Raw genomic sequence first — 115,343 nt, 5'->3', positions numbered from 1 at the left:
TAATGGTGGTGCTGACGGTGGAGCCATTGTTGTAGACGTCGTTGGCCGCAGTATCGACCACGACAGTGCCGGTCGACTCGCCAGCCTTGATGGTGATCACCGAGCCATTGCTCAAGGTGACATTCACCGGGGTCTGTGCCGGGTTGGTCAGGGTGGCGGTGTAGGTGATCTGGCCGCCTTCGGTCACGTTGCTGTTGGCTGTGAGGGTAACGGTGGTGGTGTCGACCGAATCGGTAATGGTGGTGACCGCAGGCGTAGTGCTCGGTACCAGGTTTTCGAAGTTGCCGCCGGTTGCACCGGTAATGGTGGTGCTGACGGTCGAGCCATTGTTATAGACGTCGTTAGCCGGGGTATCGACCACAACGGTACCTGTCGACTCGCCGGCCTTGATGGTGATCACCGAGCCATTGCTCAAGGTGACATTCACCGGGGTTTGCGCCGGGTTGGTCAGGGTGGCGGTGTAGGTGATCTGGCCGCCTTCCGTCACGGTATTGCCCGCCGTCAGCGTGACGGTGGTGGTGTCGATGGTGTCGGTGATCTGCGTTACGGCCGGGTTAGGGTCGATGGTCAATACCAGGTTGCCGCCGCCGGTGGTACCGGTAACGCCGACGCTGATCTGGCTCGGGTCGATGTACGGGCTGTCGTTAGGGGCCAGAGGCACATTGACGGTGCCGGTCAACTGGCCCGACGGGATGGTAATCACCGCGCCATTGGTCAAAGTGACGGTCAGGTCGCTGGTGGAGGGCCGCGTCACGGTGGCGGTGTAGGTCAGCACGCCGCCCGCTTCGGTGATGGTCGGCGTCGCGCTCAGGGTCAGGGTCGAAGGCTGCAGCACCTGGTTGCCCGAGTCCGCCGAGCCTGGCGCTCCGCTCAGGGCGTTGAGTGCCGAAGTGCCTTGGCCGATAGGCGCGGTGGGGAAGCCGATGGTCGGGTCGACACGGCCGGCGGTCGCGTCCAGCACCACAAAGCTGTGGCCACCCCCGGCGGCACCATTACCGGTAGCGTTTGCGCCTGCGGCGGTGGCTTCCAGTTCGGTGGTCGGGTCGGCGCCGGCGGCGATGGCTTGTTGCAGCTCGGCAACCGATGGCGCGGCTTGTTCGCTGGCCGCGGCCAGATCGGCAGTGGAGTCCGGCATATCGGCGCTCCACTGGGTGTCCCGGCCCAGGTCCAGGATGCGGCCGTCGGCCAGTTCCAGGCTGACTGCGCCCGACATGCCTGTGTCGATCTGGTCGCCTGCAAACAGGCGGTCACCTTCTACAAGGACGCGACGTGTTCCTTCCGGAGAAATAACGAAAACTTGACCAACAATGCTTTTGACGATGGCAACAACACTGCTCATTAAAATTTTCTCCGGCGATCCGTTTCGACAAATTCCATTTCGCAGCGCGCTATTAGCGCTGCCAATTGGGAGGGCGTAGTCTATATATGTATTGACGTCAAATATTTGGCTAGATTTTTTAGCGATCTAGTTTGTGCCAAAGTATTGACCTTATGGTCGCCATCCTAAACAATCGCCTCTGTAATGTCACATTGATATTTATGCGGCGAACCGTCCTACATGTGTGAAGCAGTTCCGCTTTTTGAACTTTCCGACGTACGGTCATTACGGTAGCCATTATCCGACGCAGCGGTACTCATCGCTGTGATTTGAGACAAGAAGTCCTGGGGAATTTTTTAATGCGTCTGCACCTGTTCAAGGCAATACCGTTCGTTCTCGCCGCCAGTTTCGTACAAGCCCAGACACTGCCCCAAGCCATGCAGCAGGCATTGGATGTACACCCGGAAATCCAGGCGGGTGTAAACAGCCGTATCGCCGCCGATTACCAATTGCGCGCCGCCCAAGGTGGTTACCTGCCGCGTGTCGACCTGAACGCCGGTTACGGTCGTCAAGGGACTGACAACGCCACCACCCGCGCCAACAACCCCAGCGGCAACCACTGGGACACGCTCAACCGCGGTGAATCCAGCCTGCGTCTGCAGCAAATGATTTTTGACGGTTTCGCTACCTCCAGCGAAGTCGGGCGTCAACAAGCCAACGTTAATTCCCGTGCCTATTCCTTGCTCGGTACGTCCGAACGCACAGCGCTGACCGTTGCCCAGGTTTACCTGGAAGTGCTGACCCGTCGTGAGTTTGTGCGCCTGGCCGAAGACAACCTGCGCAACCACGAGCGCATCTACGATCAGATCAAGTTGCGCACCCAGCGTGGCGTCGGCAACGGTGCCGACCAGGACCAGGCCGAAGCGCGTCTGGCCCAGGCCCGCAACAACTTGATCACCGAGCAAACCAACCTGGCCGACGCGCAGGTCAACTACCTCAGCGCCGTAGGCCAGATGCCAGACCAACTCGAGCGCCCGGCCCCGTTCATGGCCATGCTGCCGGCCGACCTGAATGAAGCCCGTCGCCAGATGCTCGATAACAGCCCGATCCTGCGCTCGGCCGAGTCGGATATCTCCGCCGCCGAGAAGCAGTACGAAGCCGCCAAGTCCACCTTCTACCCGCGCTTTGACGCCGAGCTTGGCACCAACGCCGACAACAACGTCTCCGGTGATCCCAACCACAGCAACGGCTGGGAAGCCATGGTGCGCATGCGCTTCAACCTGTTTGCCGGTGGCAGCAACAAGGCTGACCTGCAATCGAAGTCCTACCAGGCCAACCAGGCCTTGGATATTCGCAACAACGCCTTGCGCCAACTCAACGAAGAGCTAGGCTTGGCTTGGAACGCCTTGAGTAACGCCAACGCGCAATTGCCGGTCGCCCAGCAGTATGTGGATCACAGCACCCGCGTACGCACGTCTTACCAGCAGCAGTTCAGCCTTGGCCAACGTACCCTGTTGGATTTGCTCGACAGCGAGAATGAATTGTTCACCGCTTCCCGCCGCCTGGAAGAAATCAAGAACATTCAGTTATTTACTCAGTACCGAATCAAGGCGACCATGGGCGAATTGCTCAAGAGCCAGGGAGTGGTCGCACCGATGGCCTCCGTCGTGCAGAACGACGTGAAACCTAAAGTCCAACTGCCTGGGATGAATTGAGCCACCCCAATAGCCCCATCTGTTAGTCGAGAGTGCACCGCGTGGAATCTGAAATCGGTCGAGTTCATCTCAGTCATGATCCACGCGCTTTGCACGACGACCCTTTGCTCGACGGGTTGCTGGCACTCTGCGCACTGCACCAGAAGCCTGCCAGCGCGGCCATGCTCACCACCGGCCTGCCGCTGCCCTCGCAACGCTTGAGTGCCGAACTGCTGCCGCGTGCTGCTGCGCGGGCCGGGCTGCAAGGCCGGCTGCTGCAACGCAAGCTGGAGCAGATCCCGACGATTGCATTGCCGGCCCTGCTGTTGCTCAAGGACGGTCGCAGCACCGTGCTGGTGGGTTGGCAGGGCGATGATGAGGCGCGGGTGCTGCTCAGCGAAAGTGACGGCGGCGAAGTGCTGATCAAGCGCGAAGCATTGGCCGACGACTACATCGGCAAGGTCTTCTTCGCCCAGCCGCAACACAAATTCGACGTCAACCACGGCAGCCTGATTCCACGGGCGCGTTCGTGGTTCCGTGACACCCTCATGCGTTCGCGCTGGCTCTACACCGACGCCATCGCCGCCAGCTTCCTGATCAACATCATCGCCATGGCCGCGCCGCTGTTCGTGATGAACGTGTACGACCGCGTCGTACCGAACCAGGCCACCGCCACCCTGTGGGTGTTGGCCGTGGGCATCTGTGGTGCATACCTGTTCGACCTGATCCTCAAAAGCCTGCGCAGCCTGTGCCTGGACCTGGCCGGTAAAAAAACCGACCTGATCATCTCGGCCACGCTGTTCGAACGCATCGTCGGCATGTCCATGAAGTACCGTCCGGCGCGGGTCGGCAGCTTCGCCCAGAACATCCATGAGTTTCAAAGCCTGCGCGATTTTCTCGCGTCGCTGACCCTCACCAGCCTGATCGACCTGCCGTTCACGCTGCTGATCTTTATGGTGATCGCCATCCTCGGCGGGCACCTGGTGTGGATCCCGGTGCTGGCGTTTCCGCTTGCCCTGGGCATCGGCTATGCCCTGCAAAAGCCCTTGGTAGCCACCATGGAACGCACCATGGCCCTGGCCGCTGAACGCCAGTCGAGCCTGATCGAAACCCTCGCCGGGCTCGATGCGGTCAAGGTCAACAATGCCGAGAGCGAGCGCCAGTATGGCTGGGAGCAGACCATCGGCACCCTGAGCCGGCTTGAACTGCGGGTGAAGTTGCTGTCGGGCCTGTCGATGAACATGACCCTGCTGATCCAGCAATTGGCCGGCGTGATCATGATCGTATTCGGCGTGTACCAGATCATCGACGGCAACCTGAGTATGGGCGGCCTGATTGCCTGCTACATGCTCAGTGGCCGCGCCTTGAGCCCGCTGGCTTCGCTGTCGGGCCTGCTCACGCGCTATCAGCAGGCCAAGGTCACCATGACCTCGGTGGACCAGATGATGGAGCTGCCTCAAGAGCGCAATTTCGAAGAGCGCCCCATGAGCCGCCGCACCCTGCAAGGCGCCATCGAATGCCGGGGCCTGAACTTCACCTACCCCAACCAGCAGAACCTGGCGCTGAAGAACATCAACCTGGTGATCAAGCCAGGGGAAAAAATCGGCATCATCGGTCGTAGCGGCTCGGGCAAAAGCTCCCTGGCCAAACTGATTGTCGGCCTGTATCAGCCTGACTCCGGCGCCCTGCTGGTGGACGGCGTGGACGTGCGCCAGATCGACGTCAGCGAGTTGCGCCATAACATCGGCTACGTCGCCCAGGACATTCAGTTGCTTGCTGGCACCCTGCGCGACAACCTGGTCAGCGGTGCGCGCTACGTCGAAGACGAAATGGTGCTGCAAGCCGCCGAGCTGGCCGGTGTACACGAATTCGCCCGTCTGCACCCTCAGGGCTACGAGCTGCAAGTGGGCGAGCGTGGTCAGAACCTCTCCGGCGGCCAGCGTCAGAACGTCGCCCTGGCCCGCGCGCTGTTGCTCAACCCGCCCATCCTGCTGCTGGACGAACCCACCAGCGCCATGGACAACACCGGTGAAGAACGCTTGAAACAACGCCTGCAAGCCGTGGTGCAAAACAAGACCGTGGTGCTGGTCACGCACCGAGCCTCACTGCTCTCGCTGGTGGACCGCCTGCTGGTGGTCGACCGTGGGCAGATTCTCGCGGACGGCCCGAAAGCCGTGGTCATGGAAGCGTTGAAGAAGGGGCAGATCAGTGTTGCTTAAGTCCATCAAGAGTGCGGTCGGCCGCTATTTCAAAGGCGCCGACTCGCTGCAGGGCCAGCCCCTGCCCGAGGTCAACAAAGCGCTGATCGAAGATGCCCCGCGCGTTATTCGCCTGACCATCTGGGCGATCATCGGTTTTTTCGTGTTCCTGGTGGTTTGGGCGGGTTTCTCCCAGATCGACGAAGTGACCCGTGGCGACGGCAAGGCGATTCCGTCGTCCAAATTGCAGAAAATCCAGAACTTGGAAGGCGGTATCGTTGCCGAGCTGTACGTCAAGGAAGGCCAGATCGTAGAGGCCGGTGCCCCGTTGATTCGCCTCGACGACACCCGGTTCGTTTCCAACGCCGGAGAAACCGAAGCCTTGCGCCTGGCCATGCAACTGCGCGTCGAGCGCCTGAGTGCGCAGGTGGATGATCGCCCACTGAACATCCCCGACGACGTACTCAAGGCCGCGCCGAGCCAGGCTGCCAACGAGCGCTCCTTGTATGAGAGCCGACGCCAGCAACTGAAAGACGAAGTCGGCGGCCTGCAAGAGCAACTGGTACAGCGCCAGCAGGAACTGCGCGAGTTCACCTCCAAACAGGGCCAGTACCGCAGCCAGTTGTCCCTGCAGCGCCAGGAAATCAACATGTCCGAGCCACTGGTGGCGCAAGGCGCGGTATCGCCGGTGGAAGTGCTGCGCCTCAAGCGCGCCGAAATGGAAACCCGCGGCCAACTGGATGCCACCACCCTGGCAATCCCCCGCGCCGAATCGGCGATCAAGGAAGTGCAGCGCAAGATCGACGAAACCCGTGGCAAGTTCCGCAGTGAAGCCCTGACCCAGCTCAACGAGGCTCGCACTGAACTGAACAAGGCCGAGTCCACGGGCCGCGCGTTGGACGACCGGGTCAGCCGTACCCTGGTCACCTCGCCGGTGCGCGGGATCGTCAAGCAACTATTGGTCAACACGGTCGGCGGCGTGATCCAGCCGGGCAGCGACATGGTCGAAATCGTACCGCTGAACGACACCCTGCTGGTGGAAGCCAAGATCCGCCCGCAAGACATCGCTTTCCTGCACCCAGGGCAAGAAGCCGTGGTCAAATTCACCGCCTACGACTACACCGTCTACGGTGGGCTGAAGGCCAAGCTCGAACGCATCGGTGCCGACACCATCACCGATGAAGACAAGAAAACCACTTACTACATGATCACCCTGCGTACCGACCGCAGCCACTTGGGCACCGATGAGAAGCCGTTGCTGATCATCCCGGGCATGGTTGCCTCGGTGGACATCATCACCGGCAAGAAAAGCATCCTCAGCTACCTGCTCAAACCGATCATCAAGGCGCGGGCCGAGGCGTTGCACGAGCGTTGATCTTCAGCGCCTGTACCGACCTCATCGCAGGCAAGCCAGCTCCCACATTTGAATGTGTTCACAAATCAAAATGTGGGAGGGGGCTTGCCCCCGATGAGGCCCTCAGCATCCCCCAGCACCTCAAACCAAACGCCATATCGATATGCCCTAACAGTATTTAAACTTCCATTCTTATACCTATAAATTCACTCCCCTGTCCGCCGGGAGTGAAACCAATGTCCGCCACCGCTGCTGCCCCCACCACTGCCCAAACCTTCGATGTCCGGCCCTTCCCCGGCAGTGTAGGCGCCGAGATCATCGGCCTGGACTTATCCCGCCCGGTCAATGACCAGGACTTTGCCCGTATCCACCGCGCACATCTGGACCACCACGTCGTGGTGTTCCGCGACCAACGCATCACCCCCGAACAACAGATCGCTTTCAGCCGTCGTTTCGGTGTGCTGCAGATCCACGTGCTCAAACAATTCCTGCTGGCCAATCACCCGGAAATCCTGATCGTCTCCAACATCATCGAGAACGGCCAATCCATCGGCCTGGGGGACGCGGGCAAGTTCTGGCACTCGGACCTGTCGTACAAGGAACTGCCCAGCCTCGGCTCGATGCTGCACGCTCAGGAACTGCCTGCCGAAGGCGGTGACACCCTGTTCGCCGATATGCACAAAGCCTGGGAGCAACTGCCCGAGCACCTGCGCAAAGCCGTTGCAGGCCGCAGTGCTGCGCACTCCTACACGGCGCGCTACAGCGAAACCAAATTCGAAGGCAACTGGCGCCCGACCCTCACCCCTGAACAACTCGCCCAGGTCGCCGAAGTGGTGCACCCCGTCGTGCGCACCCACCCTGAAAACGGCCGCCAGGCGTTGTTCGTCAGCGAAGGCTTCACCACCCGTATCGTCGGCCTGCCCGATGACGAAAGCCGTGACTTGCTGGCCCAGCTCTATGCCCACAGCGTGCTGCCGGAAAACATCTACCGCCACCAGTGGCAGCCCCACGACCTGGTGTTCTGGGACAACCGCTCGCTGATCCACTTGGCCGCCGGTTGCCCAAGCCACCTGCGCCGCAAGTTGTATCGCACCACCATCCAGGGCGATGCGCCTTTCTGATTAGCCATCGGCCTCTAAAGCTTCCAATACTCTGGCCGATGGGGATAACCAGAAGACTTTCTGGTTGGAACAACGCTATGCACACTTCAAACAAGAATACATTGACGATTATCTCCGTCGTTTCGCTACTTATGCTTTTGGGTTTTTCCGGCTTGATCAAGGAAAACTACGTGTCAGCCGATACGGCGTTTTTACTATTGGCTTGTTCGGTCGCAACTGGTTTTTATGTGGTCCTGGCGTTTATTGAAAAAATCCTCGAACGGCTTTTCAAGGACTTCAAGGTCACTGTGATCTTCTGGGGCTTTTTGCTCGCGACCTTAGGTTACGTAGGACGACTGCGGGCGGTGGCCGACGTTAATGCAATTTTCCATGTCGATGCATCTGCTTTTCCTTTGACAATGATCGCTGGCACAACCCTTCACATGGCCAAGCTGATGTTTTGGCCTTGCATCGCCGTCGTGCTGATCACCGCATTTATTGTAGTGTTGATCTGTATGGGAAGTTATTTCGAAAGTGCCAGCTCTGCCGAGGAAAAATGGGGTGTGGTGGTTCCAGCAATAACGGCACTGATTACCTGCGGTATTGGTGCGCTGTTTATCAGTAGCAACTTGTCGCCGGAGCGCCGTGCCGAGATTTTGTACCGTACGGCTCACACGACAGACTTCAATGATACGTTTCGTTGTGCAGGTGTTGACGACCGGCAGTACAGCGCAATTTTCCTGGGGCCTGAACAGCGACGCGTGCTGCTGGCTCCCAAGCTTCAGGAGTTCTCCTTGGAGAAGAAAGCGTATGTGTTAAAACGCGTTGAGGTGCCGGAGCACTTTCCGATTTTAGAGTGTGTTCCCAACAACCCGAAGCCCACCACTTGGCCGTCCCCTTACTCTTTCGATTCGGGCCAGTAATCATTGGCCCAGCAGTATTGGATCTGATTGCTGCTAGAATTGCGCCCAGCTCACTCCCCACAGATCACGAGTGCTTGGCATGCAATTACCAGACATGAACCTGCTGGTCGCCCTCGACGCGTTGCTCGATGAGGGCAGTGTGGTCGGCGCCGCACGGCGGATGAACCTCAGCCCGGCGGCCATGAGCCGTACCCTCACGCGTATCCGTGAAGCTGTCGGTGACCCGATCCTGGTACGTGCCGGTCGCGGCCTGGTGCCGACGCCCAAGGCGCTTGAGCTGCAAGGCCAGGTACGCAACGTGGTGGAGCAGGCGGCGTTGCTGTTTCGCTCGGCGGATCAAGTCGATTTGAGTACCTTGCGCCGCCGTTTCAGCGTACGCGCCAATGACTTTTTTATTGGCGTATATGGCGGTCGCTTGTTCGACACCATGGAGCGTGTGGCCCCGCTGTGCGAGCTGCGCTTTGTGCCTGAAGGCGACACCGACGACGAAGCTCTGCGCGAAGGGCGCCTGGATCTGCGTGTGAGCAACACCATGCCGGTCAGCCCCGAAGTGAAGGTGCAGAACCTGTTCTCCACCACCTTCGTCGGCCTGGCGCGACAAGATCACCCACTGTTCGACGAAGAGATCACCGCCGCACGCTTTGCCAGCTATTCCCATATCAGCATCTCGCGCCGCGGCATCGCCCGCGGGCCGATCGACACCGCGCTGAACGAGCAGGGTCTGGAGCGCCGCGTGGCGATGATCGCGCCGGGCTTCCACGGTGCCATGTTCATGTTGCCGGAATCCGACCTGATCATGCCGGTGCCCAAGGAAGCGCTCCTGAGCGCCAAACGCCTGAACTTGCCATTGCGTGCATTCCCGCTGCCGATCTCCTTGCCGACCCTGGTATTGGCCCAATCCTGGCACCCGCGCTTCGACAAAGACCCCGCGCACAAATGGCTGCGTGAAACCATGCGCGAGAGTTGCCACGCCACCTGGCTGGAAGCCCAACCCAACTAAAAACCTCCAGCCATGCACAATCAAATGTGGGAGGGGGCTTGCTCCCGATAGAGGTGTATCAGCTTCACATCAGGTGGCTGTCATACCGCCATCGGGAGCAAGCCCCCTCCCACCTATGGATTGCGCCTGGCGCACTTATAAACTTCCGATAAGTAACTTTTTGTCATGCTATAGCCTGATTAAACTGCTCAGGTATTTCTCATTCCGAGTTACCTGTTCATGACATCCCTCGCTGCCCCCGCTTTTCAGGCCGCAGCCAAACCTGTTGCCCCGGCCCCGCCCGTGTTCGGCCCGCGCATCATCATCGGCCTGGTCGGCGTGTTGTTGGCGGTGCTGGTGTCCGGTCTCAACGAGATGGTCACCAAGGTGGCGCTTGCCGATATCCGCGGTGCGATGTACATCGGCTTTGATGAAGGCACCTGGCTGGTCGCCGCCTACACGGCCACTTCCGTGGCGGCCATGGCCTTTGCGCCGTGGTGTTCGGTGACGTTTTCCCTGCGCCGTTTCACGCTGTGCGCCATCGGCTTGTTCACCGTGTTGGGCATTCTCTGCCCGTTCGCACCCAACTACGAAAGCCTGCTGCTGCTGCGTACCGTGCAAGGCCTGGCCGGTGGCGCGCTGCCGCCGATGCTGATGACCGTGGCACTGCGTTTCCTGCCCGCCAACGTCAAGCTGTATGGCCTGGCCGGCTACGCCCTGACCGCCACCTTCGGCCCGAGCCTGGGTACTCCGCTGGCGGCGTTGTGGACCGAATACGTCGGCTGGCAGTGGGCGTTCTGGCAAATCGTCGCGCCGTGCCTGCTGGCGATGGTCGCCGTGGCCTATGGCATACCGCAGGACCCGCTGCGCCTGGAGCGTTTCAAACAGTTCAACTGGCGCGGCCTGCTGCTGGGCTTTCCGGCGATCTGCATGTTGGTGATCGGGCTGTTGCAGGGCAATCGCCTGGATTGGTTCGAGTCGGGCCTGATCACCTTCCTGTTGTGTGGTGGCACGCTCTTGCTGGTGTTGTTCATGCTCAACGAATGGTCGCAGCCAATACCCTTCTTCAAATTGCAGATGCTCGGCCTGCGCAACCTGGCCTTCGCCCTGATCGTGCTGGCAGGCGTGCTGATGGTGCTGACCTCGGTGATCATCATCCCCTCCAGTTTCCTTGCCCAGGTCCAGGGGTACCGGCCGTTGCAAACTGCGCCGGTGATGCTGCTGATGGCGTTGCCGCAATTGATCGCGTTGCCGTTGGTGGCGGCGCTGTGCAACCTGCGCTGGGTCGATTGCCGCTGGGTGCTGGGGATTGGCCTTGGCATGTTGGTGCTGTGCTGCATCGGCAGTTCGCACCTGACTTCGGCGTGGATCCGCGACGATTTTTATGGCTGGTACCTGTTGCAGATTTTCGGCCAGCCGATGGCCGTGTTGCCACTGCTGATGTTGTCCACCGGCAGTATTCAACCCATCGAAGGGCCGTTCGCTTCGGCCTGGTTCAATACCGTCAAGGGCCTGGCCGCTGTGATCGCCACTGCGGTGCTGGATACATTGACCACCCAGCGCGGGCATTTCCATTCAACCATGTTGGTGGACCGCCTGGGCAATTCGCCCCTGGCCGACACTGAGGCTCCGGGCCTCGCCCACCGCTTGCACGAGCAGACCGTGGTGCTGACCTCTTCGGATCTTTACGTCGTCATGGCCGGTGTCGCGGTGGCGTTGATCCTGCTGATTTTCTGGATGCCCACGCGGATCTATCCGCCTCGCGCTCCGGCCTGACCACAAGGACTTTCCATGAAACGCAAAGACAAAATTGCCGTCTCCGTTATTGCTGTATTTGCCGTTGGCGTACTGGTTTATCTGGTTGCGCCGGGCGTACTGGGCAGCAAGCACCAGACCACCAACGACGCCTTCGTCGCCGCCGACTTCACCCTGGTGGCGCCGCGGGTGGCGGGCTTCATCAAGGAAGTGCTGGTAGAAGACAACCAGCGCGTCAAGGCCGGCCAACTGTTGGCGTTGATCGACGACCGCGACTTTCGCGCCGCCGCCCAGGCCGCCGATGCCGACACCTTGGTCGCCCAGGCCCAGTTGAAAAACGCCAGCGCGACCCTGGAGCGCCAGAGCTCGGTGATCGCCCAGGCCCAGGCCACTGTCGCGGCGGATCGCGCCGAAGTCGCCTTCGCCGAACACGAACTGAACCGCTACAACCACCTCGCTGGCGTCGGCGCAGGTACCGTGCAGAACGCCCAACAAGCCAAGACCCGTATCGACCAGGCCACCGCACGCCTGGCCAAATCCACCGCAGTGCTGGCCGCCGAACGCAAGCAGGTGGAAATCCTCACCGCCCAGCGTGACGCCGCCGAAGGTGGGCTCAAGCGCGCCCAGGCGGCGTTGGAAATGGCCAGTTATCAGTTGTCCTACACGCGCATTGTCGCGCCGGTCGATGGCATGGTCGGCGAGCGAGCGGTGCGGGTCGGCGCCTATGTGACCCCGGGCAGCAAGATCCTCGCGGTCGTGCCGCTGGCCGAGGCCTATGTGGTAGCCAACTTCCAGGAGACGCAACTGTCGCATATGCACGCGGGGCAAGCGGTGCAGGTCAGCGTCGACAGCCTTGACGGCGAACTGCTCAAAGGCCATCTGGAAAGCCTGGCGCCGGCCACGGGGGTGACCTTTGCCTCGGTCAAACCGGACAACGCCACCGGCAACTTCACCAAGGTGGTGCAGCGTATTCCGGTGAAGATCGTGCTTGAGCCGAACCAGCCATTGACCGAGCGCCTGCGCGTCGGCATGTCGGTGGAAGCCAGCGTCGATACGCGGCCGGTCGCGCAACAGCGTGAGGTGGCCCAGCAATGAAACACGTCGCCTGGCTCACCTTAAGCCTGATCAGCCTGAGTGCCTGCACGGTCGGTCCCGACTTCCAGCGGCCCGAGAGCCCGCAGATCAATCAGTGGAGCGAACCCCAGGGCCGACAAGCTGCCAGCCGTGCCGTTAGCGATCCCTTGCAGGAGCGCTGGTGGGACGTGTTCCACGACGCGCAGCTTTCCGCCCTGACACGCCGGGCCCTCAGCGATAACCTCGACTTGAAACTGGCCAGCAGCCGCCTGCAACAGAGCCGCGCCGTACGCCAGGTGACCACCGCCGAGCGTTACCCCAATGTCGATGCGGGTGGCGGCTACCAGCGCAAACGTAACAGTGGCAAAGGCTTGAACGACCCTTCCGGCGAGAACGGCCGTTCGGCCTTCAACCAATGGGACATGGGCTTCTCGGCCTCTTGGGAGCTGGATTTCTGGGGCCGGGTCAAGCGTGAAACCGAAGCAGCCGACGCCACGCTGGAAGTCGCCGAAAACGACCGTCGTGCCGTGCTGTTGTCGGTGTTGGCCGAGACCGCCCAGGACTATATTCAACTGCGCGGCGTACAAAATACCCGCGCCGTCACCGAGCAAAACCTCGACGTCGCCCGCCACAGCCTCAAGCTCTCGCAACTGCGTCTGGCTGATGGCGTAGCGACCGACCTCGACGTGGCCGAAGCCGCCGCCCAGGTCGCGGCCATCGAAGCGCGTCTGCCGGATTTGCAGCAACGCCAGGACCAACTGATCAACGCCCTGAGCCTGCTGATGGGCGAACCGCCCCAGGCCTTGCACGCGCAGCTGTCCAAGGACGCCGCCGTGCCGCAAACCCAGCGTCAGGTCGCCATTGGCCTGCCCTCGGAGCTGGCCGAACGCCGTCCCGACATCCGCCAGGCAGAAGCGCGCTTGCACGCCGCCACTGCCAGCATCGGCGTGGCCAAGGGCGACTTTTACCCGCGCATCACCCTGTCCGGCAGCCTCGGCTCTCAAGCCATGCAACTGTCGGACTTCGGCTCCTGGGGCTCCCGCGCATTTGCCCTCGGCCCGCAATTAAGCCTGCCACTGTTCAACGGTGGGCGCCTGCAAGGCATGGTGGATTTGCGCGAAGCCCAGCAACAGGAAGCGGCCCTTGCCTACCAGCAAACCGTGCTGCGCGCCTGGCATGAAATCGACGACCAACTGACCCGCTACAACGCCAGCCAATTGCGTCGCGACAGCCTGGCCGAAGCGGTGCGCCAGAACCAGATCGCGCTGACCACCGCGCAACACCAGTACGTCGAAGGTGTGGCGGATTTCGTCAATGTACTCACCGTGCAAAGCGCATTGCTGGCAACTCAAGAGCAGTGGGTGGAAAGCTCCACCGGCGTGTCATTGGCCATGGTCGGGTTGTACAAGGCGCTGGGAGGAGGGTGGGAGTCGGTGTATCCGTTGCCAGTCGCTCAGTAATGAGGGTGCGCTTTGTTGCAGCCCGAGATCCTTGATCCTAAGCGAGGTCCGCTGCAAATCGTGTACACACATTGGAAAGCATGCGCACATCGGCACCGCTACAGCCTGCCGCTTCGAAAAAGCCGGAGGCTTCTCGCACGACGGCATACATATCCGTGACGATGGACCTTGCTTCATCCGCCCCCAACCCAAAGCGTTCAGGCGTACTCAGCAAATTGCTGACAGACGATACCCTGCCCTCATTCCCGATGATCAACGCCTGCAAGCCTAGTTGCGTGGGGTGGGGCAACACGTCAAATACTGGCGCAAGGGAATAGCCCGAGGCGCTGGTCAGCAGAAGCCCGGTTTGTTTCAGGTGGTCGTCGCTATTGCCGATCAGCACATTGAAGGCCATACGCTTGTAAAGCTCACGCATATCAAACGTGGCATCGTCGCTGATCTTCTTCAAAACATCTGCGATTCTGGAATAGGAAACGGCACTCTCAACCGCGTCAACTCGCATTCGCGGCTTCTCAGTGCTGACCAACGAATTGCAGCTGACATAGTGCTCGCGTCCAGCCCCCTCATGCCGGTCAAAACGTTCGACCATCAAAACCGGTTTGCCGGCGACCTCTACCAACTTGTGCCCGGCTGCGGGTAGACCTGCCGCATCCGCCATTTGAAGGCTGGCGAATTCAGCACGTGGTTGATCGAAAACATCGTCGCTACGGCCGAATTTAGCAATCCATTCCTTACCTTCGTGAGTCACGGTGACCTTCGGCCTGGCGCCGCCCATGGAACTGCCGAATTCGAATAGTCGTGCGATTTCCGCAGGCAGGTCGACATTACCTTTTTCGACCTGATCAAGGCCCACCATGATTTTCTCAAGGTCTTCAAATCGCGGAGGTTGGTGCAGAGTCGGCAGCAGATTTCTTGACGCACTGAACAGCAGGCAGCCCACTCCCGCACCCCGCGAAGCAAGGAGCCATTCAACTTCGTTTTGTGGATGCTGTTTGTGGGTCGCCAGTAGAACACGCCGACCCCAATTGTCGGGCGTTGCGTCGTCGAGCACACCAAACATGCGTGTCGAGGAATACTGGTTAGGGGTCAGTGGCAGGCTAAGCGGGTCAATCGCAAATGCGTTGGGGCGCGCAAGCCAGCTGTTGGCGTAGCGAAAAACGAATCCGCTTGCGTGCATGGCCACCTCACCAACAGGGACCGGATCACCGACTGAGTGAGCTGAAAAAACGAATGCGTTACCAATCGGCTTCCAAGACATCAGGTTCCCCTTCTGTGCGAATTCGGTCGGGCTCACGGGCGAGGCTCATGGTAATCCCAACCTGGTCAAGTTCTGGTGACGCAATGCTCGCCATACCTTCTTCCAGGTCCATCGCGCTAAGCACATTCATCAGCACGCCGAGGGATACGCCTGCTTCTCCCTGTCTCAGCCGCTGATACGTCTGTCGTGTAATGCCCGCCCGGCTGCATATGGTCGAGATTTTCAAACGGCGACGAATACGGGCTATTTCGATACCGTTCCCGATACCTCTCATCAGTTCAGCGCTTCTCTCTGAGATATACCCTTTGTGGGGGTATGGCTTGCCTGTTTCATGCATGATATATCACCCCTTAAGGCAGTAAGGGCAACTTATATCATTCAAGTTGCTAAGGCCACACGCAAAAAAACCGGTTTGATAGACGGTTTTTTTCCATGTTTGGAAGATTCAAGGGTTCTGCAAAAACACCACATACCCCCGAAACCACTCATTCCCTTGCAAATACCCTGGCGCCTCCCACTCGCCGCCTTGAATCAAACCGATCTTGAACGGAACTCCCATTCGGTTCATCCGTGGCAGGTACGCCGCGTAATCCGGGATGCTGTGCCGCCCTTGATACGTCTGCACCACCACTTCATCCACCACGCCTTTGAGCTGGGCGATGGCGGCCGGGTCGGCGTTGCTGCTCCAGTCCATCAGGCCGGTGATGCTTAACCGCAGGTCGGCAGGCAGACGCCGGCGCAGGTCGCGCAGAAAATCAGCGTATTCGTGCAGGTACTGGGTGCGGGCGTCGAAGTCGATCTGGATGCCGATCACAGGGTTACCCGCGTCGCGCCAGCGTTGCACCTGGCCGAGCAGTTGGGTGTAGACCTGTTCCGGCCAGTGCAAGGTGTGGGCGCGATAGACCACCCAGATTTCGCCTTGGCTAATGCGTGGCACGCTGATGCCTTGGGCGATCAATTGCACGCCGCGCTGGGGGGCGCGGCGGGTGGAGTTGATCTGGCCTTGTAGGATGTACAGGGTTTTTGCCTGCTTGATCACCGGCTGCGGCGTGACACCACTCCACAGCCAGAAAGCGTCATAGTCGCGGGCTTCGACGGCGCCAAAAGCCGGGCTTGCCAGCAACAACAAGCCCAGCCACAGCGACTTCACCAGTAGTACTGCAGCGACTTGCCCCACTGGGTATCGGCAAAACCGGTCTTGAGTTGGCGGAACCAGGCTTTGCGCACCGCTGGCGCAACGTCTTCACCCCCGCAGCTGTTGTAACCGGCCGGCGCGTAGCAGTTGATGGCGCGGAACAACGCGTACGCCTTGTCGGTTTTCGGTGCTTTGGCGTTGGCGATCACCTGTTTGTAGCCGTCCAGCCGCGAGAAGGTTTCACCTTTGAACTGCGAGGCGGTGCTGCCCAGGCTGCCGGCGGCGCGGGGTTGTTCCAGTGGCATGCCGTCCAGGCCGTTGCGCAGGATGAACTCACCGAAGCAGTTCAAGGCGTGGGGGTTTTTGGCCTCATCCTGCAAGGTCGCGGCGGTTTGCGCGATGCTTGGGCAAGCGTAGCCCGATTCGGCTTTGTCACCGTTCCACTGGAACAGCTTCAAGGTCTGGCCGCTGGTGTAGGTGTAGCCCAGGCTGGTGCCGAGCTTGTCATCAGAGAGCGAGGCCTGCTTGAGGTCATCGGCAAAGGTCGCGAACTGGCGGTGCAGCAGGTCTTTGTAGAGCAGCACGAATTGCGCGCTCTGGCGTTCGGTCGGGTCGCTGGCGTTGGCGATCTGCTGGCGCAGCAGGTCGGGCCCGGCGACGTTGCGCAGCAGGATGTAGCGCACTTGCTTGGCGCTGATCGGCGAATCGGTTGCGAACACCTTGGCCAGTTGGCCGCTGCGCTCATAGTTCATCGCCAAGGCTAACTCCAGTTGGTCGCGTTGCAGCGGTTGCTTGGCCAGCGGTAGCATTTGCAGCCACAGGCTCTCGGCGCCCTTCCAATCTTGCTTGGCCTCCAGTGCCAAGGCGCGCAAGGTCTGCTGGCTGAAGGCAAAGTAGTCGAGGTTCGACGGCATATCCGCAGGCAGATGCTTGAGGGCAGCATCAGGTTGATGCTCGACGTACAGGGCATACGCCGCTTGCAGGTAGTCGAACAATGCCGGTTCGTTGGCGAATGTGCTCTTTTGCTTGTCGAGGTCTTCGCGGCTCAACAGCGGCGGCGTATGGGCGCGCATCGCCATCAGGTCGCTGACCACTTGCAGCATCGGGCTGTTCGCCGAGTTGTTGCCGACCATGAGCAACTTGAGGTCGGCTTCTTCAACCAACTCGTCGACGCTCACGTTACGCTGGCCGTCAGTGGCCTCGGTGAATTGCCAGGTGAAGTCTTCGGCGAGCTTGGCGTCGTCGTTCGCCAGCCAGTGCACGCGGCGCAACAGGCCACGGGCGGATGCAACGTAATCGCCTTGTGGATAATGTTTCAGGTAACCGAGAAAGCCTTCTTCAGCGTCGCTCAAGGCAGACTTATCCACATGCTCGCGTTGCGGCATCCCGTACTCATCGAAGGCTTCGGCCTGGGCCCGGTTCAACGAGGTGCGTGCGGTCATGTACAGTGCGGTTTCTTTCAGCCAGGGCACCTCGCTGGTCGAGGCGGCGGCGAAACCGCGCTCAGCGTAAACGAAGCGACCGCCGTAGAAATCGGCGGCGGCCTGCAGGTAAGTGCGAAACAGCTGGGCATTGGCCGAGGGCGTCAACTGCGCGTCCACCACCTGGCCTGTGAAGTCACAGGTGGTCAGCAACTGCAACCGCGCTTTCACCAGCACGTCGCGCTCGGCTGGCGGCATATCGGCTTTGATCACCTGACTGATAAACGCCGTGGCGCTGTCATCGCTGTTGCTGCGGCAGCGGCTGCCTTCGCCATTCAGGAACGCTTCACCGGCAGTCTTGTATTCCTCGCGCTTGATGCCCAGCGGTTGGAGCAGGGTGTCGAGTTCGGCCGTGCGTGAATCGTCCGCTTTGTTATCGGGCTCATCATTCGCGGCCGGCACTGGCACCAGGCGATACACCGGAAACGGCACCGGTCCGAAACCCTGGGCCAAATCGTCTTCGCCCAAGGCATTGGGCGTCAGCGGCGCGGCTTTTTTGTCGGCCAGCAATAGGCGCAGGTTGACCCGGCTGTCGTTGCCCGGGCTGAGAAAGGGCTGGTTGCTGCACGGTTCGAGGCTGTCACGCGAGACACGCCAGTCGGGGTAGCATGAATCGTCGGAGCTGGCCTGAGCCTGTAGGGAAATACTGGCCAGGAGAGCCAGTGCCAGAGGTGACAAAAAACCGATGCGCATGACGTGTCCTTGATCCTGAGTCCTTGGAGGGCCCCAATAATAGCCTGTTCTGAGCTGTGCTTCGGTGAGGTCCTACGCAAAATACCGATTTGTCCGATTCCAGCGGCGAAGCCTGGGCTTTTGTCCTAGAGTGGCGGTGTTTGCGCTCAGGCAAGCGAGCTAATGCCAGGGGTATTGAAGTGCGTCGGTCTGTGGTTGAGCAAAACGAAAAAGCCGGAGCGCTGCCAGCCTTGCAGCGCCTGACCTGGCAAGGTGCTGGTCGACTCAGCCGTCTCTGGTGGGTACCGATCCTGGCGCTGGCCATGGCCCTGCGGTTTTACCACCTCACCTCGGCGGCGATCTGGGGCGATGAAGGGTCGAGCCTGTTGCTCAGTGAATACGCCGTGGCCGACCTGTGGTTTCACGCGGCCCATGATGTGCATCCGCCGCTGTATTTCTTCCTGCTGCGCGGCTGGATCGAAGTGTTCGGTGACAGCATCGGGTCCATTCGCAGCATGAGCGCGCTGCCGGGCGTAGCCGTGGTTGGCTTGGGCATCTGGCTGACGCGGCAACTGTCTACTCGGCGCGCGGCGGTGCTGGCGGGCATCCTGCTGGCGCTGTTGCCGACGGCGGTGCGCTACAGCCAGGAAGTGCGCATGTATTCGCTGCTGGGCGTGTGGCTGCTGGGCGCCACGCTGGCGCTGGTGTACTGGATGCGTCAGCCCGAACGCACGCGCTATTTGGCCGCGTATGTGCTGTTGATGAGTGCCGGTTTCTACACGCATTACTTCACCGCGCTGTGCGTGCTGGTGCATTGGGCTTATCTGGGGATGCAGGCGCCAGGCCAACGTTTGATAACGCGGCCTGCATGGTGGGCGGCCAACGTGGTGATCGTGTTGTTGTACCTGCCTTGGCTGCCGAACCTGTTGGACCTGGTGCAGCATGTCGACCAGCTCAAGGTGGGCGGCGACATCGGCTGGGAAGAGCCGGTCAACCTGCTGTCTGTGCCCTCGATGATCTGGCAGTTCGTGTTGCAGGATGCCGGCGATGATTTGTGGACGCCGCTGTTCTGGATATTTCCGCTGCTGCTGATTGCGGTGGTGTGGATGACGGCCTGGCGCCACCCGGGAGCTCGTTTGCCGGCGTTGTTTTTCTTGTTGCCGTTGCTGTTGGTGTATGGCGTGTCGTTTATCTCGCCGGTCTTTATCGAGCGCTACCTTACGGTGTATGCCCTGGGTTTGCCGATCGTCCTGGCGCTTGCCATCGACCGCTTGCCGTCACGCTTGTCATGGCTGGGCGCAGCGCTGTGGGTGCTGTTTGTGGGCATGGAACTGCTGGGCCTGAAGAACAACTTCGAGGTGGATGAGCACGACCAATTCAACGTGCCGGTGGAGTTCGTCAATCGCAATTACCAGGAAGACGACCGCATCGTCCTCAGCGACATGCTGTGGTATCTGAGCTACGGGTACTACGACGAAACTGACGCCCAGTTGCAGCTCTACACCCCGCCCAAACCCGACGGCACGTCGACCCGGCCAAATGCCTACGGCTTCGGCACCCTGGTAGATCAGGATGGCGGGCGAATCTATCTGGATTCTTTATCGGCATTACCGGCCAATACCCGGCGCGTCTGGCTGATCAGCAGCAATGAAGCACCGGACGACTTCGCCCCGCTCCCCGAAGGTTGGCGCGAGCTCAGTCGCCAGGACGGCGGTGGCGCACGGGCGCGTCTGTTCGTGCTGTGCAAGGTGCCGGCGCCGCAACCTGAGGGTTGCCGCTAGACTCGATTAACCCTTCTCTATCAGGAGCTCATCATGGAATCGCCAGTGCATAGCTTGCCGTCGTTGTTCAAACAGCTTGGGTTGGAAGATGACCCGGTCAGCATCGATCAGTTTGTGGCCGCTCATTCGCCGCTCAAGCCCGAATTGAAACTGGCGGATGCGTTTTTCTGGACGGCCAGCCAAAAAGCGTTTTTGCGTGAGGAGATTCTCGAAGATGCGGATTGGGCGGAGGTGGTGGATGAACTGAACTTGATGTTGCGCGGTGGGCGAGGGGTGTAAAAAACTTAGCCGTTACGCTAAAACTTGAAAAAATCTGGTGATGGTTGAAAAAATCTGGGCTTTAATCGCGTCAGTGAACTTTTTCTGAGGTTACGCGATGTCTTTGGTCGGTTATGCCCATCTCCATCAGACCCTCGGGCTGAAAGCCATTGCGCCTGCCCGTACCGCAATGATCAAGCCTGTCACGCGGATTTCGATGATTGGCGATTGCCTGGCCGTTCCCCATGGAGTGGCGCCTGCTGCCGATTCAGTGCTCGACCATATTCTCTTTGCCCTCAAACACGAAGGCATCAACCTCGGCATCCTTGCCCAGGCACTTGAAGCGGTCAGCGCGGACCAACTGCTGCAAGAGCTGGATAAAGCACCCAACGGCGTATTCATCCGCAAAGCCTGTTATTTATGGGAGGGCCTGACCCTCCAACGGTTGGACTACAGCAAGCCAATCAACAGCCGCGTTTCCCCTCTGTTTGATCCGCAACGCTACGTAACCGGGCCTTCTACGCGTAATTCCCGCTGGCGGATCGACTTCAACGGTTTGGGTTCTTTGGCCTACTGTGCGACTGTTGAGCGTACGCAGGAAATTGATGCCTTGATGAGCCTCGATGTCCTGGGCCGTGCCAAATCCTTCATGGCCAGCCTCCCACCCGAAATGATGGACCGCGCCATCCAGTGGGCGTACCTGCACGAAACCCGCGATTCATTTGCCATCGAAAAAGAACAACCCAGCGAAGAAAAATCCCGCCGTTTCGTCCAACTACTGCGCCAGTCCCATGAAGGCCGTTTGCTCACCGAAGACTACTTGGTCGAACTGCAAAACAGCACCGTCTCCAATCCCTTCGACAAAGCCGTTGCGTTTCGCCACGAACAAAATCATCTGCACAACGGCCTGCGCGGCGGCGCCGGTGTGAGCTACGTGCCGCCAGCACCAGAGCTTTGCCAGGAACTGATGGAAGAGCTGATGGCCTTCGCCAACCAGCCCGTGCGCGACGTCGATCCCTTGGTCGCGGCGGCCGTCACCGCCTTCGGCTTCGTGTTCCTGCACCCGTTCATGGACGGTAATGGCCGCCTGTCTCGCTTCCTGATCCACCAGACGCTTTGTCATTACGGCGCACTGGGAAATGGCTTGTTGCTACCAGTCTCCGTCGCCATGAAGCACGAGGAACAAGCCTATCTGGAGGCGCTCAAGACCTTCTCGCAGCCGACGCGGGAATTCTGGAACGTTACTTGGCTGGACGGCGACCACATGGCGTTCGACTTCATCGGCCACCCCTCGATCTACCGCTACTGGGACGCCACCTGCTGCGTCGAATTCACCCTGCAAATGGCCCGCCGCGCACTGGAAGTCGAACTGCGCGAAGAAACCGAATTCCTCGACCGCTACGACCGCGTGATCAAGGCCGTGAATCAACGCTACGACGTGCGTGGCAGTGATTTGTCGAAGCTGGTGATGATGTGCCTGGATAACGAGGGCAAGCTTTCCAAGCATCGGCGCAAACAGTTTCAGTACAGCGTGGCGGAGGAGGTGTTTGGGTTTATTGAGGAGGAGGTGGGGCGGGTGATTGAGGAATGTGGCAATCAGCCCTCGCCGATCTGAGGCATCAATGTGGGATGTAACTTTCTGGTGGCCAGTGGCGAGCTGTATGCACCAGAGCCACAATCCTCACTACTTCGGGCTCAACTTGATAAACAAGGCGGTAGCTCGGGTGCGGAATGATTTCGCGTGTTCCCGCAATCCGGCCTATTGGGCCAATTTCGGGGTTATGTGCTAATCCAAGTGCTGCCATGCTGAAGCGCCGGTCCATGTCGGCTGCGGCTTGTGGATTTTTCTCAAACAGAAAATCCCAGATATCTCTACGATCCTGCCCTGCCTCGGGCGTCCACGCGACCCTCATCCCTGACTATCTACTTGAGCGCGCCTGGCTGCGAATTCAGCTTCCAAATCTTCATTGGAAACCTCTCGGCCTGCGCGAATGGATGCACGAGAAGCATCAACTTTGCGTTGCAAAAACTCATCGTACTCTCGCGAGTGCTGCTGGGCCTGAACGAATTCACGCATCATTTCGCGTACGATTTGCGATGCAGGACGATGGGAGGCTTCGCATTCAGCCATGAACTGGTCGCGAAGCTCTGGTTCAAGCTTCATTGTAAAAACGGCTAATTTGGACATCAGCGATTCCTCCGCAATGGTATGCACAAAGTATATACATCGTCATTACCGAATGGCGTTTGGAAAAAGCTGAGACGACTGACGGTAGAGATCAATATGTTGGTTGCACAGCCTCAACCATCCCCCCTATAGTTCGCCCCGTCGCCGCACATCGGCGATCGGATTTGGCGATCCGAAATTCTGTGACGCGTTACAGCGTTCCTACCCCGTGCGTTTTTCCTTGGATGAAGGCATTGGGTTCTATGGCGGCTGTGCGCGGGAGATCTTCGGATCTGCCGGGTTTCACAGATAACCGGTTCGCCAACCTGCGTACAGCTGCCACCCTTATTCGTTTGGCGACGGGAGAAGGTGGTTCAAATCCTTATCTGTGAGGTTTATCGATGGACCAATACAAGCCGCTTCAAACCAACCCCACCGGCGTTCCCGTCCTGGCTTTCAACACCTTTGCCCCATCGCACCTGCTCCACGAAACGGCGCGAAGCCGCATACGTATCGGCACTGAGCTTTTGGAGACCCTCGTCTCAACAAGCGACAACCCAAACCTCCATCACTTGGTCACTGCCGCATTGGTTTCACTGCGCGATGGCCTGGACATGCTGGGCGAGATCCAGCGTCGCCTCGATGGTCAGGCTGAAAAATAGCCCGGGCATCCGACGCTGATCCAAATGTGGGAGGGGGCTTGCTCCCGATGAGGGCGTGTCAGTAAATGCATCAGTGGCTGACCCCTCGCCATCGGGAGCAAGCCCCCTCCCACATTCGCCCGGCGGTGTGGCCGCTGAATCGCTCCATCCATCGAGAAATTGTTTCAAAACTTGACGGCTCTTCCTCCCTCCACCATATTAATAGTTAGCAAACTAACTGTATGCGAACTATCCAGTGTCCCAATCCCTCGAACAACTTCAGATGAACCTGAGCAGCAGCATGGTGGTGGGCGCCCGTAACTGGCGCAAAATCTGCCAGACCACGCTGGTCAGCTATGGCATCTCCGAAGCCTGCGCCGTGCCGTTGTTGATGATCGGTCGCTTGGGTGACGGTGTGCACCAGGTCAAAGTAGCCCAGGCCTCCGGTATGGAAAGCCCGTCATTGGTGCGCCTGCTCGATCGGCTGTGCGGCGACGGCTACGTATGCCGCACCGAAGACATCCACGACCGCCGCGCCAAGGCCCTGAGCCTCACCGAGCGCGGCCGTGAACTGGTGCAGGCGGTAGAAGCCCAACTGGTTCGCCTGCGCAAGGAAGTCCTTGTGGATATCGCGCCCACCGACCTGGAAGCCGCACTGCGCGTGCTGCGCGCCTTCGAAGCGGCCGAGGCTGTGGCGCCTTGAACGGATTTTTTACCGGCTTCCCGCCCGCCCGCGACTGGTTCTACGGGGTCCGCACGTTCGCCGCGTCGATGATTGCGCTGTACATCGCCATGCTGATGCAAATGCCGCGTCCGTACTGGGCGATGGCTACCGTGTATATCGTCTCCAGCCCGTTTGTCGGGCCCACCAGTTCCAAGGCTTTGTACCGCGCCATTGGCACCTTTATGGGGGCAGCGGCGGCGGTGCTGTTTGTGCCGATGTTCGTGCAGTCGCCTTACCTGTTGGTGGTGGTGATCGCGTTATGGACGGGCACCTTGCTGTTCCTCTCCATGCACCTGCGCACGGCCAATAATTACGCCCTGATGCTGGCCGGCTATACCTTGCCGCTGATCGCCCTGCCAGTGGTGGATAACCCCCTGGCGGTGTGGGACGTGGCTGAAGCGCGTACCGAAGAAATCTTCCTTGGCATCGCGGTCGCAGCGGTGGTGGGCGCAATGTTCTGGCCACGGCGCCTGATGCCGGTGTTCGATGGCTCGGTGGCCAAGTGGTTCAGCGATGCTCAGGTCTATAGCCAACGCTTCCTCACCCGCCAGATTGACCCTGAAGCGGTCAGCAACCTGCGCGGCGGCATGGTTGCCACCTTCAACACCCTTGAGTTGATGATCGGCCAGTTGCCCCACGAAGGCGCGCGGCCGCAAACGGTGCGCAACACCAAAGAACTGCGCGGGCGCATGATTCATCTGCTGCCGGTAATCGACGCGCTGGATGACGCGGTGTACGCCATCGAGCATCGCGCACCGGAGTTTCTCGACCGGCTCAAACCGTTGCTGGAGGAAGCCAACGCCTGGCTGCAAAGCACCACTGAACAAGCGCCCCTGGACCGCTGGCGTGTGCTGCGTGACCAGATCGATGCCGCCCAACCCCAAGGCGAAGCGCTGGATGACCGCCACACGTTGCTGTTCTCCAACGCCCTGTACCGCCTCGGCGAATGGGTCGACCTGTGGCAAGACTGTCGCAGCCTGCAAGCCGCCATTCAGTGCGAAAGCCAGGACACCTGGCGCGCCGTCTACCGCCACTGGCGCCTGGGCCGGCTCACGCCATTTCTCGACCGTGGGCTGATGTTCTACTCGGCGTTTTCCACCGTTACCGCGATCATCGTCGCCTCGGTGCTGTGGATCCTGCTGGGCTGGACCGATGGCGGCAGCGCCGTGATCCTGGCCGCCGTCGCCTGCAGCTTCTTCGCTTCGATGGACGACCCGGCGCCGCAGATCTACCGGTTCTTTTTCTGGACCGCCATGTCGGTGCTGTTCGCCAGCCTGTATCTGTTTCTGGTGCTGCCCAATCTGCACGATTTCCCCATGCTGGTGCTGGCTTTTGCCGTGCCGTTTATCTGCATCGGCACCCTCACGGTACAGCCACGATTCTACCTGGGCATGTTGCTGACGCTGGTCAACACCTCGTCGTTCATCAGCATCCAGGGCGCCTATGACGCGGATTTTCTCAACTTCGCCAACGTCAACCTGGCTGGGCCCGTGGGCCTGCTGTTCGCATTTGTGTGGACCTTGATCGCCCGGCCCTTCGGCGCCGAACTGGCGGCCAAGCGCCTGACCCGTTTCAGCTGGCGTGACATCGTTGGCCTGACCGAGCCCGCAACCCTGAACGAACACCGGCACATGGCCGCACAAATGCTCGACCGCCTGATGCAACACCTGCCGCGCCTGGCCCTTACCGGCCAAGACACCGGCAGCGCCCTGCGCGACCTGCGCGTAGCGCTGAACCTGCTCGACCTGCTGGCCTACTCGCCGCGCATCCTCGGTGTGCCACGGGTGTTGCTCAACCAGGTGGTGGAAGGGGTGGGCGGTTACTTCAAAGCGTGCCTCAAGGCCGGTGAACGCTTGCCCGCACCCAGCGGTCTGCTGATGACCCTGGACCGTACGCGCCGCGCCCTCAACGGCCAGGGCCTGCAAGACGAAGACGACACCCGCCTGCACCTGCTGCACGCCTTGGCCGGCCTGCGCCTGGCGTTGTTGCCCGGTGTGGAATTCATTGGCGGCACGGAAATGGAAGCGCCGCTACCCGATGGAGCGCCTTTATGATCGGTGATCTGGATATCAGCGGGGTGTTCCTGCCTACGCTGCTGGTGCTGATGGGCATTACCTATGTGTTGTTTCTGGTGGTGCACGGGCTGTTGACGCGCATGCACTTCTATCGCCTGGTCTGGCACCGGGCATTGTTCAATGTGGGGCTGTACGCGCTGTTGCTGGGCGCGGTGGACTCACTCAGTCGATATTTGATGACATGAAAAAACCTTTTTTGACTATCGGCCGTGTCGTCCTGACGTTGTTGATCGTGAGTTTCGCGGTCGTCGTTGTGTGGCGCATGGTCATGTACTACATGTTTGCCCCCTGGACCCGTGACGGCCACATCCGCGCCGACATCGTGCAGATCGCCCCGGACGTCTCCGGGCTGATCCAGCGGGTGGACGTGCGTGACAACCAGTTGGTGACCAAAGGCCAGGTGCTCTTTGCCGTCGACCAGGACCGCTTCAAGCTGGCCCTGCGCCAAGCCCAGGCCGCCGTGGCCGACCGCCAGGAAACCCTGGCCCAGGCCCAGCGCGAGTACAAGCGTAACCGTGGCCTCGGCAACCTGGTGCCCAGCGAGCAGTTGGAAGAAAGCCAGTCCCGCGTGGCTCGCGCCCAGTCCGCCCTGGCCGAAGCGCAAGTGACGGTGGACTCCGCCCAACTCAACCTCGACCGCTCGGTGATCCGCAGCCCCGTGGACGGCTACGTCAACGACCGCGCACCGCGCACCCAGGAGTTCGTCACTGCCGGGCGCCCGGTGCTGTCGGTGGTGGACAGCAATTCCTTCCATATCGACGGCTACTTCGAAGAGACCAAGCTCGACGGCATCCACGTCGGTATGGGCGTGGACATCCGCGTGATCGGCGACAACGCTCGACTGCACGGGCATGTGCAGAGCATCGTCGCCGGTATCGAAGACCGCGACCGCAGCAGCGGCTCGAACCTGCTGCCCAACGTCAACCCGGCGTTCAGCTGGGTGCGCCTGGCCCAGCGGATCCCCGTGCGCATTGCCTTTGACGATGTGCCGGCGGACTTTCGCATGATCGCCGGGCGCACGGCGACGGTGTCGATCATCGACGACAAGGTTAAAGACGGGGACAAACCATGAAGCGGCTTCTGGCAACCGCTTCCCTGGGGTTGTTGCTGTCGGCCTGCCAAGTAGTGGGCCCGGATTACAAACTGCCGGAGCAGGCCGCAGTCAACCGTGGCGACCTGCAAGGACCGATCATGGGCGAGGGCAGCAACGTGGTCTCGGCGCCGGTTCCGGCCGATTGGTGGAAGCTGTATAACGACCCGCGCCTGGACCAGCTGGTGCAGCAGGCCATGGCCTCCAACACCGACCTGCGCGTGGCCGCCGCCAACTTGCAGCGTTCGCGTTACCAAGTGCAGCAGGCTGAATCCGCCGGCGGCTGGAGTGCCGGCGCCAAGGCCGAGGCCCAGCGCTTGCAGGAATCTGGCGAAGCATTTTTGCTGCCGGACAAAGTCCCGGTCGGCAATATCGGCAGCGTCGGTATCACCACGTCCTATCAGTTCGACCTGTTCGGCACCTTGCAGCGCGGCATCGAAAGCGCCAAGGCCAGCGCCGATGCAACCCAGGCGGCAGCCGATATCGCTCGCATCACCCTGGTGGCCGATGTGGTGCGTTCCTACACCCAGGTGTGCGCGGCCAACGAAGAGCTGGCGATTGCCAACGAATCCCTCGACCTGCAAGCGCAGAGCACCAAGCTGACTCAGCGCCTGCGGGATGCCGGGCGCGGCGACGAAACCCAGGTGACCCGCTCGCAAACCCAATACAAATCCCTGCGCGCCGACATTCCGCGCTATGAAGCCTCGCGCCAGGCCGCACTGTTCCGCCTGTCGATGCTGCTGGCCAAGCCCGTAGACCAACTGCCGGCCGGCACTGGCACCTGCGCCGAGCTGCCACACATCGCCCAGTTGCTGCCGGTGGGCGACGGTGCCACGCTGCTCAAACGTCGCCCTGATGTGCGCCAGGCTGAGCGCCAGTTGGCTGCCGCGACCGCACGAATCGGCGTGGCCACCGGCGCGCTGTATCCGGATATCAGCATCGGCGCCACGGTAGGCACCGTGGGCCTGCTGGAAAACCTCGGCACACCGGCCACCAATCGCTGGGGCTTTGGCCCGATGATCAGTTGGACTGTGCCGACCAACGGCGCCCGTGCGCGTATCCATGAAGCCGAAGCTGCGACCCAGGGCGCTTTGGCACACTTCGACGGCGTGGTGCTCAATGCCATCCGCGAAACCCAGACCGGCCTGGCGCAATACACTGCGGTGTTGCAGCGCCGCGACGCCCTGGCCGAAGCCGAACAGTCGGCGCGAGAAGCTGCCGGCCAGACCCATCGCTTCTTCCAGGCCGGCCGCGAATCGTTCCTGGCCGACCTGCAAGCCACGCGCACCTACACCGATATGCGCGCGCAATTGGCGACGGCCAACACCCAGGTTGCCATGAGCCAGATCGATCTGTTCCTGGCCCTGGGCGGCGGCTGGGAAAGCGGACGAACGCAAGGGGTAAAACCCGGCAAACCGTGAGGTGATTGCTATGCTTTGTCAGGTGAGGCGCCGTGACGTCTCACCCGACAAAGCTCGCGTTTGCTCATGGGGATTCCAATAATGAAAAACCCTTATGCTCCCGCTTTCTGGTGCGTGCTCTTCGCACTGGTATTGTTATCGGCCGCGTATTTCTACGGTGTCATGCTCGCCCATCAACTCGACAAGGCCATGGTGTTCCTGGACAGCGCCTGCCTGGTGATCGGCACCTTGTCCATCGGCGTGGTGGCCTGGGCGTCTTATCAAAACCAGCGAGTGAAGAAAAAGCTCCTCGAGCAAGGCAAGACCCGCGTCGCGATCTGGGACACCAAGGTTGCCCTGCGCCGCGTCGAAACCGTATTCGACCGCTATTTCTGGGGCAGCTACTGGCAGCCCGGGCGCACCTTCCAGGAGGTCATGGGCGACCTCACCGGCACGCCGCTGGAAAAAAGCCTCGAAGTCCTGAAAAAGCAGTGCGTGTTGCTGGATCGGCAGGTTGCTGACGGTAGGCACTGGCTGGATAACGCGCGGGAATTGTCCGACGTGGCCACGCAAATGGCCCGCGAGCGCTACCAGTTGGATTTTTGCGACCCCAAGGCCGACACCCCCGGCAATGCCGTGATCCACCGCGAGTTTGAGGTGTTGGTGTACACCTGGACCGCCCGCTTGAAGAGTTTTGATCACCAGTTGGACGAAATCGAGCTGGAGTACTCCTGAACTCCTACGGAACTGATCCCTCTGAAAGGCTGGGCCGTTTGCGCTCGCCAGTGCTAATCTTCCCCCGTTTTCGGCGGGCTTGAGCCAACCCCTTCGGGGTTCAAGGAAGACAGCCCACTTCTCACAGGATTTGATCAGGTCACTTCATGAATAAGCCAGCAGTTGTTTTCTTGGGTTTTGTTGTCGCCATCGGCGCCGTCAGTGCGGGCGGCGCCTGGTACACCGGTAAACAACTGGAGCCGGTCCTGCAAACCGCCATCCAGAACGCCAACAAAGAGTTGCAGACCTCCATGGCCGGCGTCGACGGCAGCGTGGCTCTGGAACTGGTGTCTCTGGACCGTGGCGTGTTCAGCAGCACGGCGCACTATCGCCTCAAGGGCCAGGGCAGCGTGTTCGGTGAAGACAACCCGAACCCTGAGTTGCTGTTCGTCGACCATATCGAGCACGGCCCGCTGCCGTTCTCGCGCCTGGTGACCCTCAAGTGGTTGCCGGTCATGGCCACCAGTCACTACGAACTGGAAAAGAACCCCACCACTGAAAAATGGTTCGCCGCCAGCAAAGACGTGTCGCCGCTCAAAGGCGTGGCGAACATCGGCTACAGCCGTTCGGTCAGCGGCAACATCGAATTGCTGCCGCTTGAGTTCAAGGACGACACCTCCTCGGTGAGCTTCTCTGGCGCCAACCTGGAATTCGACAGCAGCGCCGAAGGCCAGAAGGTCAAGGCTGATGGCTTCATGAACAGCCTCAAGGTCGCGGCGATCGATGCCAATGGCGCACCGTTCGAAGCGGAACTGGCTGGCCTGACTGTTGCCAGCAACCTGGAGAAATCCACCTTTGGCTTCTACACCGGCCAGAACACCGTGGAACTGACCGATACCAAGGTCACCTTCGGCCCGCAGAAAGCCGTGCTGACCCTCAAGGGCTTCGAGCAGAAAGACTCCACCCAAGCCAAGGACAACAACCTGGCCGGTCGCGTAGACTACAAGATCGACGAGATCGGTTATCAGGGCAAACCGGTCGGCTCGGCCGCCATGGCCGTGAGCATGAAGAATGTCGATATCCCGGCGATGCTGGTGCTGACCAAGCTCTACCAGGACAAGATGCAGCCGGTGCAAGCCGCGGCCGCCGCTGGCCAACCCGTGCCGGAACTGCAATTGACCGAAGCCGAGCAGGCCCTGGCCGAAGCCAACGTCAACCAGGTACTGGCTGCCAAGCCGCAACTGGCGGTGGAAAACCTGTCGCTTAAAACCACCCACGGCGAAAGCAAGTTCAACCTGGTTGTGGACCTGGCCAAGCCGACGTCCATGGAGCTGCCGCCGGTTGAACTGGGCAAGCAGATGATTGCGCTGCTGGATGCCAACCTGACCCTGTCCAAGCCAATGATCAGCGACGTAGCCGCCCTGCAAGCCCAGGTCGGTGGAGTGACTGACCCCAAAGCCATCGAGCAGCAATCGCAGATGGCGGCTGAGATGGTCAGCGGCATGGCAGTCGGCACGCAACTGGCAACCCTGGAGGGTACCGATGTGGTCTCCAAGCTGCACTACGCCAACAACGAAGTGACTTTCAACGGCCAGAAGATGACCGTTGAGCAGTTCATTGGCTTTGTGATGTCGAAAGTCGATGCGGTGAGCGGCGCCCAGTAAGCGCTGAAAATGCAGTAAAAAAATGTGGGGGCAGGCTTGTGTGGGAGCTGGTTTGCCTGCGATAGCATCGCCCCGGTCTGGCTGAAAGACCGCGGTGCCTGCATCGCGGGCAAGCCCGGCTCCCACACAAACCCGGCTCCCACATTCGTTTTGTGTGAGGGCAAAAAATCGCGACCGCACAATTCTGAACAATTGTTCTGAATTGTACTTCCCCCTACTTCGCTAAGAGATAGTTCTTACAGGAAAGCTAGGTCGGGTCCCGAGACGCCGACACCCTGATGCGTTTTGCTCAGGACCATCTATCGTTAGGGCTTTCCGTGTGTAAGGAAGCTCACGATATGCTGCGAAACCTCCCCTACAGTGCTTCAGGCCGGTTGCGTCTGCTTATCGGGGCCGCCCTGTGCAGCCAATTGCTGGTTCCTGGCCTTGCGTTTGCCGATCCCGCCTACGATGCCCTGATCATCCAGGCCCGCAACGGTCACTTCACGCCGGCGTTGACGCAACTGCGCCAACTGTCTGCCGAACGCCAAACCCCAGGCCAGGTCAGTGACCACCTGGTGATTGCCGGTTGGGCCGGGCAAGACGACGAAGTGCTCAAGGTGTACGAAGCACAAGGCAAGCACCGCAACCTCACCACCCAGGCACTTGCCACGGTGGCGCGCACCTATCGCAATCAAAAACAATGGGCTCAGGCCGAAGCGGTCTATCGCCAGGCTCTGCTGCGTGAACCGAATAACGTCGACTTGCAACTGGGCCAGGCCCTGACCCAGGCCGATGGCGGCAAGGCCAACGAAGCGGTGCAACGCTTGCGCACGATGGTGGCGGCGCAACCCAATGACCCGAACCGCCGCATGGCCCTGGGTTATGCGCTGACACGCGCCGGCTTGAATTACGACGCCTTGTTCGAGTTCGACCAAGCCTTTATCCGTGCCGGCGACAAACCGGAAGTGGCCCGTGAATACATCGTCGCCCTGCAAAAGGCTCGCTTGCCCGAAGCCGCCCTGCGCCTGTCGGCCAAGCGCCCGGGCCTGGTGGACGCGGTCACCCAGCGCCGCCTGGAAGGCGACCTTGCCGCCGAGCGTGTGCGCATGGCCGAGTTCGCTACGCGTACCGAAAAAGAACGCTACGTCATCGCCGATCGCGCCCTGCAGGATTACGACAAGCTGATCAGCCGCTGGGCTCCGGACGCAACTGCCCACGACGACGTCGTGCGCTGGCGTATCGACCGGCTTGGGGCACTCAAGGCCCGTGCACGCACCGCTGAGGTGATTCGCGAATACGAAGTGCTCACCGCCCAAGGCGTGCAGTTGCCGACCTACGCCGTGCGCTGGGTCGCCGCATCCTACCTCGACCAGCGCCTGCCGGAAAAAGCCGCGCCGCTGTATCGCCAGGCGCTGACTGCAGCGGATGCCGACGTCGGTGATCATGTCAAAGACAGCACCGCCCTGTTCTACGCCTTGTTGGAAAACGATCAGGTGGATGAGGCGCGTGCGGTCGCCACGCAGCTGGCCAGCACCGAGAAACCTCGGGTTGAACTCAAGGGTTTGCCTATCGGCAACCCTAACGACGAATGGATGGACGCCCAGCAATTGGCGGCCCAGGCCGGTACCTATGGCGCCGACCTGAATGCCAGCGAACAAGCGCTGGAAGACCTGGGGAGCAAAGCTCCCGGCAGCATCGGTGTACGTTTGGCACAGGCAGAAATGTACCGTGCCCGTGAATGGCCCAGACGCGCTGAAGACTCCCTCAAGGAGACCGAAAACCAGAGCCCCCGTGACATCGGGGTGGAAATGTCCCAAGGCTTCACGGCCTTGGACTTGCAGGAATGGCGGCAACTCGACCTGCTCACCGATGACGTCGTCGCCCGTAACCCGGACAACCGCCAGGTACAGCGCCTCAAACGCCTGCGCGACGTGCACGACATGGCCGAAGTGCGGGTGGAAGCCTACACCGGCAAAAGCTTCGGTGGCGGCAACAACCAAGAGGCCGGCGCGGTGTCGGGTAGCCGTGACTGGGGCATAGAAAGCGTGATCTACACCCCACCCATCGACGAGGACTGGCGCCTGTTCGCCGGTGTCGGTTATGGCACTGCCGATTTCGCCGAAGGTACCGGCCATCACCGTTGGCAGCGTGTGGGCGTGGAGCGGCGCACCCGCGATATGACCATCGAAGCCGAAGTGTCCAACCACTCCTATGGCGATGGCGCCAAACAAGGCGCGAGCGTGTCGATCGCTCGCGACATCAACGACCACTGGCAATACGGCGGCAGCCTTGGCTACCTGCTTAACACCACACCGTTGCGGGCGTTGAATGAAGGTGTCACGGCCAACGGCGGCAGCGGTTTTATCCGCTGGCGCGCCAACGAAAGCCGGGAGTGGAAACTGGCCGTCAGCCCGTCGCATTTCAGCGATGGCAACGACCGCGTCGAAGCCTTGCTCACCGGTCGCGAAGGCATCTACAACTCGCCCAAAGTGCAAGTAGAGCTGGGCCTGGAAGTCGGTGCCAGCCGCAACAGCAAGGAAGACACGATCTACTTCAACCCCAAGTCCGACTTCAGTGTGTTGCCCACCGTCAACGTCAACCATGTGCTTTATCACCGCTACGAAACCCAGTGGAGTCAGCAGTTCCAGCTCGGTGCGGGTACCTATAGCCAAAAGGATTACTCCACCGGCGGCGTCGGCTTGATCGGGTACGGCCAACGCTTTCGCTGGAATGACGTGCTGGAAGCCGGCGCCAACCTGAGCCTGGTCAGCCGACCTTACGACGGCGAGCGCGAACGCGATTTGCGCCTGCTCCTGGACCTCACTTACCGTTTCTAGAAGAGCCTGACCATGACCCTCCTCAGTCGTTTTTTTCTGGTCCTGGGTGTAATGCTGGCCGCCGCATGTGCCCAGCAACCCGCGCCATTCGTTCCACCTGCCGAGCGCCCGACACTGGCCAGCGAAGCGCCGTGGCCGAAGAACCATTTCCTGGGCATTGCCTACCACGACGTCTCGGACAACGACCCTGACCAGGCCGTGGTGGCGGTGCGTACCGAGCGCTTGATCGAGCAATTGGCCTGGCTGCGCGAGAACGGTTACCAGGCGGTCAGCGTGGATCAAGTCCTTGCTGCGCGCCGGGGCGGGCCGACACTGCCGCCCAAGGCCGTGATGCTCAGCTTCGATGACGGCTATTCCAGCTTCTACACCCGCGTGATGCCGATCTTGCGGGCCTACAATTGGCCGGCCGTGCTGGCGCCGGTGGGCAGTTGGATCGACACGCCGCTGAACCAGCCGGTGGACTTCGCCGGTACACCGCGCCCACGGGGCGACTTCCTGACCTGGCAGCAGATTCGCGAAGTGTCCCGATCGGGCCTGGTGGAAATCGCCGCCCATACCGACGCCAATCACAAAGGCATACTCGCCAATCCCCAGGGCAACCTTGAACCCGCGGCCACCACGCGCCGCTATGACCCGGCGACCGGTCGCTATGAAACCGAAGCGCAGTTCCAGGCGCGGATGCGTACTGACGTAGCAGCCATTTCCAATAAAATTCGTACCGTCACTGGCAAGGCTCCACGGGTATGGGTATGGCCGTATGGCGCGGCCGATGGCACCACCCTGGCGGTGGTCGGTGAACACGGCTATGAGATGGCGCTTACGCTGGACGACGGGTTGGATGATTCCAACAAGCTGATGAACAGCCCGCGCTTTTTGGTGGCCTCCGACCCGGATGGGGAACACTTCGCCAGCAGCATGGTTTCGGTTCAGGCCAAGGCTCCGTTGCGCGTCGTGCATGTGGACCTGGATCACGTCTATGACCCCGACCCGGTTCAACAGGCGCACAACCTCGATGTGCTGGTGCAGCGCGTGGTGGACATGGGCGCCGTCACGGTGTTTCTGCAAGCCTACGCCGACCCCAAGGGTGATGGCCTGGTGCATTCGGTGTACTTCCCCAACCGCCACCTGCCGATGCGCGCCGACCTGTTCAACCGCGTTTCCTGGCAGTTGCATACCCGTGCCCACGCCAGCGTGTTTGCGTGGATGCCGGTGCTCAGTTTTGCCCTCGACGCCAAGCTGCCACGCGTGACCCGCTGGGACCCGCAGACCGGCAAGGTTGCTACCGATCCGGATCAATACAAGCGCCTGTCGCCCTTTGATCCGAAAGTGCGGCAGCTCATCGGTGAGATCTACGAAGACCTGGCGCGTACCAGCAACAGTGCCATCGACGGCGTGCTGTATCACGACGATGCGCTGCTAAGCGACTTTGAAGACGCCAGCCCCGCCGCACTCAAGGCCTATGCTGCCCAGGGCTTGCCGGACAATATCGCTGCGTTGCGTGCCGACCCTGCGGTGATGCAGCGTTGGACTCGCTTCAAGAGCCGCTACCTGACCGATTTCACCAACGAGCTGACCGTGAAGGTGCGCGCCATTCGCGGCCCGCAGATCCTCACCGCTCGCAATATCTTCGCCGAGCCGATGCTCAACCCCGGCAGCGAAGCCTGGTTTGCGCAGAACCTCGATGACTTCCTCAAGACCTACGACTGGACGGCGCCCATGGCCATGCCGCTGATGGAAGGCCAGTCGCTGAAAGACTCCAATGCCTGGCTGGAAAAGCTGGTGGCCACGGTCAAGGCACGCCCCGGCGCACTTGAAAAGACCGTCTTCGAACTGCAAGCCAAAGACTGGCGCACCCAAGCCGCGCCGGATATCAGCGCTGAGCAATTGGCAGAGTGGATGGGTGTACTCAAACGCCAGGGCGTCACCAGTTTCGGCTACTACCCGGACAACTTCCTGGAAAACTCCCCGGACTTGAAGACGATACGTCCGGCCCTCTCCAACCAATGGAATCCTTGATCATGTTCGACAGAATCCTGGCTCTATTCGTGTTGGCGCTGGTATTGGGCTTGCCTCTGGGCCTGATCTTCCTGATCACCGGGCAGTTCCTGATGGACTTCGTGTTCTTCTACCCGCTGTTCATGTCGGCGCTGTGGATCGCCGGCGGCCTGTACTTCTGGCTGCACTGGGAGCGCCATTGGCCGTGGGAGGAAGACACCCCGGCGCCGACCCTGGCCGGTAACCCGCTGATTTCGATCATCATCCCTTGCTACAACGAAGGCGATAACGTCGCTGACACCATGGCGGCCGCGTTGGCCCAGGTGTACACAAACATCGAAGTGATCGCGGTCAACGACGGCTCCAGCGACAACACCGCAGCGGTACTCGATGCCCTGGCACTGCAACACCCACGCCTGCGCGTGCTGCACCTGGCGCAGAACCAGGGCAAGGCCGTGGCCCTGCGCATGGGGGCGGTGGCCGCCCGCAGCGAATACCTGGTGTGCATCGATGGCGATGCGTTGCTCGACAAGAACGCGGCGGCCTACATGGTCGCGCCGATGCTCGACAACCCGCGCCTGGGCGCCGTCACCGGCAACCCGCGCATCCGTACCCGTTCCACCCTGATCGGGCGGGTGCAGGTCGGTGAGTTCTCCTCGATCATCGGCTTGATCAAGCGCACCCAGCGGGTGTTCGGACGGATCTTCACGGTCTCGGGTGTGGTGGTGGCGTTTCGCAAGAAGGCGCTGGACCGCATCGACTACTGGAGCACCGACATGATCACCGAAGACATCGATGTCAGTTGGAAGCTGCAACTGGATCATTGGTCGATCTTCTACGAGCCGCGTGCCCTGTGCTGGATTCTCATGCCCGAGACCGTCGGCGGCCTGTGGAAACAGCGCCTGCGCTGGGCCCAGGGCGGCGCCGAAGTGCTGTTCAAGAATATTCGCGGCATCTGGCAATGGCGCCATCGCTACCTGTGGCCGCTGCTGTTCGAATACTGCCTGTCCACCGGTTGGGCCTTCACCTTCCTGCTGTCGGTGATCTTCTGGGCCGTGGGTAAATTCGTCACGCTGCCGGCGGCGATTACCGTGGACTCGTTGGTGCCACCCGCGTTTACCGGCCTGGTGCTGGCGATGGTGTGCCTGCTGCAGTTTGCGGTCAGCATCCTGATTGACCGGCGCTACGAAAAAGACCTGTGGAAAACCCTGTTCTGGACCGTGTGGTACCCGATGGTGTTCTGGCTGGTGAGCCTGTTCACCACCCTGGTCAGCTTTCCCAAGGTGTTGTTCAACCAGCATCAAAAACGCGCACGCTGGGTCAGCCCGGACCGTGGTATCAAACCTGCCCAAGAGGAGGCGTGAGCATGAAACTGGTCAGAACTCGCCAGAGCCCTGTGATGTGGATCATCGATGTGTTGCTGACCCTGCTGGCCTGGGGCGGGCTAGTCTGGCTGCTGGCGCGTGGCATCGGCGCCATGCTCGAAACCCATGGCGGCCCACGCATCGAGGCGCCGATCTTTGCCGCGCTCAACACCTTGCAGATCTACCTGTGGATCGCCTTGTTCAACGCGTTGATCCTGATCGGCTGGGCGCGCTATCAACAGCGCCGCGGCCGCCAGTTTGCCCAGCGCCGCGCAGAGGCCAATGCCCTGAGCGACAAGCACCTGAGTGAAAGCTTCAACCTGGGCGATGGCCACCTGGAGCAGTTTCGCAAACCCGGCGTGCTGGTGATCCACAACGACGAGGAGGGCGGAGTGGAAGACGTGAAGTCCCATGTCTCCCGCGACGTCGAGCGCCCCGGTCTGACCCTGGTGCCCGGGGCCGACAAAGACAAGGGCATTGGCTGACATCCTCAATGCTGCGAGTACACAATGTGGGAGGGGGCTTGCTCCCGATAGCAGAGTGTCAGTCACCAGATATATGACTGACACACCGCTATCGGGAGCAAGCCCCCTCCCACATTGGTTATTTCCCACCGTTTAGATTGCAGTGGTCCAACCCTCTCCTTGGAATTCCGATAAATGGGATCCAATTCACAAAACCCCCGCGAACTTTTCTCCTTTCCTCGGTACTAACCTAACTCGACGAAACTTGATGGCTAAATAATGGCAATCAAAAAACCCTTCGTCGAATTGCCATCAAAATCGCTGCCACTTGTCGGAATAATCACTTCCGGTGAAAAGGCTTGGCCCTTTTGATGAAAATTTATCTCTATTAATCAATAGCTTGAAGACTATTTCAGCGAACGGCCCAACTTCGCCCGTTTCTAGGCTAGCTGGAAGTTCGATGTTAGTTTCGCGGCCCTTGATTTTCGATGGATCGAACATGTCTTCGTTATTGCCACGGACTCGGTTTCTTCTCTGCACGTTCCTGCTCACCTGCCTGAGCCTGAACAGTGCATCCGCCGCCCCCACGCCTGGCGATCAGGACTTGATCCGCGACCGGCAGAATCGCCTGCTCGAAGAGCAGCAGCGGCGTCTGCAGGAACTCCAGGACCTGCCCGGCAAAGCGGAAAAGCCCCAAGCCCCGGCAAGCCCTGCCGACACTCGGTGCTTCGCGATCAAAACCATCGAACTCAAAGGTGCTGACAGCCTGCCGGCGCCCGAGCGCGAGCGCCTGCTCAAGCCCTACATCGGCCAATGCCTGGGCGTGTCGCAGCTTAACGATTTGCTCAAAACCATCACCGACTACTACCTCGGCAAAGGCCGCGTTACCAGCCGTGCCTACCTGCCGCAACAGGACCTTTCCACCGGCCACCTGCAAGTGCTGGTGGTGGAAGGCAAACTCGAAGCCTTGCGCAGCGCCGAAGGCAGCACAGTGACCGACCGCGAACTGGCCATGGCCTTTCCCGGCAAGGTCGGTGAAGCGCTGAACCTGCGTGAAATCGAGCAATTGGTGGACCAGCTCAACCGCCTGCCGTCCAAACAAGCACAGATGGAGCTCACCCCCGGCAAGCAGATCGGCGGTAGCGACGTGGTGGTCAAGAACACCGCGCAAAAGCCCTGGCGCGCCAGCCTGTCGCGCAACAACGACGGGCAGAAAAGCACCGGCGAACAGCAATGGGGCGTTGGCCTGGAGTGGGACAGCCCACTCGGCCTGGGCGACCAACTGATGCTGCGCGGCGGCCACGACGCCATCAGCGACCACCAGAAAACCTCGAAGAACACCATGCTCTACTACAACGTGCCCTGGGGCTGGTGGAACTTCAGCTACACCTACAGCGAGAGCGACTACCGCACCTACGGCATCGCCGACGGCTTCAAATACAAGCAGGACGGCGACAACCAGAACCACCAACTGCGCGCCGAGCGGGTGATCCATCGCGACGACGTCAGCAAGACCTCGGTCAACGTCGGCCTGGCGCACCTGCGCACCAACAACTACATCCTCGACGTGCGCACCGCACCCAGCAGCAACCGCCTCAGCGAACTGCAACTGGGCGTCAACCACGGGCGGCGCATCGGCAGTGCCTTCGTCAACCTGGACCTGGGCATGCAAAGCGGCATCGGCCTGCTCGACGCCCAGGCCCAAGACGAGCGTGACCCTGCGGGCCGTCGCCAACCGAACTCGCGCTACCGCAAATACACCGCCACCGTCAGCTACCTGCAACCGTTCAGCCTGTGGGGCGAGTCGTTCAGCTTCAGCAGCCTGGCCACCGGGCAACGCAGTGAAGACCCGCTGTTTTCGCCGCAGCGTATGAGCCTCGGCGGCTCGGCCTCGGTGCGCGGTTTCAAGGACCAATTGCTGACCGGCGACAGCGGCGGCTACTGGCGCAACGAAGTGCGCTGGGCACGCCCGGTGACCCTCGACTGGATGCGCCCGGCCTTCTTCGAATACGGCGCCAGCGTCGGTTACGACCAGGGCGTGATCCGCAACGACCGCTATAACGACAACGTTCATGGCCGGGTGTCCAGCAACTCCCTGGAGCTGTTCGCCCGTGGCAAACACGTGAGCACCAGCGTGACCTTTGCTCATTCGTTAGAAAGACCCGGTGTAGTCACCGAGCGCGAAGCGCCGATCTACTTCCGCATGGATTTTTTCCTGTAATTCAACGCCCCGCTGCATGAGAGCCTGACAATGGATGTTCGCCAATTCGCCTTCCTGGCCCGCCAACCTTCTGCCGCCCTGAAGCGCCGGGACGCGTTCTTCGGCCTGCCCAAGCGCGGGCTGGCGTTGATCCTCGCCAACGCATTGTTCTGGCAGCCGCTGCTGGCCCAGGCCGAGGGCATTGTGGTCAGTGCGCCGGGCACCACCGTAGGCGCGGCGGGCAATGGCGTGCCGGTGGTGAACATCGCCACCCCCAATGGCGCGGGCTTGTCCCATAACCAGTTCAAGGACTACAACGTCGGCCCCAACGGTGTGATCCTCAACAATGGCAACGGCGCCATGGTCAACACCCAACTGGGCGGGATCATTGTCGGCAACCCCAACCTCAAGGGCGGCGCGGCGAACGTCATCCTCAACGAAGTCAACGGCGGCAGCCCCAGCCAGTTGCGCGGCTACACCGAAGTGGCGGGGCAGTCGGCCAAGGTCATCGTGGCCAACCCGTACGGCGTGACGTGCAGCGGTTGCGGCTTTATCAACACCCCCAACGTCACCCTCACCACCGGTAAACCGGTGCTCGACGCAAGCGGTCAGTTGCAGCGTTATGAAGTGGACGGCGGTGCCGTGACCATCGACGGCCAGGGCTTGAACGCCAGCAACGTCGAACGTTTCGACATCATCACCCGCTCGGCCAAGATCAACGCACAAATCAACGCCCGCGAACTCAACGTGATCGCCGGGCGCAACGACGTCGATGCGCAAAGCCTGAAAACCACCGCCCGTGCCGATGACGGCAGCCCCAAGCCGGAGCTGGCGATCGACTCCTCGGCCCTGGGCGGCATGTATGCCGGCGCGATCAAACTGGTGGGCACTGAGGCCGGTGTGGGCGTGAAGCTCGACGGCAACCTGGCCGCCAGTGGTGGCGATATTCAGCTCGACGCCAACGGGCGCCTGAGCATGGCGCAAACGGTGGCCACCGGTAACGTCAAGGTCACCGCGCAAAACGTCGACCTCACCGATAAGGTCTACGCCAACGGCAACGTGCAGGTCACCAGCGCCCAGGCCTTGGTCAACCGCAAGAGCATCGCCGCCGGCCAGCGCATCGAGATCAACGCGGCCAGCGTGAACAACCCCGGCATCATCGAAGCCGGCGTCGCAGCCGATAACAGCCGCAACACCACCGGCGATCTGGTGGTGAACGCGCAAACCGTCACCACCAGCGGTAACCTGCTGGCCAGCCGCGCCCTGGCGATTACCGCCGCGCAAGCGCTGACCAACCAGGGCGCGATCATCCAGGCCAAGACCGTCGAGGTCAGCAGCGCCAAACTCACTAACCAGGGCGCCACTGCGCGCCTGTTCGGTGAGCAGAGCCTGGCGATCAACTCGCCGGCCATCGTCAACCTCGGCGGCTTGATCCGCTTCGGCGAAGGCCAGGCCGCCACGCTCAACAGCGCATCGCTGGACAACCGCCAGGGCCGTATCGAAATGGCTGGCGGCAGCCTGGTGCTCACCAGTGCCGAATTGAACAACAGCGGCGGGCAAGTTATCGCCAACGACCTGACCGTCAACGCCGGCAGCCTGAACAACCAGAACGGCGTACTGGTGGCCAAGACCGCGACCGTCACTGCCAGCAACCTCGACAACAGCCTCAAGGGCTTGATCCAGGCTGACGGCGGCGCGCTCAACCTCGCCGTTTCCAACACTTTCAACAACAACCAGGGTTTCGCCCAGGCCAGCACCGATCTTAACGTTACTGCCGGCACCCTCAGCAGCAACGCAGGCGGCGTACTGAGCGCCGACACCGGCAAGCTCACCCTCACCGCCGCGCAACAGCTCAACAACGCCCAGGGCCGCTTGCAGGCCGGGCAGGGCGATATCGAGTTGCACGCCGCGAACCTGGATAACCAGAGCGGCACGATCGTCGGCAAGCAACTGCTGCTCGACGTGGCTGGCGGCGATATCGACAACCGCGCCGGGCGCGTGTTGGGCGACCACCTCGACGTGCGCGCTTCCGGCCTCGACAACCGCAACGCCGGCCTGCTGGCCGGTGGCGCCCAGGGCGTAAGCCTGCTGCTCAAGGGCCCGGGTCAGTTGCTCAACGCCCAGGGCCGCATTCAGAGCGAGGGCCTGCTGCAGCTGCAAGGCGAGCGCTTCGACAACAGCGCCGGCATCCTGCTGGGGCAGACCGTCGACGTCACCGCGCAGACCTTCACCAACAGCAACAAAGGCGCGCTGGTCAGCGATGGCGGCGACGTGGTGCTCAAGGTCGGCGACCTGCTCACCAACGTCGGTGGCCAGATCGACGCGGGCGAACGCAGCGTGCTGGTCAAGCAACTCACCACTCTCAACAACGACGGCGGCACCCTGCGCGGCAAGCGCCTGGACATCGCCGCCCAGCACCTGAACAACGACAACGGCCAACTGCTGGCCGGCGCCGAAGGCCTGAGCTACAGCGGCCAGGATGTGAGCAACCGCAAGGGCCTGATCCTCAGCGGCGGCGCCCTCACCGAACTGAACACCACCCGCCTGGATAACCAGGGCGGCACCGTGCAGGGCGACAGCCTGACCGTCACCGCCAACAACGTCGACAACGGCAGCGGCGGCCTGATGGCAAGCCTGGTCGGCAACCTGCAACTCACCGTCGAAGCCCTGGCCAACCGTGGCGGCAAACTGTTCGGCAAAGAACAAGTGACCGTCAGCGGCGCCACCCTCGACAACAGCGCGGGCCAGATCAGCGGCAATCAGATCAACCTGACCTCACGCGACACCCTCACCAACCAGGGCGGTTTGGTCGAAGCCAACCAGGGCCTGGCCCTCACTGGCGGCAACCTCGATAACAGCGCCAACGGGCAACTGCGTGCCCTGGGCGGCGCCAGCAGCCGCGTCAACCTCAGCGGTGCGTTGAACAACCAGAACGGCACCCTCGAATTCGGCAGCCAGGCCTTCAGCCTTGACGCCGCCAGCGTCAACAACCAGAACGGCATGCTGCAACACGCCGGCACCGGCCTGTTCCACCTCAACACCGCCAGCCTCTCCGGCAGCCAGGGCAATATCCAGGGCATGGGCAGCGCCGACTGGGCCTTCGGCAACGTCGACGGCCTGGGCCGCGTGCAACTCAACGACGTGCTCACCTACAAGAGCGACCAGGGGCTGGCCCTCAAGGCCGGCGACCGCATGGCCAGCGCCAAGGGCTTGATCCTCAACGTGGCCAGCCTGGACAACGGCGGTGAACTGCTCAGCGACGGTGACATCAGCATCACCACCGGCGATATCACCAACAGCGGCCGCGTCTCGGCCCTGCAAACACTCACCGTCGCCGCCAACAACCTCAGCCAGAACGGCGGCCGCCTGGCCGCAACCAATGCCCGCCTGACCCTGGGCGGCACCCTGGACAACCTCGGCTTCCTCACCGCCCGCCAGCAACTGGACATCGCCGCCGCGCAAATCAACAACCGTGGCACCCTCGGTGCCCAGGGCGCAGTGAACCTCACTGCGGTCAACGGCATTACCAATGCCGCCGACACGCTGCTGTTCAGCGGCGGTGACATGACCCTGCGCAGCAATGGCTTCAGCAACAGCTATGGCGATGTCTACAGCAAAGGCAACCTGAGTTTCGCCGCCCGCGATGGCGGGCGTGCCGTGCTGTTCAGCAACCGCTCCGGCACCGTGGAAAGCGAAGGTTCGATCGGCATCAATGCGGGCATTATCGAAAACGCCAAAGACGAATTCGAACTCGGGCAGACACTGACCACCGGCAGCTTGAGTTGGATCTGTGGCCAGCACTGCGGCGAGAGCGACAACTGGGAACGTGGCGAGATCACCATCTACGAGACGTACCTTGAGGCGGCGACCAAGGACTCGGTAGCGGCGCGCCTGGTGGCGGGCAAAAACATGCTGCTGCAAGGCGATAATGTGCAGAACCGCTACAGCCTGATGGCCGCCAATGGCGACCTGAGCATCACTGCCGGTGACCTGCTCAACCAGGGCGCCGCCACGCGCACGGGCCAGCGCAAGCTTGTCATCGGCACGCCAGGTCACGTCTCCGACGATTTGTTTGAACGCATGCAATATGTCGACGTGCCCGCGTTCAATGCGGCCACGGCGGCCGGGAATTTCGATAAGGCGCGCTTCGAAGAACTCAAAAGCCGCTCACCCAATAGCCTGCCGTTCGCCTACGCAAGTGACGTCACCACCTGGACCAACAACAGCGGCCCCGGCTACGACGCCACCCTGCAAGCCGGCGGCACGGTCAACCTCAACGTCGCCCGAACCCTGCAAAACGGCACGCTGCACAACAACACCCTGGCCCAGTTGACCGGCACCCTCGGCGACGACCAGACCGGCATCCCCGTCGGCGGCATCAACATCAACCTGAGCAAACACGTCAACGACCCGAGCGCCCAGGCGCCCGGCAGCGTACTGCCCGTGGTGGGCGTGGCCCCCGGTGGCGGCTTCGTACCGGTGGACTACACCGGCACCGCCTTCGCGCCGGTCGACCCCACCAGCTCGCCGACCTTCCAACTGCCCAAGGGCGAGTACGGCCTGTTCGTCAAAAACGCCGACCCCACCAGCCACTACCTGATCGAGACCAACCCCGAATTCACCTCGACGTCGGGCTTCTTCAGCTCCGACTACATGCTCGGCAAACTCGGTTTCAATTCCGACAATGCCTGGCGCCGCCTCGGTGACGGCCAGTACGAAACCCGCCTGATCCGCGACGCCGTCCTCGCGCAAACCGGCCAACGCTTCCTCGCCGGCGGCCTGTACAGCGACGCCGACCAGTTCCGCTACCTGATGGACAACGGCCTTGCCAGCAAAGACGCCCTGCGCCTTAGCCTGGGCGTGGCCCTCACCGACCAGCAAGTCGGCGCCCTGACCCACGACATCGTGTGGATGGAAAACCGCGTCATCGACGGCCAGACCGTGCTCGTACCGGTGCTGTACCTGGCCCAGGCCGACTCGCGCAACGTGCGCGGCAACAGCCTTATCCAGGGCCGCGACCTCAACCTGGTCACCGGCGGCGACCTGATCAACGTCGGCACCCTGCGCGCCAGCAACAACCTCTCCGCCATCAGTAGCGGCAGCATTTATACCGGCGGCCTGGTCGAAGCCGGCAACAATCTCAGCCTGCTGGCCCAGGACAGCATCCGCAACGCCATGGCCGGCGAAATCCGCGGCAAACAAGTCAGCCTCACGGCGCTCAAAGGCGACATCACCAACGAGACCACCGCCATCCAGGTGCGTGACGGCGCCGGTATGCGCACCCTCACCGACACCAGCGCCGGCACCATCGTCGCCCGCGAAAACCTCGCCATCGAAGCCGGCCGCGACCTCACCAACCGCGGCGCACTCACCGCTGGCAACGACGCCAATTTAACCGCCGGCCGCGACCTCAACCTCATCGCCGCCAGCGACACCAGCGTCAAACACGAGACCCGCGACGGCGGCGAGAAATCCAGCATCACCACCGACGTCAAAAACCTCGCCGCCAGCGTCACGGCGGGCGGCAACCTCAACATGCAGGCCGGCCAAGACGTCAACATCATTGGCAGCAATGCCACCGCCGGCAAAGACCTCACCATCGCTGCCGGCCGCGACCTCAACGTCGCCTCGGTCAGCGACATGCACAACGTCGAGGGCAAGGAAAAGGACGGCAAAAAACGCATCAAGACTTCGGACGACCAGACCACCCAAGTGGCTAGCGTACTGACGGCGGGTGGGGATTTTGTCAGCCAGGCGGGGCGTGACACCACGATCGTGGCGAGCAGGATCAGCGCGGGGAATGAGGCTTATCTGTATAGCGGGGATAAGTTGAGTTTGTTGGCGGCGCAGAACAGCACCTACAGCCTTTACGACATGAAGGAGAAGGGTGGCTGGGGCGCGAAGAAGACCAAACGTGATGAGGTGACCCACGTCACGAATGTGGGGACTGAGATCAAGACTGGTGGTGATCTGTCGCTGGTCAGTGGCGGTGATCAGTTGTATCAGCGGGCCAAGCTTGAGAGTGGTAAGGACCTGGCCATCACCAGTGGCGGTGCGGTGACGTTCGAGGCAGTCAAAGACCTGCACCAGGAGAGCCACGAGAAGAGCAAGGGTGACCTGGCGTGGACCAGCGCCAAGGGTAAGGGGAATACCGACGAGACGTTGCGCCAAAGTGAGTTGAAGGCACAGGGTGAGTTGGCGATCAAGGCGGTTAACGGGCTGAAGATCGACATTAAACAGATTGATCAGAACACGGTTAGTCAAACGATTGATGTGATGGTCAAAGCAGACCCACAGTTGGCTTGGTTGAAAGAAGCCGAGAAGCGTGGGGATGTGGATTGGCGGCATGTGAAGGAGTTGCACGACTCCTTTAAATACAGCCACTCCAGCCTCGGCCAAGGCGCAATGCTGGCAATTATCATCGTTGTCACCGTGTTGACGGCGGGAGCGGCCAGTGCGCTAGCTGCTTCGGCAGGTAGCGCTGTAGGGGCCGGCTCCACTATGGCTGCCGCGACAGCCGCTACCGCTGCGACGTCGACCACCGCAGCAGTCGCAGGAACTGCAGCAGGGTTGGGCAACGTCATCGCGACTGCCTCGTTGACCTCGCTTGCCAGTACCGGCGTCGTCAGCACCATAAACAATAAAGGCAACTTGGGGGCCGCATTCAAGGAAACCTTCAGCAGCGACAGCTTGAAGCAGTCACTGATCGCGGGCGCTTCTGCGGGCTTTGTGAATTACGCCAGTGGCAATTGGTTTGGCGCGCAGAGCGACCCTGTAACTAACAAGGTAAGTGGACCAAGCGTCGTACCCCATTGGAATGACCCCGCAGCGATTGGCCGTTTTGGAACGATTCAATTGGCTGGCGGTGCCGTACGCGGAACGCTCTCTGAAGCTCTTGGACAAGGCAGCTTCAAGGATGCAATGAAGGGTAGCCTTTTCGATGTAATGCAGGCGACAGCGTTCACCGGCGTTGGTGATTTTGGTAATGCCTTCAAACTTCAAGACAGCGGCCTGAGCAAAACTGCACTGCATGCTGTTGTAGGTGGTTTGCTTTCAGAAGCAATGGGCGGCGACTTTAAAACGGGAGCGATGGCTGCGGGTGCTAACGAAGCCCTTATTGTGGCGTTGGATAAGTCGCCTTTGCTCAGTGGCAATGATCCAGCGGAACACGATCGTCTGGTCAATGCGGCTTCGAAGCTGGTGGGATTGCTCGCTGCCGCGAGTGTTGATGGCGATGTCGCCATGGGCTCGGAAATCGCCGGGAATGCACAGTCATACAACCGCAAGTTGCACGTTCAAGAAGAGAAACGACTGGCCCAAGAGGCCAAGAGTTTAGATGCCACCAAAGGTCAAAGCCGATCTGGTTTTGAGTGGGATGCGCTCCTAACGTTTGTTGCCGGAGGCGAGGTCGATCAGAAAACCAACAATGAGCTTCAAGGGATTCTGGCCGGTTACGGTCCTTCTAACCCTGAAGGGCAAGCATTAGGTGACGACCTGACTGTTGCGCGGGGAGTTATCACCAAGCTGCAAAACGAGAAAGTCCTGCTGACCTGGGGAGATGGCAGCCCCATTGTTGCCAACGGGGATCAGGTCGTTGCGTTCAAGTCCACAGAAAAGCAGTACAAGGATTCGCTGCTGTTCAATCCTTCAAGTAACACAACCTACAACAACGAACCTGGTGGCATGGGTGTTGTGCCTGATGCGTGGTCCGAGCAATACGGAGAGCGTACGGCTATCACGAAACTCCCTGAGATCGCCGCGCTCAGTTCTGACGCCGCCTCCCAAGCAGAGCAAATAGACCGGCTACGTGTTTTGGCAAGTGGTGGCATTAATTCAGATATTGATCTCAAGCTGCTTGCTGAGCTTATGCCCATAGGTGGAGTAGGCAAGGGAGCATTGTTAAGCGCAATCAAAGAGTTGGCAGCGCGCGACGCATTAGCGGTTAAAGGTACGGAGGCTATCGCTGGCAAGGCTGCAGAGACTGTTGCCGGAAAGGGTCTTGAGTCAGCAGCTGGTAAAGGCTTGGATGCGGCGGCGGGTAAGGGGACTGAACAGTTTGCCAACCAAGCACAGGCCAAATTAGCAGGCTATAGCCCATGCTGTTTTGCAGCCGGGACTATGGTCGCCACCCCTGATGGTGAACGAGCCATTGACGCGCTCAGGGTGGGCGACGTCGTCTGGACCAAACCTGAAGAAGGCGGTGAGCCGTTCGCGTCGAAGGTCTCAGCAACCCACATTCGCACGGATCAACCGATCTATCAGTTGACGCTTGTGAAGAACGGCAGTGCCGGTGAAGGTATCACTGAGACTCTGCAAGTGACGCCGGGTCATCCGTTCTACGTGCCTAAGCGCAAAGGCTTTGTGCCACTTATAGAGCTCAAGCCGGGTGATCAACTGCAGTCGTTGGGGGATGGGGCGACGCAAGAGGCTTCGATCTCCGTTGTATCAATAAAGCTGCTGCAGTCGCAGGGTAAAACGTACAACCTGACGGTGGATATTGGACATACGTTCTATGTTGGCAAGCTAAGTACCTGGGTACATAACATTGGGCCTTGTTATACCTGTAATTCGGGGAGCTGTTCGGTTCATGGGCTAGATTCCAGCGCGACAGATGGGGTACCTCAGAATTGGAATCGTCAAGACACACCAACGGCTGAAACAATCAAAGTCGACAGCAGTAAGTCAGTCAAAGGATCGCCTGAGTACGAAATGCTCAACAATCCAGAAGCACGTATGCCCAACCAGCGTTATGAGCTGGACAACGGCACTACTTTTGTAACCGACAGTAGAGGTCTAGTCGAAGAGCTCACGTTCACCCCGGTTGATATCAAGGTTCCACGGGACGCGAGGCAAACTGCTGCTGGGAAGACCGGTAGAGAAACTGATGTAGGCGGACACGCACAAGCGTGTAGTCAGGGTGGGACATGCGATGGTTACAACTTGTTCGCCCAAGATCAGAATTTCAATAGCTCAGCGTATAAGGTATTTTACGAACACAAAATCAAGAGCGCTTTGAACGATCCAAATAAAGTAGTAGGACCGACAACTATAAAATTTAATCGCGAAGATCCTCGATCGTTGCGCCCAGATACGTTGGATGTTACTTATATAATCGATGGAAAGCGTCAAACTGTTCGATTTGAAAATGAAGCTCGCAGAATACCGGAGCATAAAGAATGATTACCAAAGATATAGAACTTGTTAAAAGTATATTTGAATTGCTTCAGTCAGGAATTGTTGAAGATTATGATGCCTTCAGGTATGAGACTGAGGTGTGCGATGGATACATGGTTGAAGAAATCTCCATTGAGAAAAATGGCGTGGTAAATGAGCAGCCGCAAACTGATTTCAATGGTGCTGTTTTGTATCGATTAATTAAGGAGTTGAAGGCTAGCGCAGCATCGCGGGGTGAGAACTGGAGTTCTTTTGTGATGAGTTACGATGTTGGTGGGCAAGTAAAGACGAATTTCGTTTATCCGTGAGTAAAAGTGTGAAATTAATTTTTGAGTGTGAAAAGAATTTTTCAGGTTATGTTGTTGTTCCAAAGGATGCTCTGAAATGAAATTAAGCATTAAGTTTCCCGAGAATTTGTTAACCCACAGCCTGCTCGAGCAAAGGCTGATTCCTTGCATTTGCAAAATTGCAACGGAGTTTGAAATTGAATTTTTGGACCCTTTGCCAGAAGCTGCAGGAACCGTTCTGGAGTGGGATCGTGCAGAACTTGAAAAAAGAGCGATAGGTGGGGTAGGTGGGCAATACTCTCACTATGCACACGGTCGGGTGTCGTTAAAAAAAGTTGATATTGATATCTACCAAATATTGGATCTTGAAATGTTTTATAGGCTTTTTGGATGGTGCAGCATCTTGGAAGATGGCAACTATGCGCCGCCGGGGCAGTTTTGGGATGATGAATAAGTTTAAGAAAAGGGGACTGAAGAAAAGGGACAAGAAAAGAGGGCAGATTTATCTAGACTAGAGTTTAAAGGCTGTTTAGTCCTGAAGCAGGTGTAAACCTATTTCAGGACTAGACAGTCCCCTTTTTTCGTTGATTCGTGACAAAAATATTGGAAGGGATTAAGTCAGAAGCAGTAATCGTGGGTAGTGAAGTTGATAAATGGCTTACGAGGGACTGAAATGTGATATTACTTAGTGCGACAAGATGTAACTGTCTGCGATAGGTGGGTGCTCGGAGATGTACATCATGTAGATAACTGGCATTTCAGTGATCCTGCAGTTAATTTTACGGAGCCAGGCACATATACCCTCGATGTAAGGTTCGACGGTAAAGAAGTTGATTATTCCCTCGCTGGATACGCCAGTGTTCCTGTTTTAAGCGAGAGGGCAAAAAATTCGCTCGCCGGTTTGCCAGAGATAGACGAACTTTATCAGCATGTCGTTTTTGAGCCGGTTAAGATAAACAATAAAGTGGTTTGCCAGAGCTATTTTTTGATGATTATAGAAACGCAAATCGATTGCGTGGATGAAAAGCGCTCTCGCTATAAAAAGTTTGAGGTAGATGATCCTGTTAGGCCAGATATGGCCGGCAACTATCGTGCTTTCTACAATTTGGTGGTTGACCCGGGTAGGGTCGGATCAAGTCATATATTTAGACTTAAAAAATATTTGGGTGCGATCATAGTAAGTGAAGAAGTGAAACGGCGACTTGTGGCAGCTGGTGTTGTCGGCGTACTGTTTGAATCTGTTAATGGTGATCAAGAAACCGTTACCTAGTTAGTCAGGTAGTTGGGGGAAGGCGGCGAATTTGCTTAATTCGTGGTGGTAGTGCAAAGGCCATTGATTAAATCTGCCCCCCTTTTGCAGAGTTATCTGACATCAATAGGAAGGAATTTAACAAGGTAAAAAATGATCTGATAAATCAATGGGAGGTAAATACTGGGCAAGTGTGGCCGCGCTACACGGAGGATGTTGTCGCAAAAAACGGGGTGACAATTTCGCGAAAAGCCGGACAGCCGTTTGACGCACATCATATTATTGAAAATAGCTTTGGCGGACCTAACGAATGGCGGAATATGCATCCTGCCAGATTTCCGGATCAGCATCAGGGTGGAATACACCGTGCCGGAGGTGTGGCCAGAGAGATTTTTTCCGACAAAAAGTAGGGGGTGAAGATGGATATTAAAGCTTTTTTAAAGAGTAAGAAAGAAGAGCATTTGCTCGATGGCTTGGCTGCTGTAGATGATGCGAGTCTTAATGCAATAAGGGCAGGGCAGAAAAATGCTCCTGATGATTACTTAGAGTTTTTGCAGGAGTTCGGAAGTGGGGAAATTGAAACAGTCGGATTCATGCTCTACAACGGCCTTATAGAGGCAAGTGATATTTTTGATGAGGAGACTGCGGCGCAATTTGAAGGTGTCATGATTTGTGGCGATGATATGCAGGGACGATGTGTCGGTTTTGATAAAAATGATAAATGGGCTGTAGTGGAAATAGACTCTGCAGATATGAGTGTTAAAAAGTTATGTGATACATTTTATTTGTTTGTTTATAATTTGTTGGAATGAATTTGGAACAGAAAAGGGGACTGAAAATGGTACAAATTTATTTTAGTTAGCAGTAAAAAACCTATTAAATAAATCTGTCCCCTTTTGTTTTGTGAAGTTTGATAGTGTAGAGGACATTAACGGTATAACTTTGATTGATCGAAAACGGCGCTAACTACATTTGATAAACAGATACAGAGCGTTCAGCGAGTATCGGCAGCGCTAAAGCAGAATCCGGGAGTTAAGGCTGTTTTTGAATTTCCTAATCAAAAAGCAGCCGATAGGGCAACAGATATCCTTATTGAGCAAAATATCAGAAATATTTCTGTAAGGGTGGCACGGTAATGACTAAATATAAGCTTGAGTTTCGGCATAGACCTAGTGTTTCAGAGTCTATCGAAGAGAGGCATAAAGATTTTTTGAGGGCTATAGGCGATTTGGGCGTTCCGTGGAGTTTGAACGATGCCTTTGAAGTTCCCCCTATTGGAAGCGAGTTGGTGACCTCGGTGTCATTGGATAAGCTACTTCCAGTCGGCGTTAAAGGTCGAATTTCATATGCTCTGCGAGATCAGAAGTATCTCCAAGATGATGCGCAGTTTGATGATACGCTATTTATTGAATTTACAGACTCCAAAGTCGACTATTCGTATTTGTTGAAGGTTGTTTTTCCTGTTTATATAAAGGCGTTTGGCTCCTATCGCTCAGCTTTACATGATTGGAATGTTACGAGGAACGATTGGCCTTTAGTGTTGGAAGCTTGTGACGCTACAAAAAAAGACGTTAATGGTAGGGATGGCGTTTTTCGTATAAATGCAGCGAATTATTTCGATAAGGAATTGTGTTTTCGCGCCTTTGGAAAGGGGCCTCGTGAACTTTTTGATTTGTTGAATGGTTACGTAGAAGAAGTGTATGAATTTGAAGAAGGGGTTTTGATTGTAATTAGTTATACTCCGCTTTCTGCCGACGAACTACTCAATGCGGGTGACCGACTAAAAAGTCTAGTGGTTTGATTTTTTTTGTTTGTTAAATTGGTTGGTGTGTTGCAGTTTTGATTGGGCTTGGTTGAGTTGGTGTAAAGGTTCTGTTTTGGTGATTCTTTAACAAAATGGTTTATTATAAGTCGGGCGTAGAAAAGGGGACTAGAAAAGGGGATAGATTTGAATGGCACTTACTTAACCTTCTTCGGGTGTCCATTTCTCCTGATCTCGGCCCTTGCCGCGAGAAAAGGTGACTGCTCGTCCCGTGGCGAAATCATATCAAAGGAAAAAGTTGAGCTGGTGCAAAGAGAAGAAAAGGGCATAGATTTATTTTGATTCGAGGTCGCATAAAAACCAATCAATGCTTGAAGGGAGCTATACATAATGACTGATGAAACAAAAAAAGGATTTTGGCGCTGGGGTTTTGTGCTGTTGCTTGTTGGTATAGCAGCGGTCTTGATAAAACAAGCAACAGAAGAAACGCCTGAGCCTAGCAAACCAACCTTCCTTAGTGACTTGATAATCGTCACCGCGCGAACGCACGCGCGTAATCGGAAGGTTGACGAAAATACAGAGCTTGTTCGTATGGATGCGACTAATAGTCATACTATAACGGTTTATTATTCTTTATTGAATTATGATTCTGATGTTTCTAGTTTTAACTTGGAAGCTACCAAGTCAGCAGTTGTAAATATTTTTTGTGATCCCCAAAATTTTGAAAAACAATCCATTTTTTCGCTGGGCGGGACTTACGTTTATGTTTTTGGTAGCAAAAATGTAAAAGAAATTGGCCGATTTGAATTTAACAAAAAGAATTGTGAAGGTTCTTTGTAAACGCTTGGTCATCGAGGCGGAGCAGTGCGAAAGGGCGGGTTTATTTAGCCTTTACCCTCCCCGCACGAGGCCAAAGCGGGCGACACGAAGGCCGCCCGATTTTCACTCAAGACGGATCGGCATTAAGCCTGCGACTGATGACATCCAGCAAATCACACCCATCGCGCAGCGGAATGGCCAGCAAATGGGCGAAGTCTGAAAGTACTACGGCATCGCTGCTGAGTTGTTCGCGAAAGGCCAGGTTTTCCAGCAGTTGGGTGACGGCCCGAATGCGGTGCACGGCGGCGTCGTGAAGGACGTCGAGAGGTGCCTGGGTGTCGATGATCAGGGCTGGGACGGTGCAGTCGTGGCCGGTTAGGGGAATGTATCGATTCATCATTAAGCTCTCTGGATTATTGAGGGCTCGTTCTTCGGGTCGCCAAACCCGGTCACCTTTTGAGTGACGGCCGGACTATAAGCCGCATCACCAAGCCCGCGCAAGACATCAAAATGCCGCCGCTTCGGAGCGTGTACGCAGCTACTAACGTCTTGCCACCCATTGCCGACATACTGCTCACGAACAAACGCACTACGACTATGCAAATCTGAAAGCTTCACCCCAAACATTAAAGGACCAATGTGAAAAACCTCCTCCTCATTCTCTTCGCCACCCTCATCCTCGGCGGTTGCGTCAGCCACCCCCTCACCCCCGAAAACCGCGCTCAGATCAAGACCGTCAAAGTCCTGCCCGTGAAGTGGGAAAAAAACATGGTGTACTTCGGCCGCGAACAGGCCTGGGGCGCGGCCCTGGGTGCCGGGGTTGGCGCCGGTGTTGGCATGGCCAGCGGGGCGTCCAAGCTGGGTACGGCGGCGTTGAGTGGCGCCGGGTTTGCCGCGGGCATGAAGCTTGGGCAGTTGGCCGAGATGCCGACGCCGGTGGCCATCCTGACGGTGATGGAGGCGGAAAAACTCGATGTAGGCGTGTTGCTCAAGCAGGGCTTTGTCGATGAGTTGGGTAAGACTTCGACGCTCAAGGTGGTCGGCGACGATGAGCCCGCCGATGCGCAGATTCAGCTGACCGTGTCCGAGTGGGGCTTTCGCCTGACCCAGGGTTTCAGCAGTGTGATTTATCCGACCCTTAACGTGATGGCGCAGATGGATCGCGGCGATGAGATGATCTGGCGCACCTTTGAGGCGGTCACGCCGTTTAATGGCCAGAACGTCTATGGCTACACGCCGCTCACTTACCGCACTGACCCTGAAGCCTTGCGCCGGGCGTTGACCGGGATTACGCAGATTTCTGCGCAGTATCTGGTGAAGGAGCTCAAGTAGGTCTGTGCGAAGGCTGGCGGCTGTTGGTGGGCGGGCTTGGACTAATGCCAGTCAGGGTTAAGCGCAGTTCCCCTGTGGGAGCGGGCTTGCCCGCGAAGGCGGTGTGTCAGTCGCTGCATCTGTTGCTGCACTACCGCTTTCGCAGGCAAGCCAGCTCCCACATTGGATCTTCGTTGCTTTGAGTATTGCGGTCGGCAGTCATACGGCCGAAACAACTTGAGAACCGCTCTCAACCCCGTAAAATGCCGCAGCCGTTGCATCACAGTCTTTCAGGGAAGAATCCAGGCCAGTGCGTTTTCAGGCTGCCTATCTCCTTGGAAAACCCGGCAACGCTGTTTTCCTCACCCAAGGAGCACCCTGTGAAGACACTGTCCAAAATCCTGCTGTCGGGCCTCACCGCCGCGGCGTTGTTGACCGTGGCCGGTTGCGCCACCGAGAGCAACCGTGCGATGCCGGTGGAGCAAGTCGCCAGCGCCCACGTGGCCTATTCCGGCGTGCGTGTGCCGATTGCCGTGGGCAAGTTCGACAACCGCTCCAGCTACATGCGCGGCATCTTCTCCGATGGCGTCGACCGTCTCGGCGGCCAGGCCAAGACCATCCTCATCACCCATTTGCAGCAGACCAACCGCTTCAGCGTGCTGGACCGCGACAACATGGGCGAGATCTCCCAGGAAGCCAAAATCAAAGGCACCGTGCAGAAGCTCAAGGGCGCTGACTATGTGGTGACTGGCGATGTGACCGAATTCGGCCGCAAGGAAACCGGCGACCGCCAGCTGTTCGGCATCCTCGGCCGTGGCAAGACCCAAGTGGCCTACGCCAAAGTCGCGTTGAATATCGTCAACATCAACACCTCCGAAGTGGTGTATTCCACCCAGGGCGCCGGTGAGTACGCGCTGTCCAACCGTGAAGTGATCGGCTTCGGCGGCACCGCCAGCTATGACTCCACCCTCAATGGCAAGGTGCTGGACCTGGCCATGCGCGAAGCGATCAACCGCCTGGTCGACGGCATCAACGCCGGCGCCTGGAACCCGCGTAACTGATCAGCCACACCACAAGGAGCAGTACACGGATGAGCAAGGCAGTGAGGTTAGCGCTGACGCTGGCAGCAATCGCAACGGTAGCCGGGTGCCAGACGGCGCCCCAGCCCCTGTATCAATGGGAGAGCTACCAGCCGCAGGTTTACGAGTACTTCAAGGGCGAGCCCAAGGAAGCGCAGGTGGAAGCACTGGAGCGCGATCTGCAGAAGATCAACGCCAGTGGCCGCAAGGCACCGCCGGGTTACCACGCGCACCTGGGCATGCTGTACATGAACATGGGCAAGGATGACCAGATGGTGCAGGAGTTTCGCACCGAGAAGGCGCTGTTCCCTGAGTCTGCTGCGTACATGGACTTTCTGTTGAAAAACGCCAAAGCCGGAGTCGCCACCAAATGAGCCTGTTAAAACTCACCGGCGCCTTGCTGGCCCTGGCGTTGCTCGGCGGTTGCGCCGCGCCCAAGACGGTTGATTATTCGGCGTACAAACAGGCGCGGCCCAAGTCGATCCTGGTACTGCCGCCAATCAATGAATCGCCGGAAGTGCAGGCGTCTTACAGCCTGGTGTCGCAAGTCACCTACCCACTGGCCGAAGCCGGCTACTACGTGTTGCCGATTGCCCTGGTGGACGAGACCTTCCGCCAGAACGGCCTGACCACCGCCAACGATATCCAGGCCGTACAACCGGCCAAGCTGCATGACATCTTTGGTGCGGACGCGGCGCTGTACATCACCATCAGCGAGTACGGCACCCAGTACATGCTGATCTCCAGCGACACCTCGGTGACGGCCTCGGCCAAACTGGTGGACCTGCGCACCGGCACCACCTTGTGGACCGGTTCGGCGCGGGCGTCGAGCGAGGAGGGCAATAACAACGGTGGCGGCCTGGTGGGCATGTTGATCACGGCGGCGGTCAAGCAGGTGATCAACAGCTCTACCGATGCGGCGCACCCGATTGCCGGTATCACCAGTGCGCGCCTGCTGTCGGCGGGGCAACGCACCGGGCTTCTGTATGGGCCGCGTAACCCGAAGTACGGCACGGACTGAACCGCGTCACCTCTGACGACGGTGCTGTTGGATCAAGTCGATGGGGGTGGCCGTGCCCATGGAGTCGCGCTGCCTGTTTACGCTGGCGCCGATGGAACCGTTGTGCAAAGCAACGATCTCGCCGGTGTCGACGCTGATCAGCGGTGAGCCGGAGGTGCCGGGCTTCTTGAAGGCATCATGGTAGACCGTGCCCTGATTACGGCTGTGCTGGTCGTATCCCTTGAGTGTGGTGGGTTGGCCCTTGGTATTTAGAAATGAAATGCCGAGGGCCTCTTGCCCATGGTTGGGCATAAAGACTTTCTGCCCAGGCGATGCTTGGGGGCCGGAGGCCAACTTGAGCGGCCGGAACTGATCGGCCAAGGCTTTTTTCTCGCCGGCGGGCAAGTCGACACGCAGCTCGGCGTAGTCCAGCCGTGCATCGCCACTGAGCGGGTTGGGGTCCAGCGGCACTTTGCGCTCTACCTTCATTCGGCCGGTGCTGTCTTGTTCATACCCCAGCCACAGTTCGAGCTTGCTGCCTTTGGCCAGCGCGTCGCGCACATGTTGGTTGGTCAGCACGCCGTTGCCATCGTTGATCAGCGAGCCGGTACCCAACGAACGGGTATGCACGCGTTCGTAGCCCCATGAGTCCCGCGTGACGCTCACTTCGCGAATCGTGCCCACGGCCCTGGCCGCGGTATGCATCGGCGTGCCCTTAAGGGATGCGTTGGCGTAGTTCTGCAAGGAGAACGGCGCTTGTTGTGGGGCGAGCATTGGCTCGGGGCGGAGCTTGTACGGTGCTGTCTGCGCTGGCGTCGGCGGTTGTGGCGTAAACCGGGCGGGTGGGGTTGGCACACGGTTCCGCTGGGAAGCTCGGCTGATCACGTCGTCTGGCTTGATTGGCCCTTGGCTCTTGATATACAGGTCGGCTTGGCCCGAGCCGTCCAGGTCAATCGCCAGGCTGTGCTGGCGCGTGTTCGGGTCATAACCAAGCAACGCCTCGCCCGGCCGGCCGCTGAAGCGGCGCACAAACTGCAGGTCCTTGATACCCGCGGCCTGCATTGCGGCAGACACATCGATCTTGTCCTGCCCGCTGGTGAAATCGGTGATCAGGTCGGGGCGTTGCGCGGTCGACTCGCTGGCGTTGTTATACACAAAGGTATCGCTGCCCTGTCCACCGGTAAGGGTGTCTTGGCCCAGGCCACCGGTCAGGCGGTTATCGGCGTGGTTGCCGATGAGTCGATCAGTACCCGTGCCGCCGATGGCATTTTCCAGCGTCACGCCTTTGGCAATGGAGACGTTGCCTTTCATGCCGCCGACATCGGAGAAGTGTTCAGCCTTCAGGTTGATGGTCTGGTCCTGATGAAACCGCGAGAAATCCAGCGTGTCGTTGCCGCCCCCATCCCACACGCTGAACACGGGCGCGTCGTCCGCGGAGTTGAGGCTGAGGAAGTCACGCCCGGTATTGGAGTTGAAGCCGTACACCGTGTCGGTGTCGCGGGTTTTGTAATTGGCACCGTAGAGCTTTTGGATGGCCGTGATGTCGTCCATCAGCGGCGCGCCGGCATAGTGGGTTTGGCCGTTCTTGTTGTGGTCATGGCCCAGGTGACCAGCCCACCAGTAACTCATCAGGCTGTAGGCGCGATTGTCCTCGGCGTAGCGGGCGTTTTCAGCGTAGCTGCCGCCATTGTTGTATTTGCCGGGATGCATGAGGCCCAGGGTGTGGCCGATCTCATGGGCCAGCAGGTACCGGCTGAAACTACCGTGAGTGAAGGGTCGATTCATGCCGTCTGACGCGAACCAGGCCTGGGTGCCATCGCTGTAGATGCCTGGATAAGACGCATGGCCCGACTGGCCGGTCTGGTTCGGGTCATTGCCCAGTAACAGTTGCCCTTTGGCCTCGGGTGCATTCTCAGTGAAGGAGATATTGGCGACATCCGCCCAAGACTGCATGGCGCGCCTGGCCTGCTCTTTTTGCGACGGTGAGAACTCGTTAGCGCCGGTGGGTGTGCTGTAGGTGGCTTGTGAAGGTGTGAAAAAACGATAGCCGATAGGTGTGGTGCCGTCTGGGTTCTGCACTTTCCAACGATAGCCCGTTCGAGTGATTTGCTCTGCCGCTTGCTCGGTGGCGTAGGACAGCTTGTCTGAAGCGGCCCCGGCATAGCTCGGGCGTTCGGCGAATGAGGGCGGCTCATAGCGGTGTGTTAGGTTATTTTTTACGGAGTTCATCGCGATTTCTCTGATGTAAAAAGGCTCCAAAGACGTCAAGAAACAGGCTGTTCTGACAGGGAGGCGAACTCTCGATATGTGGCTGGTGGTAATGGCAGGTTCACCCGGTTGTGTCTCGAAGTGTGACGCAGCAATTGGGCGAAGAAATATCCGTGGTTAACCCGTACCGGTGCAGCCTCACGTCTGATCTGTTGAACGGCTCATTCACTCACGAGGTTCAGCCCATGTCCCGCTCTGTGCTCTTGCTGCGTCCTGCTGCCCAAGGCTTTGCCGTCACCCTGCTGGTGGCGCTGGCTGGGTGTGGGCTGTCATCGTCCCCCGACGTCGCCAAGCCGATTGAACCCGCGCCTCTCGCCGAACTTCACAGCGCGCCGATCCAGAATGCAGTGATCAAGCGTATGGCGATGCCGGCACCTATGGCGGTGCGAGAAATGGCGACGATGGATTACCGCAGCGAACCCCGCGAGCAATACGCCAACCTGCCGGATAACCCGGTGCATCGCGTCGCCGAAACCCCGGTCTCCACCTTCAGCATCGACGTCGATACCGGCAGCTACGCCAACGTAAGACGCTTCCTCAACCAAGGTCGCCTGCCACCCGAAGGTGCGGTACGACTGGAGGAAATGGTCAACTACTTCCCGTACAACTATGCATTGCCCACTGATGGCTCCCCATTTGGCGTGACTACCGAGCTGGCCGCCACGCCCTGGAACCCGCGTACAAAACTGCTGCGCATCGGTATCAAGGCCTCCGATAAAGCCGTGGCAGAATTGGCGCCCGCCAACCTGGTCTTCCTGGTGGACGTGTCCGGCTCCATGGACCGCCGCGAAGGCTTACCGTTGGTCAAAAGCACGCTGAAATTACTGGTGGACCAACTGCGCGATCAGGACCGCGTGTCACTGGTGGTGTACGCCGGTGAATCCCGCGTGGTGCTCAAGCCCACCTCGGGCGCTGAAAAAGCCAAGATCCGCAACGCCATCGACCAACTCACTGCCGGTGGCTCCACCGCAGGCGCGTCCGGCATCGAACTGGCCTACCAGATGGCTCGCGAAGGCTTTATCGACAAGGGCATCAACCGCATCCTGCTGGCCACCGACGGTGACTTCAACGTGGGCATCAGCGACTTCGACAGCCTCAAGCAAATGGCGGTGACCCAGCGCAAAAGCGGCGTATCCCTGACCACCCTTGGCTTCGGTGTGGATAACTACAACGAACACCTGATGGAACAACTGGCCGATGCGGGCGACGGTAACTACGCCTACATCGACAACCTGCGTGAAGCGCGCAAGGTGCTGGTGGAGCAACTCAGCTCGACCCTGGCCGTGGTCGCACGGGATGTGAAATTGCAGGTGGAATTCAACCCCGCCCAGGTCAGCGAATACCGCCTGCTGGGCTATGAAAACCGCGCCTTGAAGCGTGAGGATTTCAATAACGACAAAGTCGATGCCGGCGAAATCGGCGCAGGCCATACAGTGACCGCGCTGTACGAAATCGTGCCCAAGGGCGAGAAGGGTTGGCTGGAGCCGTTGCGATATGCCAATGCACCGACGGCCGAAGGCAAATCCGCCGAGCTGGCGATGCTACGGGTGCGCTACAAGCCCGCTGCGGGCGGCAAGAGCCAATTGATCGAGCGCTCTATCGCCAGCCAGGCCACCCCGGCCAGCGACGACCTGCGCTTCTCCTCAGCCGTTGCCGCGTTCGCCCAACAGCTCAAGGGTGATGGCCGCTACACTGGCAACATGAGTTTGCAAGACACCGCCACACTGGCACGCTCGGCCCGCGGCGATGACCCGTTCGGGCTGCGCAACGAATTCGTGCAACTGGTCGAATTGGCCCAAAGCCTCAAACCCTGATCTCGCTCACAACCGAGATCAAATGTGGGAGGGGGGCTTGCTCCCGATGGCGGTGTGTCAGTATCCGATGTGCTGTATGACCCACTGCTATCGGGAGCAAGCCCCCTCCCACAGTAATCCTGCTTCGGCTGACAAAAAGGAGTTCGCCCATTACATGGCCGTCCCAGACGATCCACCCAGCGACGAATCGCTGCTGGCCCGCTACCGAACCGGCGACGCTGGCGCATTTGAAGCCCTCTACACGCGCCACCGTCAGGGCCTGTACCGCTTCCTCGTGTCCCTGTGCAACAAAGCCGAACTGGCCGAAGAAATCTACCAGGACACCTGGCTCAGCCTGATCCGCAGCACCACCCAGCCCCAGGGCCGGGCGAGTTTTCGCACCTGGCTGTTCCAGATCGCCCGCAACCGCCTGATCGACCACTGGCGCAAGCACGGCATCCACAACCCCTTGCACGACAGCTACGATGAACAGCTGCACGCCCAACCCGACGACAGCGCCGGCCCCGAGCAACAACTGAGCCTGAGCCGCGACCAGGCGCGCCTCGACGCCGCCCTGCAAGAACTGCCCGAAGACCAGCGCGAGGTGTTTTTGTTACGCCTGCATGGCGACCTCGAAGTGCCGCAAATCGCCACCCTCACCGGCGCCCCGCTGGAAACCGTAAAAAGCCGCTTGCGCTACGCCCTACAAAAATTGCGGCGCCTGCTGGCCGAGGAGGTACCTGTATGACTGACCCCCGACACACCCCGGACGACGCGCTGCTCCAGCACTACCGTCAACACAGCACGGGCGAACCGCCCGCGTCCCTCGACGCCTTCATCCTCAACGCCGCCCGCCGCGAAGCGCCGCAGCCGCAACCCAGCCTGTGGCAACGCTGGCTGCAAGCCTGCCAACGCCCGCGCTGGCAAATGGCATTCGCCACCGTCGCCGGGTTGGCGCTGATGATCGGCGTGGTCATGCGCTCCCCCGTGCCGCAGCCCGAAATCTCTACGGCGACATTCTCCGCGCTGCGCCACGAAGAAGCCGCTCAGCCAGCGCCGCAAGCGTTTTCCGCCCCCGCGCCAATGGCCCGCATGGCGATGGCGCCACGGGTTGAAAGTGCGCCGGTTCAAGCCGAAAGCGCAGTGGCGGATCAGCCAGCGGCGAAACTCAGCAAGCGGGCGCTGCCTACGTTGGAAGAAGGTCTGCAGGAAATTGTGAACCTGCGTCGAGCGGGTGAAACCAGGGCAGCGGATGAAAAACTGCTGGCGCTGTATCAACGCTTTCCTGAGCAGGACTTGCCGGCACGGCTAGAGGCGTTGCAAAAGCATTGAACCTGACGCCACGAACCCGCCCCAGGCCTGTCGACCTGGGGCTTTTTATTACAACCCGCCGTAGGCTCGGGACCAGGCCACCGTGTCAGTGAGGGTCTGCTCCAGCACGCGAAAGCTCAGCCCCAGTTCCTCTTCACTTTTGCGGTGGTCAAAGCGGGTACGGTGCTCCTCACGTATCAACAGCCGCAACGTCGCCATGCTCAGCAAAATGGGTTTGCCGGTCAGGTAGGCGTAGGCCTCTTGCACCGCGGCTAACAGGTAGAGCACAGGCAGCGGCAGTTGGCGCGAGGGCACCTTGACCCCGGCAATACTCCCCAGCGCCGGAATCAGCTGGCGCATGGTCAAGTTGCGACCGGCCGCGAGATAACGCTCGCCCCGTCGCCCGTTTTGGGCGGCGGCAATGTGCGCCCAGGCCACATCGCGGGCATCGACCAGAGAAAAGGTGCCAGGAATCAGCCCCGGCAACTTGCCGTTGATAACGTCCCTGACCAACTGCCCCGAAGACGTCGGCCCACGGTCACCCGGCCCCCACATCCAACCGGGCAAGACCATGCAGGCGTGCATCTGCGGATGGCTTTCAAGAAACCTCAACACCTCCCGCTCAGCGAGGATCTTGCTGCGGTAGTAGTCATCCGCATCGGCTTCGGCCCGCAGGCACGTCTCGTCGATCGGCGTACCGGGGGCACCGTCGAGCACGGCAATCGACGAGGTATGCACAAACCGTCGCACACCGGCGTCATACGCCTGTTGCAGCAGGGCTCGCGTACCGACGACATTGATCTTTTCCAGCTCCTCCCAATGGCTGCCGCCCTTATAGTTATCCCGAAAAAACGCCGCGCAGTGAAACACCGTATCGCAGCCTTGCAACGCCGCCGCGAAGGCATCCACATCAGCCATATCCCCCACCACCTGCTCCACGCCCGGCACATCGCCGAACTGCTGCGCACCCTTGGCCGCCGAGCGCACCAGCGCCTTCACCGCATAACCCCGTGCGACCAGCTCCCGTACCAGGTTGTTGCCCAGCAAGCCGGTGGCACCGGTCACAAAGGTGCTGCGCAAGCGATTGGGGTTCTTGTTCATACAGGCCATTCCATTTGTTGAGAAGGCCAGTAGATATACCGGTCAGCCTGCGCCGTAAAAACAGCGCCTGCGGCATAATGGCTTTGCACATCTGCACACCAGGGAAGCGCGGAGATATGGCATTGCAGGCAAATTGGGATGATCTTCGACTGCTGTTGGCAGTCTCACGGCGCGGCAGCTTTTTACAGGCGGGCCAGTTGCTCGGTATCGCGGCGTCTACCGTCTCCCGCCGCCTCACCCAACTGGAAACCGCCCTGGGCGAGCCACTGGTGGAACGCGGCGTGGAAGGCTGCCGGCTCACCTCCCGAGGCCAAGCCCTGGTAGACGTCGCCCTGGCAGCCGAATCCGGCCTGCGACGCCAGGCCCCCGTCGACGGCACGCCCGCAACCCTCAGCGGCACCGTGCTGGTGAGCGCCGGCGAAGGGTTTTCTGCCTGTGTGCTTGAGGCCGCCAGCCGCTTCACCTCCCAGCACCCAGGCTGCTCCGTAGAACTCCAGGTCACCACCGACTTCCACAAAATCGTGCGAGGCGTGGCCGACATCGCCATACGCACTGCACACCTGGGCGAACCCTCCCTGATCTACCGAGGGCTCGGTAAACTCGCTTACGGCGTGTTCGCCACCGCCGAATACCTGCAACGGTTTCCTGCGCTAACTCCCTCCACTGCCGCCAGTATTGCCTTGCTGCCGCCGCTGGACCTGTTACCGCAAATGCGCGCCGCTAAAGCCGCGGGGCTGGACCATGCGCCGATCAGGGTGAGCTCGTTTGGCGTGCAGCTTGAGTCGGTGAAGCGCGGTATGGGCGTGGCGGTGCTGCCGCGTATTTTGGCGACGGGGTTGAGTGAGGTTTTTCAGGAGATAGAACTGCCGGCGATGGAGGTTTATTTGGTTACGCGGCCGCAGGCGTTGAAGCAGGGGCATATTCAGGGGTTTTTTGAGGTGTTGGAGGGGGTGTTGCGCGATGAAATCTCTAGCCTGGATAAGTAGTATTTCAGGAATTCATCGAGTCCTGCGTAAGGCCCAACCCACCGGGATGTAGAGGCTCCGCCGCTTTTAGCAATATCGAGTCGCGCGTGTAACTCGCCTACAAAAAAGCCCCAGATCTCCCGACCTGAGGCTTTTTCGTTTCATATCTGGTGCCCCGGCGCCGTTTGAACCTGGAGACAATGCTCCCGTTTTCAAAGGGCTTGGTCTTATTCGGTTTTCCAAGGGATACACCAGGGGATACACGGTGCTGCCTGCTGGGGTGTTTTCGGCCGGTTTCACGCTGGCTGAAAAAGCTATCGAGGTTCGTTGCTCCATCCCCGACGAACGGTAACGCCATCTTGATAAGCCCGCCGCCGGTGCAAAGGAATGGTCATCACCACCATTCCTTTGAGGGATCAGTCCATAAGTGGCCCGATTATCTCGCTCCTCACTTTTGATGAGCCATCGTCACACTTTTGCGGCGATTGCGCTGGCGCCGCGTGACGTTTCTCCCACTCTGAGGCGGTCTTGCCATTCCCCCGCGGCAGCACCACCCCGGATCAGGGTAGTGGTCGTTCACGGGGTGATTCTCGAAAGGGTGTTGTCAGGCGTTCTCCGTAACTAGCCTGGGCTCCCACTCCGGTATGGCAGGTACTGGAAACCGGCAGTTCACTTTCCCGCCTACAAGCGCATTTCCCTGATTACGCGCCTTGGATCAGTTCCCTGCGAAAGTGCGCGTCTGGCGTCCTTGGTGAGCTGATCGAGGGCTTGCTCCTCGAATGCTGCCGCCATTGCTCTGGCCCTTCTAACAATCAGCAGCGCCAGCTCCGGCGGAAACACCACCTTGTCGGCGGGTAGATAATCACAGTCAATAACGGACACGGCTCTATCCTCGGTGCGCGGTTGATGCTGGCGCCGGAATGAAGCGGGGCCAGCAGATGACCTGCGGATGTTACCAGCGGAACGTGAGCAACTACCTGGAAACCGGGGCTGGCCAAGCTGACAAGTCGACCAGCTTCCGCTCCAGGGTGAACAACTCGTTCACCACCTGCTCCGACCTGCTGTCAGGTCGCTGGAAGCCCCGGAAAATACTTGACGAGCATCAAGCACCAGCACACCACCTATCAGGCTGTCAGCGTCGTATTGCTTGGGCTGCGGGCAACTTGGTCGTGGTCTGTCGGCAAAAATCCGTCTAGGGCCTGTCTAGTATTGCCTGGCGCGCTAAGCATTTGTGTGGCCCGGTATTTCACCACACCATCCCGCCAGCAGAGCCTTGATATTGATCGAGCAATTACCTTGACGGGTACCTCTAGAATTCTTGACGAGGCTAGCATTGGCCAATCTGCGCGAATGCCCGCAAAGCTTTGTCCTGCGTGGCTTTCAGCGATCCAACTGCTGGTGGCACCAGATAAATCCGTCAAGACCTGTCAAGAATTTCGTCAAGTTTGCGTCAAGGCTGGTCAAGGATTCTAGAGGTGTTTACCTGTTGCGATTCTGGGCCACTGGTCACGCAAATTACCGTCGCGGCTCTCCCCGATTCTGGACGAGGTAGCCATCCGGTCGCCTACCGGATCTGCCGCCAGCCGGCGCAGGCAATGGTTGCTGGGCGGACTTGGATGATCCGCGGCCTCCACATCTGTCCAGAGCCTGTCCAGAATCAGTCAGGGGTCTGAGACGGAAAAGCCCTTAACTTTGACGGCCTCCGCACGGGATAAGCCTCAGACGGCCACCCAGCGCCGGTTTCGTCTCATGCCTGTCTCAAATTCCGTCAAAGTGTGGTCAAAGTGCCGCAGGTCTCCAGGGTACAAACCACATGATCATGCTGTGGCTCCAATGGTCACCCAGAGTTATTTGGAAGATCCTATTACTCTGCTGTTGATTCTCGATTTTGCGGCGGAAGGAGCGTTTCAGGATGGGCGCTCAGATACTGTTCAAAACGTTTTGCATTCTTGTATTCGTTGTATCCGGTAGCGAATAAAGCGCTACCGCAGGTAAACGTAAAGACGAGACAAAGCCCAATGAAAAATCCATAAGGCGGCCCCGCTTTCAACATGACTGCGATGCCCAGGATAGCTCCAACAGCCATGAAGATCATAGCTACGAGCATTCCGACCCAAGCGCCAATTACGTCTGAGCGCCGGATTCTGATAAAAGGTGTGGGGTTCTCTGGAGTAATGACCAAGTATTTGGCGACTTGGCGGATCTGCTTCCTATCCCACAGCCCCAACTGGGCGAGCTTCAGCAACGCAGCTGCCTTCACGGAGCTGGCACGAATACCCGAAGCGATGTGAAACCCTTCAAGCTGGATTGCATCATCGAGATACATAGTAAATGGGCTCTCCACCACCCGATCACTGCGTAGTTCTTTCAAACGCTTGTATCGCTTGTGTACGAAGTGGCTATCGTAAAATTCCAGCGCCTTGACCAAGGCAGTCATGAGAATTACGACGACTCCTGCAAGTGCTGTAACGATTGCAGAACTGCTATTGGAAAAGCTTTGAATTTGCTCAAGCATAGTTGCCACTTTTCAGATAACGGAAACGGTAATATTGCCTTTATCCCCGCTACCATTCTACTTCGATCAGGAATCTATCTGTATTGGCTATAGAGCAGTGGCGTTCTATGAAGAAAAAGGCATTTGGCGACCAAGATTTTTGAAGGCAGGGGGGGGCTGCCTAGGTCCGCCCTTTGGAGAGGCGAGCCTCAGTGCGAACTCCCTGCTGTTTTCGAAAAAGCGTAGCGCCGGCGCCGTGAATTCCCGGAATTACTTTTACGTGGTATGTGTATGCCGGCGGCAAAGTGGTCTGGCGATGTAATACGGGATTTCCTCGCAACTAACGCATGAGCCCCGCCCACCGGGGTCGCAGCCTGCTTTCAGACAGTCACGCTCAGCTAATCCGTCTCATGCCTGTCTCACATGCACTGGCGATAAGGTAGAGGCCCGGTAAAAGTAGGCTGTCCGAAAGGGCGGTATCCGTCTGGGGTCTGTCAGGGGTATCAGGGGCCACAGTGCGCTTGTTTGACAGGCAGGTCCGGCGATAAGCCTCAGACGCCCACCGGACGTGGGTTTTGTCTCGTGCATGTCTCGCGTTCTGTCAAAGTATGGTTAAAGTGGAGGTTTTTTGTTCCGCAGCAGATAGAGATAAAAGTGATTTCTATAGAGCTGCCCAAGACATTTCAGCTTCTATTAAGAAACGAAATCCTCGGTAGGGGGTAGGCGAGATCTGTGTGTGACATTTGCTGTGGGTAGTGCATGGGGTGTGTGTTTTGTAGTCGTAACCATCAATGACGAGACGAAAAAGGCCCTATTTGATAGGGCCTTTTTGTGTTCAGAGGAAAGCTAGATTCTTGACAAGTTGAGGCATGAAGCTCACACGTGCTGGCTGACCTTTTAACCCTAGCAGTTCGTAGATCTGCCCGCCGATGCCAGGTCTCACTTCGCCATCGTCCCCCTTATCTTTGTCTATAGCAAAGTATAGAAACTCAAACATGTCTGCGATTTCATCAGGGAACTCATTGCGTAGAGCAGCTTCCGATTTTTCATGCATAACAGGCGAAACGATGTGTATTTTTCGGACATTCAAGCTTTGAATAAGCTCAAGAATGTTTGTTCTGACAACACAGCTCCCCGAAATTACAGACTTCACAATCACTAGAACATCAGACTTTTCATAGCCAGGCTCGATGAACTTGTGAACAATCGGTGCGATACTTCCGCCGGGAATAGCGTAGTGGTTATTCCAAAATACGGCTGCTTTTGTATCATGTTTCTCTCGCAGACTGTCGTAGACGCCTTTTGACAAAAAGTCAGCGTCTTCTGCCGTCGATGCAAGCAAGCACGATTCGTGTTCCGAAATTTTGTCGCTCAGCAGCTTGCCCAAGATCAATCCGATCTCGTTCATCGTCTCTGAGTAGGCCTTTGGGTTTTCGGTCGATAACAGAAGGTTATCCAGCGCTTTTCTGGCAACACCGCTGGCAAAGGCACTGTATTCCCTGTTCACAATGCTCATTGTTGGTCATCCCCTATGGGCGATTGGTCGTCTAAACCGTCTTCTGCTAGTGACATCAAAAATAGGATGATGTCACCTGGCGTTTTGAGATTCTCAAGAATCTCGGGCGCTGGGGTCGGCGTGTCGGAAGCAACTCGCGCCTGCATCCCATTGTAGTCGACTATAAAAGCGCCAGATTCTACAGTTATCGTTGCCCTTTGAAAAGCTGCTAGCTTTTCGACCAGCCAAGCCGGAACCTCTATCTCTTTAGCTACGGGACTGGCGATTGAAAAGTCCTCCAGCTCGACCGTCATCATAAGGCGACCGTTGAGAAGACCTGCGAATAGATCAGGCCTTGAATTCGCTTTGGCTCGGGCCATTACGTTCCCTACCGTCCTACCTTCATCGTTTTCCCCACACCACTCACCTAACACTAATCTGAATGCTGCGTCAATATTGGACCAGCTTTTTGTTCTGCATAGGGTCTCCATCACTTCTCTGAGTGGAGCATGCCCATCCATAAGCTTGGGCACGGAGGGGAAATAGGGGAAGTACTCAGAAATGCAATACGTCTTCATTTCGCGGGGGATTTTCGCCTCATTCGCGGCAGCTTTGTCGGGGCAGCTCACCAGCAAGATTTGGGTTGAACCCTTGCTTTGATGGAACTCGACATCAATCTGCCTCTGAAGGTCAAACCTATCCTGCATTTCGTCATCCCAATTGGCTGCCGCTCCGCTGGAGTTTTTCGCTTGGTAATTCGTCTTTTCCGCGGTCGATAATCTACGGACACAAATGTCATCGACATAGGCAACTTCTTGAGAGGAAATTTGATAATCATCTAGATCTGAAAGCGCGACCTGGGATGCTATGGTGCAAATTTTGGCGGTAGCGTAGTAGTTTTCAAAGTCACCACCTTTTTTATTATTATTGCCTCCCACACCAATATTGCGGAGTTTTTTCGCATGCGGAGCTCCGAACTTCGCTTCGACAAAATCCATCACATCCATATTTTTGTCCTTCCATATTGTAATGAGCTCGTGGTGAGCGACGCATTATGCGATTGGGGCTTTGTTCCGTCGAGAGACACGATCGGCGCCGCTGGTGGTGTCCTGTCCATGGCGATTCATTTGCCGATAACCATGCATCCGGTCGAAACACCTGATTCTGGTGGAAACCACAGCGGAAACCAGCGCCTGGCAACCGCTCGCATTGGTAACTTCGGGTGGTAACCAGCGTGGTAACCACTGGCCGAGTTCGCACCAGGTTCGCGTAAGAGGGTGCGAACCAGAAGTGCGAACCTCAGTGCGAACCTGCTGCGCGGAACGCGCCCGAATGCGTACCAACAGTGCGTACTGAGCTGCGTACTTCCTGTGCGCAATTTGCGCAGTTACTGCGCAGTGCTGAGGCTTAAACATCTGCGGGCCGCCAGGGCTTCACGCGGCCCAGTGCGTGAACATGCTGCGTGAAGGGTGCGTGAAGCCTTGACGGGGGAGGTCTTCGCGCAAAGGCCAAGTGCGCGACGGGCGTGCGCGAAGCACTGCGCAAGTTGCCCTCTCCGGACTAGACGCAGACCTAAGGGCATGCGACGTATCTGCGCTACTTGGTCAGCATCTCTCTGACCTCTTTACCGTTTTCAATCACTACAACTTTAGCGATCACGCCTCCCTGCAGAGAAAGCCCGTACTGGGTAGGCGCCTGCCAGGTGACTTTCGAGCTGAGATAATATTTCCCCGGTGGAACGTCGGTGAACTTGAAGTAGCCCGTTCCATCAGCTTGCGTCAATTTCATTCCCTTCTCGGCGCGGGGATCTGGCGCGCCCAAGACTTGCCCGCCTAAATAGCTTTCCGTGTACCACTGAGTGGAGTAACTCGTGACTGGAAGGATGTATACGTCGCTGCCTGCTCCGTACTTCACATCGCCGCCCACTGTTCGCATAAACACCTGTCCAGTGAGAATTCCGCTGCCACTGGTAGGGAGAGACTCGTATTCTGCGATTGGAAATGGAACTCGTGGAACAATTTGCTGCTGAGGTAATGCGCAGCCTCCGAGTGCAGAAGCAGCAAGTAGAACCAGTCCAATTTGCTTGAGTTTCATGGTACCCCTCCCGAATGTATCGCGACTTTATCATCAGCGAGAAAAGCCCACCATCTAGCCCAGTCCGGCTCTTTTAACCATGAACGCAATGACCCGCGCGTGTGAAGGCCCAGGTGACACGTTGGCAGGTAGCGCCTCGCGCAGACAAGGTGCGCGATGGACGTGCATTAAACACTGATGCCCGCAGCTATTGGATACCGCATTGGCTCAATGCGACCTCCAGCGATTGGTCCAGTACGTATTCTCCGGTCGTAGACGCTGCCTGATTCAGTCCAACAGTGCGATAGATAAGCGTCTTGCCGGATCGCATCTCTTTGAGAATGGACTGAGCCTTCTCGCCTGTTGACGCGGTAAACGGCGACATGGATCGTGCTGTAGCCTCCATCGCAGTCTTGTAGGCATTTTCCACTATTTGTTGCTGCTGGGGATCTTTCGGTGCGTAGGCTTGCATAGCTTTGAGCTGGCCCTCGGGCACATAGTCCAGCGGGGTTTCGCTGGTGCTGATCGTCCATGCCTTGTTTTGATCGACTCTGAGCTGGACGTCGCCAACCGGGATCAGGAAGCGGCCGCCGCTTTTCACGCCCACTCGTAGGTCGCCGTTTACCACCTCAATGTATGGGTAGTATTGATTGCTGACGGTGTATATCCCGCCCCTTGTGTAATAGGTGCCCACCGTGACTGCGCAGCTGGATTTATCAGTGAATTTGTCAGTGTTGCGGACAGTCACCCATTCGACCGCGGGGCCGGTAGCACAACCAGACGTCAGTAGGGCGAGCAATAAGACAGGGGCGAGCTTCACATTCACATTCCTTGTACTGGATTAGCCTATTCAGGTGGCCGGCAATATAGCAGGCGGGAATGCTATACCGCGTGGCTCGGCCAGCATTTGGCTGGCCTCCATGGTGTGTTTCTTCGAGAGGAACTGGACGAGCAGTTGACCAGCCAAGTAGTGGTCACTGATGGTGGTCACTGCGCTTAGTCACCACTCAGGTGCGGATTCAACGCCAACCCGTGGATACCTGGGTGGATACTGGCAGCTTTTGACCCATGACGGTTACCCCCTGCAGCCATAAAATAGCGTTGAATCCTACCAACCAACCACATGGATATTCATAGAGAACCGCGACCTCCTAGGTTGTAAAGAGCGTAGGCAGAGCGCTACGCTGGCGCGCCCCCCGTCCCCGACACGCCCAAAATCAGGATCACAATGGACCGAACTAAGCTGCTAGCTTGCGCTGAAATGAACTGCTTGAGCTTCGTGAATAATTTGGCACTGTCTGGCGCTACGCGGGAGCAGCTCGGCCGAGGGAGGGTTCTTAGTAATTTTTGGAGCCAAATCTCCCGTAATGCGCTGGACTTAGCAGTTTTGGACTGGTGCCACGCCTTCGGCCAGCAAAATGATGCGTTGCATTGGAAGAAGGTGTTTACAGATGACGAAGACACATTTCGAGAAAGCATGCTCACCTCAATGGAAGTTTCCTTCGATGAGTTCAAGCAATTCCGCGAGCAGATGAAGGTTTACCGCGACAAGGATCTCGCGCACTTGGAGCTTCGCAACATTTCTATGATTCCCGCCATGAACAAAGCTATCCAGTCCATGGCGTTTTACTACCATCAGATCCAGTGTGCGAAACGGGAATTAGGCATGCACTGTCGCGACCATACTCTGTATGAATGGTTCGACAGCGCCTGCGCTGGGTTTGATCGTGATGCTGAGCTGGCCTTCGGTGCTACGGGAACACCGCGTGGTCCGGACATTCCGAAGCGTCGCCAGCGTTGCGCGAACTCACGTACTGGTCCCAGCGACCTAGCAAAACCTGTTATCGAGCGCGCACCAGAACCTGACAAAACCTAACATCGGATCGAGTGCTCGGCCTGGCGCGATGTTGAGAAATGTTGAGATCAGATCGACTTGGAGCCGGTGGCCACGTTCGCCGCTTGTTAGTAAAAGTTAGCCCTTTGGGGAGGTTGGCCAACCCGCCGCCCTGTTAACAATTGTCAAGGTTGGCCGGAGCCGGGCGACTCTGTGACGGAGATCCCTATGACGGATGGTAACCAGGCGAGGTGGTTACTTTTGGCGGTTGCCGGCGTGGTTACTAAGTTTGAAAAAACTATACTTATGAACCGACAACGTATGTGTAAGCAATGAAATTTGGTAGCTCGAACATATCCCCACCTACCTTGAGATCTCGTCTGTTTATCTGGCTGGGATTGGCCTCGACGTACTCCTGTAGGGAGGTTAAAAATGAAGGATCGTCCGCGTCTCGCATATCGATATAAAATGATACCAACTGATGCTCACCCTCCGCGCTGACAAGAGCTGTTATATGACCCAGATCAGAGCCCAAGCCAGCCGCTATTCTTGATATCTCTAAGAGGCTGGCCGACAGCGGCGTCCGACGTGTAATCAGTTGGTACGCTCGGTTTCTAAGCTCGGTCCCCCAAATTGTAACCGCACCATCAACCAGAACCTCCCAGATAGGGGCATCATAATGAGGACATGGAGTGCCGGACCAATAAGGGTGAACACCAGTTAGCCATAGATTATCGTCGCTTTCTTTAAGCCTTAGCATCCAGCTTATCCAATTCGCATCTAGGCGGGTGCGGTTTGACTCAGCAGATACCCCAACATCAGTAAGATTTTCATCTCTAATGTGCCCGTCCTTTCCTCCCCACGCCTCGTTGTTTGCAACGGCGAGCGCACTCTCTGGTGTATCAAATATGAAAAGGCCTGTTAGTCGAGATGCGTGGCTTGGAAAGTCACTCTGGCGGTGCTCTTCAAGAATTTGCTCAAATCTAAGTCTTTGCCAATCTTTATCGATCAGAACCCTTGCAAGGGTCATGGAAAGAAACGATCCCGAGGGATTGCATTTCGCTATCAAGCTTTGGCTCAAAAGCACTCCACGATATGCATTCCACGCTACTACAGGGTGCTCAATGTCGAGATACATAAAGCCTTCGAAATCCATTGGTGTTGACTCAATTTCGTTAATTTAGGGGGACAAAAGTATCTGGTGAGTGATTGAGGTTATCGTTCGATGCTAACCGCTGAGACAGACGATTTGGTCTGAGTGAGACCATATCGTCTGTCTCAAAGCGTGCCAAAGCCGCCCGGAGGCGGCCCTATCTTTCCGTTACAGCGTGGTGGGGAGAATATCTAAAACACCGTCACCGCTCGTTGATATGCGGTAGTTTTTTACCTTTCCGTCCGTGACGATTGCCTCTCGCTCTTGCCTGTCAGCACCCATCCCGCAGATGCCGCTTCCTTGGTATGCCGCGCCGACAACAACCGAGCCAGCAGGGACGTGGAGGGCAACCCTTTCTCCAGGCTTGAGTAATGCGGCCACTTTTCCATCTACGAAAAGGCCCACCGAGCAAAGACTTCCCGTATGGCCAGAGTCTCGGGTTACCGACAGTGTGCCGGTACCTGGGGAGCTCGTCTGATATGCGAGAACCCTTTCATGAGGTACCGCAACAGCGGTTTTCGTGGGTACCGGAGAAGTAGCACAGCCGGCCATCAGGGCAACCAGGGCGGCAACAGCGGTAATTTTCAGCATGAGAGCTCCTTTCCATGAGGCGGCCACTTTAGCACCGCCCCGTGGCTCCTACATCTGGTCTTCGGCGTAGATGGCAGCACTGATGATTGCCCCGCCCACCCGGCGCTTTCCGTAGCAGAGCGGTACCGGGTTTCCGGATGCTGTGGTGTTCTTTGCGCTGCCGAAGGCGTAGCCAGGGATATTCTCGGGCGCGGCGCTGGTCTTGAGGCCGCCGGCCTGAGGGCTGAGCATCTGAATTATCCCGCCGATGGACATTGCAGCGCCTGCCGAATACAGAAAAGGTGACGCGGCAGCGAATGGGGTGAAAGACAGCACGTATGCTGCTGCAATCAATATCCCGCCAACAATGGTTTGAAGAGAGCCTGCGCGCTTACTGCCGGTGATCACGGGCGCAATGATGATGTCGCCTGCGCCCTGGAAACCCAGCTCCGTCTCTCCGACATTCTTCTTGCCCACGAACACTGCAAACTCCAGACCTCTCGACTTGGCGTTTGAGATAAATCTCTCGAGCCCGGGGATCTGCACGCATAAGGCTTTTATGGCTTCCGCCGGCGTGCGGACGGCGAGCGGGTAAGACTTTCCGAATTGTCGCAACTGCGCGCAGAGCCTGATGTTTCTCATCGGGGTGTATTCAATCGAAAGTGCGGCCATGATTTGTTTCTCCTACTTGTCGCTGGTGGTGTGGGTTGGTACCTCGGCGCCGATCTGCATGGCGAGCATCATTCGGGATGCCATGGCGTCGTCACGGATAGCCTTTTCGCGGCGCGGGTCTGGATTCCACGCCCAGCAATGGGTTGACACAGACGCTCGAGCGAACGGCTCTATTGGCTTCATCAGATCTGCTGCTATACAAGCCTCGTCCTCGGTGTAATACGGGCCATCGATCTCCTTACGGCCACCCTTGACGATGTGGTCAACGCCCCAGACGTAATACCCCGCCACCGCTTTCGGATTGATCACGAAGTCAGTCACCTTGCACGCTTCGGCGAAACGCTCCCGGTGCGTGGGCGCCTGGCCCGTTGTGTTGTTGTCTTGGTCTGTCATGGTTTCCTCTGTGCGCCGCTGGCGCTGGTCATGGGCGGGTGCCCGGTGGTGTTACTCGGTGTCGCGCCACGTTTTCGTGATTCGCAAAACGTGGCGCGGAAAATGGTCATTTGCCGACGATGCTCAGGGCGGGCGGCAGCTTTGGGCCGAACGGCGCACCAGGGGCGAATGGGTCGGGCAACTGGTCTTCTGGGCATTCCCTGATGAACCGGATCATGGCCGCGTGGCAGGCTTGATACAGCGGGCCACCGGCGCCCCATTCGTCGCTCTTGCGGTCGGCGCTGTCCTCTAGCTGGGATAGGTACGCCACTCCGCGAAGGCTGGTATCACCGTCTGCGCTGGCCTGCTGGCGATGTACTGGGTTGACGCCCAGTAGGTCGCACATTTGGTCGAAGCCCAGCGCCTGCGCCAGCCCCTCGCGGTCGAACATCAGTGATTGGCCAAACCCTGCGAGTGCGCTCCACGCTCCGCTGCGGGTAGCCTCCTGGTGTTCGCTGGCCTGCTCCTCCAGTTCCGCAATGGTCTGCCGGGTGAATGGGAGGAATGCATTCAACTTGCCCGCTTGCCGGCGTAGGGCTCGTCGTTCACTGCGGATAACGTCGAGCTGTTCAGCAATGGCGCGACAGATTCGCCGGGTGGTTATGAGCTGCGTGGCGGCGCTAATGCCTGGCTTCAAAGCGATGTTGCACAAGCTGGTGATAAGGCTGGGCGTCATGGGTGCGCCTCCATAGGTGTGTTGTCGTAGCTGGCGCGCAGGTGGGCGCCAGCCGTGCAATGGCGGCCGTTGGGCGCATGGCAGCTCCGACAAGCCATGATGTGGTTGAGGTACTCGTCACGGGCGTGTCGCCATTCGGGCGTTGCAGTGGCGGCGCTTACGTGTGGACTTATGATGAGCCGGGGAGTGCGCTCGACAGGGTTGGCCAACACCAGGCGCGGGCGGGGTTCAGGTCGACGCCGCAAATTTGTGGAGTCGGCATCGGCAATGGCTGGCGGCATGTGATCGAGCAAGCCGGAAAGGAGACTCATGGCGTCACCTCGGCCTGATTGCTCCATTGCCCATATGTGTCTCTAGAAAAAAATCGGGGGAACGGGGGAACAGTGGGAACAGCCAATGTTTCCGGGGCTTTCAGAGGGGGTTTCTGTTCCCCACGTTTTTTTGTGGGGAACAGTGATAACCATATGCTCGGAAACGCGGACACGCTTATATTCAAAAACATGTTTGTGTTCCCCCTGTTCCCCATACCTTCAATAAGGGGGAACGGCCACAGCCCACGGTTTTACTGGCTGTTCCCCCGTTCCCCCTGTTCCCCACGTTTATAGGTTCCTGTGAACTCGGGCATTCATACTTGGTGGATATGGTGGTCATGCGCCGCCCCCTTCGCTGTCCATGGCTTCTGGGTCGATCACGTACAGGCGCGCCGATCCGCCGGCGGGGATGCGGTACTTTTTGGTTTTGCGGCTATCGCGGTCGGTGTCGCGTTTGGCCAGGGCCCCGCCAACCTCAAGTGCCTTGACCACGCGGGTGAGACCGAATCCATGGGCGGCCTCGATCAGCGCTGACTTGTTGAACAGATACAGCCGCTTGCCGGCCACCAGCTCCCAGTACCCGGCGCGGTTGAATACCTTGGCGTCCACCTCTGCTGCGTCGACATCGGAGAATCGGCTGCTGCCGTGCTTGTCGATAAAGTCGATGATGCCGGCGAGGATCTGGCGGTCTTCTGCGTTGCCCCCGCCGACACGGGAGAGCCATTCCCCGTAGAGCAAACGGCAGTCGGAGAGGGCGGTGCCCGGCTCCCATGGCAACAGGCCGTAGGCGATGGCCATCTCGCCCGCCAGCGCGATCACGGCGAACCGGTCAGCCACGCGGCCGGCCTGGGCGTTGTCCTCGACGAACTGGGCGCGGATGCTGTCAAAGTCACTGAGCAGCCCGGGCTTATCGTCGGCGGCGACCAGGCGCTCCACAAACGCTGGGCCAAGATGGCCGTGGTGGGCGCCTACCGCTACGGTGAGCTGGCGGTGAAAGTCTGCCCCCTCAAGCCCGTGCAATTCGTCGAAGGCCCGGTGTGTGCGGGTACCGGCGTTCACGTCGACCATGCGTAACTCAGCGCCAGCGTGGGCGGCATTGCCGGATATGGCCGCGTGCTCAGAGAGGGAGCGCTCGCCGCTGGAGAGTGTCAGCAGGCGCCAGCTCAATTTGGCGCGGCCTTCGCGCTCTCGGGTCATGGTGCCTTTGCCCTGGCCGTTGGCGAGGGAGTACGCCATTTCCTGTACGCGCTTGGGGTCGGCGCGCTTGATCTCATCCAAGGGCAGAATGGTGTCATTGCGGCTCGACGCCTCGATCTCCAGGCCGCCCTTGGTCATGTCCCAACTGGCGGCGAACACGCCCGGGTCGCCCCATACCGACGATCCGATCAGTTGCGCCAGCGACTTACCGCTCGAGCTATCGCCCACCAGGTGAACACCGCCACCTAGCACGCCGACCAAACTCAGCAGTGGGCCGGCCAGCGAGCAGCCGATCGCGAGTGTCAGCACCGGGTTGCCTGCGCACTTGGCGGCTACCTCCGATTGCCACAGCGCCAGCTCGCCGCGCCGGCTGAAAAGTACCTGAGCCTTGTTGCTGGCCTGGTACCGCACATTGGCGCTACCGATGGTTCGCCCAGGCAGCACGAACGCTCCCGATTCATGCCAGCCCGGCCGGCTGGTGGTGGCAAACACTTCTGCAGGATGCTGGTCGAGCAGGTACTCCATGAACGTGCCGCGTTTCTTGAGGGCGATAATGACGCCCATCCCGAACAAAGCGCGCCGGGCGTCCTCGCCGCTGCCGCCGAACACTTCCATGGCGATGATCCATTCCTTGATACCGCCCTCTGTGACCAGGCGCAGCAAACGGCCTTCGCTGCCATCGTCGCTGTTGGTGGTGCGGGCGACGACGGTGACGGGGCTGGAGATCCACTCATCAGTGATAGGCCGGTCGCCGGTGTCGCCCTCGGCGTCGTCCTGGTCAGCGGCGGCGCGCTTGAAGCTATGCCAGTAAACGCCCGGGCGCAGCTTGCGGCCCTTCTCATTGATCACCCAATGCTCATACACCGCCCAACAGGGGCGATCTGGCGCAATGGTCGCGGCGTCCGGCCGAAGGTTGATCACGTTGGTGTCAGGCTTGGACATGGGCGAGTTTCCAGTTGGCGAGGTCGTTGAAGTCGGTGAGGTCATCGGGGGCGCCTTCCGGCCACTCGGGGAAAGCCACTTGGCCACCCACGGCCGCGGCCGCTGCGTTTGCCGCTGCGCGCCCCGGGTTGCCATCGGTGAGCCGGTCGTCGTCGCCGGCGATGACGATTGGCTGGCCCGGGTAGCGAGCGCGAAGTGCCATCGCCGCCGGGATCAAGTTGCCCGCGTTCATGGCCGCGGCAACGACATAGCCGCCGTGCTGGTGGAGGCTGGCGGCCGTTGCCCACCCTTCGCAGATGCAAAGAACAGAACCTGGCTCGATGATGCCCAGCGGTGAATAGGTGCCCTTGATTCGGCCGCCGAAGAGGAAGCGCTTGTCGCCGTCCGGGGCAATTCGTTGCAGATTGACCAAGCCCCCATCCAGGTACAGCGGGATCAGCAGGTCAGTGCCACGCTGGCGCAGGCCGCAGGAGCGAACTGCCTTGGCTACCAGATACGGGTGGTCGGGTGAGGCGCGGCGCGCATTGCGCCACCAGTGATTAGCCTTCTCGGCGGCCTGCTGCTGGCGCCGGTGTTGCTCGGCTTCGCGCTGACGCCGGGCTTGGTCGACCCGCTCGCGGATTTGGGCCGCTTCGCGGGCGTCCACCGGTTCGCGACTACACCAGGTGCTGGCGCCACCGGCTTTCCAACTGCCGAACGCGCCGGATGCAATGCCGTCCAGGTACAGCACATACCAGCCGTTGAGCGAGCCGGGCTTATCCTCCGGCACACGGAACCGGTGGATTGCACCGTCGGGCTCTGGTTGCCAGTCGAGAGGGCCATAGACGGCCTGGAGCGCATCACGGAATAGGATCGTTGCGTCAGTCATGCGGCCCCCTTCGGCGGGGTAAACCGCTTGGCCAAGCTCTCCAGTTTCTGAGTCAGGCGCTCCAACTCATCGCATTGGCGGCCTTGGTCGCCTTCCGAAATGCGCAGTTCCAAGAAGCCAACCAGTGTTTCCACCAGCAGCACATAGCTGGCGCTGTCGATATAAGCGCCAGCAGCGGGTGGGCCGCCACTGCCCTTGCGCTTGATTGGGGTCACGTCACCCATGGCTGACCTCCCTGCGATCAGCGCCAGCAAAGGCCCGGCAAACTTGACCGTTGTTCACACCGTGCCAGCGGGTAATGTCGTCGATTGAATCAACCAGGCAGGCCGTCACTTGGGCGCCAGCACTACGCATAACTACGCGCCCGCACTCGGCGTCGGCCTCGGTCAAGAACGGTCCCAGCAATGCCTTGGGCGCCTTCGGGTGAGTGACGTAAAACCGTTCGGTGGCTTTTTTCAGGCAAGCCGATCCCGTCGACGCAGATGCGCCGTTTTGAATTTTCATGCTTAACCTCTTAGGTCAGGGCGTCGGCGCTTCACGTGAGTGCGCGGTGGCTTTGTACAAAATGTGGGGCTGATAAAAAGGATCGAATGTGAACGCGTATGCTGGCTCATAGGGCGACCTCGCGGTATTGCTGAGCGCCGCCCAGGTCGTCCGATCCGAATAGGGCTTGATTGACGGCCTTCCGGCTTTCCAGCATCAGATCGTGTTCATCGTGCGTGCCGACGCCCGCCGCCACCCAGTCAGGCAGTTCCTTGCGGCGCCGCATCTCGTTCAAGTGCGTCCACCACCGGGTAGCGTGTGTACGCTCGGCAGAAATCGCCTCGGCCACCTCGTTACTGCGCTGGTCCTGCAGGTAGTGCGGCAATGGCGCTGCCTTCTGCACTTCGCCGTTCGCATCATCCAGCTCGTTTTCCATGCACTCACACCACTGGTAAACCTTGGTGTTCCAGTCGGTTATTTCGATGGTGCCCAACTGCGCGAAGGCGTGAGGCGTGCTGTCTTCGGGGAAGGTCTCAAGCATCAGCGTGAAGATTGCGCGCACGCTCTCGAGCGCACTGGTCACTTCGTACAGATCCTGGACGCCGGTCTCGGCTATTTCCTTGTAGGAACGGCTCATAGGTCCCCCCCTGCGCCCAGGCCAGCGAACCCGGACAGAGCGGCGGAAATTGCCTCGCGGTTGCAGTCGGCGGTGTTGGCGCCGTCAGCGGCTAGGTTCCACGCGACATCTACCAGATTGCGGACGTGCTGACTCGTGCCCTTGTCTGCCAATGCGGCATAGAGAACGGCCTCAACCTTGCGCAGGGCGATTTGGGCGCTTTCGAGATCCTCAAGCGTGTCGTGGGCGATTTCTTGGATGGTGCGGGCGGGAGTATTCATTGCGCACCGCCGGCAGACTCCAGGGTACGAGCGATGGCCATGTGGGAGTTGTAACGGGCGAGGCGAACGGAGAGTGATGAGTTTGCGCGGAGGGCGCTCAGGGCCATGCGGCGGTGAGCAAAGGCGCGGATTGCGGACGGAATAAGGGCGTGATTCATCGGTACGGCTCCTAACGTTGAGGAACCGCCACTACCTGCTGCAAAACAGAATTGGGTGGCGGCTGTACGCAGGTTTGCAGACCGGGACGTTAGGAACCCGGCGCGCTCGAGAGCGCCCCACGCACAGCCACCATAAAGCGAAATAGCGGCCATGAAAAAAGCGCCAGCTTTCGAGACGGTGGCGCTTATGCGCCTAACGATAGTCGGGCTGCAAAACCCGGTCGCTGAATTTGCAGCGACGGGCAAACCATACCGACGAGCACGATTGCTTGCAACAAAAGTTATCGACCGTTTATCGCTGATCATGAGCATAGCTGACATGGGCGGAAGTCCTCCGAATCGAGTGGCAGCCTCAGTTGCTCCCTCAAATGAGCGACGTGCGCGTATACGCCTGGATTGTCGTAGCGCCAGTGGGCGAGGCGCCGCCCACTGGTGCTGGCGTCCTTCTTGCGGGCCTCCAACGTCTGGCAGGCGTGCCCATACCGTACCTCGCGGAACGCCATGATCAGGCTCGCTTTCAGCTCTACAACGCGGTTGGTATTGCGGGACAGCGACAGCAGGAAGAACGCTTGATCTTCGTTCAGCAGGGCGAAGCGCTCCGGCCTACCACCGGCAGTTCCGGCCAAGGGTTTCTCCGTTTGAAACGGAACAACCCCGAACTCTTCAAACTTCGCCAGGTAGCGCTCGATCAGCGCCATTGGGTTCGTGTGCTTGGTTCCCAGTTGCTTCGCGAGCTGGCGGCTATCCACGCGAGGCTCGCCCCCGATTTGAGTCACCATGATTGTGTTCATGCTGTTACCCCCACCGGCGGGTTGGTGCTGAGGTAGTAGAGCGCCATGCCTTGGTGAGTGCGCCCTTGATCGTCGGTCAGGGTAAGGCGGTGAGTCAGGATCTTGTGGCCCAGGCCGCGCAGTTCATTGATACGGGCACCAGGGCGAACGATGTTCAGCTCGCGGATGGCGGTGAAGGTATCAATCGGACCAGATTGCAGGCGCTCCAAAAGCCGAGCGCGCTGTGCCGTTCCGCTGGTATTCTCTACATGAGTTTTTTCTGGGCTGGCCTTATTGGGTTGGCCTTTTTTTTGGTCGGTCATTTATGCCGCCTCCCCTCGCAAGGCGATGCGCTGGCGCACCCAGGCTTGCGCCTCAGCCAGAATCCAACCGACAGGTGCCCCACGCGATTTGCTATCGCTCAGCGGGACGGGGCGGGGGAATGTCGGATCGTCTTTGAGGCGTTTGTAGATTGTTGGGCGGGCGTAGCCGGTGATCGCCGACAGTTCGCTAATGCGGATGATTACTGTGGCCGGATCGAACTGGTGAGCGGTCGTAGCAGTAGGCTGCGAGTTGAATGTGGTGCTCATATTCTGTTTCCCGTTTGCTGTAGATGGCGGGAGACAGGATGAGCACTCTACTACGTCGAAAAAATTCATCCGCTGTAACGGTTATTCAGTTAACCGTAATGGAAAGGGTAATATCCGCTACGGTTGAACAGTTTTTCGACTACGTCCACCTTTTCTGGCGTAATCAGGCGCGACGGGCTTAATCCAAGCCTTTAGCCTTTCGCTCGTATCTGGCAGCGCTACGTTCAAGCCCTGCTCAGCGAGAGCGCGATACACAATATCGGCCATCTCTCCAATTCTTATGGACTGAGTCGAGTCTTCTTTCCATTTTGAAGCCGCCAAGTTGAGCGCTTTCTCTACAGCCTGATCCTTCAACCTGTTTATCTCATTGAGGCCCTTCATGCGACTGTCTTTAATCGCTAGGTGCTCGGCTCTTTCTTGCTGAATTCGATTCGAGTGGGTTAGCACCAGCGCGTACTGTATGTGCTTCGTTGCGAATATTAACTTCAAGCCTGCGTCCATCATTGTCGAGCGTTGACGACGCACGGCCCTTCTTGCACGTTCAAGAGGGCTTTGTTTCCTAGCAAGGCCTGGCAGTTCAAGCTCTAACATATCCTCGATGTATTGACTTTTTGCCATCGACTTCTTGTCGTCTGAAAACGGAGGGATTTCAGCGAGATTTACTGCTGCCTGGAACTCCTCCAGCGCATAGACCGCCCAGAGCTGTGCCTCCGAAAATTGCGTGCCTGTGGACAGAGAAAGATCTTCTGGAGGGAACATCTTCAGAAGCTCGTACCTACGCATTTCGTGCATGTACTTCGCTGCGTCGTCGTATTCGTCAGCAGCTCGGTTGGGGAGGGCGTCTGCGATGTAAGCTCGATAGTGTGTTTTGGCGTCATCGGTGCAGCTGATAATCCTTTTGCGAAGCTCAGCAACCTCAGACGTAGTGAGGTTTTTAAGAAGCTCTACGATGTCCTGATAGACCATATTGAAACCCAGTCCGTCAGGGCAATAATAATACGGGGCGAAGGGGTCATAATCGTTATAGGGCGTCCCCTCCGGTCTTGGGCCGAACAACATCATGTAATGAAGGCGGTCTTCAAAAATTACCGGCTCAGGATCTTTCAGGAATCTCACGCAAATCTCCTATCAGTTCTGGTCCGGCTGTGGGCAGAGCATCCGGCTCAAATTTCGGGGTTAGCTGTATATCCGAACAGTTATGCTTTCAGTCTATAGCTGTCTACACAAACGAGGAAAGCCCGGAGTCACGCCCGCTTGCTAAAGTCGCCTTGGACAACGACGCCGGCGGCGAGGCCGTCGAGGTAGTTCGCATACCATTGCATCATTGTTTTTCGCTGCGGCAGGTACTGGGCTTTGTTGTAAACACCCGCTATGCCTTGCTTGATATGGGATAGCTGCGCCTCGATGTGGTTTTCGTCAAACCCGTGCTCGTTCAGAATCGTCGAGGCGATATGACGGAAACCGTGCCCGGTCTGGCGGCCTTCATAGCCGAGACGACGTAGAGCCATCAGAAAGACCGTGTTGCTACGTGGCTTGGTGGTGTCGCTCCGGCCAGGGAACAACATCGGGTAGGCACCAGTGAGCACCTGCAGACTTCGCAGTAGCTCGACTGCCTGGGTTGGCAGCGGCACTAGATGTTCGCGTCGACGTTTCATGCGCTCGGCCGGAATCGACCACAGAGCTTTATTTAGATCGAACTCCGACCATCGCGCTTCGCGCAGTTCAGACGGTCGACAGGCGAGTATGGAAAGCAGGTGCAGGCCGATCCGCACATCAGCGGTGCCGTATGTCCTGATTGCGCGCAAGAGAGCCGGAAGCTCATCAAGGGATACGTGGGCATAGTTCTCGGCAGGCTTGGTCAGCAGGAATTTATGCAGCCCCTCCAGCGGGTTGTGAGTGGCTCGCCCTGTTACTCGGGCCAGGTCGTAAATCTCCCGGCACATGCCGCGTACGCGACTGGTCTGTTCAATGATGCCCTTCTGTTCCATGGAGCGCAGGAACTCCATCCACTCCATAGGCAGGATCTCACGATAGATACGCTTACCGAATACCGGGAAGACGTGGAGTTCGAGCGCGCCAATCATTCGTACGGCGGTACCGGCTGTCCAGCTCAAGCGCTTGGACGCGTACCATTCCCGCGCTAGCGCTTCGAAGGTCTGGCTAGAGGCTTCAGCCTCTGCGGTCTTTCTGGCTCGCTTGGTGGCGAGGGGGTCTCCTCCCTTGACGGCGTCCTCTCTCAGCACAGCCGCTTTCTGTCGGGCCTGTGAGCCGGATAGCTGGTGGGCGCCCGTGCCATAGCCGCCCAAGCCAAGCCATGACCACTTGCCGTCTGGCTTCTTGTAGCGCAATTGCCAAGATTTGTTACCGTCTGGGCGCACTCGGAGATACAGAGCGTTGCCGTCCAGCTCCCGGTATTCCTTGGCTTCCGGCTCCAGGGTGGCTAGCACGGTGTCGGCTAACGGGCGGCGTTTTATCTCGCTGCGCTTCATTTCCCTTGTACCCCTCAGTTTCAATTATTTTGAAAGGTACATGATGGGATACACGAGGGGAAGATATAGGGAGAGGCAAGGAGAGATAGCCATAAACAAGAAAGCCCGCACTAGGCGGGCTTCTTGAGGTTTTTCGTAGACTGTCGGAGACAGATCTAAACAGCTATATGGTGCACCCGGCGGGATTCGAACCCACGACCCCTGCCTTCGGAGGGCAGTACTCTATCCAGCTGAGCTACGGATGCTTGTGCGGGCGACATCATACCCATGTCGACCTGATGCGTCCATTCCGGCATTTCCCCCGCCCCCTGTCGTCCATTTCCGACAAAAAATGGCTAATCGCCACCCTCATTCACAACTCACCGCGCCGCACGTCCCTTTGTTTGCTTTGCTCTTGTGGCTTTAACCCGCTTCCACGCCGCAATTCCCCAGGTGAACGCATGCATTCCAAAGGAACCGTGATGCTCGATCTCCCGCTCAGACAAACCCTGCTGGCTCGCTCCGATTTGTTTCGAGGTATGCCGGAGCACCTCTTGCGCTACGTGGCCACCCATATGGTGGAGCGCACGCTGGATGATCGTGAGCTGTTGTATTTCAAGGACGACACCCTCGAATTCATTGCGTTGGTGGTGGAGGGCCGGATTTATTCGGTGGTGCATGGGCCCGATGGTCGGGAGCAGATCATTGGCAGTACCGGGGCCGGGCAGGTGGTGGGGGAGACGGCGTTGATCAAGGATCATGGGCGCGAGTCTTCCACCTTTGCCAGTGGCCCTACGCGGTTGTTGCAGTTGGGTAGCCGGCATTTTGCTGTGTTGTTTGAGGAACCGGTGTTTCTGCGGCGTTTGTTGATGTTGATGATGCTGCGTTTGCTGCACGCCATCGAGTTGCTGGAGTTGGTGTGTCTGCATCGGCTGGAGTCGCGGTTGGCGCGGTTTCTGTTGGCCAACCTGGGCGAGATCGACCTGGCGTTGGCTTTGCCCAGTGTGTCGTTGCCCGCCAGCCAAGGGGTGTTGGCGTCGATGCTGAATACCAGCCGCCCCAAGCTTAATGTGCAGCTGCAAGTGTGGCGCCGCAATGGCGTGATCAGCGGCAATCTGGAGCGCATGGTGATCAACGATGTTGAGCATTTGCGGCGCAAGGCGTTTGCCTTGAATTAGTTGCCGCAGTGTTCCCCAGGTAACAGCGTAGCCCCGTCGAGCCCTCGCAGACTGGCCCTTCATCAAGGATGCACAGGAGTGCTGGCGATGGGGATGACTGTTGAGTTCAAGGATCAATGGGCCGCCGATGACCGTTTGTTCGAAGCGAGTTGGCGCGCCGTGCAGGGCGAGCTGAAGCGCCGTGCGCTGCGACGGGCCAAGGGCAATCTGGATCAGGGCCAGGAGTGGTTGTCGGCCACGGCGATCAAGGCCCTGCTGTTTTTTCGGCGTTCGCCGGAGCGCATTCGTGACCCTGAGGGGTTTCTGTTTCTGGTGCTCGACCATGTGTTTCTCGACAGCTTGCGGCGCAGCAAGCGCGAGGGGCGGCTGTTCGATGATTCGGTGGATCTTGAACACGATCATCTGGCCGCGCTCGCCGCGCCCTGCGCGTCGGTGCTGGAGCGAGTGGAATGTTATGAGCGCCTGGAGCAGATCGAGGCGCACGTCGCACGGTTACCGCTGTTGCAGCAGCGCTTGTTCGAGATGCGTTTTGTCGACGACCTGCCTTACCCGCAAATCGCCGCCGAGCTGCACGTCAAGCTGCCACTGGTGCGCAAGCGCGTGCAACTGCTGCGTAGTGCCTTGCGCTGAATGTGATTCACACAGGCTTGCGTGGGGCGTTCTAGAGGTATGAGCGCAGCACGCCGCCGCTATCCACACCCAACCCTGGGCGAATGCCATCAAGGAGAGATGTATGACAGAGGTCAACAGCCAGATCACCGACGCGGTCACTCAAACCAACGTCAAGGTGGTGGCCGAGGCGCCGGCCCAGGCCATCGCGTCGCTGTACCAGGTGGCCAGCAGCGCGGCGGGCCTGTCGTTGCAGAACGCGGTCAACAGCCAGCAGGCGATGAATCAGATTTCCAACGCGGTGATCTCCAAGGCCGTGGCGCTGATCATGCAGATTGGCGAGAAGGGCTGAGGCCTCGGGAGATTGATTATGTCGTGGTTCAGCAGAAAGAAACCCGCCGCCTCCCAAGCAACGCCCGCCGCCGATCCACCTGCGCCGGCGCCCGCCGCACCGGCCTCGCGCTCGATCATGGCGCGCATGAACGAGCACCTGCTCAACCAGGTGAGCACGCCGTCGCCCGATAGCACGGCGGCGCTCAATAGCCAGATCGTGCAGGCGGTGCAGTTCACCAACGCGCAGAACTTTGCCTATGCCCCGGCGCAGATCGCGGTGCCGGCCGACATGATGATCAGCCAGGCGGCCGGGCTGGTAGCGCAGGCGGCGGCGGGGTACTTCGACGGGGTCAGCAAGATCGCCCTGGCGGCCCAGGCCGTGCTGCTCCAGCAAATGACCGAGAACATCGTCAATGACAACCTGCCGGGCGCTGCCGAAGACGCTTTGGGCGCCTTGGCCACCGACCTGCTTGTGGGCGCCGCTGCCGCCGTGGCCGCCGCCGCCGGAGCCATGGAAGCCGAAGCCGCCAGCGTGGCCATCGACAAGATCGACCAGAGCATCGCCAAGTACGCGAGCACCCTGGCCAACCGGGCCGCGCCAGCGGCCTGAATCCAGCACAGCGCTCCAGCGTTCGGCTGGAGCGGTGCAACAGCAACTTGAAAGCAACTTTTCTTGAGTGAGGAGCGACATCATGCAGCCTGGAGATATTATTTTTTCTGTCAAACAAGATGACGACAGCGCTACGCGGGCGTTTATCAAAGCCGGTCAACTGGTCAAGGCCAAGGTGTTCTCGCAGGACACGACCTACCTGAATGTGGTTCACCCGGCGATTGCGGTAAGCGACACGATGGTGATCGAAAGTGTGGGCAGTGGCCTGGCCCTGACCGACCTGAGCCTGGAAAAACCGCCGCGCTCGGCGATGGTGTTTTCCTGCGTGGATACCGAACTGGGCGAGGCGGCGACGGTAGCTGCCAAGCAGTTCTACTTCGACAAGATCGGCGGTGATATTCGGGGCCGCTACAGCGTGTGGAACGCGATGATTTCAGCGTTCCGGCGCTGGACTTCCGATACCAGCCTGGTGACGCGGATCAACGAGTCCATCGACATCGGCAGCGGGTCCTTTTGTTCGCAGTTCGCGGCCAACTGCTATGAAGTCGGCAACCTCTACAACGAGGCCAATCTGCTGCCGCCTCCGCCTGCCATTTTCCCCAACCAGCCTAGCGCCATAACGCCTGCGGAGTTGGCGACCTTCTGTGATTCCTCGCCGCACTTTTACTTTGCAGGGTTCTGGCAGGACAACGTTGAGGTGCGGCTTTAGCGGCGCTGTTGCCGCCCAGCCAGTGCCGCAGGAGGTTCACATGCAGCCACCGGTTCTATCCAGCGCTGATCGCCAGCGGCTTGAGGCGATGCTGCGCAGCCCGCAGATGTTCGAGGGTGCGCCGCGAGCCATCGTTGACGAAAGCCTCAAGCGCGCGGTGCAGGTGCTTGAACAATCGAAGACCAACGAGCAGGCCATTCGCCAGGCCGCCCAGCAGAGCGAGGCGGCGGTACGCCAAGCGCTGAGTGGCGCGCCCGATCAAAGCGTCGAGCAGTTGGATCTCAAGCGTGAGGTGAACAAGGAGATCCAGCAGTTGATCGCACGGATCGAGGCCGCCCTGGCCGGACCTGCGAAATCCTGAAGCCACAGGTTTCACAGCCCTTGTTTGGCAACGTTCATTGATGAACACGGAATGCACCGTGTACTAAATAAGGAAATTGATCATGGCATTTGTTAACGAGCAAATTACCGACGCGGTCACCCAGACCAACGTCAAAGTGGTGGCCGAATCGCCAGCGATGGCGATGAGCACCATCTATCAATCCATGGCGCAGGCCACGGCGATTCTGTTCCAGAACGCCGTGTCGGCCCAACAGCAGCAAAACACCCTGGCCCAGGCGGCCACCAACCAGGGCGTGATGCAGATCTACAGCGTCGATACCACCGCAGGTGCGGCGGCCACCGAGAAAGTCGCCCAGGGCGGCGTGTCGGATAACCTCACCAGCCTGTTGACCGTGCTCAAGTCTTTCCAGCCTTAAGCACTGAGCGATAACGGATGTTGTTCTTTCTCAACCCAGGAGTTTCAACCATGAGTACAGTCAGCCCGCAAATCACCGATGCCGTCACCCAGACCAACGTCAAGGTGGTTGCCGAATCACCCGCGATGGCCATGAGCACCATCTACCAATCCATGGGCCAGGCCACGGCGATCCTGTTCCAGAACTCGGTCTCGGCCCAACAGCAACAAAACACCCTGGCCCAGGCGGCCACCAACCAGGGCGTGATGCAGATCTACAGTGTCGACACCACCGCTGGCGCCGCGGCCACCGAAAAAGTCGCCCAGGGCGGCGTGGCCGACAACTTGACCAGCCTACTGGCCGTGCTCAAGTCGTTCCAACCTTAAGCTGCGAGGTCCCCAACGGCCCCGGCGCCCACAAGGCTCCGGGGCTGTTGTCGTGTGCGCTTGATCTGAAAGATGAGCCGGATGCGCCATATTCGTTCTTTTTTTCGAACATCCTATTGCCCTGTACCCCCATTGATCCTAGGATTCGTTTGAGATTTCAAACGCTCTGTCTCCCGTGCGCACTTTTATTTCTTCCGCGCGCTGGGGCTGATTTCCCTGACGGCAGCCCACAAGGCGCCTTTCAACAACTCTAATTCGCTCCGCGTGCGCGCGGTGCTGTTAAGGAAAGCCGACATGCAGCTCAAAGATACCCAATTGTTCCGCCAGCAAGCCTTTATCGATGGCGCTTGGGTCGATGCGGACAACGGTCAGACCATCAAGGTCAACAACCCGGCCACGGGCGAGATTCTCGGCACCGTGCCGAAGATGGGCGCCGCGGAAACCCGCCGCGCCATCGAAGCCGCCGACAAGGCCCTGCCGGCCTGGCGTGCACTCACCGCCAAGGAGCGCGCCAACAAGCTGCGCCGCTGGTTTGAACTGTTGATCGAAAACCAGGACGACCTCGGCCGCCTGATGACCCTCGAACAAGGCAAGCCACTGGCCGAAGCCAAGGGCGAAATCGTCTACGCCGCCTCCTTTATCGAATGGTTCGCCGAAGAAGCCAAGCGCATCTACGGTGACGTGATCCCCGGCCACCAGCCCGACAAGCGCCTGATCGTGATCAAGCAGCCTATCGGCGTGACCGCAGCCATCACCCCGTGGAACTTCCCTGCAGCGATGATCACCCGCAAAGCCGGCCCGGCCCTGGCCGCCGGTTGCACCATGGTGATCAAGCCGGCCTCGCAAACCCCCTTCTCGGCCCTGGCCCTGGTTGAGCTGGCGCACCGCGCCGGTATCCCCAAAGGCGTGCTCAGCGTGGTCACCGGCAGCGCCGGCGACATCGGCGGCGAACTGACCAGCAACCCGATCGTGCGTAAATTGTCCTTCACCGGCTCGACCGAAATCGGTCGCCAGCTGATGGCCGAATGCGCCAAGGACATCAAGAAAGTCTCCCTGGAGCTGGGCGGTAACGCGCCGTTCATCGTGTTCGACGACGCCGACCTGGATAAGGCCGTCGAAGGCGCGATCATCTCCAAGTACCGCAACAACGGCCAGACCTGCGTGTGCGCCAACCGCCTGTACATTCAGGATTCGGTGTACGACGCCTTCGCTGAAAAGCTCAAGGTGGCGGTGACCAAATTGAAGATCGGTAACGGTCTGGAAGAAGGCACCACCACGGGCCCGCTGATCGACGAAAAAGCCGTGGCCAAGGTTCAGGAACATATCGCTGATGCCCTGAGCAAAGGCGCCACGCTGCTGGCCGGTGGCAAGGCGATGGAAGGCAATTTCTTTGAGCCGACCATCCTCACCAACGTCTCCAAAGACGCCGCCGTGGCCAAGGAAGAAACCTTCGGCCCGCTGGCGCCGCTGTTCCGCTTCAAAGATGAAGCCGACGTTATCGCGATGGCCAACGACACCGAGTTCGGCCTGGCCTCTTACTTCTACGCCCGTGACCTGGGCCGTGTGTTCCGTGTGGCCGAGGCCCTGGAGTACGGTATGGTCGGCGTCAACACCGGGTTGATCTCCAACGAAGTGGCGCCGTTCGGCGGCATCAAGGCGTCGGGCCTGGGCCGTGAAGGCTCCAAGTACGGGATCGAGGATTACCTGGAAATCAAATACCTCTGCCTGGGTATCTAAGGCGCGGGATTGCAGTAAACGCAGAGGGCACGAGAGCGCTGTCCCTTTGCGTGTTTCACATCGTAATTCGTAGTGGCCGGGAAAGCTGGGGCAGTCGATCATCGAATGCTGCCGTAGTTGCCTCCCCGCCACGTATGCCTTGGACCACGCCACCCGATGAGTGGCGAATGAGGACTTTATGAGCAAGACCAACGCTTCCCTGATGAAACGCCGCGAAGCCGCTGTACCGCGCGGTGTTGGCCAGATTCACCCGATCTTCGCCGACTCGGCGAAGAACGCCACCGTGACCGACGTTGAAGGTCGCGAGTTCATCGACTTCGCCGGCGGTATCGCCGTGCTGAACACCGGCCACGTGCACCCCAAAATCATCGCGGCCGTGACCGAGCAGTTGAACAAGCTGACCCACACCTGCTTCCAGGTATTGGCCTACGAGCCCTACGTCGAAGTGTGCGAAAAAGTCGCCGCCAAGGTGCCGGGTAATTTCGCCAAGAAAACCCTGCTGGTCACCACCGGTTCCGAAGCGGTGGAAAACGCGGTGAAGATCGCCCGCGCCGCCACGGGCCGTGCTGGTGTGATCGCTTTCACGGGCGCTTACCACGGCCGCACCATGATGACCCTCGGCCTGACCGGCAAGGTCGTGCCTTACTCGGCCGGCATGGGCCTGATGCCAGGTGGCGTGTTCCGTGCGCTGTATCCGAACGAACTGCACGGTGTGAGCGTCGATGACTCGATCGCCAGCATCGAACGCATCTTCAAGAACGATGCCGAGCCACGTGATATCGCTGCAATCATCATCGAACCGGTACAGGGCGAAGGCGGTTTCTACGTCGCGCCCAAAGCCTTCATGCAGCGCCTGCGCGAACTGTGCGACAAGCACGGCATCCTGCTGATCGCCGACGAAGTGCAAACCGGTGCCGGGCGTACCGGTACCTTCTTCGCCATGGAACAGATGGGCGTTGCCGCCGACCTGACCACCTTCGCCAAATCCATCGCTGGCGGCTTCCCGCTGGCCGGTGTGTGCGGCAAGGCCGAATACATGGACGCCATCGCCCCAGGCGGCCTGGGCGGTACCTATGCCGGTAGCCCGATCGCCTGTGCGGCAGCCCTGGCGGTGATGGAAGTGTTCGAAGAAGAGCACCTGCTGGACCGCTGCAAGGCTGTCGGCGAGCGCCTGGTGACCGGCCTCAAGGCCATCCAGGCCAAGTACCCGGTGATCGGCGAAGTGCGTGCCCTGGGCGCGATGATCGCGGTCGAGCTGTTCGAAGACGGCGACACCCACAAGCCAAACGCTGCCGCCGTTGCCTCCGTGGTGGCCAAGGCGCGTGACAAGGGCCTGATCCTGCTGTCCTGTGGTACCTACGGCAACGTGTTGCGCGTACTGGTGCCGCTGACCTCGCCGGACGAGCAGTTGGACAAGGGTCTGGCGATTATCGAAGAGTGTTTCTCCGAACTCTGACACGCCCCGCTCCTACGAAAAGCAAAAAAACCGCTTCGGCGGTTTTTTTGTGCCTGCTTCATTGTACGCACGCGGCGGCATTGTCTAAGGTGCAAGCATTGCCGATGGAGCGTGCTGGATGACTGCTGTTGATTTACCTGCTGTACCCCGAGTGTTGATTGCCGAGGCGGACCCCTGGTCGCGGGACCTGCTCAAGCAAGTGTTGTTGAATGTGCGTTGTGACGCGCGGCTGGATGTGTGCGCAGATGGTGACCACGCTGCTGCGCTGTTGCGTGAGAAAAGCTATGACCTGATCCTGGCGGATTGGGAGCTTGCAGGCGTCGATGGTCTGAGCCTGCTGCGCAGTGTGCGCCAGCAGCGCCGCTCCCCCGCATTGCCATTTATTCTGCTGAGCAGTCGCAACGACAGCGCCAGCGTACGCGAAGCCTTGCCCCTGGCGCCCACGGCCTACCTGACCCGCCCGCTGAACATGGAGAGCCTGACCCAGCGCCTGCAAGACCTGCTGCTTAACGAAGGCGAAAGCGTGTATTGCGAGATCCCGGCGCTGGCACCGGGAATGACCTTGCCAGCATTCCTGGAGCAGCGCCGAGAGGTCTGCGATGGCGCACCGTTGCGTGTGGACGTGAAAGCGGCGGTGCATCGCAGCCTGGGCCCCGAGGGCGTGGACCTGCAGCAGCTTGAAGATCAGGTGCGCATGGACCCGCAAATCACCGCTGTGCTGATCGCTGCCGCCAACAGTGCCGGGTATCACGGCACGCCGGTGCAGACTCTGCACGCGGCCCTGAACAAGCTGGTCCCTGGGCAAAGCATGAACCTCATCCTGGGCCTTGCGCTCAAGCACAACGTGGTGCTGGGTGACTCTGGGCTGGTGGCCTACGCCGAGCGGCACTGGCAGTTGTCCGAGGACAGCGCCGAGTACGCCCGGCGCCTGGCACGCATGTTGGAACTGGATCACCAGCGCTGCTACAGCGCCTGCATCCTGCATCGGTTGGGCGACCTGGCCTTGTTGCGCTGCCTGGAAGACTGGCGTCAGGGCGGCGGCGCCCTGGATGACGAAGCGATCGGCGAATCCCTCGACAACTTCGGCGCCGCCTACGGTTCGGCGTTGCGCACTCGCTGGCGCTTGCCGTTGGAATTGCGCCAATTGATCGCGGCCACCTATTCACTGGAAGGCGGTGTGTATTCACGCGAAGCCTTGGTGGTGAACCTGGCGACGCAGATGGCGCGGTTGACCGAGCACGAAGGGCTGCAAGAGCTGGCCGGCAGCAAGACCGCACGGCTGCTAAAGGTGGGCTTGTCCGAACTGGCGCGAGTACGCAAAACCTGAAACACACACCGATCAATTGTGGGAGCTGGCTTGCCTGCGATAGCGGTGGGTCAGCCAAGACGCCATCGCAGGCAAGCCAGCTCCCACAGTTGATCGGTATTAACCGGCTATAACGCGGTTCTTGCCTTGGCGTTTTGCCTCATACATCGCTGCATCCGCCCGGGCGAACAGGCTGTCGAGGGTGGAGTCATCTTCACGCAAGCTGGCCAGGCCCTGGCTGACGGTCACGCTGAACTCGCGCCCTTCATAACTGAACAACAAGGCCTGGATCTCCTTGCCCAGCCGTTCGGCTACTTGCAGGGCCATTTCTGGCGCGCAACCGGGCAGCACAGCGGCGAATTCTTCGCCGCCAATGCGCCCGAACAGGTCGCCACGGCGCAATACCCCCCGACCACTCTCAGCGATGCGCCGCAGCACCTGATCGCCCTCCAGGTGGCCGTAGGTGTCGTTGACGTCCTTGAAGTCATCGATGTCCAGCAACAGGAACGCCAGCGGTGTGCCCTGAACGCAGGCGTTGTCGAACGCCTGGTTGGCGCATTCGAAAAAATACCGGCGGTTGCTGCTTTGGGTCAGCACGTCGGTGGTGGCCAGACGTTGCAGTTCCAGCTCCAGCAGCTTCTTTTCGGTGATGTCTTCGGCCATGCCAACCACAATCAGCGGTTCACCGGGCACCACCTGCTGGTTGATGTAGCACTTGTCACTCAGCCAGCGGATTTGCCCGTCGGCGGTGATGATGCGGTACTCGCGGTCTTCCACGGCGCCTTGTTCCAGCACGCGGGCCAGGCTGTGTTCGGCGTAATCGAGGTCTTCGGGGTGAACACTGTTGCGCCATTCGCGGTGGTCGGCCAACAGCAAACCGGCCGAACGACCGAATATGCGCTCGTAGGCTGGGCTCACATACAGCACGCGACGGGTTGCCCAATCGATGGCCCAGAGCACGGCGTTCACGCTGACCAACAGCGAACTGAGCAATTGCTCGCGCTCACTCAGCCGCTCCACTTCGCCCTGGGCATGCATCAGCGCCAACAGGGTCGCCGCCGCAGCTGGACGCGGCGGCTCGGCAGTGGGCACATCGGGCAGGCAGGGCTTTTCGTGAACCATCGGTACAACTCTCTCTGGGCGCGCCGCAGGATGGAGCAGCGGTCACTACAAGGGGTCACCATGATGGCGAAGTGTTCTTTGAGAGAGGGGATTTGCAGTGAAGTTCCGTGATCGGCATGGATTGACGGTGCCCGGAAAATGGCGCCAAAAAGCCAGTGTGTGGGAGGGCAAGCCCTCCCAAAGTACCGTCAGACCGCCGCAGGGCGCAGCGAGTAGGTCTTCAACTGGTGGGCAAAGTCGCGCAGGGATTGAATGCCGCTGGCCTCGGCTTCGTGCACCCATTCCTTGATCGCGGCCAGCATATCGTGGCCATTGGTGCTGGTCTTGAGCCAGATCTGCTGGAGCGCCAGACGCTTTTCATAGATCACGGTCAGCGCATGGCTGTGCTCCAACATGCTTTGGATGCGCAAGTGGTGACGGTCATCCAGCAAGCTGGTTTCCCGTGACAACAGGCGCTTGGCACGGTGGAACTGGTGACGTACCGAGTGATCGACCTTCTCCAACTCCTGCTTGACCAGCGGGCCGATCACCAACTTGCGGTATTGGGCCATGATCTGGAAGCGGTTGTTGAGGATCGCCATGGCGGTGTCCATATCCAGGCTGCCCTTGCCTTCGACACGGTGGGCGATGGGGGCAACGCGCTGCACCTTGGCCAGGCGCAGGAAGCTGAACACTTTGATCCAGGCCCAGCCCAGGTCGAACTCCCACTTCTTCACCGACAGCTTGGCCGAGTTGGGGTAGGTGTGGTGGTTGTTATGCAGCTCTTCGCCGCCGACGATGATGCCCCACGGCACCAGGTTGGTGGCGGCGTCACGGCATTCGAAGTTGCGATAGCCCACGGCATGGCCCAGGCCGTTGATGACGCCGGCGGCCCAGAACGGAATCCACATCATCTGGATCGCCCAGATGGTGATACCGATGGTGCCGAACAGCAGCAGGTCGATCACGCCCATGAGCGCCACGCCCAACAGCGGGTAGCGCGTGTAGAGCTTGCGTTCGATCCAGTCGTCCGGGCAGTTCTTGCCGTAGATGCGCAGGGTCTCGGGGTTTTCCGCCTCGGCACGGTACAGCTCGGCGCCTTTGCGCAGCACCGTGGACAGGCCCTTGATCACCGGGCTGTGCGGGTCATCGACGGTTTCGCATTTTGCGTGGTGCTTGCGGTGGATGGCGGTCCACTCGCGGGTGTTCTGCGCCGTGGTCAGCCACAGCCAGAAGCGGAAGAAGTGTTTCAGGCCGGCATTGAGCTCAAGGGAGCGATGGGCCGAATAACGGTGCAGATAGACAGTGACCCCAATAATGGTCACGTGGGTCATCAACAGCGTGACTGCCACCAGTTGCCAGGCTGACAGGTCAAGAAAACCGTTGTACCACATAGGCTGTATGGCCCTCAGATAAAGAAAAGAACAGCTCACGCATTATCACTAAGCCTACAGAGAAAACCAGCCGCTCTTTCAGATAGGAGTGACTGGATGTTTCTTATTCTATAATCCCCAGCCTTCGTAGGGCGATTCTGTTTTTTTTGGTAAGGATTACTGACCATATGCTGTTTTCATACCGAGGAGCCCTACGTGCGGGGCTGGTATACCTGTTGATTTCCGTCGTATGGCTCAGACTCAGCCACCAATTATTGATCAACTTTATCGATGAACCGGGGGCGCTGGCGCATTGGCTGCAACTTCGCGGCTACGTCTGGGTAGCCCTGAGTGCGCTGGCTATATACCTGATGGGCGTACGTTTCGCCCGCGCCCACCAACTGCAGCTGCCCCTGCAAGAAAACCGCGTACGCCTGCAACAGGCGGCCGCCGTGTTCGATTGCACCCGCGAAGGTGTGTTGGTCACCGATGCCCAGGGCCTGATCGTGCACGTCAACCGGGCATTCATGGAGATTACCGGCTACCGCCGCGAAGACGTCATGGGCCGACCACCCAGCCTGTTCAAGTCCGGGCGCCATTCGTCGGCTTTCTATCAACAGATGTTTCAGACCCTGGAACGTGAAGGTGAATGGAGCGGCGAAATCTGGAACCGCCGCAAAAGCGGCGAGGTGTATCCACAGTGGCAAACCATCCGTGTGATTCGCGATGAGCGGGGCCATATCAGCCATTACGTCGCGGTGTTCTCGGACATCAGCGCCATCAAGGACTCCGAACACGAACTGGCGCACCTGGCCCATCACGACCCGCTCACCGACCTGCCCAACCGCCTTTTATTCACCGATCGTACCGAGCAGGCCCTGGCCTCGGCGCAAGTGCACAAGCGTGGCTGTGCCCTGCTGTTAATGGACCTGGACCACTTCAAGATCATCAATGACAGCCTGGGCCACAATGTTGGAGACCAGTTGCTCAAGCTGGTGGCTGACCGTCTCAAGGGCCTGTTCGGGCCTGGGGTCACACTCGCGCGGCTGGGCGGCGACGAGTTCGCTGTGCTGGCGGAAAGTTGTCCACAGGTGATCCAGGCCGCTGCCTTGGCGCAGCGCATGCTCAATGCCATGAAAGACCCGTTTGTTTTTGACGGTAATCAATTGTTTATCAGCGCCAGTATTGGCATCAGCCTGTTCCCCAGCGATGCCTTGAGCGCCGAGCAATTACTGCGCAACGCCGACTCCGCGTTGTTCAAGGCCAAAAGCGTCGGCCGCGAGGGCTATGCCCTGTACACCGAAGAGCTGACCGCTCACGCGCAAAATCGCGTGGAGATCGCCAGCGAACTGCGCCGTGCCCTCGACCAGCAGGAACTGCGCGTCTACTACCAGCCGGTGCATAACCTGCCCGACAGCCGTTTGGTGGGCGTTGAAGCGCTGGTGCGCTGGCAGCATCCGGAGCGCGGCCTGGTGCCCCCTGGCGAATTCATCCCCATCGCCGAACGCACCGGGTTGATTGCCGATATCGACGCGTGGGTGATGGACCAGGCGTGCCGGCAGATGTGCCAATGGCTGGCGGACGGCGCGCCGTTGGGCTTTATCGCCGTCAACGTCTCCAGCCGCCTGTTTGCCCGGCGTGAACTCTATGAACAAGTGGCTCAGGTGCTGCACGACACGGGCCTGGACCCGGCGTTTCTTGAGCTGGAAGTCACCGAAAGCGCAGTGATGGACGACCCCGAAGTGGCTCTGGAGCAACTGCACCGTCTGCGCGAACTGGGCTTGCGCCTGGCCATCGACGATTTCGGCACCGGCTACTCTTCGCTGTTGCGCCTCAAGCGCCTGCCGGTGCAGAAGCTGAAGATCGACCAAGGCTTCGTCGCCGGTCTGCCGTGGGACGAAGACGACGCCGCGATCGTACGTGTGGTCATCGCCCTGGCCAAAAGCATGGGGATGCAGGTACATGCCGAAGGAATCGAGCAGGTGGAACAGGCGCGGTTCCTGTTGGGTCAGGAGTGCGATATGGGCCAGGGGTATTGGTTTGGACGACCGATGCCGGCCCAGGAGATTGATTGGTCACGAGCCCCCGCCATCCGACCTTGAAACACGGTCAAACTGTGGGAGGGGCGGTGCGACCGCCCCTCCCACATTTGGATCACATCAGGCCTTAACTTCAGCATCTGAGCAGAAAATCCACACGCAACCCCGCGCCCTATCAGAAAATTCTTTTTGGTTATATAAACATTCTTAAATAGTATTTTTAAGAATATCCACGCTTATCTACTATCGCCCTCACGCCGCAAGCAGTGTCGTCACTGCCAGGCACTATTCATTTCAGGAGCGAGACCATGAGCGCATCTCTACGTAGCGTCGACGGCCAGGACGAAGCAGCCATTTTGCGTGAGATCCAGAGCGCCTTGCGCGATCTGCGCTTTGGCGCGGTGGAAATCACTGTGCACAACGCCCAAGTGGTACAGATCGAGCGCAAGGAAAAATTCCGCCTGCAGAACCCGGGTAACAAACCGAGCTGAGCAAGAACGGCGATAGACCCGCAACTAATAAGAAAAGCCAACACTCAAGAATTTCAGGAGCTTCTATGTCGTCGATTCGCCGTTATGCCTTGGCCGCGCTGGCCAGTGCCGTGTTTGCCGGTTCCGCTGTTGCCAAGGACTACGAGTTGCTCAATGTCTCGTACGATCCGACCCGTGAGCTGTACCAGGACTACAACGCAGAGTTCACCAACTTCTGGAAGCAGTCTCACCCCGGCGACAACGTCAAGATCCAGCAGTCCCACGGCGGCTCGGGCAAGCAGGCACGAGCAGTGATCGACGGCCTGCGCGCCGACGTGGTGACCCTGGCCCTGGCCGGTGACATCGATGAAGTCGCCAAGCTGGGCAAGACCCTGCCGGAAAACTGGCAGACGCGTCTGCCGGACGCCAGCACCCCGTACACCTCGACCATCGTGTTCCTGGTGCGCAAGGGCAACCCTAAAGGCATCAAGGATTGGGGCGACCTGATCAAGAAAGACGTGTCGGTGATCACGCCCAACCCGAAAACCTCCGGCGGGGCGCGCTGGAACTTCCTTGCTGCCTGGGCGTATGGCCTCAAGGCCGGAGGCAGCGAAGCCAAGGCTCAGGAGTACGTGAAAGAGCTGTTCAAGCACGTCCCGGTACTGGACACCGGCGCCCGGGGTTCTACCATTACCTTCGTCAACAACGGTCAGGGTGACGTATTGCTGGCCTGGGAAAACGAGGCGTTCCTGGCCTTGAAAGAAGACGGCGGCGCCGACAAGTTCGACATTGTCGTGCCGTCCCTGTCGATCCTGGCGGAGCCGCCGGTGGCTGTGGTCGACAAGAACGCCGAGAAAAAAGGCAATACCGAGATCGCCACCGAATACCTCAAACACCTGTACAGCCCGGCCGGCCAGGAGATTGCGGCGAAAAACTTCTACCGCCCACGCGATGCAAAAGTAGCCGCCAAATACGCCCAGCAGTTCCCGAAACTGGACCTGGTGACTATCGACAAAGATTTCGGCGGCTGGAAAACTGCCCAACCGAAATTCTTTAACGACGGTGGCGTGTTCGACCAGATCTACACGGCGCAGTAAGCCAAAGTAACTGTAGGGGCCTGACTTTCTGTAGGAACTGGGCTTGTGTGGGAGCTGGCTTGCCTGCGATAGCATCACCGTGGTGTGGCTGATACACCGAGGTGCCTGCATCGCGGGCAAGCCCGGCTCCCACAGAAAAGCCAGCTGCCACAAAAAGCGCGCTCCTACAGTGGTGTCTACCCTTTAACCAAGGACTCTTATGTCGCGTCGTATTTCCCCCGTCATACCCGGCTTCGGGCTGACGCTGGGCTACACCGTCGTGTACCTCAGCCTGATCGTGCTCATCCCGCTGGCGGCGATGTTTGTACACGCCGCCCAACTCACCTGGGATCAGTTCTGGAACATCATCTCCGCACCTCGCGTGCTGGCGGCGTTGAAGCTGAGCTTCAGCACCGCGCTGTACGCCGCGCTGATCAACGGCGTGATCGGCACGCTGCTGGCCTGGGTGTTGGTGCGTTACACCTTCCCCGGCCGCAAGATCATCGATGCGATGATCGACCTGCCGTTCGCCTTGCCCACCGCCGTCGCCGGTATTGCCTTGACCGCGCTGTATGCGCCTAACGGCCTGGTCGGCCAGTTCGCAACCGACCTGGGCTTCAAGATCGCCTATACCCCCTTGGGCATCACCCTGGCGCTGACCTTCGTGACCTTGCCCTTCGTGGTGCGCACGGTGCAGCCGGTACTGGCCGATATCCCCCGGGAAGTCGAAGAGGCCGCCGCTTGCCTGGGTGCCAAGCCACTGCAGGTGTTCCGCCATATCCTCGTGCCGGCATTGTTGCCTGCCTGGCTGACCGGGTTCGCGTTGGCCTTCGCCCGTGGCGTGGGTGAGTACGGTTCGGTGATCTTCATCGCCGGCAACATGCCGATGAAAACCGAAATCCTGCCGTTGCTGATCATGGTCAAGCTGGACCAATACGACTACCGCGGCGCCACCTCCATTGGTGTGCTGATGCTGGTGGTTTCCTTTGTCTTGCTGCTGCTGATCAACTTGTTGCAGCGGCGCATCGAACGTCCATAAGGAGGCGCGGAACATGTCCCAATCGTCTATTTCCGCCGCGTCCTCGGCCAACGCTGCCCGCCGTGGCAGCGCGACGTCGCGACGTATCCTGATCGGCCTTGGCTGGCTGGTGTTCGCCCTGTTCCTGCTGTTGCCGCTGGTGATCGTGGTGTCCCAGGGCCTGAAGAATGGCCTGGGTTCGTTCTTCACCGCGATCCTTGAGCCGGACGCGCTGTCGGCGCTGAAACTCACGGTGATCGCCGTGTTGATTTCGGTGCCGCTCAACCTGGTGTTCGGGGTCAGCGCGGCCTGGTGCGTAAGCAAGTATTCGTTCCGTGGCAAAAGCATCCTGGTCACGTTGATCGACCTGCCGTTCTCGGTTTCACCGGTGATTGCGGGCCTGGTCTACGTGCTGATGTTCGGCGCCCAGGGCTTCTTCGGCCCATGGTTGCAGGACCATGACATCCAGATCGTGTTCGCCTTGCCCGGCATCGTGCTGGCGACCATCTTCGTTACTGTGCCGTTCGTGGCCCGTGAGCTGATCCCGCTGATGCAGGAGCAAGGCACTCAGGAAGAAGAGGCCGCGCGCCTGCTGGGCGCCAATGGCTGGCAGATGTTCTGGCATGTCACCGTGCCGAACATCAAATGGGGCCTGATCTACGGCGTGGTGCTGTGCACGGCGCGGGCCATGGGCGAGTTCGGCGCGGTGTCGGTGGTGTCCGGGCACATTCGCGGCGTCACCAACACCCTGCCGCTGCACGTCGAGATCCTCTACAACGAATACAACCATGTTGCCGCGTTTGCGGTGGCCAGCCTGTTGCTGATCCTGGCGCTCTTCATCCTGCTGCTCAAGCAGTGGAGCGAGAACCGAATCAACCGCCTGCGCAACAGCGCCGGTGAGGAATAAGTCATGTCGATCGAAGTCCGTAATGTCAGCAAGAACTTCAACGCCTTCAAGGCCCTGGACAGCATCAACCTGGATATCCAGAGTGGCGAGCTGGTGGCGTTGCTGGGCCCGTCCGGCTGCGGCAAGACCACCTTGCTGCGCATCATCGCCGGCCTGGAAACCCCGGATGCCGGCAGCATCGTGTTCCACGGCGAAGACGTGTCCGGCCACGATGTGCGGGATCGCAATGTTGGCTTCGTGTTCCAGCACTACGCCTTGTTCCGCCATATGACCGTCTTCGACAACGTCGCCTTCGGCCTGCGCATGAAGCCGAAAAACCAGCGCCCGAATGAAAGCCAGATCGCGGCCAAGGTCCATGAGCTGCTCAACATGGTGCAACTCGATTGGTTGTCCGACCGCTACCCGGAACAACTCTCCGGTGGCCAGCGCCAGCGTATCGCCCTGGCCCGCGCGCTGGCGGTGGAGCCTAAAGTGCTGCTGCTGGACGAGCCCTTCGGCGCCCTTGATGCCAAGGTGCGTAAAGAGCTGCGCCGCTGGCTGGCGCGCCTGCACGAAGACATCAACCTGACCTCAGTGTTTGTGACCCACGACCAGGAAGAGGCCATGGAAGTCGCCGACCGCATCGTGGTGATGAACAAGGGCGTGATCGAGCAGATCGGCTCACCGGGGGATGTCTACGAAAACCCGGCAAGCGATTTTGTTTATCACTTCCTGGGTGATTCGAACCGCCTGCATTTGGGCGAAGACAAGCACCTGCTGTTCCGCCCCCACGAAGTGTCGTTGTCGCGGCATGAACTGGAAGATCACCATGCGGCCGAGGTACGCGATATTCGTCCGCTGGGCGCAACGACTCGCGTGACCTTGAAGGTGGAAGGGCAAAGCGAGCTGATCGAGGCTGAGGTGGTGAAAGACCACGACAGCCTCACCGGGCTGGCCCGTGGCGAGACCCTGTTCTTCAAACCCAAGGTCTGGCAAAAAGCCTAAACTCAATACAGAACCCAATGTGGGAGGGAGCAAGCCCCCTCCCACATTTAGACTTCACTTGGCTTGAGATCGCGGCGTCCCACCGGGCCTGAACGTTGTTCAATCTGCTTTTGCAGGTCCTGCCGCAACCCCAGCAAAAACGCTAACTCCGCCACCACAAACAACGGCCCCACGATCAGCCCCGACACATCGTCCACAAACGCGGGTTTCTTGCCTTCGTAGTAGTGCCCGACAAACTGAATCACCCAGCCCACCACAAACATACCCACGCCACTGCTCAGCCATACCATCGTGCTCTGTGCCGCCAATACATGCCCAGCCCATACCGACAGACCCATCAACACCGTCATCAGCGCGCCCAGGGCCAGTTCCAGGCGCAGGTAGAACCACGCCGAGAACAAAGCCAGGAGCACCGCTGGCGAGACCCAAAGGCCACCCACCGTCCACTCGGGGCGTGACAGCAGCACGGCCACGGCAACCACGATCAATGGGATACCGATAAAGTGACTGACAATATTGCGCGGGTCGCGGTGGTAGGCGGCGTATTGACTGAGGTGGTCGACGAGGCTTTTCATTGTTGTTCCTCCTGTAGGATGTTTGATCATGCCCTGTCAGTCGGTGCCTAACTGTCAATTGGGCGACAATCTTCGGAGTTCCCATGGACACAGGCAAATGGCACGCGCAATTGGTTCGCGGTCAGTGGTTCAGCCACTTGCCGCCAGACTTTCAGCGTAGCCTGCTGGGGGCGGCGCGGTTGCGCGTACTGGCAACGGGGCAGTTCCTGTTCAAGCGCGGCGACCCGCCGTGTGGCCTGTATGCGGTGCTGGAAGGGGCGGTGCGCATCAGTGCCGTCAGCGCCCAAGGCAAGGAAGCGGTATTGAGCCTGGTGGAAACCCCTCACTGGTTCGGCGAGATCTGCCTGTTCGACAACCTGCCACGCACCAACGATGCCCTCGCCACGGGAGCCTGCACGCTGTTGCAGGTACCGCAGGCGGCGATACTCAAGATTCTTGAACAACAACCGGTGTTCTGGCGCGATATGGCGCTGTTGATGAGCCATAAACTGCGCCTGTCTTTGATCAACATTGAGCAGATAAGCCTGATGCCCGCCTCAAAGCGTCTGGCCCATCGGTTGCTGATGATCGCCCAGGGTTACGGCGAAATAGAGCAGGCGCGCCGCGTGCTGCAACTGCCTCAGGAGGATCTGGCGGCGATGCTGGGCCTGTCGCGCCAGACCATCAACAGTCTGCTCAAGGCGCTGGAGCAACAGGGCATCATTGGTTTGAGCTACGGCGCCATCGAGATACTGGACCTCGCCGGGCTGCGCCTGGCCGCGGGCCTATGAACCGCGATAGGTGGAGAAGCCGTAAGGGCTGAGCAACAGCGGGATGTGGTAGTGCTGGTCGACCTGCTTGACCTGGAAAATCACCGGCACCTCGGGGAAGAACGTCTCGCGGTTGGCCTTCTTGTAGTAATCGCCGGTCTTGAACACCACACGGTACTCGCCCGGCTTCATGCTCTGGTCGGCGGGGAACAGTTCGGCGATGCGTCCCTGTTGATTGGTCACGCCCTGGGACAGTGATTGCCACTGATCGCCCACATGCTGTTCCAGGGTGACGCTGACACCGGCCGATGGCAGGCCGTTTTCCAGGTTGAGCACGTGTACGCTCAGGGGGTTGCCGGCGGCCAGGGCCAGGTTGCACAGGCCGCTCAGGCTGAGGGCGGCAAGGGTCATGCTAAGGTTTTTCATCGAGAAATCCTTGTGACAGTGGGTGGAATCAAGGGGTGGTTTTCAAGCCCAGTTGCTCGGCAGCCTGTACGGCGCAGGCTTCGTCCTGCGCAGCGCCGCCGGCACCGGCGATGCCCAGCGCGCCGACCAGTTCAGCATCAGCGAACAGCGGCACGCCGCCGCCGAGCAACAGCAACTCGGGCAAGCTGTTAAGGTTGGCGGCTTCAGGGTTGTTACGCGCACGCTCGGCAAACAGCCGGGTTGGGGTTTTGGTCGACAGCGCCGTGTATGCCTTGCGTTGGCTGGCGAAGCTGTTGTGCGGGCCGACACCGTCCGCCCGCAGGGCTACCAGTAAATTGCCACCGCGGTCCAATACCGTCAGCGCGGCCGTGCAGTGGGCCAGGCTGGCGTCGGCCAGTTGGCGCGCAGTGTGCAAATCCAGCTCGGCATGGCGTGGCAGTGGTGGCGTTGCCTGTGCAGCGGTGGTCACAGCGAGGCTCAAGAACAAAGCGGTGCGATACATGTTTGTGGCTCCAGGAGGCAGGTGCTCACGGTAGCCAGTGGACGCGGACAAAAGCCGCACAATTGGATGACAGGTTTGTAATCAAACCCAGAGGTAAGACATGCAGGTGTTGTTAGTGGAAGACCAGCCGCAACTGGCGCAGCTTATGGCCCAGGGTCTGAGCGAGGCCGGCTTCTCCGTGGAAGTTGCGGCCAACGGCATGGCGGCGCAGCGGTTTGTGGAAAGCTCTGTGTACGAGCTGGTGATTCTGGATGTGATGCTGCCGGGCTTGAACGCCTGGAAATTGCAGCAGGCGATTCGCCAACGCGGCAAAACGCCGATTTTGTTTTTGACCACGCCTGGCGGGATTGAAGACCGGTTGCGGGGGTTGGAGCTGCATGAGGATGATTACTTGCTCAAGCCGTTTGACGCCAAGGTGTTAGTGGCGCGGGTGAGGAAAGTATTGCGCCGGGATCGTGGGCGTTGATTGCCTGGGCGACCGCTATCGGGAGCAAGCCCCCTCCCACACTTTGAACGTGTTCACAAATCAGAATGTGGGAGGGGGCTTGCCCCCGATGAGGCCATCACAGCCACTGAAAATCCTCCTACCGCAATCCCTCCCGAAATTGCCCGGGCGTCATCCCCGTCCAGCGCTTGAACGCCCGGTTGAAACTGCTGGTATCGGCAAACCCCAGCAAATGGCTGATCTCGGCCAACGAACACTGCGCATCCCTGAGGTGCAGCAACGCCAGGTTCTGCCTGCACTCATTGAGCAGCGCATCAAACCGACAGCCTTCATCCGCCAGGTGGCGCTGCAAGCTGCGCAAGCTCAGGTGCAAGGCCTGGGCAACGCGTTCGGCACTCGGCTCGCCATCGGGCAATTGCGCCTCGATCACGGCGCGCACCTTGCGCTCCCAGGTCAGCGGTTGCAGGTGGGCGAGGGTGCGCTTGAGCACGGTTTCATTGTGTTCGGCCAATTCCGGGTTGGCGTCGTCAAGATGGCTGTCGAAGTCGTGGGCAGCGAACTCCAGGCGATCTTCCTCGGCGGCAAAAAACACCGGCGAGCGGAAGACCGTATGCCACGGCGTGGGGTCGGCGGGTTCCGGGCGCATTAGATAAACGGCCAACGGCGCGTAGTCACGCCCCAGGCGGTTGCGGCAAGTGCGCACATAGATCGCCACGAAGGCGTCGATGGCCTCCGGCGCTGGCGCGGGGCTGCCTTGGGGTTGGAGCAGGCGAAAGTGGTACGCGTCGCCATGGCGGGTCAACTCCAGGCTCAGGGCGTCACTGACCACCTGGTGATAGCGCACGATGCGCTCGAACACCTCGCGCAAGCTGCCGCTGGCCACCAGGGCATAACCGAGGGCGTGAAAGGTGGTGGGGCTGACGAACCGCGACACCCGCAAGCCAATCGCCGGATCACCGCTGGCCTGCACCGCCAGTTGCCAGAGGCGCGTGGTGGCCGACAACGGATAGCGTGCGTTGGGGTCGTCCATCTGCTGCGGGTCGAGCCCGGCCTCGGCGCACAGCGTGGCGCTGTTCAGGCCCAGGGCGTCGAGCTGCTTGCGCAGGGCGCGGGTCCAACTGGCGAGGGAAGTGGGTTCGGTCATGGCGATTGGCGCTTGCGGTCAACAGGTTGGCGTCCGGGGCTAGCGTCCTGCCCGATCGCTTAGGGCAGGATGGACACATCAATGTACAAGAGGATGGAAGCATGGACGGTACTTCTGCAAGTCCCCAACAGATGAACGCACAACAACGTTCAGCGCATATCCGTGAGGTGGTGCTGGCCGAGGGCGCCCGATTGCGCCAGCGCCATCCCTGGCTGCTGCATCAGGACGCCCTGGGCGCGGGTATCCTGGCGTTTGCCTTGTTGGGCATGCTCGGCTCGGCGGCGCTCTATATCAGTGGTCACCTGGCCTGGTGGGCGTGCCTGCTGCTCAATGCGTTCTTTGCTTCACTGACCCACGAGTTGGAGCACGACCTGATCCACAGCATGTACTTTCGCAAGCAGCGCCTGCCCCACAACCTGATGATGGGCCTGGTGTGGCTGGCACGGCCCAGCACGATCAACCCGTGGATACGCCGGCATTTGCACCTCAACCATCACAAGGTCTCCGGCACGGAGGCCGATATGGAAGAGCGCGCCATTACCAACGGCGAGCCCTGGGGGGTTGCGCGGCTGCTGATGGTGGGGGACAACATGATGTCAGCCTTGATCCGAATGCTGCGGGCCAAGACCTGGGCACACAAGTTCAGCATCCTCAAGCGCGTGGTGCTGGTGTATGCCCCGCTGGCACTGCTGCATTGGGGCGCCTGGTACGTCTTCCTGGGCTTTCATGCCGCCAACGGCATCGCCAGCCTGTTGGGCGCGCCGATCATGTGGTCGGCCGGCACCTTGCAGATGATGCAGGTGATCGACATCGCTGCAGTGGTGATCATCGGCCCCAACGTATTGCGTACGTTCTGCCTGCACTTTGTCAGCTCCAACATGCACTACTACGGCGATGTGGAACTGGGCAACGTGATCCAGCAGACCCAGGTATTGAACCCCTGGTGGCTGTGGCCGTTGCAGGCGTTCTGCTTCAACTTCGGCAGCACCCATGGCATCCATCACTTTGTGGTGAAGGAGCCGTTCTACATTCGCCAGATGACCGTCAAGGTGGCGCATAAGGTCATGGCCCAGATGGGCGTGCGCTTCAATGATTTCGGCACCTTCGCCCGGGCCAATCGGTTTGAGCGCCAGGAGCAGCCGGGCGTCAAACTCGCTTTCAGCAAGCAATGAACGCCAGGGGCAAATCGCGGATCTGTTCGCGCACCGGCGGCTGGTAGTGGTCGTCGCTGATCAGTTCATGCAGCAACTGTTCGCGCAGTTGATGGAATTCAAAGCTGCTGCGCTGGCGCGGATGGGGCAGGGCGATGTCCACCATCTGCTTGATGCGCCCGGGCCGGGGCTCCATCACCACCACGCGATCGGCGAGGAAAATCGCCTCTTCCACGTCGTGGGTGACCAGCACCGTAGTGATCCTGGCGCGGGCGCGAATTGCCAGGAGTTCGTCCTGCATCTGCTGGCGAGTCAGTGCATCCAGGGCGCCGAACGGTTCGTCCAGCAACAGGATGCGCGGGCTGGCCACCAGGCCACGAGCGATCGCCACCCGTTGCGCCATGCCGCCGGAGAGTTGATGCGGGTAGGCGCGAGTGAAGTCGGTGAGGCCCACCAGCTCGATAAAGTCACGGATGCGCCGGTTGCGCTCGGCCTCGTTCAGCGGCTCGTTGACCAGGCCCAGGCCGATGTTCTGCGCCACGGTCAGCCAGGGAAACAGGCGGTGCTCCTGGAACACGATACCGCGCTCGCCACCGATACCGCTGACGGCCTTGCCATCAACCTGGATCTCGCCGCGATATTGCGTGTCGAGCCCCACCAGCAGACGCAGCAGGGTGGACTTGCCGCAACCGCTGGCGCCGACAATCGCGACGAATTCCCCTTCGGCAATCTGCAGGTTGAACTCGCGGATGGCTTCCAGTTCGAAGCCGTCGACATCGAAGCTTTTGCCCACATGGTTGAAGCTGACAATCGGTGCGTTCATGCGTGTCTCCAGCGGGTGGCACGGGTTTCGATGCGTTGGCCGATCAGGTTGAGGGCGGCGCCGGTGAGGCCGACCAGGAGCATGCCGCTCATGATCAGGTCCATGCGCAGCAACTGTTGGGCGCCGATCATCAGGCTGCCGATGCCGCCGTCCGAAGGCATGAAATATTCCGCGCCGATGGTGCCCATCCAGGCGTAGATCAGGCTCAGGCGCAGGCCGGCGAAAATCCCCGCCGCGGCCCCCGGCAGTACCAGGCGACGCAGACGTTGCCACAGGCTCAGGCGCAGCACTTGCGCGGCTTCGCGCAGTTGCGGCGACAGGTTGAGCACGCTGCGCTGAGTGGCGATGAATAACGGGAAGAATGCGGCGAGGGCGATAAACACCCACTTGGCCAGTTCACCCAGGCCGAACCAGGCAGTGAGCAGCGGCACCCAGGCGAAAATCGCGATCTGGCGCAGCGCGGCCAGGGTCGGGCCAAGTACCCGCTCACTGCGCCGCGACAGCCCCAGCCACAAGCCCACGGCAAAGCCCAGGCTGCCGCCGAGCAGCAAGCCACCCACGGCCCGGCCGAGGCTTTTGCCCAGCGCCGTGGTCAGGCTGCCATCCAGCACACCCGCCACGGTGGTTTGCAGCACCGCTTGGGGGCTGACCAGAATGTTCGGGTCGACCCAACCCTGTTGCGTTGCCACTTGCCACAACGCCAGCAATAGCAGCGGCAACAGCCACGGTTGCAAGCGTTGCCAGCCTTCATAGCGTGGCCCGCGGCGGATCTGCGCTGTAGCCGGATGGGGCCAGTGCACCCACTTGCGATCCAGCCAACCGATGCCGCGGTCCATCACCACACCCAGCACGCCGATGACCACGATGCACACAAAGACAATATCGAGCATGAACAACTGGCGCGCCCACACCATCAGGTAGCCAATGCCTTCGCTGGAGGCCAGCAACTCCACGGCCAGCAACGACGTCCAGCCCGCCGCCAGGGCCAGGCGTACCCCGGCCATGAACGCCGGTAGCGCAGCGGGCAGGATCAGGCGGCGGATCAGCAAGTGGGTGGGCAGGCGCAACACGCGGGCGGCTTCGCGCAGGTTGGGTTGGGCGTCGCGCACGCCCACCAGGGTGTGCAGAGTTACGGGCACCACAATGGCCTTGACCAGCACCACCAGTTTCAAGGTTTCGCCAATGCCGAAAAACACCATGAACAGCGGAATCCACGCCAAGGTCGGGACCTGCGACAGCGCGCTGAACGTGGGGAATACCAAACGCTCGGCGCGGGCGCTGAAACCCAGGACTGCGCCGAGTATCGCGCCCACGCCGATACCGGCCAGCAGGCCCCAGAACAGGCGCTGCAAGCTGATCGCAAGATGGCTCCATAACTCGCCACCGGCCAACTCCACTGCGCTGCTCCACACCAGGGTGGGGGCGGGCAGAATCTGTTCGCTCATCCAGTGATTGCGACTGGCCAACCACCATAGGGCAAACAACGTGAACGGCAGCAGCCACGGCAACAGGCGCTGACTTAGCTGCGGCCAACGCGGCACTCTGCCGTTGGACGGGGCCGCCAGAGGTAGGCTCAAAGGTGAAATCCGGGCCATGGAAGGCCTCCGTGTCGCCAAATGCATTATGTGATTTCGATCTTATAAAAACGTAATCAAGATGATTGCGAGATAAGAGAAATCATTTAAAGCCTCAGCTCTCCACGCATCCAATGCATTCGAAGAATATTTTCGATGCTGTTCATGCATACCGCTCTGGAGCCTGTGTATTCGCTCGCATAGTTCAAAAAGCTATTAAATTGTGCATTTATAGTATTTAAAGTTTTGTTCGTGCTGTGCCTATTTTTTGCTCCCCAGGCGACCGTCGCCCACCAGGAGCTGCGCTTATGAAACTGCCCTTCAAACGTCTGATCAGTCTGTTCGCCGGTACCGCCCTGGCCGGGCTGGTACATGCCGCGGACCTCAAGGAAATTCGCATCGCCGTGCCCGACCTCAGTGCCGGCAGCCAGCACAGTGGCGGCGGCATCACCGACGTTTTGCGTGAACAGCAAATCTATGAAAAAGCCTTTGCTGACCAAGGCATCAAGATCCAGTGGAATTACTTCAAGGGCGCAGGCCCTGTGATCAATGAAGCCTTCGCCAATGGCCAAGTGGACCTTGCCTATCTGGGTGACCTGGCGGCGATCATCGGCCGCTCCAATGGCCTGGATACTCGCCTGCTCAGCGCCACCGCGCGTGGTGTGAAGCACTACCTCGGCGTGGTGCCGGGCTCTGGCATCAAGACGCTGCAAGACCTCAAGGGCAAGCGCGTGGCGGTGTTCCGCGGCACGGCCAGCCAGTTGTCGTTCGACAGTGCATTGGCCAGCCAGGGCTTGAGTGAAAAGGACCTGAAGGTCATCAACCTGGACTTCAATGCCGCCAGCGCTGCGCTGGCCGCCAAGCAGATTGACGCAACCTGGGGCGGTTCCACTCTCACGGCGTTGCAGGCCAAAGGCTTGGCAGAAATACCGCTGACTACGAAGGACCTGGGCGATGCCGGCAGCATCCAGGCCGTGCTGGTGGGCAGCGCCAAGTTTGTCGACCAACACCCCGAGGCCGTGGCCAAGTTGCTCAAGGCCCAGCAGCAGGCGGTGCAGTGGTTGACCGATGACAACAATAAGCAAGCTTACATCGCGCTGGTGTCGGGGTTGGCCAGTTACCCGCCGGTGATCCTGACCAATGATTTGAAAGACCAGAAACTCAGTGAGATTTTCCCCTCGACCCTGGACCCGGTGTTCCTGGGCAAATTGCAGGATGCAGTGGATTTGGCCTCGAAGGAGAAGCTGATTCGCAAGTCGTTTCAGGTGAGCGATTGGGTGGCGCCGGGTTTGGTGGCGGCGGGGCTCTGAGCTTGTCGGTGCCTGGGCTATCGCTATCGCAGGCAAGCCAGCTCCCACACTTGAATGTGTTCACCGCTCAATGTGGGAGCTGGCTTGCCTGCGATGAGGCCCTTCAAACCGCCACACTTACCTGCTGACTATCCACCTCCACCAACGTCTCGATCATCGCCTTCGCCGCTGGCGACAACCGCGACCCCGTGCGACTGACAATCCCGCAACGCGCACTCATGGTCTCCATATTCTGCGGCAGGTTGCGCCAGTGCAGCAGCACCAGCGAGCCGCTGGCGATGTCTTCGGCAAAGGCTTCTTCGGTGCCGACGCCGATGGCGTTGGATTGCAGCACAATCTTCACCAGCGCCGGGAAGTGCTCGGTCTGGATGCTCGGGGAAAAATCCATGCGCCCACTCAGGTTCGCCAGCAGTTTGCGAATACCCTGGGAGATCAGCGGCGCGGCCAGCGGATAGTCGAACATATCGTTGGTCGACAGGCTGTCCTTGGCCAGCAATGGGTGCCCGGGGCGGCAGAAAAAGACGCCGCGCTTGGGTGTCAGTGCGCGGGTCTGGAAATTCGGGTCGGCTTCGAACTGGCGGATGTCGGCGATAAAGAATTCAATCTCTTCGCGGCTCAGGCTGCGGCTGAGGGTTTCCCAGTTGTCCACCTGGAAACTTGTGCGGATTTTCGGGTGGGCGTTGATAAATCGCGCCACCGCATCCGGCACCAGTTTCACGGCGGGCGCGGGGCCGCAGCCGAAGCGCAGGTCGCCGGCGTCGAGCTTGGTCATGCGCGTCACTTCACTGCTCAGCAGCGCTGCGCCATGCACCAGGCTCAGGGCATGTTGCAACACCACCTGGCCTTCCGGTGTAGGGCGCAGGTCCTTGTGGCCACGGTCCACCAGCACGCAGCCAAACTCCTGTTCCAGCCCCTGGATGCTGCGGCTGAACGCCGGTTGGGTGATGCCCATGGCGTCCGCCGCACGCACGAAACTGCGGTGTTCGTTGAGGGCGATGAAGTAGCGCAGTTGGCGAAGATCCATATGCTTTCCCGGCATTTTAAAAATAGGTCGAAGGCATTTGCGACCGAGCAAGCTGAGGTTTTAAATGCAAGCTCTTATTCCGTCAACGAAGCATTGATTCATTTGCTAGATCTAAAATGCATATGGATAGAGCGTTGCTGGAAAGCATCTCCACCATCAGCAGGCACATGAGGGTCATCACAATGAGCAACGCCGCATTAGCTGTTCAACCCATCGCCCACGCGCTCGACATCCACCCGGTGGCCGGTCGTATCGGCGCCGAGATCCGTGGCATCAAACTGTCTGGTGACCTGGATGCCGCCACCGTTGAGGCCATCCAGCAGGCACTGGTGCAGTACAAGGTCATCTTCTTCCGCGAACAAACCCATCTCGATGACCAGAGCCAGGAAGCCTTCGCCCACCTGCTCGGTGAGCCGATTGCACACCCTACGGTGCCGGTGCGCGACGGCACGCGCTTTCTGATGGAATTGGATGGCACCCGTGGTCAGCGCGCCAACTCCTGGCACACCGACGTGACTTTCGTCGATGCCTACCCGAAAGCTTCGATCCTGCGTTCGGTGCTGGCGCCAGCGTCCGGCGGCGACACCGTCTGGGCCAATACCGCCGCCGCTTACAACGACCTCAGCGTCGAGCTGCGTGCGTTGGCTGACCACCTATGGGCGGTGCACAGCAACGAATACGACTACGCCGCACGCAAGCCGGATGTGGCGGTGGAGAAGCTGGAGGAATACCGCAAGGTCTTCACTTCGACAGTGTACGAAACCGAACACCCGGTGGTGCGTGTGCACCCGGTCAGCGGTGAGAAAACCCTGCTGCTGGGGCACTTCGTCAAGCGCCTGAAAGGCTATTCCCAGGCGGAGTCGACCCAGCTGTTCAACCTGCTGCAAGGCCACGTCACGCGTCTGGAAAACACCGTACGCTGGCGCTGGAATACCGGTGACGTGGCGATCTGGGATAACCGTGCCACCCAGCATTACGCGGTGGACGACTATGGCACCCAAGAGCGCATCGTGCGCCGGGTCACGCTCAAGGGTGATGTGCCGGTGGGTGTGCAGGGGCAGCGCAGCCAGACCACCAAAGGTCTCTAAACCAGTTGGAGATCAAAATGTGGGAGGGGCGGTGCGACGATTCGACTTGCTCCCGATAGCGGAGTGTCAGTCACAGCATCTTTGACTGGCCCACTGCTATCGGGAGCAAGCCCCCTCCCACATTGGATTTGTGGCGTTTACCAGACGCCGATTTGCACCACTTTTTCCGCCTCCGGCTCCCCATAGCGAAACCATTGCCCGCGCACTTCGATCTCGGTGTGGCTGATGGTGGTACGCCGCTTCAACCCACGCAGCCATTCGAACAGATAACCCAAGTGAGTCTCGCGCACCTGGGCATAGGCGGGATCGCTGCCCAGGTCGTGGATTTCCTGCGGGTCGTTTTCCAGGTCGAACAGCTGCGGGCGAAAGCCGTCATAGGCCAGGTACTTCCAGCGTTCGCTGCGCACCATGGTCATGCGGCAACGGTCGATGGGCTGCGCCAGGCGTTCCCGAGCCGGGGCCTGGAAGGCGTAGTCGTATTCGGCAATGGCGTAGTGGCGCCAGGTGGGTTGCTCGCCGTGCAACAGCGGGATCAGCGAGCGGCCTTCGAGGCGATGGTCGGCTGCGGGCAGGCCCAGAGCGTCGAGGAAAGTGGGCAGGGCGTCGATGGTTTCCACCAGGCGTGCGTCCACGCTGTCACGGCTGACATCGGCACTGGCCCGTGGGTCGCGCACGATCAAGGGAACACCCACCGCAGGCTCCAGCAAAAACTCTTTTTCACCGAGGTAATGATCGCCGAGGAAGTCACCATGGTCGCTGGTAAACACGATCAGCGTGTCGTCCCAGCGGCCAGTGCTTTGCATGAAATCAAACAGCCGCCCGAGTTGATCGTCGATTTGTTTGATCAGGCCCATGTACGTGGGAATCACCGTCAGGCGCACTGCGTCGCGGGAGAAATTCACGCTCTCCTGGTGTTGACGGAATGCCTGGTACACCGGGTGATCGCTGGTTTGCCCAGGTTGAATGGGCGCCTGGATATGCTCGGCACCGTACAGCGCGTGATACGGCGCCGGCGCGATGTAGGGCCAGTGCGGCTTGATATACGACAGGTGCAGGCACCATGGCTGTTCTGCTTGTTCGCTGATGAAGTCGATGGCGCGGTCGGTGGTGTAGACGGTTTCCGAATGTTCCTCGGCCACCCGTGCAGGTTTGCCGGCGTTGCGCATGTGCCAACCGCTGAGGATCTCACCGTCTTCGCCTTGGGCGGCATTGGCCCATTCATGCCAGGGGTTGCGACCACCGTAGCCCTGCTCGCGCAGGTAATGGGTGTAAGGCGCGGACTCGCGTTTGTCGTCGAACAGCGGGCTGTCGGGGTAGATGCCGTCGTGGCGCAGGTACGCGTCAAAGCCCACCTCATTGAGCGGCTCGGCCTGGGCGCTGTCGGGGTCGATATGCAGGCGTTGTAACGCCTCCACGTTCGGCGTGGCGTGGGTCTTGCCCACCAGCGCGGTGCGGATGCCGTGGGGGCGCAGGTAGTCGCCAATCGTCAGCTCTTCCAGCGGCAGCGGTACGGCGTTCCACGCCACCTGATGGCTGCTGACGTAACGCCCGGTATAGGCCGACATGCGCGACGGCCCGCAGATGGTGCCTTGTGTATAGGCCCGACTGAAACGCACACCGGCAGCGGCCAGGCGGTCGATATTCGGCGTCTGCAGATGAGCATGGCCGTAGCACGACAGATAGTCGCGACGCAGTTGGTCGCACATGATGTAGAGCACGTTGCGCACGGGTTTTGGTTCAGACATGGAGGTTTACCGGACGAAGGACAGGAGCGTTTTTTCGCCGTTCGCAGGGTGTGCTGGCAAGTGCATTTGAGGTCTGGATTTTATGCAGGGAATGCATGGGTGTGGCTGCTGGCGCCATCGCAGGCAAGCCAGCTCCCACAGGGGAATGCATTTCAAATGGGGAAGCCGGCCCGCCAGCCGATGCCCATCTACCTGACACTCCGCGATCAAATTGTGGGAGCTGGCTTGCCTGCGATGGCGGCTAGCCAGCCGACACTCATCTACCTGACGCCCCACGATCAGCCTGTGGGAGCGGGCTTACTCGGCGAAGGACCTGATGTGAGCAGCCAGCTCTGCCAGCTCTTTATCGTCTTCCCGGGTCCCGTGCATCGGGAATAATTTGGCGTGCAGATGATCGACGCCGTAACCCTCCAGAATCATGCCCGTTCTAGCCACACCTTTTAGCGCTTCGTCCAAAAGCTGCGCCGTCTTCTTGGCTGCGATGACCAAGTCACACAGCGCGGTGTCCGGTTCGGCAAATGCGTAGCTGCCGTGATGGGTTTTGGGGATAACGACACTGAACCCCGGCGTGTTGGGAAATATGGAGAGAAAGGCTATGTGAGTCTGGTCTTCCCATAGGAGGTGGCGGGCCTCCGTTCACCACTGACTCAGACCGCAATATTTTCCAACGCATAAGCATCCTCGTCCCTCTCATCAATCTCCTTGATCTGCTCAATCATCGCCTCCGCCAACGGCGACAATCGATACCCCGCACGGCTGACAATCCCGTAGCGGGTGTAACGCTCCTCCAGGTTTTCAT

107 protein-coding genes, 1 tRNA gene and 1 pseudogene (2 of these 109 only partly in view) are annotated in these 115,343 nt (G+C 59.4%); 63 read left to right on the top strand and 46 right to left on the bottom strand.

Annotated features, from left to right (window positions below; translation table 11 throughout):
- Positions 1-1,339: part of a retention module-containing protein coding region (locus J1G33_RS10750; protein ID WP_223018068.1), annotated on the bottom strand (this coding region is incomplete at its 3' end). 2,360 nt of the annotated region lie to the left of the window's left edge; the window shows 1,339 of its 3,699 annotated nt.
- Between the two features lie 338 nt (positions 1,340-1,677).
- On the opposite strand from J1G33_RS10750, the gene J1G33_RS10745 reads away from it, so the two are divergent.
- The 9 genes from J1G33_RS10745 (at position 1,678) to J1G33_RS10705 (ending at position 13,855) form a co-directional block, all read left to right on the top strand.
- A complete protein-coding gene (locus tag J1G33_RS10745; protein WP_223018067.1) occupies positions 1,678-3,033 on the top strand; it encodes a TolC family outer membrane protein in 1,356 nt (451 codons plus the stop codon).
- A gap of 41 nt (positions 3,034-3,074) precedes the next feature.
- Positions 3,075-5,231, top strand: coding sequence for a type I secretion system permease/ATPase (locus J1G33_RS10740; protein ID WP_005783538.1), 2,157 nt, complete (start codon positions 3,075-3,077; stop codon positions 5,229-5,231).
- A complete protein-coding gene (locus J1G33_RS10735; protein WP_223018066.1) occupies positions 5,221-6,585 on the top strand; it encodes an HlyD family type I secretion periplasmic adaptor subunit in 1,365 nt (454 codons plus the stop codon). The genes J1G33_RS10740 and J1G33_RS10735 overlap by 11 nt, the downstream gene beginning before the upstream one ends.
- Positions 6,586-6,800: 215 nt before the next feature.
- Positions 6,801-7,685 (top strand): TauD/TfdA family dioxygenase, encoded by an 885-nt coding sequence (locus tag J1G33_RS10730; RefSeq protein ID WP_223018065.1) that lies wholly within the window; start codon positions 6,801-6,803, stop codon positions 7,683-7,685.
- A 77-nt stretch (positions 7,686-7,762) separates the two neighbouring features.
- On the top strand, positions 7,763-8,587 hold the full coding sequence (locus J1G33_RS10725) for a hypothetical protein (RefSeq protein ID WP_032878514.1): 825 nt from the start codon (positions 7,763-7,765) through the stop codon (positions 8,585-8,587).
- Between the two features lie 79 nt (positions 8,588-8,666).
- Positions 8,667-9,587 carry a LysR family transcriptional regulator gene (locus tag J1G33_RS10720; protein WP_078819966.1) on the top strand — a complete coding sequence of 307 codons (921 nt, stop codon included), beginning with the start codon at positions 8,667-8,669 and terminating at the stop codon, positions 9,585-9,587.
- A gap of 219 nt (positions 9,588-9,806) precedes the next feature.
- Positions 9,807-11,342, top strand: a complete 1,536-nt coding sequence (locus J1G33_RS10715) for an MFS transporter (RefSeq protein ID WP_223018064.1) — start codon at positions 9,807-9,809, stop codon at positions 11,340-11,342.
- Positions 11,343-11,357: 15 nt separating this feature from the next.
- Positions 11,358-12,416: an HlyD family secretion protein gene (locus tag J1G33_RS10710; protein WP_032878511.1), complete on the top strand. Its 1,059-nt coding sequence runs from the start codon at positions 11,358-11,360 to the stop codon at positions 12,414-12,416.
- Positions 12,413-13,855 carry an efflux transporter outer membrane subunit gene (locus tag J1G33_RS10705; RefSeq protein ID WP_032878510.1) on the top strand — a complete coding sequence of 481 codons (1,443 nt, stop codon included), beginning with the start codon at positions 12,413-12,415 and terminating at the stop codon, positions 13,853-13,855. The genes J1G33_RS10710 and J1G33_RS10705 overlap by 4 nt, the downstream gene beginning before the upstream one ends.
- A 37-nt stretch (positions 13,856-13,892) precedes the next feature.
- On the opposite strand, the gene J1G33_RS10700 is transcribed toward J1G33_RS10705, so the two are convergent.
- The 4 genes from J1G33_RS10700 to J1G33_RS10685 form a co-directional block, all read right to left on the bottom strand.
- Entirely contained in the window at positions 13,893-15,149 is a 1,257-nt protein-coding gene (locus J1G33_RS10700; protein WP_256584570.1) for a type II toxin-antitoxin system HipA family toxin, read from the bottom strand.
- On the bottom strand, positions 15,091-15,450 hold the full coding sequence (locus J1G33_RS10695; protein ID WP_032878508.1) for a helix-turn-helix transcriptional regulator: 360 nt from the start codon (positions 15,448-15,450) through the stop codon (positions 15,091-15,093). Before J1G33_RS10695 ends, J1G33_RS10700 begins: the two co-directional genes overlap by 59 nt.
- A 108-nt stretch (positions 15,451-15,558) precedes the next feature.
- The gene (locus tag J1G33_RS10690) at positions 15,559-16,263 is read right to left on the bottom strand and encodes a DUF3142 domain-containing protein (protein ID WP_223018063.1); all 705 of its coding nucleotides are present in this window, start codon (positions 16,261-16,263) and stop codon (positions 15,559-15,561) included.
- A complete protein-coding gene (locus tag J1G33_RS10685) occupies positions 16,260-18,422 on the bottom strand; it encodes an outer membrane assembly lipoprotein YfiO (RefSeq protein ID WP_223018062.1) in 2,163 nt (720 codons plus the stop codon). The genes J1G33_RS10690 and J1G33_RS10685 overlap by 4 nt, the downstream gene beginning before the upstream one ends.
- 179 nt (positions 18,423-18,601) lie before the next feature.
- Between J1G33_RS10685 and J1G33_RS10680 the strand changes: the two genes are divergently transcribed.
- From J1G33_RS10680 to J1G33_RS10670, 3 genes are all read left to right on the top strand, one after another.
- Positions 18,602-20,182, top strand: a complete 1,581-nt coding sequence (locus J1G33_RS10680) for a glycosyltransferase family 39 protein (RefSeq protein ID WP_148854213.1) — start codon at positions 18,602-18,604, stop codon at positions 20,180-20,182.
- A 33-nt stretch (positions 20,183-20,215) separates the two neighbouring features.
- The gene (locus tag J1G33_RS10675) at positions 20,216-20,461 is read left to right on the top strand and encodes a DUF2789 domain-containing protein (protein WP_103734053.1); all 246 of its coding nucleotides are present in this window, start codon (positions 20,216-20,218) and stop codon (positions 20,459-20,461) included.
- Between the two features lie 97 nt (positions 20,462-20,558).
- A complete protein-coding gene (locus J1G33_RS10670; RefSeq protein ID WP_223018061.1) occupies positions 20,559-22,055 on the top strand; it encodes a Fic family protein in 1,497 nt (498 codons plus the stop codon).
- Positions 22,056-22,059: 4 nt separating this feature from the next.
- On the opposite strand, the gene J1G33_RS10665 is transcribed toward J1G33_RS10670, so the two are convergent.
- A complete protein-coding gene (locus J1G33_RS10665; RefSeq protein WP_148854216.1) occupies positions 22,060-22,353 on the bottom strand; it encodes a type II toxin-antitoxin system RelE/ParE family toxin in 294 nt (97 codons plus the stop codon).
- Positions 22,350-22,628 (bottom strand): antitoxin, encoded by a 279-nt coding sequence (locus tag J1G33_RS10660; RefSeq protein ID WP_032878500.1) that lies wholly within the window; start codon positions 22,626-22,628, stop codon positions 22,350-22,352. The genes J1G33_RS10665 and J1G33_RS10660 overlap by 4 nt, the downstream gene beginning before the upstream one ends.
- 380 nt (positions 22,629-23,008) lie before the next feature.
- On the opposite strand from J1G33_RS10660, the gene J1G33_RS10655 reads away from it, so the two are divergent.
- The 20 genes from J1G33_RS10655 (at position 23,009) to J1G33_RS10560 (ending at position 53,069) form a co-directional block, all read left to right on the top strand.
- Entirely contained in the window at positions 23,009-23,269 is a 261-nt protein-coding gene (locus tag J1G33_RS10655; RefSeq protein WP_103734050.1) for a short-chain dehydrogenase, read from the top strand.
- Between the two features lie 262 nt (positions 23,270-23,531).
- Positions 23,532-23,951, top strand: coding sequence for a MarR family transcriptional regulator (locus J1G33_RS10650; RefSeq protein ID WP_005783580.1), 420 nt, complete (start codon positions 23,532-23,534; stop codon positions 23,949-23,951).
- Positions 23,948-26,026 (top strand): FUSC family protein, encoded by a 2,079-nt coding sequence (locus J1G33_RS10645; protein WP_223018060.1) that lies wholly within the window; start codon positions 23,948-23,950, stop codon positions 26,024-26,026. Before J1G33_RS10650 ends, J1G33_RS10645 begins: the two co-directional genes overlap by 4 nt.
- A complete protein-coding gene (locus J1G33_RS10640) occupies positions 26,023-26,232 on the top strand; it encodes a DUF1656 domain-containing protein (RefSeq protein WP_003187469.1) in 210 nt (69 codons plus the stop codon). Before J1G33_RS10645 ends, J1G33_RS10640 begins: the two co-directional genes overlap by 4 nt.
- Positions 26,229-27,119: an efflux RND transporter periplasmic adaptor subunit gene (locus tag J1G33_RS10635; RefSeq protein ID WP_032878498.1), complete on the top strand. Its 891-nt coding sequence runs from the start codon at positions 26,229-26,231 to the stop codon at positions 27,117-27,119. Before J1G33_RS10640 ends, J1G33_RS10635 begins: the two co-directional genes overlap by 4 nt.
- Complete coding sequence (locus tag J1G33_RS10630; RefSeq protein WP_032878497.1) at positions 27,116-28,558, top strand: efflux transporter outer membrane subunit; 1,443 nt, start codon at positions 27,116-27,118, stop codon at positions 28,556-28,558. Before J1G33_RS10635 ends, J1G33_RS10630 begins: the two co-directional genes overlap by 4 nt.
- Positions 28,559-28,639: 81 nt before the next feature.
- On the top strand, positions 28,640-29,272 hold the full coding sequence (locus J1G33_RS10625; protein WP_032878496.1) for a hypothetical protein: 633 nt from the start codon (positions 28,640-28,642) through the stop codon (positions 29,270-29,272).
- 146 nt (positions 29,273-29,418) lie between these two features.
- Positions 29,419-30,915, top strand: a complete 1,497-nt coding sequence (locus tag J1G33_RS10620) for a YdgA family protein (protein ID WP_223018059.1) — start codon at positions 29,419-29,421, stop codon at positions 30,913-30,915.
- A 338-nt stretch (positions 30,916-31,253) separates the two neighbouring features.
- Complete coding sequence (gene pgaA, locus J1G33_RS10615; RefSeq protein ID WP_223018058.1) at positions 31,254-33,734, top strand: poly-beta-1,6 N-acetyl-D-glucosamine export porin PgaA; 2,481 nt, start codon at positions 31,254-31,256, stop codon at positions 33,732-33,734.
- Positions 33,735-33,746: 12 nt separating this feature from the next.
- A complete protein-coding gene (gene pgaB / locus J1G33_RS10610) occupies positions 33,747-35,750 on the top strand; it encodes a poly-beta-1,6-N-acetyl-D-glucosamine N-deacetylase PgaB (protein WP_032878493.1) in 2,004 nt (667 codons plus the stop codon).
- A 2-nt stretch (positions 35,751-35,752) separates the two neighbouring features.
- Positions 35,753-37,093, top strand: coding sequence for a poly-beta-1,6-N-acetyl-D-glucosamine synthase (gene pgaC / locus J1G33_RS10605; protein ID WP_216090544.1), 1,341 nt, complete (start codon positions 35,753-35,755; stop codon positions 37,091-37,093).
- A 2-nt stretch (positions 37,094-37,095) separates the two neighbouring features.
- Complete coding sequence (gene pgaD, locus J1G33_RS10600; RefSeq protein ID WP_078819978.1) at positions 37,096-37,578, top strand: poly-beta-1,6-N-acetyl-D-glucosamine biosynthesis protein PgaD; 483 nt, start codon at positions 37,096-37,098, stop codon at positions 37,576-37,578.
- A gap of 478 nt (positions 37,579-38,056) precedes the next feature.
- The gene (locus J1G33_RS10595) at positions 38,057-39,778 is read left to right on the top strand and encodes a ShlB/FhaC/HecB family hemolysin secretion/activation protein (protein WP_223018057.1); all 1,722 of its coding nucleotides are present in this window, start codon (positions 38,057-38,059) and stop codon (positions 39,776-39,778) included.
- A 30-nt stretch (positions 39,779-39,808) separates the two neighbouring features.
- Entirely contained in the window at positions 39,809-48,937 is a 9,129-nt protein-coding gene (locus tag J1G33_RS10590; protein ID WP_262416782.1) for a filamentous hemagglutinin N-terminal domain-containing protein, read from the top strand.
- Positions 48,934-49,239: a hypothetical protein gene (locus J1G33_RS10585; protein ID WP_223018056.1), complete on the top strand. Its 306-nt coding sequence runs from the start codon at positions 48,934-48,936 to the stop codon at positions 49,237-49,239. Before J1G33_RS10590 ends, J1G33_RS10585 begins: the two co-directional genes overlap by 4 nt.
- A gap of 76 nt (positions 49,240-49,315) precedes the next feature.
- Positions 49,316-49,672: a hypothetical protein gene (locus J1G33_RS10580; protein WP_003187492.1), complete on the top strand. Its 357-nt coding sequence runs from the start codon at positions 49,316-49,318 to the stop codon at positions 49,670-49,672.
- A 267-nt stretch (positions 49,673-49,939) separates the two neighbouring features.
- On the top strand, positions 49,940-50,488 hold the full coding sequence (locus tag J1G33_RS10575; RefSeq protein WP_262416781.1) for a DUF1629 domain-containing protein: 549 nt from the start codon (positions 49,940-49,942) through the stop codon (positions 50,486-50,488).
- A gap of 398 nt (positions 50,489-50,886) precedes the next feature.
- A complete protein-coding gene (locus J1G33_RS10570) occupies positions 50,887-51,279 on the top strand; it encodes an SMI1/KNR4 family protein (protein WP_223018055.1) in 393 nt (130 codons plus the stop codon).
- Between the two features lie 323 nt (positions 51,280-51,602).
- Entirely contained in the window at positions 51,603-52,268 is a 666-nt protein-coding gene (locus J1G33_RS10565; protein ID WP_223018054.1) for a hypothetical protein, read from the top strand.
- A gap of 351 nt (positions 52,269-52,619) precedes the next feature.
- Positions 52,620-53,069: a hypothetical protein gene (locus J1G33_RS10560; protein WP_248128532.1), complete on the top strand. Its 450-nt coding sequence runs from the start codon at positions 52,620-52,622 to the stop codon at positions 53,067-53,069.
- Positions 53,070-53,175: 106 nt separating this feature from the next.
- Here J1G33_RS10560 and J1G33_RS10555 read toward each other — a convergent pair whose 3' ends face one another.
- Complete coding sequence (locus J1G33_RS10555) at positions 53,176-53,433, bottom strand: hypothetical protein (protein ID WP_005783616.1); 258 nt, start codon at positions 53,431-53,433, stop codon at positions 53,176-53,178.
- A gap of 254 nt (positions 53,434-53,687) precedes the next feature.
- Here J1G33_RS10555 and J1G33_RS10550 point away from each other — a divergent pair, with 254 nt between their 5' ends.
- From J1G33_RS10550 to J1G33_RS10535, 4 genes are all read left to right on the top strand, one after another.
- Positions 53,688-54,380, top strand: a complete 693-nt coding sequence (locus J1G33_RS10550) for a hypothetical protein (RefSeq protein WP_148854225.1) — start codon at positions 53,688-53,690, stop codon at positions 54,378-54,380.
- 359 nt (positions 54,381-54,739) lie between these two features.
- Positions 54,740-55,420, top strand: a complete 681-nt coding sequence (locus J1G33_RS10545) for a CsgG/HfaB family protein (protein ID WP_005783620.1) — start codon at positions 54,740-54,742, stop codon at positions 55,418-55,420.
- Between the two features lie 29 nt (positions 55,421-55,449).
- Positions 55,450-55,812, top strand: a complete 363-nt coding sequence (locus J1G33_RS10540) for a DUF4810 domain-containing protein (RefSeq protein WP_223018053.1) — start codon at positions 55,450-55,452, stop codon at positions 55,810-55,812.
- The gene (locus tag J1G33_RS10535) at positions 55,809-56,459 is read left to right on the top strand and encodes a DUF799 domain-containing protein (protein ID WP_043049149.1); all 651 of its coding nucleotides are present in this window, start codon (positions 55,809-55,811) and stop codon (positions 56,457-56,459) included. Before J1G33_RS10540 ends, J1G33_RS10535 begins: the two co-directional genes overlap by 4 nt.
- Before the next feature lie 6 nt (positions 56,460-56,465).
- Here the strand turns inward: J1G33_RS10535 and J1G33_RS10530 are convergent, their stop codons facing one another.
- Positions 56,466-58,667: a M10 family metallopeptidase C-terminal domain-containing protein gene (locus J1G33_RS10530; protein ID WP_223018052.1), complete on the bottom strand. Its 2,202-nt coding sequence runs from the start codon at positions 58,665-58,667 to the stop codon at positions 56,466-56,468.
- 224 nt (positions 58,668-58,891) lie between these two features.
- On the opposite strand from J1G33_RS10530, the gene J1G33_RS10525 reads away from it, so the two are divergent.
- The 3 genes from J1G33_RS10525 to J1G33_RS10515 all read left to right on the top strand — a co-directional run bounded on the left by J1G33_RS10525 (position 58,892) and on the right by J1G33_RS10515 (position 61,831).
- Positions 58,892-60,520 (top strand): VWA domain-containing protein, encoded by a 1,629-nt coding sequence (locus J1G33_RS10525; RefSeq protein ID WP_223018051.1) that lies wholly within the window; start codon positions 58,892-58,894, stop codon positions 60,518-60,520.
- Positions 60,521-60,674: 154 nt separating this feature from the next.
- Positions 60,675-61,247, top strand: coding sequence for an RNA polymerase sigma factor (locus J1G33_RS10520; RefSeq protein WP_032878478.1), 573 nt, complete (start codon positions 60,675-60,677; stop codon positions 61,245-61,247).
- Complete coding sequence (locus tag J1G33_RS10515) at positions 61,244-61,831, top strand: hypothetical protein (RefSeq protein WP_223018050.1); 588 nt, start codon at positions 61,244-61,246, stop codon at positions 61,829-61,831. Before J1G33_RS10520 ends, J1G33_RS10515 begins: the two co-directional genes overlap by 4 nt.
- A gap of 48 nt (positions 61,832-61,879) precedes the next feature.
- On the opposite strand, the gene J1G33_RS10510 is transcribed toward J1G33_RS10515, so the two are convergent.
- Positions 61,880-62,911, bottom strand: a complete 1,032-nt coding sequence (locus J1G33_RS10510; protein WP_032878476.1) for an SDR family oxidoreductase — start codon at positions 62,909-62,911, stop codon at positions 61,880-61,882.
- 116 nt (positions 62,912-63,027) lie between these two features.
- On the opposite strand from J1G33_RS10510, the gene J1G33_RS10505 reads away from it, so the two are divergent.
- The gene (locus J1G33_RS10505) at positions 63,028-63,897 is read left to right on the top strand and encodes a LysR family transcriptional regulator (protein ID WP_103734034.1); all 870 of its coding nucleotides are present in this window, start codon (positions 63,028-63,030) and stop codon (positions 63,895-63,897) included.
- Positions 63,898-64,557: 660 nt separating this feature from the next.
- Here J1G33_RS10505 and J1G33_RS10500 read toward each other — a convergent pair.
- The 6 genes from J1G33_RS10500 to J1G33_RS10475 all read right to left on the bottom strand — a co-directional run bounded on the left by J1G33_RS10500 (position 64,558) and on the right by J1G33_RS10475 (position 70,758).
- Complete coding sequence (locus J1G33_RS10500) at positions 64,558-64,758, bottom strand: hypothetical protein (protein ID WP_223018049.1); 201 nt, start codon at positions 64,756-64,758, stop codon at positions 64,558-64,560.
- Positions 64,759-65,740: 982 nt separating this feature from the next.
- Positions 65,741-66,391 carry a hypothetical protein gene (locus tag J1G33_RS10495; protein WP_223018048.1) on the bottom strand — a complete coding sequence of 217 codons (651 nt, stop codon included), beginning with the start codon at positions 66,389-66,391 and terminating at the stop codon, positions 65,741-65,743.
- 814 nt (positions 66,392-67,205) lie between these two features.
- A complete protein-coding gene (locus J1G33_RS10490) occupies positions 67,206-67,886 on the bottom strand; it encodes a hypothetical protein (RefSeq protein WP_223018047.1) in 681 nt (226 codons plus the stop codon).
- Positions 67,883-68,872 carry a hypothetical protein gene (locus J1G33_RS10485; RefSeq protein ID WP_223018046.1) on the bottom strand — a complete coding sequence of 330 codons (990 nt, stop codon included), beginning with the start codon at positions 68,870-68,872 and terminating at the stop codon, positions 67,883-67,885. Before J1G33_RS10485 ends, J1G33_RS10490 begins: the two co-directional genes overlap by 4 nt.
- 589 nt (positions 68,873-69,461) lie before the next feature.
- On the bottom strand, positions 69,462-69,959 hold the full coding sequence (locus J1G33_RS10480) for a hypothetical protein (RefSeq protein WP_223018045.1): 498 nt from the start codon (positions 69,957-69,959) through the stop codon (positions 69,462-69,464).
- A 187-nt stretch (positions 69,960-70,146) separates the two neighbouring features.
- Positions 70,147-70,758, bottom strand: coding sequence for a hypothetical protein (locus J1G33_RS10475; protein WP_223018044.1), 612 nt, complete (start codon positions 70,756-70,758; stop codon positions 70,147-70,149).
- 408 nt (positions 70,759-71,166) lie between these two features.
- Here J1G33_RS10475 and J1G33_RS10470 point away from each other — a divergent pair, with 408 nt between their 5' ends.
- On the top strand, positions 71,167-71,814 hold the full coding sequence (locus tag J1G33_RS10470; RefSeq protein ID WP_223018043.1) for a hypothetical protein: 648 nt from the start codon (positions 71,167-71,169) through the stop codon (positions 71,812-71,814).
- Positions 71,815-72,076: 262 nt separating this feature from the next.
- Here J1G33_RS10470 and J1G33_RS10465 read toward each other — a convergent pair whose 3' ends face one another.
- The 18 genes from J1G33_RS10465 to J1G33_RS10380 all read right to left on the bottom strand — a co-directional run bounded on the left by J1G33_RS10465 (position 72,077) and on the right by J1G33_RS10380 (position 84,225).
- Positions 72,077-72,928 (bottom strand): hypothetical protein, encoded by an 852-nt coding sequence (locus tag J1G33_RS10465; RefSeq protein WP_223018042.1) that lies wholly within the window; start codon positions 72,926-72,928, stop codon positions 72,077-72,079.
- Positions 72,929-73,093: 165 nt separating this feature from the next.
- Positions 73,094-73,516, bottom strand: coding sequence for a hypothetical protein (locus J1G33_RS10460; RefSeq protein WP_219266394.1), 423 nt, complete (start codon positions 73,514-73,516; stop codon positions 73,094-73,096).
- Between the two features lie 48 nt (positions 73,517-73,564).
- On the bottom strand, positions 73,565-74,167 hold the full coding sequence (locus J1G33_RS10455) for a tail assembly protein (RefSeq protein ID WP_223018041.1): 603 nt from the start codon (positions 74,165-74,167) through the stop codon (positions 73,565-73,567).
- Positions 74,168-74,179: 12 nt separating this feature from the next.
- On the bottom strand, positions 74,180-74,560 hold the full coding sequence (locus J1G33_RS10450) for a hypothetical protein (RefSeq protein ID WP_223018040.1): 381 nt from the start codon (positions 74,558-74,560) through the stop codon (positions 74,180-74,182).
- A 106-nt stretch (positions 74,561-74,666) separates the two neighbouring features.
- Positions 74,667-75,275 carry a hypothetical protein gene (locus J1G33_RS10445; RefSeq protein ID WP_223018039.1) on the bottom strand — a complete coding sequence of 203 codons (609 nt, stop codon included), beginning with the start codon at positions 75,273-75,275 and terminating at the stop codon, positions 74,667-74,669.
- A complete protein-coding gene (locus J1G33_RS10440) occupies positions 75,272-75,586 on the bottom strand; it encodes a hypothetical protein (protein WP_223018038.1) in 315 nt (104 codons plus the stop codon). Before J1G33_RS10440 ends, J1G33_RS10445 begins: the two co-directional genes overlap by 4 nt.
- Before the next feature lie 336 nt (positions 75,587-75,922).
- Positions 75,923-77,725, bottom strand: a complete 1,803-nt coding sequence (locus J1G33_RS10435) for a DUF927 domain-containing protein (RefSeq protein WP_223018037.1) — start codon at positions 77,723-77,725, stop codon at positions 75,923-75,925.
- A complete protein-coding gene (locus J1G33_RS10430; RefSeq protein ID WP_223018036.1) occupies positions 77,712-78,593 on the bottom strand; it encodes a toprim domain-containing protein in 882 nt (293 codons plus the stop codon). Before J1G33_RS10430 ends, J1G33_RS10435 begins: the two co-directional genes overlap by 14 nt.
- Complete coding sequence (locus tag J1G33_RS10425; protein WP_223018035.1) at positions 78,590-78,817, bottom strand: hypothetical protein; 228 nt, start codon at positions 78,815-78,817, stop codon at positions 78,590-78,592. The genes J1G33_RS10430 and J1G33_RS10425 overlap by 4 nt, the downstream gene beginning before the upstream one ends.
- Positions 78,810-79,097 (bottom strand): hypothetical protein, encoded by a 288-nt coding sequence (locus tag J1G33_RS10420; protein WP_223018034.1) that lies wholly within the window; start codon positions 79,095-79,097, stop codon positions 78,810-78,812. Before J1G33_RS10420 ends, J1G33_RS10425 begins: the two co-directional genes overlap by 8 nt.
- A gap of 106 nt (positions 79,098-79,203) precedes the next feature.
- A complete protein-coding gene (locus tag J1G33_RS10415; RefSeq protein WP_223018033.1) occupies positions 79,204-79,713 on the bottom strand; it encodes a hypothetical protein in 510 nt (169 codons plus the stop codon).
- Entirely contained in the window at positions 79,710-79,973 is a 264-nt protein-coding gene (locus tag J1G33_RS10410) for a hypothetical protein (RefSeq protein WP_223018032.1), read from the bottom strand. Before J1G33_RS10410 ends, J1G33_RS10415 begins: the two co-directional genes overlap by 4 nt.
- A 460-nt stretch (positions 79,974-80,433) precedes the next feature.
- Positions 80,434-80,922: a Rha family transcriptional regulator gene (locus J1G33_RS10405; RefSeq protein WP_223018031.1), complete on the bottom strand. Its 489-nt coding sequence runs from the start codon at positions 80,920-80,922 to the stop codon at positions 80,434-80,436.
- Positions 80,919-81,224 (bottom strand): helix-turn-helix domain-containing protein, encoded by a 306-nt coding sequence (locus J1G33_RS10400; protein ID WP_223018030.1) that lies wholly within the window; start codon positions 81,222-81,224, stop codon positions 80,919-80,921. Before J1G33_RS10400 ends, J1G33_RS10405 begins: the two co-directional genes overlap by 4 nt.
- A complete protein-coding gene (locus tag J1G33_RS10395) occupies positions 81,225-81,491 on the bottom strand; it encodes an AlpA family phage regulatory protein (protein ID WP_223018029.1) in 267 nt (88 codons plus the stop codon).
- Between the two features lie 117 nt (positions 81,492-81,608).
- Positions 81,609-82,607, bottom strand: coding sequence for a hypothetical protein (locus J1G33_RS10390; protein ID WP_223018028.1), 999 nt, complete (start codon positions 82,605-82,607; stop codon positions 81,609-81,611).
- Between the two features lie 128 nt (positions 82,608-82,735).
- Entirely contained in the window at positions 82,736-83,980 is a 1,245-nt protein-coding gene (locus J1G33_RS10385; RefSeq protein ID WP_223018027.1) for a tyrosine-type recombinase/integrase, read from the bottom strand.
- Positions 83,981-84,148: 168 nt separating this feature from the next.
- Positions 84,149-84,225: transfer RNA gene (locus tag J1G33_RS10380), tRNA-Arg, on the bottom strand.
- 195 nt (positions 84,226-84,420) lie between these two features.
- On the opposite strand from J1G33_RS10380, the gene J1G33_RS10375 reads away from it, so the two are divergent.
- The 11 genes from J1G33_RS10375 (at position 84,421) to J1G33_RS10325 (ending at position 93,041) form a co-directional block, all read left to right on the top strand.
- Positions 84,421-85,137: a Crp/Fnr family transcriptional regulator gene (locus tag J1G33_RS10375; protein ID WP_223018026.1), complete on the top strand. Its 717-nt coding sequence runs from the start codon at positions 84,421-84,423 to the stop codon at positions 85,135-85,137.
- Between the two features lie 87 nt (positions 85,138-85,224).
- A complete protein-coding gene (locus tag J1G33_RS10370) occupies positions 85,225-85,767 on the top strand; it encodes a sigma factor-like helix-turn-helix DNA-binding protein (protein ID WP_050989018.1) in 543 nt (180 codons plus the stop codon).
- A 103-nt stretch (positions 85,768-85,870) separates the two neighbouring features.
- On the top strand, positions 85,871-86,098 hold the full coding sequence (locus J1G33_RS10365; protein ID WP_003187543.1) for a RebB family R body protein: 228 nt from the start codon (positions 85,871-85,873) through the stop codon (positions 86,096-86,098).
- 18 nt (positions 86,099-86,116) lie between these two features.
- Positions 86,117-86,689: a hypothetical protein gene (locus tag J1G33_RS10360; RefSeq protein ID WP_223018025.1), complete on the top strand. Its 573-nt coding sequence runs from the start codon at positions 86,117-86,119 to the stop codon at positions 86,687-86,689.
- Positions 86,690-86,771: 82 nt separating this feature from the next.
- Positions 86,772-87,398, top strand: a complete 627-nt coding sequence (locus J1G33_RS10355) for a hypothetical protein (protein ID WP_003187547.1) — start codon at positions 86,772-86,774, stop codon at positions 87,396-87,398.
- Positions 87,399-87,438: 40 nt separating this feature from the next.
- Positions 87,439-87,759, top strand: a complete 321-nt coding sequence (locus J1G33_RS10350) for a hypothetical protein (RefSeq protein ID WP_223018024.1) — start codon at positions 87,439-87,441, stop codon at positions 87,757-87,759.
- Positions 87,760-87,841: 82 nt separating this feature from the next.
- On the top strand, positions 87,842-88,156 hold the full coding sequence (locus J1G33_RS10345) for a RebB family R body protein (RefSeq protein WP_005783676.1): 315 nt from the start codon (positions 87,842-87,844) through the stop codon (positions 88,154-88,156).
- 50 nt (positions 88,157-88,206) lie between these two features.
- Positions 88,207-88,521: a RebB family R body protein gene (locus J1G33_RS10340; protein ID WP_003187551.1), complete on the top strand. Its 315-nt coding sequence runs from the start codon at positions 88,207-88,209 to the stop codon at positions 88,519-88,521.
- A 294-nt stretch (positions 88,522-88,815) separates the two neighbouring features.
- Positions 88,816-90,258 carry an NADP-dependent succinate-semialdehyde dehydrogenase gene (gene gabD, locus J1G33_RS10335; RefSeq protein ID WP_032878469.1) on the top strand — a complete coding sequence of 481 codons (1,443 nt, stop codon included), beginning with the start codon at positions 88,816-88,818 and terminating at the stop codon, positions 90,256-90,258.
- Positions 90,259-90,436: 178 nt separating this feature from the next.
- Positions 90,437-91,714 carry a 4-aminobutyrate--2-oxoglutarate transaminase gene (gene gabT, locus J1G33_RS10330; protein ID WP_078819994.1) on the top strand — a complete coding sequence of 426 codons (1,278 nt, stop codon included), beginning with the start codon at positions 90,437-90,439 and terminating at the stop codon, positions 91,712-91,714.
- Between the two features lie 118 nt (positions 91,715-91,832).
- Positions 91,833-93,041, top strand: coding sequence for an HDOD domain-containing protein (locus J1G33_RS10325; protein ID WP_223018023.1), 1,209 nt, complete (start codon positions 91,833-91,835; stop codon positions 93,039-93,041).
- A gap of 99 nt (positions 93,042-93,140) precedes the next feature.
- On the opposite strand, the gene J1G33_RS10320 is transcribed toward J1G33_RS10325, so the two are convergent.
- A complete protein-coding gene (locus J1G33_RS10320; protein ID WP_032878465.1) occupies positions 93,141-94,142 on the bottom strand; it encodes a sensor domain-containing diguanylate cyclase in 1,002 nt (333 codons plus the stop codon).
- A gap of 188 nt (positions 94,143-94,330) precedes the next feature.
- Positions 94,331-95,515: a delta-9 fatty acid desaturase DesA gene (desA, locus tag J1G33_RS10315; protein WP_005783697.1), complete on the bottom strand. Its 1,185-nt coding sequence runs from the start codon at positions 95,513-95,515 to the stop codon at positions 94,331-94,333.
- 167 nt (positions 95,516-95,682) lie between these two features.
- On the opposite strand from desA, the gene dibA reads away from it, so the two are divergent.
- The 6 genes from dibA to J1G33_RS10285 all read left to right on the top strand — a co-directional run bounded on the left by dibA (position 95,683) and on the right by J1G33_RS10285 (position 101,988).
- Complete coding sequence (gene dibA / locus J1G33_RS10310; RefSeq protein ID WP_223018022.1) at positions 95,683-97,596, top strand: phosphodiesterase DibA; 1,914 nt, start codon at positions 95,683-95,685, stop codon at positions 97,594-97,596.
- 245 nt (positions 97,597-97,841) lie between these two features.
- Positions 97,842-98,024, top strand: a complete 183-nt coding sequence (gene oscA / locus J1G33_RS10305; RefSeq protein WP_003170956.1) for a sulfur starvation response protein OscA — start codon at positions 97,842-97,844, stop codon at positions 98,022-98,024.
- A 65-nt stretch (positions 98,025-98,089) separates the two neighbouring features.
- On the top strand, positions 98,090-99,100 hold the full coding sequence (locus J1G33_RS10300; RefSeq protein ID WP_005783707.1) for a sulfate ABC transporter substrate-binding protein: 1,011 nt from the start codon (positions 98,090-98,092) through the stop codon (positions 99,098-99,100).
- A 199-nt stretch (positions 99,101-99,299) separates the two neighbouring features.
- Positions 99,300-100,118: a sulfate ABC transporter permease subunit CysT gene (cysT, locus tag J1G33_RS10295; protein ID WP_005783708.1), complete on the top strand. Its 819-nt coding sequence runs from the start codon at positions 99,300-99,302 to the stop codon at positions 100,116-100,118.
- 13 nt (positions 100,119-100,131) lie between these two features.
- Positions 100,132-101,004, top strand: coding sequence for a sulfate ABC transporter permease subunit CysW (cysW, locus tag J1G33_RS10290; RefSeq protein ID WP_032878463.1), 873 nt, complete (start codon positions 100,132-100,134; stop codon positions 101,002-101,004).
- Between the two features lie 3 nt (positions 101,005-101,007).
- Positions 101,008-101,988 carry a sulfate ABC transporter ATP-binding protein gene (locus J1G33_RS10285; protein WP_005783710.1) on the top strand — a complete coding sequence of 327 codons (981 nt, stop codon included), beginning with the start codon at positions 101,008-101,010 and terminating at the stop codon, positions 101,986-101,988.
- A 47-nt stretch (positions 101,989-102,035) separates the two neighbouring features.
- Here J1G33_RS10285 and J1G33_RS10280 read toward each other — a convergent pair whose 3' ends face one another.
- Entirely contained in the window at positions 102,036-102,563 is a 528-nt protein-coding gene (locus J1G33_RS10280) for an Mpo1-like protein (RefSeq protein ID WP_032878461.1), read from the bottom strand.
- An 83-nt stretch (positions 102,564-102,646) separates the two neighbouring features.
- Here J1G33_RS10280 and J1G33_RS10275 point away from each other — a divergent pair, with 83 nt between their 5' ends.
- Positions 102,647-103,333: a Crp/Fnr family transcriptional regulator gene (locus J1G33_RS10275; protein WP_103734021.1), complete on the top strand. Its 687-nt coding sequence runs from the start codon at positions 102,647-102,649 to the stop codon at positions 103,331-103,333.
- Here J1G33_RS10275 and uraH read toward each other — a convergent pair.
- Together uraH and J1G33_RS10265 are read right to left on the bottom strand one after the other, a co-directional pair.
- Positions 103,328-103,738: a hydroxyisourate hydrolase gene (uraH, locus tag J1G33_RS10270; RefSeq protein ID WP_078820001.1), complete on the bottom strand. Its 411-nt coding sequence runs from the start codon at positions 103,736-103,738 to the stop codon at positions 103,328-103,330. The two genes, J1G33_RS10275 and uraH, sit on opposite strands and share 6 nt — an antisense overlap.
- Before the next feature lie 28 nt (positions 103,739-103,766).
- Positions 103,767-104,240, bottom strand: a complete 474-nt coding sequence (locus J1G33_RS10265) for a heme-binding protein (RefSeq protein WP_223018021.1) — start codon at positions 104,238-104,240, stop codon at positions 103,767-103,769.
- 100 nt (positions 104,241-104,340) lie between these two features.
- On the opposite strand from J1G33_RS10265, the gene J1G33_RS10260 reads away from it, so the two are divergent.
- On the top strand, positions 104,341-104,706 hold the full coding sequence (locus J1G33_RS10260) for a response regulator (RefSeq protein WP_005783719.1): 366 nt from the start codon (positions 104,341-104,343) through the stop codon (positions 104,704-104,706).
- A 118-nt stretch (positions 104,707-104,824) separates the two neighbouring features.
- On the opposite strand, the gene J1G33_RS10255 is transcribed toward J1G33_RS10260, so the two are convergent.
- Entirely contained in the window at positions 104,825-105,829 is a 1,005-nt protein-coding gene (locus J1G33_RS10255; RefSeq protein ID WP_223018020.1) for an AraC family transcriptional regulator, read from the bottom strand.
- A gap of 101 nt (positions 105,830-105,930) precedes the next feature.
- On the opposite strand from J1G33_RS10255, the gene J1G33_RS10250 reads away from it, so the two are divergent.
- Positions 105,931-107,001, top strand: a complete 1,071-nt coding sequence (locus J1G33_RS10250; RefSeq protein WP_223018019.1) for a fatty acid desaturase — start codon at positions 105,931-105,933, stop codon at positions 106,999-107,001.
- Here the strand turns inward: J1G33_RS10250 and J1G33_RS10245 are convergent.
- Entirely contained in the window at positions 106,988-107,803 is an 816-nt protein-coding gene (locus tag J1G33_RS10245; protein WP_032878454.1) for an ABC transporter ATP-binding protein, read from the bottom strand. The genes J1G33_RS10250 and J1G33_RS10245 overlap by 14 nt on opposite strands.
- Complete coding sequence (locus J1G33_RS10240) at positions 107,800-109,398, bottom strand: ABC transporter permease (RefSeq protein WP_223018018.1); 1,599 nt, start codon at positions 109,396-109,398, stop codon at positions 107,800-107,802. The genes J1G33_RS10245 and J1G33_RS10240 overlap by 4 nt, the downstream gene beginning before the upstream one ends.
- A gap of 287 nt (positions 109,399-109,685) precedes the next feature.
- Between J1G33_RS10240 and J1G33_RS10235 the strand changes: the two genes are divergently transcribed.
- Complete coding sequence (locus tag J1G33_RS10235; protein WP_223018017.1) at positions 109,686-110,687, top strand: ABC transporter substrate-binding protein; 1,002 nt, start codon at positions 109,686-109,688, stop codon at positions 110,685-110,687.
- A 103-nt stretch (positions 110,688-110,790) separates the two neighbouring features.
- Here J1G33_RS10235 and J1G33_RS10230 read toward each other — a convergent pair whose 3' ends face one another.
- Positions 110,791-111,711 (bottom strand): LysR family transcriptional regulator, encoded by a 921-nt coding sequence (locus J1G33_RS10230; RefSeq protein ID WP_223018016.1) that lies wholly within the window; start codon positions 111,709-111,711, stop codon positions 110,791-110,793.
- A 182-nt stretch (positions 111,712-111,893) separates the two neighbouring features.
- Between J1G33_RS10230 and J1G33_RS10225 the strand changes: the two genes are divergently transcribed.
- Entirely contained in the window at positions 111,894-112,799 is a 906-nt protein-coding gene (locus tag J1G33_RS10225; RefSeq protein WP_032878449.1) for a TauD/TfdA family dioxygenase, read from the top strand.
- A 137-nt stretch (positions 112,800-112,936) separates the two neighbouring features.
- Here the strand turns inward: J1G33_RS10225 and J1G33_RS10220 are convergent, their stop codons facing one another.
- The 3 genes and pseudogenes from J1G33_RS10220 to J1G33_RS10210 form a co-directional block, all read right to left on the bottom strand.
- Positions 112,937-114,544 carry an alkaline phosphatase family protein gene (locus J1G33_RS10220; RefSeq protein WP_223018015.1) on the bottom strand — a complete coding sequence of 536 codons (1,608 nt, stop codon included), beginning with the start codon at positions 114,542-114,544 and terminating at the stop codon, positions 112,937-112,939.
- Between the two features lie 297 nt (positions 114,545-114,841).
- Positions 114,842-115,168, bottom strand: a pseudogene (locus J1G33_RS10215) (HIT domain-containing protein); the annotation flags it as partial.
- Positions 115,169-115,191: 23 nt separating this feature from the next.
- Positions 115,192-115,343, bottom strand: the 3' end of a protein-coding gene (locus J1G33_RS10210; RefSeq protein WP_032878447.1) for a LysR family transcriptional regulator. Its footprint extends 793 nt past the window's final position; only the last 152 of its 945 coding nucleotides appear in the window; its start codon lies off the right edge, out of view; its stop codon occupies positions 115,192-115,194.

Source organism: Pseudomonas sp. P867 (assembly GCF_019891455.1).
GTDB lineage: Bacteria > Pseudomonadota > Gammaproteobacteria > Pseudomonadales > Pseudomonadaceae > Aquipseudomonas > Aquipseudomonas synxantha_A.
The sequence above is the reverse complement of the archived record's forward strand: the minus strand, read 5'-3'. Positions and strand labels throughout refer to the sequence as shown.

Coding starts and splice junctions, on each gene's coding strand:
- J1G33_RS10350 (WP_223018024.1), top strand. CDS start 87,439: ATGCAGCCACCGGTTCTATCCAGCGCTGATCGCCAGCGGCTTGAGGCG.
- J1G33_RS10280 (WP_032878461.1), bottom strand. CDS start 102,563: ATGAAAAGCCTCGTCGACCACCTCAGTCAATACGCCGCCTACCACCGC.
- J1G33_RS10460 (WP_219266394.1), bottom strand. CDS start 73,516: ATGCTGAAAATTACCGCTGTTGCCGCCCTGGTTGCCCTGATGGCCGGC.
- cysW (WP_032878463.1), top strand. CDS start 100,132: ATGTCCCAATCGTCTATTTCCGCCGCGTCCTCGGCCAACGCTGCCCGC.
- J1G33_RS10465 (WP_223018042.1), bottom strand. CDS start 72,928: ATGGATTTCGAAGGCTTTATGTATCTCGACATTGAGCACCCTGTAGTA.
- J1G33_RS10445 (WP_223018039.1), bottom strand. CDS start 75,275: ATGACGCCCAGCCTTATCACCAGCTTGTGCAACATCGCTTTGAAGCCA.
- J1G33_RS10250 (WP_223018019.1), top strand. CDS start 105,931: ATGGACGGTACTTCTGCAAGTCCCCAACAGATGAACGCACAACAACGT.
- J1G33_RS10480 (WP_223018045.1), bottom strand. CDS start 69,959: ATGAAACTCAAGCAAATTGGACTGGTTCTACTTGCTGCTTCTGCACTC.
- J1G33_RS10455 (WP_223018041.1), bottom strand. CDS start 74,167: ATGGCCGCACTTTCGATTGAATACACCCCGATGAGAAACATCAGGCTC.
- J1G33_RS10395 (WP_223018029.1), bottom strand. CDS start 81,491: ATGAGCACCACATTCAACTCGCAGCCTACTGCTACGACCGCTCACCAG.
- J1G33_RS10640 (WP_003187469.1), top strand. CDS start 26,023: ATGATCGGTGATCTGGATATCAGCGGGGTGTTCCTGCCTACGCTGCTG.
- J1G33_RS10385 (WP_223018027.1), bottom strand. CDS start 83,980: ATGAAGCGCAGCGAGATAAAACGCCGCCCGTTAGCCGACACCGTGCTA.
- J1G33_RS10570 (WP_223018055.1), top strand. CDS start 50,887: ATGGATATTAAAGCTTTTTTAAAGAGTAAGAAAGAAGAGCATTTGCTC.
- J1G33_RS10590 (WP_262416782.1), top strand. CDS start 39,809: ATGGATGTTCGCCAATTCGCCTTCCTGGCCCGCCAACCTTCTGCCGCC.
- J1G33_RS10285 (WP_005783710.1), top strand. CDS start 101,008: ATGTCGATCGAAGTCCGTAATGTCAGCAAGAACTTCAACGCCTTCAAG.
- J1G33_RS10405 (WP_223018031.1), bottom strand. CDS start 80,922: ATGAACACAATCATGGTGACTCAAATCGGGGGCGAGCCTCGCGTGGAT.
- J1G33_RS10410 (WP_223018032.1), bottom strand. CDS start 79,973: ATGAATACTCCCGCCCGCACCATCCAAGAAATCGCCCACGACACGCTT.
- J1G33_RS10635 (WP_032878498.1), top strand. CDS start 26,229: ATGAAAAAACCTTTTTTGACTATCGGCCGTGTCGTCCTGACGTTGTTG.
- J1G33_RS10685 (WP_223018062.1), bottom strand. CDS start 18,422: ATGCGCATCGGTTTTTTGTCACCTCTGGCACTGGCTCTCCTGGCCAGT.
- J1G33_RS10365 (WP_003187543.1), top strand. CDS start 85,871: ATGACAGAGGTCAACAGCCAGATCACCGACGCGGTCACTCAAACCAAC.
- J1G33_RS10230 (WP_223018016.1), bottom strand. CDS start 111,711: ATGGATCTTCGCCAACTGCGCTACTTCATCGCCCTCAACGAACACCGC.
- J1G33_RS10745 (WP_223018067.1), top strand. CDS start 1,678: ATGCGTCTGCACCTGTTCAAGGCAATACCGTTCGTTCTCGCCGCCAGT.
- J1G33_RS10490 (WP_223018047.1), bottom strand. CDS start 67,886: ATGAGCATTGTGAACAGGGAATACAGTGCCTTTGCCAGCGGTGTTGCC.
- J1G33_RS10655 (WP_103734050.1), top strand. CDS start 23,009: ATGGACCAATACAAGCCGCTTCAAACCAACCCCACCGGCGTTCCCGTC.
- J1G33_RS10695 (WP_032878508.1), bottom strand. CDS start 15,450: ATGCATGAAACAGGCAAGCCATACCCCCACAAAGGGTATATCTCAGAG.
- J1G33_RS10520 (WP_032878478.1), top strand. CDS start 60,675: ATGGCCGTCCCAGACGATCCACCCAGCGACGAATCGCTGCTGGCCCGC.
- J1G33_RS10440 (WP_223018038.1), bottom strand. CDS start 75,586: ATGAGTCTCCTTTCCGGCTTGCTCGATCACATGCCGCCAGCCATTGCC.
- J1G33_RS10370 (WP_050989018.1), top strand. CDS start 85,225: ATGGGGATGACTGTTGAGTTCAAGGATCAATGGGCCGCCGATGACCGT.
- J1G33_RS10510 (WP_032878476.1), bottom strand. CDS start 62,911: ATGAACAAGAACCCCAATCGCTTGCGCAGCACCTTTGTGACCGGTGCC.
- J1G33_RS10255 (WP_223018020.1), bottom strand. CDS start 105,829: ATGACCGAACCCACTTCCCTCGCCAGTTGGACCCGCGCCCTGCGCAAG.
- J1G33_RS10345 (WP_005783676.1), top strand. CDS start 87,842: ATGGCATTTGTTAACGAGCAAATTACCGACGCGGTCACCCAGACCAAC.
- J1G33_RS10375 (WP_223018026.1), top strand. CDS start 84,421: ATGCATTCCAAAGGAACCGTGATGCTCGATCTCCCGCTCAGACAAACC.
- J1G33_RS10540 (WP_223018053.1), top strand. CDS start 55,450: ATGAGCAAGGCAGTGAGGTTAGCGCTGACGCTGGCAGCAATCGCAACG.
- J1G33_RS10630 (WP_032878497.1), top strand. CDS start 27,116: ATGAAGCGGCTTCTGGCAACCGCTTCCCTGGGGTTGTTGCTGTCGGCC.
- pgaB (WP_032878493.1), top strand. CDS start 33,747: ATGACCCTCCTCAGTCGTTTTTTTCTGGTCCTGGGTGTAATGCTGGCC.
- oscA (WP_003170956.1), top strand. CDS start 97,842: ATGAGCGCATCTCTACGTAGCGTCGACGGCCAGGACGAAGCAGCCATT.
- J1G33_RS10625 (WP_032878496.1), top strand. CDS start 28,640: ATGAAAAACCCTTATGCTCCCGCTTTCTGGTGCGTGCTCTTCGCACTG.
- cysT (WP_005783708.1), top strand. CDS start 99,300: ATGTCGCGTCGTATTTCCCCCGTCATACCCGGCTTCGGGCTGACGCTG.
- J1G33_RS10565 (WP_223018054.1), top strand. CDS start 51,603: ATGACTAAATATAAGCTTGAGTTTCGGCATAGACCTAGTGTTTCAGAG.
- J1G33_RS10325 (WP_223018023.1), top strand. CDS start 91,833: ATGACTGCTGTTGATTTACCTGCTGTACCCCGAGTGTTGATTGCCGAG.
- J1G33_RS10530 (WP_223018052.1), bottom strand. CDS start 58,667: ATGAACTCCGTAAAAAATAACCTAACACACCGCTATGAGCCGCCCTCA.
- J1G33_RS10265 (WP_223018021.1), bottom strand. CDS start 104,240: ATGTATCGCACCGCTTTGTTCTTGAGCCTCGCTGTGACCACCGCTGCA.
- J1G33_RS10450 (WP_223018040.1), bottom strand. CDS start 74,560: ATGACAGACCAAGACAACAACACAACGGGCCAGGCGCCCACGCACCGG.
- J1G33_RS10650 (WP_005783580.1), top strand. CDS start 23,532: ATGAACCTGAGCAGCAGCATGGTGGTGGGCGCCCGTAACTGGCGCAAA.
- J1G33_RS10470 (WP_223018043.1), top strand. CDS start 71,167: ATGGACCGAACTAAGCTGCTAGCTTGCGCTGAAATGAACTGCTTGAGC.
- pgaA (WP_223018058.1), top strand. CDS start 31,254: ATGCTGCGAAACCTCCCCTACAGTGCTTCAGGCCGGTTGCGTCTGCTT.
- gabT (WP_078819994.1), top strand. CDS start 90,437: ATGAGCAAGACCAACGCTTCCCTGATGAAACGCCGCGAAGCCGCTGTA.
- J1G33_RS10665 (WP_148854216.1), bottom strand. CDS start 22,353: ATGAGGGTCGCGTGGACGCCCGAGGCAGGGCAGGATCGTAGAGATATC.
- J1G33_RS10620 (WP_223018059.1), top strand. CDS start 29,419: ATGAATAAGCCAGCAGTTGTTTTCTTGGGTTTTGTTGTCGCCATCGGC.
- J1G33_RS10485 (WP_223018046.1), bottom strand. CDS start 68,872: ATGGATGTGATGGATTTTGTCGAAGCGAAGTTCGGAGCTCCGCATGCG.
- J1G33_RS10275 (WP_103734021.1), top strand. CDS start 102,647: ATGGACACAGGCAAATGGCACGCGCAATTGGTTCGCGGTCAGTGGTTC.
- J1G33_RS10320 (WP_032878465.1), bottom strand. CDS start 94,142: ATGGTTCACGAAAAGCCCTGCCTGCCCGATGTGCCCACTGCCGAGCCG.
- J1G33_RS10400 (WP_223018030.1), bottom strand. CDS start 81,224: ATGACCGACCAAAAAAAAGGCCAACCCAATAAGGCCAGCCCAGAAAAA.
- J1G33_RS10415 (WP_223018033.1), bottom strand. CDS start 79,713: ATGAGCCGTTCCTACAAGGAAATAGCCGAGACCGGCGTCCAGGATCTG.
- J1G33_RS10585 (WP_223018056.1), top strand. CDS start 48,934: ATGATTACCAAAGATATAGAACTTGTTAAAAGTATATTTGAATTGCTT.
- J1G33_RS10730 (WP_223018065.1), top strand. CDS start 6,801: ATGTCCGCCACCGCTGCTGCCCCCACCACTGCCCAAACCTTCGATGTC.
- J1G33_RS10595 (WP_223018057.1), top strand. CDS start 38,057: ATGTCTTCGTTATTGCCACGGACTCGGTTTCTTCTCTGCACGTTCCTG.
- J1G33_RS10425 (WP_223018035.1), bottom strand. CDS start 78,817: ATGGGTGACGTGACCCCAATCAAGCGCAAGGGCAGTGGCGGCCCACCC.
- J1G33_RS10355 (WP_003187547.1), top strand. CDS start 86,772: ATGCAGCCTGGAGATATTATTTTTTCTGTCAAACAAGATGACGACAGC.
- desA (WP_005783697.1), bottom strand. CDS start 95,515: ATGTGGTACAACGGTTTTCTTGACCTGTCAGCCTGGCAACTGGTGGCA.
- J1G33_RS10495 (WP_223018048.1), bottom strand. CDS start 66,391: ATGCTTGAGCAAATTCAAAGCTTTTCCAATAGCAGTTCTGCAATCGTT.
- uraH (WP_078820001.1), bottom strand. CDS start 103,738: ATGAAAAACCTTAGCATGACCCTTGCCGCCCTCAGCCTGAGCGGCCTG.
- J1G33_RS10515 (WP_223018050.1), top strand. CDS start 61,244: ATGACTGACCCCCGACACACCCCGGACGACGCGCTGCTCCAGCACTAC.
- dibA (WP_223018022.1), top strand. CDS start 95,683: ATGCTGTTTTCATACCGAGGAGCCCTACGTGCGGGGCTGGTATACCTG.
- J1G33_RS10660 (WP_032878500.1), bottom strand. CDS start 22,628: ATGTCCAAATTAGCCGTTTTTACAATGAAGCTTGAACCAGAGCTTCGC.
- J1G33_RS10430 (WP_223018036.1), bottom strand. CDS start 78,593: ATGACTGACGCAACGATCCTATTCCGTGATGCGCTCCAGGCCGTCTAT.
- J1G33_RS10435 (WP_223018037.1), bottom strand. CDS start 77,725: ATGTCCAAGCCTGACACCAACGTGATCAACCTTCGGCCGGACGCCGCG.
- gabD (WP_032878469.1), top strand. CDS start 88,816: ATGCAGCTCAAAGATACCCAATTGTTCCGCCAGCAAGCCTTTATCGAT.
- J1G33_RS10525 (WP_223018051.1), top strand. CDS start 58,892: ATGTCCCGCTCTGTGCTCTTGCTGCGTCCTGCTGCCCAAGGCTTTGCC.
- pgaC (WP_216090544.1), top strand. CDS start 35,753: ATGTTCGACAGAATCCTGGCTCTATTCGTGTTGGCGCTGGTATTGGGC.
- J1G33_RS10535 (WP_043049149.1), top strand. CDS start 55,809: ATGAGCCTGTTAAAACTCACCGGCGCCTTGCTGGCCCTGGCGTTGCTC.
- J1G33_RS10720 (WP_078819966.1), top strand. CDS start 8,667: ATGCAATTACCAGACATGAACCTGCTGGTCGCCCTCGACGCGTTGCTC.
- J1G33_RS10340 (WP_003187551.1), top strand. CDS start 88,207: ATGAGTACAGTCAGCCCGCAAATCACCGATGCCGTCACCCAGACCAAC.
- J1G33_RS10235 (WP_223018017.1), top strand. CDS start 109,686: ATGAAACTGCCCTTCAAACGTCTGATCAGTCTGTTCGCCGGTACCGCC.
- J1G33_RS10225 (WP_032878449.1), top strand. CDS start 111,894: ATGAGCAACGCCGCATTAGCTGTTCAACCCATCGCCCACGCGCTCGAC.
- J1G33_RS10260 (WP_005783719.1), top strand. CDS start 104,341: ATGCAGGTGTTGTTAGTGGAAGACCAGCCGCAACTGGCGCAGCTTATG.
- J1G33_RS10505 (WP_103734034.1), top strand. CDS start 63,028: ATGGCATTGCAGGCAAATTGGGATGATCTTCGACTGCTGTTGGCAGTC.
- J1G33_RS10705 (WP_032878510.1), top strand. CDS start 12,413: ATGAAACACGTCGCCTGGCTCACCTTAAGCCTGATCAGCCTGAGTGCC.
- J1G33_RS10560 (WP_248128532.1), top strand. CDS start 52,620: ATGACTGATGAAACAAAAAAAGGATTTTGGCGCTGGGGTTTTGTGCTG.
- J1G33_RS10240 (WP_223018018.1), bottom strand. CDS start 109,398: ATGGCCCGGATTTCACCTTTGAGCCTACCTCTGGCGGCCCCGTCCAAC.
- J1G33_RS10670 (WP_223018061.1), top strand. CDS start 20,559: ATGTCTTTGGTCGGTTATGCCCATCTCCATCAGACCCTCGGGCTGAAA.
- J1G33_RS10420 (WP_223018034.1), bottom strand. CDS start 79,097: ATGAAAATTCAAAACGGCGCATCTGCGTCGACGGGATCGGCTTGCCTG.
- J1G33_RS10580 (WP_003187492.1), top strand. CDS start 49,316: ATGAAATTAAGCATTAAGTTTCCCGAGAATTTGTTAACCCACAGCCTG.
- J1G33_RS10675 (WP_103734053.1), top strand. CDS start 20,216: ATGGAATCGCCAGTGCATAGCTTGCCGTCGTTGTTCAAACAGCTTGGG.
- J1G33_RS10715 (WP_223018064.1), top strand. CDS start 9,807: ATGACATCCCTCGCTGCCCCCGCTTTTCAGGCCGCAGCCAAACCTGTT.
- J1G33_RS10710 (WP_032878511.1), top strand. CDS start 11,358: ATGAAACGCAAAGACAAAATTGCCGTCTCCGTTATTGCTGTATTTGCC.
- J1G33_RS10220 (WP_223018015.1), bottom strand. CDS start 114,544: ATGTCTGAACCAAAACCCGTGCGCAACGTGCTCTACATCATGTGCGAC.
- pgaD (WP_078819978.1), top strand. CDS start 37,096: ATGAAACTGGTCAGAACTCGCCAGAGCCCTGTGATGTGGATCATCGAT.
- J1G33_RS10300 (WP_005783707.1), top strand. CDS start 98,090: ATGTCGTCGATTCGCCGTTATGCCTTGGCCGCGCTGGCCAGTGCCGTG.
- J1G33_RS10725 (WP_032878514.1), top strand. CDS start 7,763: ATGCACACTTCAAACAAGAATACATTGACGATTATCTCCGTCGTTTCG.
- J1G33_RS10360 (WP_223018025.1), top strand. CDS start 86,117: ATGTCGTGGTTCAGCAGAAAGAAACCCGCCGCCTCCCAAGCAACGCCC.
- J1G33_RS10245 (WP_032878454.1), bottom strand. CDS start 107,803: ATGAACGCACCGATTGTCAGCTTCAACCATGTGGGCAAAAGCTTCGAT.